Genomic DNA, 92,433 nt, shown 5'->3' with positions numbered 1-92,433 from the left:
GTGCCTTGCGCAGCGAAATAAAGGAGGAGGCCGCAGGCCGGGGGACATTCGCGGAGCAAGGTACCCCGTCGGCGTGATCGAGCCCCGAACGAGCGCCGAGGCTTAGCGCACTTCCTTCAGATACTCATCAGAGAAGGCCTTCTGTGCGGCAGCCATCCGCCCGTAGTCCACGCTCTTGGCCCGGGCGTATTCGCTCGCCGGCAGGAACTGCGCTTCGATGTCCTTGGGCATGGCGCTCGCGCGCACCGGCCGCAGATAGGCCTTGGCCCAGATCGCCTGGCCTTCGTCGGACAGCGTGAAGTCGAGCACCTTCTTCGCATCGGCCGCATGCGGGGCCTTGGCGACCAGGCTCATCACGTAGGGCACGGCGAGAGTGCCCTCGCTCGGGATCACGAAGGCGACGTTGGCCTTGTCCTTGTACTTGGCGCGGTAGGCGTTGAAGTCGTAGTCGAGCAGGATCGCGATCTCGCCCGACAGCACGCGCGCGTACGAGGTCTGCTTCGGCACGATGGGCTCGTTCTTCTGCAGCGCCTTGAAGTAGTCGATGGCCGGCTTGAAGTTGTCCAGCGTGCCGCCGCGTGCTTCGTTCACCGCCACTGCGCCGACGTAGCCCACGAAGGCCGAAGCCGGATCGAGGTAGCCGATCAGGCCCTTGTACTCGGGCTTGAGCAGGTCGGCCCACGACTTCGGGATCGGCTTGCCCTTGAGCGCGTCGACGTTGACCATGAAGCCGAGCGTGCCCGAGTGAATGGTGAACCAGTTGCCGGCCGGGTCCTTCAGGCCGTCGGGAATGTCTTTCCAGGCGGCGGGCTTGTAGGGCTCGACCACGCCGTCTTTCGCGGCCTGCACCGCGAAGGTCACGCCGAGGTAGGTGACGTCGGCCACGGGGCTGGCCTTCTCTGCGACCAGCTGCGCGAGCGACTGGCCCGAGTTCTTGTTGTCGGCCGGCACGGTGATGCCGGTCTTGGCCTTGATGGCCTTCAGCTGCGTGCCCCAGTCGGCCCATTCGGTCGGGCAGTTGTAGCAAATGGCGGTCTGGGCCATGGCGCTGCCGGCGGCGAGCGCGGCGGCCAGGATGCCGAGGCGAGCCAGGCGGTTGAAGCGAAGTGACATGGTGGGACTCCTTGGATGGATGTGGTCGGAGAACGAGGGAAGGTCAGGGAATCGCGGCGTTGTTGTCCTCGCGCGCCGAAGCGCACGACTCGCCGTCTCGGAAGGCATGGGCAAGCAGCAGGCTCGCGTCGGGCTGCAGCGTCGCGCCCCCGGCGATGGCCGGGATCAGCAGCTCGACGCTGTGGCGGCCGATGTCGCTGTTGGGCTGCGCGATGGTGGTGAGCGCAGGTGTGAGGTCTTCGCCGAGCGCGATGCCGTCGAAGCCGACCACGCTGAGGTCGTCGGGCACCGCCAGGCCGCTCAAGTGCGCGGCGCGGATGCTGCGGATGGCCAGCAGGTCGTTCGAGCAGATCAGCGCGGTGGGGCGGCGGCGCGCCTGCAGCTGGTGCGAGAGCGCATCGACCGCGGTTTCGACGAAAGGCACTTCGATCAGCGCGGGCGCGGCGAGCCCGGCCTCCGCCATGCCCCTGAGGTAGCCGCGATAGCGCTGCTGCGCACGGTCCGACGCGGCGAGCGTGCCGCTGACCATCGCGATGCGGCGATGGCCCAGCAGCACGAGGCGCGCGACGGCATCGGCCACGGCGCCTTCGCTGTCGACCGACACGCAGGGGTGGTCCGCGTGGCGGTTGTAGGCCAGCACATAAGGCACCTCCGCCGCCTGGAGCCGGGGCAGCGCGGCCGATGTCGAAGGATTCGACACTACGAGGATCAGCCCGTCGACATTGCCGGCCAGCAGCAGTTGCACCGCGCGTTCTTCTTCATCGAGCCGGTAGCCGGTGGTGACGGGAATGATCGCGTAGCCGCCCGCGATGGCCGCGCGCGCGATGCCCTGCAGGCACTCGGCGAAGGTCGGATTGAGCAGTGTGGGGAGCACCACGCCGAGCACACGGCTGCGCTGGGTGCGCAGCGTGCGCGCGCTGGCGTTCGGCACATAGTTGAGCTCCCGCGCCACGCGCTCCACGAGTTCGCGGGTGACGGGCGTCACCTTGCCGGGAAAGTTGAAGGCCCGCGACACGGTGGCCACGGAGACCCCGGCTTTGGCTGCAACGGCTTGGATGCTCATCGTGCGGTGTTCATGTAATCGATTACATTGGACCGCCGCAGTATGACTTTGTTATGACATCGCGAGAAAGCGGGGAGAAACCCTCGGACTTTCGCGAGAGGGCAGACCCAAATAAGAAGGGGCCCGTAGGCCCCTGAGAAAAGTTACTTGCCCCGGCGAACCCGCCGGATCTCGTCCAGGATCAGGCAGATGGCGCCCAGCGTGATGGCGCTGTCCGCGGCATTGAAAGCAGGAAAGTACCAGTTGCCGGCGTGGAAGCTCAGGAAGTCCACGACATAGCCGTGCATCATCCGATCGACCACGTTGCCGATGGCGCCGCCCAGGATGCAGGCCATCGAAAACGAGAACAGCTTCTGCCCGGCGTGGGACTTCAGCATCCACACGATGAACACCGCGGCGCCCACGCCGATCACTGTGAACAGCCAGCGCTGCCACCCCGAGTGATCCGCCAGGAACGAGAAGGCCGCCCCGGTGTTGTGCGCACGCACGACGTTGAAGAAGCCCGTCACGTACGTTGCGTCACCGAGCTTGTAGTAGCCCAGGATCAGCGTCTTGGTGAACTGGTCGATGATCACGATGATCACCGCCAGCCCGAGCCAGGGCCAGATGCTGCTGCCGCCGCGTGAACGCGATGCCGACATGGAACGTGCCGCCGCCATCAGGCAACGCTCCGCGATTCGCCGGCGCCGAACAGGTTGCTCGTGCAACGGCCGCAGATCGTGGGATGCGCCGGGTCGTGGCCCACGTCGTCGCGGTAGTGCCAGCAGCGCTCGCACTTCTGCGCGGCGCTCGGCGTGACCACCGTCGACAGCGCGTCGCCGGCCGCCAGTTCGATGGCCGAGGCGATGAAGACGAACTTCAGGTCCTCGCCCAGGGTGCCCAGCAGCGCGAAGTCGTCGGCCGGTGCCGTCAGCTGCAGGTTGGCCTGCAGCGACGAGCCGACCTTGCCTTCGGCGCGCACGGCTTCGATGTCCTTGTTCACCGCGTCGCGGATCTCGCGGATGCGCGTCCACTTGGCGAGCAGGGCTTCGTCAGATGCGGGGAACTGGCTGTAGGTCTGCGCGAAGATCGATTCGCCCGGCTTGCCCGTGCCCACGATCTTCCAGGCCTCTTCGGCCGTGAAGCTCAGGAACGGCGCCATCCAGCGCAGCATGGCTTGCGAGATGTGCCACAGCGCGGTCTGTGCGCTGCGGCGCGCCAGCGAACCCGGGGCCGTCGTGTAGAGGCGGTCCTTCAGGATGTCGAGGTAGAAGCCGCCCAGGTCTTCCGAGCAGTAGATCTGCAGCTTGGCCACCACCGGGTGGAACTCGTACACCTTGTAGTGCGCGAGGATCTCGGCCTGGAACTGCGAAGCGCGCGCGAGCGCATAGCGGTCGATCTCGAACAGCTGGTCGAGCGGCACCGCATCCTTCTGGATGTCGAAGTCGCTCGTGTTCGCGAGCAGGAAGCGCAGCGTGTTGCGGATGCGGCGGTACGCATCGACCACGCGCGCCAGGATCTTGTCGTCGCCCGCGATGTCGCCCGAGTAGTCGCTCGCGGCCACCCACAGGCGGATGATTTCCGAGCCCAGCTTGTTGCTGATCTCTTGTGGGTCGATGCCGTTCTTGAGCGACTTGCTCATCTTGATGCCCTTGGCATCGACGGTGAAACCGTGCGTCAGCAGGCCCTTGTACGGCGCACGGTCTTCCAGCATGCAGGCGATCAGCAGCGACGAATGGAACCAGCCGCGATGCTGGTCGTGGCCTTCGAGGTACAGGTCGGCCTCGGGGCCGGTGTCGTGGTGCACCGTGGGGTGCGTGCCGCGCAGCACGTGATAGAAGGTCGAGCCCGAGTCGAACCACACCTCCAGGATGTCGGTGCTCTTGGTGTAGTGCGGCGCGTCTTCGACGCCGAGGATCTCTTCGACCGTCACGCGGCTCCAGGCCTCGATGCCGCCCTTCTCGACGATGTCGGCGGCCTGGTCGAGGATTTCCATGGTGCGCGGATGCAGCTCGCCCGAATCCTTGTGCAGGAAGAACGGGATCGGCACGCCCCAGCTGCGTTGTCGGCTGATGCACCAGTCGGGCCGCCCGGCGATCATGTCGTGCAGGCGGGCCTTGCCGTTCTCCGGGTAGAAACTGGTCTGTTCGATGGCGTCGAGCGCGGTCTGGCGCAGCGTCTTGGGTGCCTTGTCCTTGGTGAACACGCCTTCGCCCTCGTCCATGCGCACGAACCACTGCGCTGCGGCGCGGTAGATCACAGGCGTCTTGTGGCGCCAGCAGTGCGGATAGCTGTGGGTGATGGTCTCGGTGGTCAGCAGGCGGTTGGCATCGCGCAGCGCCGCGATGATGACCGGCACGGCTTTCCAGATGTTCTGCCCGCCGAAGAGCGGGAAGTCGGGGGCGTAGCTGCCGTTGCCCTGGACCGGGTTCAGGATGTCGTCGTACGCCACGCCATGGGCGATGCAGGAGTTGAAGTCATCCACGCCGTAGGCGGGCGAGGAGTGGACCAGGCCGGTGCCGTCGGTGGCGGTGGCGTAGTCGGCCAGGTACACCGGCGACAGGCGCTGGTAGCCGGCGTCCACGTCGTACAGCGGATGCTCGAATTCGAGCCCGCCGAGCGCCTCGCCCTTGACCGTGGCCAGCACCTTGCCGTCGAGCGCGTAGCGCGTCATGCACATCTCGACCAGCGAGTTGGCCAGGATCAGCAGGCCGCGCTCTGTGTCGACCAGCGAGTACTCCAGCTCGGGGTTCAGGTTGATCGCCTGGTTGGCCGGGATGGTCCACGCGGTGGTGGTCCAGATCACGGCGAAGATGTCGCCGAGGATCGTGTGGTCGGTGCCGAAGGCCTTGAGCACCTTCTCGCGCTCGTGCGCCTTGAAGGCCACGTCGAGGGTCTGGCTCTTCTTGTCGGCGTACTCGATCTCGAATTCGGCGAGCGAGGAGCCGCAGTCGAAGCACCAGTACACGGGCTTCAGGCCGCGGTACACGAAGCCGCGCTCGATCACGCGCTTGAACGCGCGCAGCTCGCCGGCTTCGTTGGCGAAGTCCATCGTCTTGTAGGGATGATCCCATTCGCCCAGCACGCCCAGGCGCTGGAAGTCGGCCATCTGCTGCGCGATCTGTTCCGTGGCGTAGGCGCGGCTCTTGGCCTGCATCTCGTCGCGGCTGAGGTTGCGGCCGAACTGCTTTTCGATGGCGTTCTCGATCGGCAGGCCGTGGCAGTCCCAGCCGGGCACGTAGAGCGCGTCGTAGCCTTCGAGCTGGCGCGCCTTGGTGATCATGTCCTTCAGGATCTTGTTCACCGCATGGCCCATATGGATCTGGCCGTTGGCGTAGGGCGGGCCGTCATGCAGGATGAACTTGGGCGCGCCGTGGCGGGCGTCGCGCAGGCGGTGGTAGCGGCCCTCGTCATTCCATTCCTTCACCCAACCCGGTTCGCGCTTGGGCAGGTCGCCGCGCATCGGGAAGGGGGTGTCGGGCAGGTTCAGCGTGGAACGGTAGTCGGTGGAGGTGGCAGCGTCAGACATGTTGGGGTGCGAAACAGGGGGCTTCGACAGGCTCGGCCCGAACTGCCCGGAAAAAAAGGAGCGCGTCGGTGCGGGAGGTAAAGCCGTTCGCCCTGAGCTTGTCGAAGGGCGGCAGCACGGTGCGTGCAGGGCTAAATTCGATCGCGCGTGGTCTGGCGGTGGGTTTCGGCGTGGGTCGATGCAAAGAACGCACGTGCGTCGCGCCCATCCTTCGCGATGCCCGCAGTGAGGGCCTCGAGGCTGGTGTAGCGCAATTCGTCGTGCAGTTTGTGCAGGAGTTCCACGCGGACGATTTTACCGTAGGCCCCTTCGGCGCCCAGATGCGAGGGCCACTCAAGGCAATGCGTCTCCAGCAGAACCCGACCGGCGTTGACGTCGTTGGCGTCGAGCGAGGGCCGCACGCCGAGGTTGGCCACGCCCGGCAGCGGTTGCTCGGCCAGGCCGTGGACCAGCACCGCGAAGATGCCGCTGGCAGCCGGCTTCCAGTGCTTGAAGCGCAGGTTGAGGGTGCGAAAGCCATCGTCCTTGCCCGGCGAGGAGGCGCCTAGCGCGCGGCCCAGCTTGCGGCCATGGACCACGTGGCCCGAGATGGTGTACGGGCGGCCCAGCAGGTTGTGGGCGTCGGCCATGCGGCCTTCGGCCAGCGCATCGCGCACGGCGGAGCTGGACACCCGCAGGCCATGCACTTCGTAGCTGTTCATGCGTGCGACGTCGAAACCGCGGGCCTCGCCGGCCGCGTCGAGCATGGCGTAGTCGCCGGCCCGCTTGGCGCCGAAGCGGAAGTCGTCGCCGACCAGCACGTAGCGCGCGCCCAGGCCGTCGATCAGCACGTTCTGGATGAACGCCTCGGGCGATTGGGACGCCAGCCGGCCGTCGAACGGCAGCACGATGGTCTGGGCCACGCCGCAGGCCGCCAGCTCGGTCAGCTTGTCGCGCAGCGTGCCGATGCGCGCCGGCGCCAGGTCGGGTTTCCTGGTGACGGCGGCGAAATAGTCGCGCGGGTGCGGCTCGAAGGTGAGCACGCAACTCGGCAGCCCGCGGTGGCGGGCCTCGGTCTGCAGCAGCGCCAGCATGGCCTGGTGGCCACGGTGGACGCCGTCGAAATTCCCGATCGTGAGGGCGCAGGCCGGAGCTACGCCCGGGTGCCGGAAGCCGCGAAAAACCTGCATCGGTGAGTATCTTTTTGATAGCGCCTTTCGCCCGTCGAATGGGCGAATCAGGCCGATTTGTCACAAAGCCGGTATATTGTGACGCAGTGCGTGGTCTGGCGTGAGTCGCCGATGCACCCCGAGTCTCTGGTCTCTGCGTGGTTTTCTCGTTTCGAGGAGTCGTGTGTGAAGGTCTTGAAGTTGTCGGCCCAAGGGCTGCCCCAGTCATGGATTTCGCTGGAACAGGCGGTGATCCACTACGCGGCGGACGAAGTTCGCTGGGAAGTGGGCGCGCAGGTGGCGGTGTTCCGCGGCGGCCACAACGCGATCACGGGCGAGCAGTCGCAGATCGCGATCAACAGCATCATCGGCACCAAGGGCGTGCCGCGCATCAATCCCTTCGCGCAGCGGCCCGGGCTCACCAACAGCAAGCTGTTCTCGCGCGACCGCAACGTTTGTGCTTACTGCGGCGGGCATTTCCATGAAGACGAACTCACGCGCGAGCACATCATCCCGTTTGCCCAGAGAGGCATCGACACCTGGATGAACGTGGTCACGGCCTGCAAGCCGTGCAACCATCGCAAGAGCAGCCGCACGCCCGAGCAGGCGAACATGCCGCTGCTCTACGCGCCCTACGTGCCCAGCCTCTGGGAAGACTTCATTCTGCGCAACCGCCGCATCCTGGCCGACCAGATGGAATTCCTGATGGCGCACCTGCCACAGAGTTCGCGGCTCCACGACGGCTAGGCCGAGGCGCTTCGCGCCAGACTGCTCCCACGCGCATCCGCTGCGCCCTCCGACCGGGCGCAGCATCGTTTTGCCGAACATGGCGGAACTTCTTCCTCCGTCGAGGAGGGGTGCACATGCGAGGAGGCGCCATGAGCATCGCCTTGAAACCGCTCCCCGGCTCCGGCCCCGAGGTGTCGGGTTCGTCCCGTCTGCCGCCAGGCCTTCGCAGCGTCGTGACCTGGGACGTGGACCCGCACGGCTACTGCACCGAGCACGAGCATGCCACGCGCGCCCACTTCGCACGGCGGCTGGCGGCCCTCAAGGGCTGCACTTTCGCGGGCGTCTACGATCCTCGGCAAGCCTACGGCAGCGTGCCCTACTTCGTGCCGAGCGACACCCTGACCGATCCGGCGCTCGTGCGCGCGACGGGCATCACCGGCGTGGACGACCTTTTCGGCGGGGTGGTGCCATACCCCTTCGTCGCCACCAAGGCGCTCACCCATCCGTTGATCGGTGCCGATGCTTCGCGGCCGGCGGGCTGGTCCCCGCGCTTCGCGACCGAGGCCGCGGAGGCGGTACTCCCCGGCTATTCGTGCTTCTCACGCGAAGAGGCGCGCAAGGCAGGGCGCATGCTGCTCGACGGCGGCCTCGCACGGGTCAAGCCGGTGATCGCGACCGGTGGACGTGGGCAGGTCGTCGTGGGAAGCGTCGATGCGCTCGACCGCTGTCTCGATGCCATCGACGAGACCGAGATCACGACCCGAGGCCTCGTGCTCGAGGAGAACCTCGACCGGCCGAGGACGTACAGCGTCGGACAGGTGAGCGTGGAGCACCTTGTCGCCAGCTATTGCGGCGAGCAGCGATCGACCCGGGACAACGCCGGGCAGGAGGTCTACGGTGGTTCCGACCTCATGCTCGTGCGCGGCGATTTCGACAGGCTGCTCGCCGTCGTGAATCCGGCGCCGCCGCTTCGCCGTGCGATCGAGCAGGCGCGGCACTACCACCGGGCCGTGTCCGGTTGCTACCCGGGCTTCTTCGCCTCGCGGGTGAACTATGACGTGGCGCAGGGCATGGGCAGCCGAGGCGACTGGCGCTCGGGGGTGCTGGAGCAGTCGTGGCGCGTGGGTGGCGCCACGGGCGCGGAGATCGCGGCGCTCGAAGCGTTCCACGCGCATCCGAAGTGCGACCGCGTGCGCGCGTCCTCCTTCGAGGTCTACGGAGCGGCCGCGCCGCCCGCAGATGCCATCGTGGCCTACCACGGCATCGACAGCGAGATCGGGCGGCTTTCGAAATTCACACTGCTGAAGCGACATGCCGACACGCCATAGCCTCATCGACATTGCCGTGGACGGCCAGCACATCCAGGGCACGCTGTTTGCCGCGTCGACCATGGTGCCCGGTGTGCTCCTGGTCCACGGCTGGGATGGAAGCCAGGAGCAATACCTGAAGCGGGCCAATGAAATCGCGGCGCTGGGCTGCGTGTGCCTGACTTTCGATCTGCGAGGGCATGCGCGCCACGCGGCGCAGCGCCTGGAGGTGACCCGCGAAGACAATCTGCGCGATGTATTGGCTGCGTACGACGTGCTGGTCGGCCATCCGACCGTCGACCCCGGCGCCATCGCCATCGTCGGCAGCAGCTATGGCGGGTATCTCGCTTCGCTGGTAAGTGCCCTGCGGCCGGTGCGCTGGCTCGCGCTGCGTGCGCCGGCGCTCTACCGCGACCGCGAGTGGGACACGCCCAAGGGAAAGCTGAGCCGGTCCGACCTCGTGGCCTATCGCCGCTCGCTCGTGGGACCCGGCGACAACCGGGCACTGGCGGCATGCGCGGCCTTTGCCGGCGACGTCCTCATCGTCGAGTCGGAGGACGACCAGATCGTCCCCCACCCCGTGGTGGAGAACTACCTGGCTGCCTTCAAACGGGTGAAATCGGTGACCTACCGCGTGCTTTCCGGCGCGGATCACGCGCTGTCCAAACAGGAGTCGCGGCAGGCCTACGGCTCGTTGCTGGTCTCGTGGATCACCGAAATGACGCTCGGAGCCCGGGCGACGGCGACCATCACGAAGCCGGTTGCCAGCAGTTCGGCCTGAGCAGGCGCGCGCCGCCAAGCCGAAAGCCGGCCAGCTACTTTTTCATCGCCTTGACTTCGGCCATGCCCTTGGCCTCGTCGGCCTTGGCCTGCTTCACGCATGCGGACTTCGCATCGCCCTTCTGGTCGTCGCATTTTTCCTTCGCGATGCTGTAGGCCGCTTCCACCTTGGCCTCCGCCACCTTGCGTGCATTGCTGTCGCTGGGCTTCAGCTTCTGGTCGAGTTCAGCCTTGGCGATCTTTTCCTTGCCCTTGGCCTCTTCGATGCAGACGTCCTTGGCGTTGTCCTTCATGGCATCGCATGCCGCCCGGTCGGCCTTGTAGTCGGCGGCGATCTTGTCGCGGCCAGCCTTGAGTTCGGCGATGGCGGGGTCGACGGAGGCCGGCGGTGGCGTGTTCACTTGAGCTTGCGCGGGCAGCATCGCAAGGAATGCGATTGCCGCGCAGATCTGCATGAGCTTTTCCATGATCAATCTCCTTGACGTCGGCATCGGATCTCCAGCAAAAGGCATGGGGGATCCGACACCGAAAATCCATCTTAGGAATCGAGGTCATGGAGGCGGTAGGACGCCTTTCGGTGCGGCCGTAAGTGCATGCCGACGGGCAGTGGACTTTCTTCTCAGCGCTTCCAGTCCGGCGGGCGTTTGTCGATGAAAGCTTGCACGCCTTCGAGTGCGCTTTCGTCCATCATGTTGCAGGCCATGGTCTGGCTGGCATCGGCCAGCGCGGCCTCGATGCCGGTTTCGATCTGGCGGTAGAACAGGGCTTTGCCCAGCGCTAGCGCCTTGCGGGGTTTGGCGACGATGCTGGCCACCAGTGTCTCGACGGCCGCGTCGAGTTCCTCGGGCGGCGCCACGCGGTTGACCAACCCCTTCTCGCGCGCTTCCCGCGCGTCGATGAAATCGCCCGTCACCAGCATCTCGAAGGCTTCCTTGCGGCCGAGGTTGCGCGAAAGCGTGACGCTCGGTGTGGCGCAGAACAGCCCCACGTTCACGCCGCTGACCGCGAAGCGCGCCTCGCTCGACGCCACCGCCAGGTCGCAGACAGCGACGAGCTGGCAGCCCGCCGCCGTCGCGATGCCGTGCACGCGCGCGATCACGGGCACCGGCAGCTTCTGGATCGACAGCATCATCGCGCCGCAGCGTTCGAACAGCTGCCGGTAGTAGCCGAGCGAGGGTGCGGCGCGCATTTCCTTCAGGTCGTGGCCCGCGCAGAAGGCCTTGCCCGCTGCCGCGATGACGACCGCGCGAATGCTGTCGTCTGCCGCGATCTCGCCGAGCGCCTGCTCGAGCGCGCCGAGCATGCCTTCCGACAGCGCGTTGAACGAGGCCGGCCGGTTCAGCGTCAGCGTGGCCACGCCGCGGCTGTCGCGCGCCTGCAGGACGAAGGGCGTGCTCGCGTCGTTCATGGCCGGCCTCGCTTCAGTAGGTCAGTTCGAGCACGGTCGTGTGCTCGCTCGCGGCCGGCCACGTGAGGCCCGTGATGCGCTCGCCGTTGAATTCACCGGTCACCGCGCGCGGGGCGCCACCGCCCTCGATGCGCAGCCGCGAGGTCGAAACGCCCGAGCCCTGGGGTGGCACACCTGTCGGAGGGCTCTTGCCGTCGAAGCGCATGGTGTCGCGCTGTGCGTCGAAGTAGCCGCGCGGCCGCGTGAACACGACGACCGCGCTGGCTCCGTTGTCGGCCGGAATGATGCGCTCCGGCCGCAGGTTCACGACGCTGCTGCCGCGCGGAAAGGGGCTGCGGTAGATGTGCGTGGTGCCGTAGCTCGGCGTGGCCAGGACAAATTCGTAGGCCGCGTCGCCGCGCGCCTTGAAAGGCCCCCAGCGGCCATCGGCGCCGACCGACTTGGTGAAGACGGCCTCGCCGAGCCGCACGCCGGTGGCAGGGTCGACGGCGTACACGGTGACCTTCGCGCCGTTCAGCGGAAGATTTTCCGCGCCGAGCGCACGACCGTTGAGCACGACATCCGCCTCGGCCGCAACGTCGGTGCTGCGCGGCGCCTGCCCGGTCAGGAGCTGCCAGGTCGCTGCGAACGCCGCGGGCGAGAACGAGGTTTCGCGATGATCGACGCGCGGCAGCACCACATTGGTCGCGCCCTTGAGCGCCGGCCCGTCGAAGCCGATGTTCGTCGGCTTGCCGGGCGCGCCGATCCACACGCCATCGGGCTGCGCATACTTGTCGTTGTTGTCCGAGCGCAGGGTCATCCACTTCACGCCCGGCGTGACCTCCTCGCCGTTCGGCCCCTTCGGCGCATTGAGCTGCTGCATGAAGCCGGACAGTCCCGAGAACTCGTTGTTTTCGCGGAAGCCCTTCACCACCCAGATGCCGTGCGCCGGGTTGCCGCCCAGCACCACATGGCTCACCACGGCCGCGCCGCCGCCGTTCTGCACGTAGTTGCGGATGGTGTTGCCGCCGCGCGAGTTGCCGATCAGCACGACCTTGCTGGCGCCGGTGGCCTTCAGCACCTTGTCGACCTCGGCCTTCAGGAACACCGCCGAATCGCCGGTCGAGCTGCGCCCGGCCTGGGCCACGGCGTCGTCGTCGCGCGCGACCGGGTTCGGCTGGTCGACAGCGAAGAGCCGCTCGCGCGGCCAGCCGTTCGACTCGAAGCGCCAGATCGTCGTCTGCCAGAGCGCGGCCGAGTCGCCGTTGCCGTGCATGAACACGATGGGCGGGCGCTCGGTGTAGGAAGGCGTGGGAGAGGTGGCGCAGGCGGTCAGCATGGCGGCAGTGGTTCCGGTGGCGGCCATGGCGACCAGAAGAGAGCGGCGAGTCTGCATGTTTCGTTCCTGGGGTCCGGGAGTGAGGGGCCAAGTGAAAAACGCCCGCCGGCGCGAAGCGAGCGGGCGTTGGATGCTAGCGGAACACCGCGGAACCGGCTTTGCCGGGCCGCAGGTGTTGCCCCCGGTAGGGGGTTGGCGCAGCGACACGAAGTGCGCGCAGCCCTGGGGGCGAGCCTTGTCCTAGGCGAAGACGCCGGCGGTGTCCTGCATGCGGGCCGACACTTCGCCCAGGTGGTGCAGCGTGTCGCCAAAGGTCATTTCCATCTGAGTGAGCTTGCGGAAATAGTGGCTGCCGATGTATTCGTCGGTCACGCCGATGCCGCCGTGCAGTTGCACCGAGTTCGCGGCCACGAAGCGCATCGACACGCCGAGCTGGTACTTGGCGCGTGCCAGCGCCTGGCGGCGTTCGTCCGCCGGGGCGTTGAGCTTGAGCGTCGCGTAGTAGCTCATCGAGCGCGCGAGCTCGAGCTGCATCTTCATGTCGGCGACGCGGTGGCGCAGCGCCTGGAAGGTCGAGATGGCCACGCCGAACTGCTTGCGCTGGTTCATGTAGTCGACGGTGACGGCCATGGTCTTGTCCATCACGCCGACGGCTTCGGCACAGGTGGCGGCAATGCCGACGTCCACCGCGTATTCGAGCGCGGCCAGGCCATCGAGCGTGACCAGCGTCGCATCGGCCTTGTCGAACACCACTTCGGCCGCGCGGCCGCCGTCCTGCGTGCCGTAGCCGCGGGCCTCGACGCCGCTGGCACTGCGCTCGACCAGGAAGAGGGCGATCTTGCCGCCGACCTTGGCGGGCACCAGGAAGGCGTCGGCTTCGTCGCCCACCGGCACCACGCTCTTGGCGCCGGTCAGCGCATAGCCGTCGCCCGACTTGGCGGCCGTGGCCTCGCACACGTCGAGGCGCCAGCGTGCCTTGCGCTCCTGGTACGCCAGCACCACGATGGCCTGGCCGCCCGCGATGCGCGGCAGCCAGCTGTCCTTGGTGTCTGCGCCGGCATAGCCGCTGAGCACCGCACCGGCGATCAGCGTCTGCGCAAAGGGCTCCAGCACGATGCCGCGGCCCAGTTCTTCCATGACGACCATGCCTGCCACGGGGCCCATGCCCAGTCCGCCGTCGTCCTCGCTGATGTACAGGCCGCCCAGGCCAAGCTCGGCCAGTTCGTCCCAGGCCTCGCGCGAGAAGCCGCCCTTGGCCTCGATGCCGCGGCGGCGCTCGAAGTCGTAGCCCTTGTCGACCCACTTGCGAACGGCGTCGCGCAGTTGTTCCTGGTCGTCGGTGAAGTTGAAATCCATGTTCTTGTCTCCTCAGCCCAGAACCGTCTGCGCGACGATGTTGCGTTGCACTTCGTTCGAGCCACCGTAGATGGTGGTCTTGCGCATGTTGAAGAAGGTGGACGTCAGCGGCGCGAGCGCCGGGTTGCCGCCCGGGAAGTTGCCCTGCCAGCCGGCTTCCATCGCCTCGCGGATCAGCGGCAGCGAAAACGGGCCGCCGGCCAGCATCATCAGTTCGCTGTAGCGCTGCTGGATCTCGCTGCCGCGGATCTTGAGCAGGCCCGCGACGTCGAGCGAGTTCTTGCCCGAAGTGGCGGCCGACAGCACGCGCAGCACCATCATCTCGAGCGCGACGATGTCGACCTCGAGCTTGGCGATCTCGTCGCGGAAGCGCTGGTCGTCGTAGACGCCTTCGCTCTTCGCGATGCGCTTGAGGCGCTCGAGTTCGCGCTTGGCGCGATTCACGTCGGCGATGTTGGTGCGTTCGTGCGAGAGCAGGTGCTTGGCGTAGGTCCAGCCCTTGTTCTCCTCGCCGATCAGGTTCTCGGCGGGCACTTCGACGTTGTCGAAGAACACCTCGTTCACTTCATGGCCGCCGTCGAGCAGCTTGATGGGGCGCACGGTCACGCCGGGCGACTTCATGTCGAGCAGCAGGAAGCTGATGCCCGTTTGCGGCTTGCCTTCGTTGCTGGTGCGCACGAGGTTGAACATCCAGTCGCCGTGCTGGCCGAGCGTGGTCCAGGTCTTCTGGCCGTTGACGATGTACTTGTCGCCCTTGCGTTCGGCCTTGGTCTTCACGGACGCGAGGTCGGAGCCCGAACCTGGTTCGCTGTAGCCCTGGCTCCACCAGACTTCGCCGCTGGCGATGCCGGGGAGAAAGCGCTTCTGCTGCTCGGCATTGCCGAAGGCCATGATCACCGGCGCCACCATCACCGGGCCGAACGGGATGATGCGCGGCGCGCCGGCCAGCGCGGTTTCTTCCTCGAACAGGTGGCGCTGCACGGCGGTCCAGCCCGGGCCGCCGAATTCCTTCGGCCAGCCGTAGCCCAGCCAGCCCTTCTTGCCGAGGATCCTGGCCCAGCCTTGCAGATCGTCGCGCGTCAGCTCGAGCGCGTTGTGCACCTTGTGCGAAATCTCTTGGGGAAGGTTCTCTTTGACCCAGGCGCGAACCTCTTCGCGGAACTTCTGTTCTTCGGGTGTGAAGCTCAAATCCATGCGTGCCTCGCTGTGTTGATCGGTTCACCGCAGACGCGGTGTGTCTCCGGAACCGTGAGTTTTAGCACGGTCGTGCTGTGAAACGGTGTCCGCGCCGCGACAAGCGTGGGCACAGATAATCCCGCCTTCCCATGAAGAACATCGTGATCCTGATCTCCGGCGGCGGCTCCAACATGGCAGCCATCGTGCGCGCCGCCGAGCGCGACCGCTGGGCCGAGCGCTTCGGCGCACGCATCGCCGCCGTGGTGAGCAACAAGGCCGAGGCCGGCGGACTGGCAATCGCCAAGGCGCACGGCATCGACACCGCAGTCATCCCGCACAAGGATTTCGCCACCCGCGAAGCTTTCGACGCAGCGCTGGCGACGGCGGTCGACGGCTACGCGCCGGCCCTGGTGGTGCTGGCGGGGTTCATGCGCATCCTGACGCCGGGCTTCGTCGAACGCTACGCCGGCCGGCTGGTGAACATCCATCCCTCGCTGCTGCCGGCGTTCCCGGGACTCCACACGCACCAGCGCGCCATCGAGGCGGGCTGCAAGGTGGCGGGCGTGACGGTCCATCAGGTGACCACCGAGCTCGACCACGGGCCGATCCTGGCCCAGGCCGTCGTACCCGTGCTGCCCGACGACACGGCAGTCACCCTGGCCGGGCGGGTGCTGGCGCAGGAGCATCTGTTGTATCCGTGTGCTATTGCCGGGTGGCTGGCAGATACATCGAGTCACAATCGGTAAAGTTGTTTATATTCGCGGGTTTTCGGGAGCTTAGAAAGTGAAAACCCAATCGTTGCTGCTGGCCGTTGCCAGCGCCGCCCTGATGGCGGCCTGTGCCGCTCCGGCGCCCGCGCCCGCCCCGGCACCTGCTGCGCCGCCGCCTGAACCGGTCTACCAGTGCAACGCCGATGGCGCCCGCTTTGCCGTGGGCCAGCCGCTGACGCCCCAGCTCGAAGCCGCCGCCCGCGTGCGTGCAGCCGCCGGCACGGTGCGCGTGCTGAAGCCCGGCGACGCGGCCACGACAGAACTCAATGGCGGTCGGCTCAATCTCGACGTCGACGCCCGCAGCCGCGTGACGGACGTCCGCTGCGGTTGATGGAACCGGAATTGCTACGAAAAATGTAGCAGTTCATTCAGGCAAGGCGGGCATGCACTGCCTGCCTGGCTAGATCGGGGTGAATCTTTGCCGGGGCGTACCGTCGATCTCGACGGTTTCGCCGAACATGGCAGCCGGCCGGACCCAGAGGCCATGGGCGCCGTACAGGGCGCGATACAGCGTCATCGGCTCCAGCGTCTCGCTGTGGCGCACGGTGCCGATCACTTCGTATTCGCCACCCTTGTAGTGGCGGTAGCGGCCGGGGGGCGTTTCGATCAGGGGCGGGAGGTCTTCGTCGTTCAACGGGGCTTCTTTCTTCAAAAACTGTCGGGGCTTGATTTGACGGGAGTCGGATGGATCGCGCTGATTTTGTTCACCTGGTTCGACTGAGCGAGCACGCCAGCGCGGACGACGGTGCGCGCTATCGACGCAGCGTCGCGGCCTTTGCCGCGCTCGGCTACCTGTGGGTACTGGGCTGTCTCGGGCTTTCGGTGGGCATCATTGTCTGGGTGGTTTCCTCGATCGGGGGAGCGCGCTCCAATTTCACGCGGGGCTGGCTGCTGCTGTTCGCCCTGGGGCTGCTGTGGGCCACGCTGCGCGCGCTCTGGGTGCGCTTCGACGAGCCCGAGGGCGTGGAAATCCGCAGGGCCGACGCGCCGGCACTCTTCGAGGCGCTGGACCGCATCCGCGGCAAGATCAAGGGGCCGCCGGTCCACCACGTCTATCTCGATGACGAATTCAATGCCAGCATCCGGCAGGTGCCGCGCTTCGGGCTGTTCGGCGGCGCCGTCAACTCGCTGAGCATCGGCCTGCCGCTGATGATGATGCTCGACCGGCGGCGGCTGCTGTCGGTGCTGGCGCACGAATACGGCCATCTGCGCGGCAACCACGGCAAGCTGAGCGCCTGGATCTACCGCACCCGCCTGTCGTGGCTCAAGCTTGATGCCGACCTGCAGCGCAACGAGGGCGTGATGGCGCTGTTTTCGCAGGCCTTCTTCCGCTGGTATTTCCCGCGCTTCGCGGCCAAGACCTTCGCGCTGGCTCGCCAGGACGAGTACGAAGCCGACCGCATCTCGGGCCGGCTGCTGGGCGCTTCCGTGGCGGCGGCTGCACTGACCGAGATCGCGATCAAGGGCAACTGGTACGCCAACGAGTTCTGGCCCTGGCATTGGGCCCGCGCCGAGCATGAGCCGCAGCCGCCGGGCCCGTTCGAGGCCCTGCGCAAGCGCGTGCATACGCCGCCCGGCGAAGACTTCGCCCGCCAGGCGCTGCGCGAGGCGATGCGCCGCGTCAGCGACCTCGAAGACACCCACCCCGTCTTGCGGGATCGTTTGGAGGCGCTCGACCAGAAGGCGGTCATGCCCGAGTGGTCGATGCGCCCGGCACTCGAGCTGTTGGCCGACGAAAAGCAATGGATCGAGCATTTCGACCAACAATGGCGCCGCGCCCACGCCTCCGACTGGAAGCAGCACCATGCACACCGGTCGCGCATCCGCGAGCGCATCGCCGTGCTGGCCGCGCGTGGCGAGCGCAATACGCCCGACGAGATGGTCGAGTGGGCCGATTCCGAGCGGCGGCTCGATCCCGCCGCCCCCGTGCGCGTGCGCTACGAGAGCGCCCTGCAGATCGCGCCGGAGCATCCCGGCGCGCTGCGCGGGCTGGCCCAGATGCTGCCGGCGAGCGATCGGGAAGCGCGTCTTGCCGTGCTCGAACGGCTGCACGGCTCCGGCGCCGCCAGCCGCTGGTGGGCGGCCAGGAGCGCCGTGGCCTCGCTCGAAGATCCCGACGCGGGGCCGCACGATGAAGAGGCGCTGAAGCTGTGGCGCGGCCGTCTCAAGGAGGCGGAAGAGGCCGAGACGCGTGCTTGGGAAGAGATCACCGGCACCCCGGTCTTCAGCCAGATCTCGCGGCACGACCTGAACGATTTCGAGCTGGGCGAGCTGCGGGCCGACCTGGTGCGCTGCCTGCCTGCCTCGCGGGCCTGGCTGGTGCGCAAGAACCTGCACGAATTCCCGTGGCGCCGAGCCTATATCGTGTTCGTCGAGCTACCGGGGCTCGACGACGAAGACCGCTGGAACCTGTGCCGCCAGCTGGAGCAGACCCTCACGCTGCCGGGCGCCGCGCTGGTGCTGTGGGCTGGCCATTCGCCCAAGCTGGAAGACGTCGAGCGGGAGGCCTTCGGAGTCGTCTGGATGCGCGGCGCATAGCCCTTCGGACTGGACGGGGCGGCGGCTGAGACAATCGGGGGATGCACCCCAAAGCCCTGTTGGAGGCCACCGCCGATCTGGTCGGCCTTGTCCTGAAATTCGATCACCCGGCCGACCAGGTCGTTTCGCGGTTCTTCCGCGACCACCGCGAGTTCGGCCCGCGCGAGCGCGCGACGCTTGCCGAAACCGTCTACACCGTGCTTCGCAAGAAGCTGCTGTTCGATCACCTCTCGCCCTCGGGCAGTGGCTCGAAGGAGCGCCGCATGGCGATCCTGGGCTTTCATGGCCCGCGCGATTTTCTGAAGAGCGCGCTCAACGACACCGAAAAGCGCTGGCTCGACAACTGCGACGCTGTCAAGCCGGACGACCTGCTGGAACGCCATCGCCACAACCTGCCCGAGTGGTTGGTGGCGCCGCTCAAGGCGCAGCTGGGCGACGGCTTCTGGCCGCTGGTCGAAGCACTGCAGCAGCCCGCACCGCTCGATCTGCGCGTCAATGCGCTGACCGACAAGCGCGCGGATGTGAAGGCGGAGCTTGCGAAGGCTGCTATCAAATCGGAAGCAACCCCGTTCTCGCCCTGGGGCCTGCGCATCGACGGCAAGCCGGCACTGACCAAGCTGGACGCCTTTGCCCGTGGCGCCATCGAGGTGCAGGACGAAGGCTCCCAACTGCTGGCGCTGCTGCTGGACGCCAAGCGCGGCGAGATGGTGGTCGATTTTTGCGCCGGTGCCGGCGGCAAGACGCTGGCCATCGGCGCGACGATGCGCAACACCGGCCGGCTGTATGCCTTCGACACCTCGGCGCACCGCCTCGACGCGCTCAAGCCGCGGCTGGCGCGCAGCAAGCTCTCGAACGTCCATCCGGCCGCGATCGCGCACGAGCGCGACGACCGCATCAAGCGCCTGGCGGGCAAGATCGACCGCGTGCTGGTCGACGCGCCCTGTTCGGGGCTGGGCACGCTGCGGCGCAATCCTGACCTGAAATGGCGCCAGTCGCTCAAATCGGTCGAGGAACTGACGGTCAAGCAGACGGCAATCCTGCAAAGCGCGGCGCGGCTCGTGAAATCGGGCGGCCGTCTGGTTTATGCCACGTGCAGCGTGCTGCCGGAGGAAAACGAGGCGATTGCGGAGGCCTTCGGCGCCGCCAACCCCGATTTCGTGCCCGTGGATGCGGCGGAGTTGCTGCAGGGCCTCAAAGTCGAGGGCTCCGAGGCGCTGTGCGCCGGCGGGGAGGGCGGCCGCCGCTACCTGCGGCTGTGGCCGCACCGTCATTCGACCGACGGTTTCTTCGCCGCGGCGTGGAACCGGAAATAGAGGCGGAACTCCAAACTAGGGTTAATCTGCGCTTTTCTTGAAGGTTTAAAGGCTTTGCTTTAGGCCTGCCGCTTTAAAATCGCGGGTTATCTAAAGGCTGCACCTTCGTGTGGCCATGGAGTACCTGACTCAATGTTGCTTCCTGACTCGGCCGTCCTGAATGCGGCTATCCAATGGCTCGGACACGGCCTGTGGGACCTCGCATGGTGGCAAGTCGTGCTGTACACGCTTGTCACCACGCACATCACGATTGCCGCGGTCACGATCTTCCTGCACCGCACGCAGACGCACCGGGCCATGGATCTGGGCCCGATCCCATCGCATTTCTTCCGCTTCTGGCTGTGGCTCGGCACCGGCATGGTGACGAAGGAATGGGTCGCCATCCACCGCAAGCACCACGCCAAGTGCGAAACCGTCGACGACCCGCACAGCCCGCAGGTCAAGGGCATCGACGAAGTGCTCTGGCGCGGCGCCGAGCTGTATCGCGCCGAGTCGAAGAACAAGGAAACGATGGAGCGCTACGGCCACGGCACGCCCGATGACTGGATCGAGCGCAACCTGTATACGCGCTACAGCTGGCAGGGTGTGGGCTTGATGCTCGTGATCAACCTGGCGCTGTTCGGCACGCTTGGCATGGCCGTGTGGGCCGTGCAGATGCTCTGGATCCCCATCACCGCCGCCGGCGTCATCAATGGCATCGGCCACTACTGGGGCTATCGCAACTTCGAGGCGCCGGACGCCAGCCGCAACATCATGCCCTGGGGCCTGATCATTGGCGGCGAAGAGCTGCACAACAACCATCACACCTATCCGACTTCGGCCAAGTTCTCGGTCAAGAAGTACGAGTTCGACATCGGCTGGATCTACATCCAGGTGTTCCAGAAGCTCGGCTGGGCCAAGGTCAAGAAGGTGCCGCCGAAGATGCTGATGGGTGATATCCAGCCCGTGGCCAACGAGAAGACGCTCGAGGCCGTCATCGCCAACCGCTATGAAGTCATGGCTGGCTATGCGCGCGAAATGCGCCGTGCCACCAGCCAGGAGCTGGACGCGCTGAAGACCAAGGGGGCCGACCTGTCGGTGCTGAAGGCTGCCAAGCGCTGGCTGCACCGCGACGACGACAAGGTGCCTGCCGCGGCCCGTTCGCATGTGGTGCAGGCCCGCGCCGCCCACCCCGTGCTCGACAAGATGGCCACGATGCGCGAAGAGTTGCGCCAGCTGTGGCTGAACACCTCCCAGTCGCGCGAGCAGCTGGCCGCCGATCTGGCAGCTTGGTGCCACCGGGCGGAAGCCAGCGGCATTGCCGGCCTGCGCGACTTCTCGACCCGCCTGCGCGCTGCACGCGCCTGACGCGAGCCACGCGCCAATCAAAAGGCCGGCTTGATTGCCGGCTTTTTTACGCCTGTCGTTTCTTGCGGCATGCTCCGCTTTTCCGATGAGGGGAGGGCGAGAGCGAAAACTGCAGGCAACAAAAAACCCGCTGGGTAAGCAGCGGGTTTTTTGTTTGGGAGAATCAGAGGGCCGAATTACTTCAGCTTGATTTCCTTGTATTCGACGTGCTTGCGCGCCTTCGGGTCGAACTTCATGATCGACATCTTTTCAGGCATCGTCTTCTTGTTCTTGCTGGTCGTGTAGAAGTGGCCGGTACCCGCGGTGGATTCCAGCTTGATCTTTTCGCGTCCGCCTTTGCTCGTTGCCATGTTTCAGCTCCTTAAGCTTGGCCGCGTGCGCGCAGGTCTGCGAGCACGGCGTCGATACCGTTCTTGTCGATCAGGCGCAGTGCAGCGCTCGAAACGCGCAGGCGAACCCAGCGGTTTTCAGTCTCGACCCAGAAACGGCGGTATTGCAGGTTCGGCAGGAACCGGCGCTTGGTTTTGTTGTTGGCGTGGGAAACGTTGTTTCCGACCATCGGGCCTTTGCCCGTTACGTCGCATACGCGTGCCATGTGGACACTCTTTCTTGAACAGCTGGCACCGGCGCAATCGTGGCGATTGCAGGTGTTTTGCAGCTTGACCTCGCCAGAAAACGGGTGGCGGTACCCCGGCTTTGCCTGTATGCCAGGAATCCCCATGAGAGGGCCCTGTTTCGGCAAAGCCTTGGATTATAGCCCTTTTGGGGCCCGCACCGGTTACAGCGTGCCGTCCTGCTCCAGGAATCGCTGAGCGTCGAGTGCCGCCATGCAGCCGGTGCCCGCGCTCGTGATGGCCTGGCGGTACACGTTGTCCTGCACGTCGCCGGCGGCAAAGACGCCCGGAATGCTGGTCATCGTGGCGAAGCCCTGCAGGCCCGAGCGGGTCAGGATGTAGTTGTCCTTCATCTCCAGCTGGCCCTGGAAGATGTCGGTGTTGGGATGGTGCCCGATGGCAATGAAGCAGCCCTTGAGGTCGATCTGCTCGGTGGCTCCGCTCTGTGTGTTCTTGATCCGGATGCCCGTCACGCCCGAGTCGTCGCCGAGCACCTGGTCGAGTTCGTTGTGCAGCTTCAGCACGATCTTGCCTTCGGCGACCTTCTCGTTGAGCTTGTCGATCAGGATAGGTTCGGCGCGGAACTTGTCGCGGCGATGCACCAGCGTCACCTTGTTCGCGATGTTGGCGAGGTAGAGCGCTTCTTCGACAGCGGTGTTGCCGCCTCCGATCACGCAGACCTCCTGCTCGCGGTAGAAGAAGCCGTCGCAGGTCGCGCAGGCGGAGACGCCGCGGCCCATGAACTTCTGTTCGGAATCGATGCCCAGGTACTTCGCGGAAGCACCCGTGGCAATGATCAGCGAGTCGCAGGTGTAGGTGCCGCTGTCGCCGGTGAGGGTGAAGGGGCGCTTGCCCAGGTCGACCTTGTTGATGTGGTCGAAAACGATCTGCGTCTTGAAACGCTCGGCGTGCTCCAGGAAGCGCTGCATCAGGTCGGGGCCCTGCACGCCGTGGACGTCGGCCGGCCAGTTGTCGACCTCGGTGGTGGTCATCAATTGCCCGCCCTGGGCGATGCCGGTGATGAGCAGGGGCTGAAGGTTTGCGCGGGCTGCGTAGACGGCTGCGGTATAGCCGGCCGGGCCGGAGCCGAGAATCAAAACCTTGGCGTGTCGAGGAGCGGACATGAGTAGAAAACCTAAGATATACGCTGCTTCAGCGTGTACATTTTCAGGGTGGTAGCGATATATATGGAGTATCACTGCCCGGTTCAACACCGGGTAAACGGTGTTTTCAATGCGCGCGATTGTAGTAATCCATCGGCTTGCTCTTCGGACTGCTCTGCGCGCTGTATCAGGGATTGATAAATGTCGATGCTTTCCAACCTCGAATTGCTTCGGCGCGTTCCGCTGTTCGCGTCGCTGACGGCCACGCAGTCCGCCAGCATCGCGGACGCGATCATCAAGAAGCGCTTCAAGCGCGCGGAGGTCGTGGTGGAGCAGGGCAAGAAGTCCGATGCGCTCTACATCATCCTGACCGGCCGCGCGCGCGTCACCAGCGCCGACAGCCGCGGGCGCGAGGTCATCCTCGCCACGCTGCACCCTGGCGACTACCTGGGCGAGATGAGCCTCATCGACGACGAGCCGCACTCGGCCACGGTGCGCACCGAAATCCAGTGCGACGTGCTCATGCTGGGCCGCGACGCTTTCGCGCGCTGCCTGCCCGAGAATTCCTCGATGGCCTACAACATCATGCGTGGCCTGGTGCAGCGCCTGCGCCATGCCGACCGCAAGATCGAGTCGCTGGCGCTGATGGACGTCTACGGCCGCGTGGCCCGCTCGCTGCTCGAGTTCGCCGTCGAGGACGGCGCCGGCAATCTCAAGGTGCGCGACAAGATTTCCCGCCAGGACCTGGCCAAGATGGTGGGCGCTTCACGCGAAATGGTCAGCCGTGTGATGAAGGACCTCGAAGAGCGAGGTTTCGTGCAAACCCTGGATGACGGGTCGATGATCGTCAAGGAACGGCTCCTGTCGTTGGCTTGAACCTCCAGGGCCGGGTCCGCCGCTGCCGGCGGTCCTGGCCTTTTGTTGTAGTGTTCGTGCTTCCGGCCCCCGCTTTTCCGGGCCGGGCGCCGTGTTTTTCATGACCTATTCGCTCAATACGCTTCAATCTTCTTCCGCCGCCGAGGGGCAACCCGTGCGCATGCGCGCCATGCGCTTCGCCCATGAGATCACGCTGATCGCAGGATTCGCGGCGCTGTTGTTCTGGCTGCTCGCGATGCTGAGCTTCACGCCTTCGGACGCCGCCTGGTCGACCTCGGGCACAGGGGGAGAAATCAAGAACTGGGGCGGCCGCATCGGCGCCTGGCTGGCCGATGGCAGCTATTACCTTGCCGGCTATTCCGTGTGGTGGTGCCTTTTCGCCGGACTGCGCGCATGGCTCTCTTCGCTGGCCAACTGGCTGCGCGGCGGCGAGCCTGCATCCGCCGAGCAACCGGCGCCGCGTGGGCGCTTCAATCGCAGCCGTCTTGCCTTCTGGTTTGGCCTCGTCCTGCTGCTGTGCGCAAGCACCATGCTCGAATGGTCGCGCCTGTACCGGCTCGAGGCGCATCTGCCGGGTTCCGGCGGCGGCGCGCTGGGCTATCTCGTGGGGCCGGCCAGCGTGCGCTGGATGGGCTTCACTGGATCGGCGCTGGTGGCCATCGCCGGCGGCGTGATCGGTTCGGCGCTGGTGTTCCGTTTCTCCTGGAGCCTGATCGCCGAGCGCATCGGCGCGCGTGCCTACTCGCTGTTCGAGTCGCGTCGCGAGAAACGCGAAATGGCAGCCGACATCGCCATGGGCAAGCAGGCCGCCCGCGAGCGTGCCGAGGCCGACGAACCAGCGTTCACGCGCGACGGCGCGGCCAGGGCGGCGCCCTCGCTGGTTTCGTCGTCAGGTGGCGCCTTCGACGACGAGGACGAAATCCATATCGAGCCGCGCCCCAAGCGCCGCCCGCCATCGCCGCCGGTGCAGATCGAGCCCGCGATGACCGAAGTGCCCAGGAGCGACCGCGTCGTCAAGGAGCGCCAGAAGCCGCTCTTCAAGGAACTGCCCGACAGCAAGCTGCCGCAGGTCGACTTGCTCGACGCCGCGCAGGCGCGCCAGGAAACAGTGTCGGCCGACACGCTCGAGATGACCTCGCGCATGATCGAGAAGAAGCTCAAGGACTTCGGCGTCGAGGTGCGCGTGGTGCTCGCTTCGCCCGGTCCCGTCATCACGCGCTACGAGATCGAGCCCGCCACGGGCGTCAAGGGCTCGCAGATCCTCGGTCTTGCCAAGGACCTCGCACGCTCGCTCTCGCTGGTGTCGATCCGCGTGGTCGAGACGATCCCGGGCAAGAACTACATGGCGCTCGAGCTGCCGAACGCCAAGCGCCAGTCGATCAAGCTCAGCGAAATCCTGGGCTCGCAGATCTACAACGAAGGCAAGTCGATGCTCACCATGGGCCTCGGCAAGGACATCATCGGCAACCCGGTGGTGGCCGACCTCGCGAAGATGCCGCACGTGCTGGTGGCCGGTACCACCGGCTCGGGCAAGTCGGTGGGCATCAACGCGATGATCCTCTCGCTGCTCTACAAGGCCGAGGCACGCGACGTTCGCCTGCTGATGATCGACCCGAAGATGCTCGAAATGTCGGTCTACGAAGGTATCCCGCATCTGCTGGCGCCCGTGGTCACAGACATGCGCCAGGCGGCGCACGGCCTGAACTGGTGCGTGGCCGAGATGGAGCGCCGCTACAAGCTCATGAGCAAGCTCGGCGTGCGCAACCTGGCCGGCTACAACACCAAGATCGACGAAGCCAAGGCGCGCGAGGAGTTCATCTACAACCCCTTCAGCCTCACGCCGGACGATCCGGAGCCGCTGCGGCGCGAACCGCACATCGTCGTGGTCATCGACGAGCTGGCCGACCTGATGATGGTGGTCGGCAAGAAGATCGAAGAGCTGATCGCCCGTCTCGCGCAGAAGGCGCGTGCCGCCGGCATCCACCTCATTCTTGCCACCCAGCGCCCGAGCGTCGACGTGATCACCGGCCTCATCAAGGCCAACATCCCGACCCGCATCGCGTTCCAGGTATCGAGCAAGATCGACAGCCGCACCATCCTCGACCAGATGGGCGCCGAGGCGCTGCTGGGCATGGGCGACATGCTCTACATGCCCAGCGGCACGGGCCTGCCGATCCGCGTGCACGGGGCCTTCGTCAGCGACGAGGAAGTGCACCGCGTGGTGGCCTACCTCAAGAGCCAGGGCGAGCCAGACTACATCGAGGGCGTGCTCGAAGGCGGCACGGTCGATGGCGACGGTGAAGGCGACCTGCTGGGCAGTGGCGACGGCGAGAAAGACCCGATGTACGACCAGGCGGTCGAAGTCGTGCTCAAGAACCGCAAGGCCAGCATCTCGCTGGTGCAGCGCCACCTGAAGATCGGCTACAACCGCGCCGCGCGCCTCGTCGAGGACATGGAAAAGGCCGGCCTGGTCAGTGCGATGAGTGGCAGCGGCCAGCGCGAAATTCTGGTGCCCGCGCGCGCGGCAGAGTAATTCGCCGCGCTGTGGTTCTCAAGATTCAGGTTACGTGCTGAAAGGCAATTTGCAAAAACGCCCATCGGCATTGCAAATCTTCATGAAGCCCTGCTGCTGCCGCAATTCGCGGCGGTTAGGGTCGATGCCAATGCCACAGCTTTTCCAAGCGAGGAATCCAAATTGAAATTGCGTCATTGGCTGTTGATCGGCCTCCTGAGTTCCGCCAACGCCTGGGCCGGCGGGCTCGAAAGCCTTGAAACCTTCGTCAGGACGGTCAAGTCCGGCCGCGCCGATTTCACCCAGACCGTGACCGCCCCGGCGCGCGAAGGGCAACCGGGCCGCACCAAGACCTCGAGCGGCACCTTCGAATTCCAGCGCCCCGGCAAATTCAAGTTCGACTACCAGAAGCCCTTTGCGCAGGTCATCGTGGCCGACGGCAAGACGCTGTGGCTCTACGACGCCGACCTGAACCAGGTCACGCAGCGCGCGCAGGCGCAGGCGCTGGGCTCCACGCCGGCGGCGCTGATCGCCGCGGCGCCCGACCTGAAGGCCCTGCAGGCCGATTTCACTCTCGAGGCCGCGCCGGAGCGCGATGGCCTGCAATGGGTCAAGGCCACGCCGAAAAACAAGGACGGCCAGTTGCAGAGCGTTCAGGTCGGCTTCCAGGGCGAGGCGCTGGCAGCGCTCGAAATCCTCGACAGCTTTGGCCAGCGCTCGGTGCTCAAGTTCGGCAAGGTCGAGGTGAATCCTTCGCTGCCGGCGAGCGTGTTCGACTTCAAGCCGCCGGCCGGCGCAGACGTCGTCAAGCAATAAACCCACAGGCTTGGCCACCACCGCCCACCAACCCCTTGCCGAGCGCCTGCGTCCCAGGACGCTGGGCGAGGTCATCGGCCAGCAGCACCTGCTCGGCCCGAGCATGCCGCTGCGAATCGCGTTCGAATCGGGCCAGCCGCATTCCTGCATCCTCTGGGGGCCGCCGGGCACCGGCAAGACCACCATTGCGCGGCTCATGGCCGATGCGTTCGACGCGCAGTTCCTGAGCATCAGCGCGGTGCTCGGCGGCGTGAAGGACATCCGCGAAGCGGTAGAGCGGGCCACTGCCGCGCGCGACGGACTGGAGCAGCAGCGCACCATCGTCTTCGTGGACGAGGTGCACCGCTTCAACAAGAGCCAGCAGGACGCCTTCCTGCCGCATGTGGAGTCGGGCCTCTTCACCTTCATCGGCGCGACCACCGAGAACCCTTCGTTCGAGGTCAACTCGGCGTTGCTTTCGCGCGCCGCCGTGTATGTGCTGCAGTCGCTCGGCGAAGACGACCTCAAGCAGATCGTGGCGCGCGCGCAGGCCATCCAGGCCGTGCCCGCCATCGACGCCGCGGCGGTCGATCGCCTCGTGGCCTATGCCGACGGCGATGCGCGCCGGCTGCTCAACACCCTCGAAACACTCGCGGTCGCGGCCCGCGCCGAAAAGCTCGACCACATCACCGACGAGTGGCTGCTGCGGGTGCTCGGCGAGCGCATGCGGCGCTACGACAAGGGCGGCGAACAGTTCTACGACACCATCAGCGCACTGCACAAATCCGTGCGCGGCAGCGACCCTGACGCCGCGCTCTACTGGTTCGTGCGCATGCTCGACGGCGGCGCCGATCCGCGCTACATGGCGCGCCGGCTGGTGCGCATGGCCAGCGAAGACATCGGCCTGGCCGATCCGCGCGCGCTGCGCCTGGCGCTCGATGCGGCAGAGGTCTATGAGCGGCTGGGTACCCCCGAGGGCGAACTGGCGCTGGCCGAGTGCGTGGTCTATCTCGCCATCGCTCCCAAGTCGAACGCCGTCTACAAGGCCTACAACGCGGTGCGCGCCCTCGTGAAGACGGACAGCACGCGACCCGTGCCCATGCACCTGCGAAATGCGCCCACCAAGCTCATGAAAGAGCTCGACTACGGCAAGGGCTACCGCTATGCGCACGACGAGGAGGGCGGTTTCGCCGCCGGCGAGCGCTACCTTCCGCAAGGGCTGGAAGGCCAGGTCTTCTACGAGCCCGTCGAGCGTGGACTCGAGATTCGCATCGCGGAAAAGCTGCGCGATCTGCGCCGCCGGAACGCCGAAGGCAACGGCTGATACTTGCTTGCAGCACGCTTGCAAAGCGTGCATGGCCCCACGCGCATACAGCATGACGTGAGCGGGTAAACCCCGGTCGCCGCGCACCAAATCGACGCTGGTGCATGACTACAATCCCGCCCACAAATCCGCCGGCGACACATGTTGGCTGGTTTTTTGCTTGTCAACCCAGGGGCGCCAAACCGGTGCCCGGCGGGTGAATGGCACCCCGCAACGGTGCAACACATAGGAAATCGCGTTATGGACATTTTGCTGCAGCAGATCATCAACGGTCTGGTACTGGGCAGCATGTATGCCTTGATAGCCTTGGGCTACACCATGGTGTACGGCATCATCAATCTGATCAACTTCGCGCACGGAGAAGTGCTGATGGTGGGGGCGCTCACGAGCTGGACCATCATCGGGCTCATGAAGGACGGCATGCCCAACACACCGGGCTGGCTGATCCTCCTCATCGCGTTGATCATTGCCTGCGTCGTCGCGGCAACCCTCAACTTCGTGATCGAGAAGGTGGCCTACCGGCCACTGCGCAACAGTCCCAAGCTCGCGCCGCTGATCACGGCCATCGGCATGTCGATCCTGCTGCAGACGCTGGCAATGATCATCTGGAAGCCGACCAACAAGGCCTATCCCAATCTCCTGCCCACCGATCCCATCCATGTGGGCGGCGCGGTGATCTCGCCGACGCAGGTCATGATCCTCAGCGTCACGGCGTTCTCGCTCGTGGTGCTGATGTGGCTGGTCAATTACACCAAGCTCGGCCGCGCGATGCGCGCCACCGCGGAGAACCCGCGTGTGGCGGCACTCATGGGCATCCGGCCCGACATGGTGATCTCGGCCACCTTCATCATCGGTGCCGTGCTCGCAGCCATTGCCGGTGTGATGTACGCGTCGAACTACGGCATCGCGCAGCACGCGATGGGCTTCCTGCCCGGCCTCAAGGCCTTCACTGCGGCCGTGTTCGGCGGCATCGGCAACCTCGCCGGTGCGGTGGTCGGCGGCATCCTGCTGGGCCTCATCGAAGCCATCGGCTCGGGCTACATCGGGACGCTGACGGGCGGCGTGCTCGGCAGCAACTACAGCGACATCTTCGCGTTCATCGTGCTGATCGTCATGCTCACGCTGCGTCCGTCCGGCCTGCTCGGCGAACGCGTGGCGGACCGTGCCTGAGGAACGAGCCATGAAAAACAGCAAGAACCTCGCCTTCTACATCATCGGCATCGTCGCCGTGCTCGCACTGCCCCTGCTGCTGCAGATGCAGGGCAACGCCTGGGTGCGCATCGCCGACATCGCATTGCTCTACGTGATGCTGGCACTGGGCCTGAACATCGTGGTCGGCTATGCCGGCCTGCTCGACCTGGGCTACGTGGCCTTCTTCGCGATCGGGGCCTACCTGTACGCGCTGATGGGCTCGTCGCACCTGAGCGAGACCTTCCCGTGGTTCGCACAGATGTTCCCGAACGGGCTGCACACCTCGCTGCTGATCGTGATTCCGCTGGCCCTTGCGGTGGCCGGTTGCCTGGGCGTGCTGCTCGGCGCCCCCACGCTCAAGCTGCGCGGCGACTACCTCGCCATCGTCACGCTCGGCTTCGGCGAAATCATCCGCGTGTTCCTGAACAACCTCGACCAGCCGGTGAACATCACCAACGGTCCGAAGGGCATCACCGCCATCGACTCCATCAAGTTCTGGGGCCTCGACCTCGGCAAGGCATGGAAGTTCGACGGCTTTTCGATCTCCTCGGTCTCGCTGTACTACTACCTGTTCCTGGCGCTGGTGATCGCCACGATCATCATTTCACACCGCCTGCAGACTTCGCGCGTCGGCCGTGCCTGGATGGCCATCCGCGAAGACGAGATCGCGGCCAAGGCAATGGGCATCAACACCCGCAACATGAAGCTGCTGGCCTTCGGCATGGGCGCCAGTTTCGGCGGCGTGTCGGGCGCGATGTTCGCGGCCTTCCAGGGCTTCGTGTCGCCCGAGTCCTTCAGCCTGATGGAGTCGGTGATGATCGTCGCGATGGTGGTGCTCGGCGGCATCGGGCACCTGCCCGGCGTCGTCCTTGGTGCCGTGCTGCTGGCCGCACTGCCCGAAGTGCTGCGCTATGTCGCCGGCCCGCTGCAGTCGCTGACCGACGGCCGCCTCGACGCCTCCATCCTGCGCCAGCTGTTCATCGCGCTGGCCATGATCGTCATCATGCTGGTGCGTCCGCGCGGCCTCTGGCCCTCGCCGGAACACGGCAAGACGCTGACCAGGAAGGGCGCAGTGCCCGTCGATCCGGCCCACGCGGCCGTGGCCCCCGGATCGCTGCAAACGCATGCGCCGGGCATCGATACGCCCGCCGACGAATTGCCGGGTGCGGCTTCGCGTCCCATGTCGATCAATCCCTGAACGCCGAAGGAAAAATCAACATGACGACAGACACCATCCTCGACGTCCGCGGCATTTCCAAACGCTTCGGCGGGCTGCAGGCCCTCTCCGACGTGGGCATCACCATCAAGCGCGGCCAGGTCTACGGCCTGATCGGCCCGAACGGCGCTGGCAAGACCACCTTCTTCAACGTGATCACCGGGCTGTACACGCCCGACAGCGGCACCTTCGAGCTGGCCGGCAAGCCCTACCAGCCGACGGCCGTGCACGAAGTGGCCAAGGCAGGCATTGCGCGCACCTTCCAGAACATCCGCCTCTTCGCCGAAATGACGGCGCTGGAGAACGTGATGGTCGGGCGCCACATCCGCACGCACTCGGGCGTGCTCGGCGCGATGTTCCGCACCGGCGGCTTCAAGGCCGAGGAAAAGGCCATTGCCGACCGCGCGCACGAACTGCTCGACTACGTCGGCATCGGCAAGTTTGCCGACTACAAGGCGCGCACGCTGTCGTACGGCGACCAGCGCCGCCTCGAGATCGCACGCGCCCTGGCCACCGACCCGCAGCTCATCGCGCTCGACGAGCCGGCCGCCGGAATGAACTCCACCGAGAAGGTCGCGCTGCGCGAGCTGATCGACCGCATTCGCCGCGACAACCGCACCATCCTGATCATCGAACACGACGTCAAGCTCATCATGGGCCTGTGCGACCGCGTCACCGTGCTGGACTACGGCAAGCAGATTGCCGAAGGCACCCCGGTGGACGTGCAGAAGAACGAGAAGGTGATCGAGGCCTACCTCGGCACCGGAGGCCACTGACATGAGCACCGCAACCATGAGCGAACAAGAAACCTCGTCCACCGCCGCGCAAGCCAAGGCGGCCGGCAAGACGCTGCTGAAGGTCACCGGCCTGAGGGTCGGCTACGGCGGCATCCAGGCCGTGAAGGGCGTGGACTTCGAAGTGCGCGAAGGCGAACTGGTGTCGCTGATCGGCTCCAACGGCGCCGGCAAGACCACCACCATGAAGGCCATCACCGGCACGCTGCCGGCCGGAGCCGGCAACATCGAATTCCTGGGCCGCAGCATCAAGGGCCGCGGTGCGTGGGACCTAGTGGAAGAGGGCCTCGTGATGGTGCCCGAAGGCCGTGGCGTGTTCACGCGCATGACCATCACCGAGAACCTGCAGATCGGCGCCTACATCCGCAAGGACAAGGCCGCCATCGCGAGCGACATGGAGCGCGTGTTCGTCACCTTCCCGCGCCTGCGCGAGCGCAAGGACCAGCTGGCCGGCACGATGTCGGGCGGCGAGCAGCAGATGCTGGCCATGGGCCGCGCGCTGATGGCTCGCCCCAAGGTGCTGCTGCTCGACGAGCCGACGATGGGCCTGTCGCCGATCATGTGCGACAAGATCTTCGAGGTGGTGCAGACCGTGGCCTCGCAGGGCGTGACCATCCTGCTGGTCGAGCAGAACGCCAACCGCGCGCTGCAGCTGGCCGACCGCGGCTACGTGATGGAGTCAGGCCTGATCACCATGAACGGTGAAGCCAAGGCCCTGCTGAGCGACCCGCGCGTGCGGGCCGCCTACCTCGGCGAATAAGCAAGCCTCCTACCCCATTGCCGCCGCCGCAGCCTTGATGGCCTCGCGGATGCGGCCGTAGGTGCCGCAGCGGCACACGTTCTCGATGGCGTCGATGTCGGCGTCCGTCGGGTTGCGCGTGCGGCGCAGCAGGTCCACCGCCGCCATGATCTGCCCCGGCTGACAGAAGCCGCATTGAGGCACGTCGAGGTTCATCCAGGCCTGCTGCACCGGGTGCAGCGTGTTGCCGTTGGCCAGGCCCTCGATGGTCGTCACCTGGCGGCCGCGCACGTCGGACACGCGCACCGAGCAGGTCGTCACGGCCTTGCCGTCGACGTGGCAGGTGCAGGCCTTGCACACGTTGATGCCGCAGCCGTACTTCGGGCCGGTGATGCCGAGCTTGTCACGCAGCACCCACAGCAGCGCCAGGTCGTCGGGCGCCTCGACGTCCACGTTCTGGCCGTTCACCTTGAAAGATTGCACAGGCATGGCGGGTCTCCTCAGGCGGGGATCGGAACGTTGACGGGCGTGGGCAGCTTGCCCGGCGGGATCGGCGTGAAGTCGACCGGAAAGTTCAGCGGGAAGCTGCGCGGCTTGATGCCGGTGGCGCGCGCGTAGGCATTGGCGATGGCGCCCGAGCTCGCCGACAGGCCGACCTCGCCCAGCCCGCCGATGGCCTCGCCGTTGGCCGGCAGGATGATGACCTTCACGTCCTTCGGGTAGTGCTTCATGCGCGAGAAGTGGTACTGCGAGTAGCTGCCTTCCAGCGGCAGGCCGTTCTGGATGTGCAGCCCCGCCGACAGCACCAGCGCGATCGATTCGCACAGGCCGCCCTGGAGCTGCGCCTCGATGCCCGAGGGGTTGATCGGCGTGCCGACGTCGATCGCGATCGTGGCGCGCACCACCTTCGCGGCAGACGGCACCCGCGCGTCGATCTCGACGATGCAAGCTGTGAACGACTTCGACTCCTGGTGCACGCCCACGCCCTGCGCAAAGCCCGCCGGCATCGCCTTACCCCACTGCGCCGCCTCCGCCACCGCCTTGAGCACCGCGCGGGCGCGCGGCAGGCGCAGGTACTCGAGCCGGAAGGCGACCGGGTCCTTGCCCGCGGCGCGGGCCATCTCGTCGACCAGGATCTCTTCCACCAGCCGTGCGGGCTGGATGTGCACCGAGCGGTACGAGCAGGTGTTCATGTCCATCGGCACCGGCGTCAGCAGCTTGGTCGTGACGCCGAAGTTGTAGGGCGAGGTCACCATGGTCTTGAACATCACCTGCTCGATCGCGAAGTTGCCCACCGTCTGCGGGAAGGCATTGGGCAGTGCGATGGCGGCGGCCTCGAGCATGTTGCCGAAGCCGTGGCGCGTGTCCAGCCGCACGCTGGCGATGCGCTGCTCGAAGGCGATGACCTGGCCCAGCAGCATCGTGGCGCGTGCCTTCTGGTAGATCGGCGGGCGGATGCGCGTGTGGCGCATGTCGTCGGTGCGGTGGTACATCAGGCGGCAGGGGCGCCCCAGCGCCTTCGCCACCTGGATCGCCTGCAGCACCGGGTCCCAGAACAGGCGCCGCCCGAACGAGCCGCCCGAGGGCACCACATGCACGACAACCTTGTTTAGCGGCAGGCCCAGCTCGGCGGCCACTGCCTGCTGGGTGACGATGGGGCTCTGCAGCCCGGCCCAGATTTCGGCACGATCCGCTCGCACGTCCGCAATCGCACATTCGACTTCCATCGGGCAGTGCGCGGCCGGCGCGAACTCGAACTCGGCCTCGACCGTCAGCGCGCCCAGCGGCGGCAGCGCAAAAGGCAGCAGCGACGACTTCAGCTTGCTCATGATGGTGGCGTTCGACTCGCCGTCGAGCGGGCCGGCGCCCCAGGTCACGTCGAGCGCGTTCACCGCGGCCCAGGCCTGGCCGAAGGTCTCGGCCATCACCGCCACGCCCGGCGGCGTCGGCGTGATGCCGTTGGTGGCGGGAATCGGCACCACGCCGATCACGCCCGGCATGCCCATCACCGTGTTCAGGTTGTTGATGCCGACGAACTTGCCGTTGATGGTCGGCGGGCGCCGCACCATCGTCGGCTTGGCGCCGGGCACCGCCTGGTCGAGCGTGAACTTCTTGCGGCCGGTGACGATGTCGAGTGCGTCGAGCCGCGTCACGCGCTGGCCGACCACCGAGGGCGTGGAGCCCGAGAGCAGGCCGCCGAGGCCGCCCAGCGTCGGCATGCCGGCATGCATCGAACGCACGCTCGACGAGCCGCCGGTGAGCTGGTTCCAGATCAGCTCGGGGCTCGCGTCGGCCGATGTGACCTCGATCGCGCTCAGCGGCAGGCGCAGCTTGTCGGCCAGCATCATCGCGCTGGCCGTGGCGATGCCCTGGCCCACTTCGAGGCGCGGCAGCGCCAGGCGCACGCGGCCGTCGCCGGTGTTCGTCACCTTCACCAGCGGCATGGTCGGCAGGGACGTCAGCGTGACCGCGTCGCCGATGTCGATCAGGTCGGTGGTGTCGGGCGGGGTCATGGGCAGCAGTGCGGCCACCGCGGAGGCGGGCGCCGTGAGGGCACCGAGCCCAGCGATGCCAGCCGCCGCCGATGCCAGCGGTGCGGCCGTGGCGTAGCCCAGCACGTCGCGCCGGCGCAGGCCGTGCGCATCCCCGCCGTCCGGTCCGCGCGCGGGGCGCGGGTCCTTGTTCGAACGCTTCATCGTTGTCTCCTTGTTGTTTGGCGAACGCGGATGACTGTGGCACCATCGCCGCGCCGAAGATGTCGTTGCAACGACATTTCTTACGGTCCCCGCCGACCGGCGCCTGCGACGGATCGGCCGATGCGATGTCACGAGGGACGACAGCAGGAGGCGCGATGTCGAACGCGTTGGAGAACATGCTTCGCGAGAGCTTGTGGGCGCGCGCGCTCACGGACGACGAACTCGACCACGTCGTCCAGGAGTCGCACGAGCGCGTGGTGCCGGCCGGCGGCTTCGTCGTGCGGCGCGGCGAGCCGGCCGATCATTGGATCGGCGTGATGGATGGCCTGCTGAAGATGTCGGTGTCGCTGCCCGACGGGCGCGTCTCAACCTTCACCGGCGTGACCGCTGGAGGCTGGAGCGGCGAAGGCTCGCTGCTCACCCCCGGATGCTGGCGCTACGACGGCGTGGCGCTGCGGCCCACGCGCGTGGCTTGCGTGCCGCGGCGCAGCTTCGAGCGGCTGATGTCCACCAGCATCGACTTCAATCGGTTTCTGTTGTTACACATCAATGCGCGACTGAGCCTGTTCATCGGCCTCATGGAATTCGATCGGCTGCTCGGCCCCGACGCGCGCGTGGCGCGCTGCCTGGCCAGCCTGTTCGACCCCATCCTCTATCCGCGTGCCACCCGCTTCGTGCGGCTGAGCCAGGACGAGATCGGCCTCTTGTCGGCGGTGTCGCGCCAGCGTGCCAACCGCGCGCTGCATGCGCTACAGCGCGACGGCCTGTTGCGCATCGAACATGGCGGCGTGGAAGTGCTCGACCTCGCAGGCCTGCGCACGTACCAGAGCGGGGCGGCCGAAGCGGCGGCGGCCGTGGCTGCGGCCACCGACACGCAGGCCGCAGCGCCCCTGGACGACCTCGTCAGTCCACCTTCGCCCCGGTGGCCTTGACCACCTTCTCGTACTTGGCGAGTTCGCTCTTCATGAAGCTGCCGAACTGCTCGGGCGAGTTGCCGACCGGCTCGGCCAGCATCGAGGCGAAACGGGTCTTCGTTTCCGGCGCATTCAGCGCGGCGACGAAGGCCCGATTCAGCTTCACGACCACCTCGTGCGGCGTGCCGGCCGGCGCCACCAGGCCCCACCACGTGTCGATCGAGAAGCCCTTGAGCGTGTCGGCGATCGGCGGCACGTCGGGCAGCGCGTTGCTGCGCTGCAGAGTCGTCACCGCAATGGCCTTCAGCTTGCCCGAACGGATGTTCGGCGCCGCCGTGGCGAGGTTGTCGAAGTTGAAGTCGACCTGCCCCGAGATCAGCGCCAGCTGCGCCGGGTTGCCGCCGTTGTACGGGATGTGCAGCGCGAAGATGCCCGCTTCCTTCTTGAACAGCTCGCCCGCGAGATGGCCGGCGCTGCCGTTGCCGCCGCTGCCGTAGTTGAGCTTGGCCGGGTTGGCCTTGGCGTAGCGGATCAGGTCGGCCACGCTGTTGATGTTCAGGCGGTTGGCCGTGTCGGCGTTCATCACCAGCACGTTGGGCACGCGAACCATCTGCGTGATCGGTGCGAAGTCGGTCGCGGCGTTGAACGGGATCTTGCTGTAGAGCCACGGGTTCACCGCGTTGGTCGCGGTGGCCGCGATGCCGATCGTCAGGCCGTCGGCGGGTGCCTTCGCCACGATGTCGGCGCCGATGTTGCCGCCAGCGCCGGGCTTGTTGTCGATGATGACCGGGCCCAGCGAGTCCTTGACGCGCTCGGCCAGGATGCGAGCGGTGTTGTCGATCGGGCCGCCTGCCGCGTAGGGCACGACGAGGCGGATCGGGCGCTGTTGCTGCTGCGCCATCGCCTGGCTGGTGCCCAGCAGGGCCGCGACGCCGGCGAGCAGGGTGAGGAGGAAGTGTCTCGTCTTCATTGTCTTTTTGGGGGGTCTCAGGGAAGGGCCTTGTCGGCCTCTGTGGTGAATGCGTCGGCAAAAAACTCTTCTTCGGGCAGGCCCGCCAGCGCTACGTAATCGCGCTTGGCCGAGTCGACCACGATGGGCGCACCGCAGGCATAGACTTGGTAGCCCGACAGATCGGCGAAGTCTTCCAGCACGGCCTGATGGACGAAGCCGGTGCGGCCGGTCCAGTTGTCTTCGGGCGTGGCATTGGAAATGACGGGCACGTAGCGCAGGCTCGGCATCTGCGCCGTCTGCTCGCGCACCCAGGCGTCCATGTACAGGTCTTCGGGCCGCCGGCCGCCCCAGTAGAGCGTGGCGGGCCGCTCGATGCCCTTGAATTTCATGTGCTCGAGCAGCGCCTTGATCGGCGCGAAGCCCGTCCCCGAGGCCAGCAGGATCATCGGCTTGCCGGAATCCTCGCGCAGGAAGAAGCTGCCGAAGGGGCCTTCGATGCGCAGGATTTCCTTTTCCTTCATCGTGCCGAACACATGGTCGGTGAACTTGCCGCCGGGCAGGTGCCGCAGGTGCAGTTCGATGCCCGTGCCGGGCTGGCCCAGCGTGTGCGGCGCATTGGCCATCGAGTAGCTGCGGCGTGCGCCATCGCGCAGGATGAACTCCACGTACTGGCCGGCGTAGAACTGCAGCGGCTCGCCGGCCGGCAACTGCAGGCGCACCATCATCACGTCGTGCGACAGGCGCGTGAGGCCTTGCACCCGTACCGGCATCTTGCGGATCGGCAGGGCGCCGGCTTCCGTGACCTGTCGCGATTCGAGCACCACGTCGCTCCGGGCGTGCGCACAGCAGGTCAGCACGTAGCCGGCGAGTTGTTCTTCGGCACTCAGGGCCTTGCTCTGATGGGGGCCCAGGGTAACCTCTCCCGACAGCTTCTTGCACTTGCACGAGCCGCAGGCGCCGTCCTTGCAGCCATAGGGAAGGCCGATGCCCTGCCGGATGCCCGCCGCGAGGATGGTCTCGTCGCCGTGAACCATGAAATGGCGTCCACTGGGTTCGACGTGGATGGAAAAGCCCGCTTCGTGCGGTGCTGTAGCAGTCATCGGTATTCTTCGAGGTGAACTCTTCGCGGGCCGTACGAAGCCCGGTGAGCAACTGAATTGGGACAGGAACAGGATTTTGCCTTCAATCAATAGCCCCTCCGGCGCTCTGCCAGCGCGGTTCCGGCGCGAGCGCCTGCTGATCGTCGGATGCGGCGACATCGGCCAGCGCGTGGCGCGCGATCTGCGCGGCCGCATGCAACTGGTGGCACTTACTTCGTCGGCCGACCGCGTGGGCGCCCTGCGCGCGGCCCGCATCCGACCGCTGGTGGGCAATCTGGACGACGCGGCCACCCTGCGCCGGCTGGCGGGCGTCGCCACGCGGGTGTTGCACCTGGCGCCGCCCGCCCGCGATGGCGGTGCCGCCTGGTGGCGCGACCAGCGCACCACCGAGCTGGCGCGGGCATTGCGCCTGCGGTCGCTGCCTTCGGCTTTCGTCTACGGTTCGACCAGCGGCGTGTACGGCGATTGCGGCGGCGCCCGCGTCGACGAAACCCGCGGCGTGCGCCCCGACACGCCGCGCTCCCACCGCCGCGTGGATGCTGAACGCGCCGTGCGCTGGCTGGGCCGCAGCGCGGGCGTGCGCGCCAGCATCCTGCGCATTCCGGGCATCTACGCCCCTGACCGCGAAAACGGCACCCCGCGCGGCCGCCTGCAGCGCGGCACGCCGGTGCTGCGGCACGAAGACGACGTCTACACCAGCCACATCCACGCCGACGACCTCGCACGCGCCTGTATCGCCGCGCTGTTTCGAGGCAAGCCGCAGCGCATCGTGCATGCCTCGGACGACACCGAACTGCGCATGGGCGACTACGTAGACCTGGCCGCCGACATGTACGGCATGCCCCGCCCGCCGCGAGTGGCCCGTGGCGAGGCCGAGCGGCAACTGCCGCTGCAACTGCTGAGTTTCATGGGGGAATCGCGCCGGCTGGACAACACGCGGCTGAAGCGTGAACTGCGGGTGCGGCTTGCGCACCCGACGGTGCATACGGGGCTGCGCGAGCAGACCGAGCCAAGATAAAGGGGGGAAGGGGCCCATTCCAGGGACACCGTGGAACCGGCTTCGCCGGGCCACCGGTGTCGCCCCCGGAAGGGGGTTGGCGTAGCGACACGAAGTGCGCGAAGCCTGGGGGAGAGCAAAAGTGTGGTGCCCGGGGCCGGAATCGAACCGGCACACCTTTCGGTGGGGGATTTTGAGTCCCCTGCGTCTACCAATTTCACCACCCGGGCAGGGTTCTGAACGAAGCCCAAAATTATGGCACAGTGGCTGCCATGAATTATCCGACGATCGAAGACGCCATCGGCAAGACCCCCCTGGTCGCCTTGCAGCGCATCCACGCCGCAGAAAACGCCAAGCGCGGCAACGTGATTCTCGGCAAGCTCGAGGGCAACAATCCCGCAGGTTCGGTCAAGGACCGGCCGGCCCTCTCGATGATCAAGCGCGCCGAGGAGCGCGGCGAGATCAAGCCCGGCGACACCCTGATCGAAGCCACCTCCGGCAACACCGGCATTGCCCTGGCCATGGCCGCTGCCATCAAGGGCTATCGCATGGTGCTGATCATGCCGGAGGACCTCTCGATCGAACGCGCCCAGACCATGAAGGCCTTCGGCGCCGAGCTCGTGCTCACGCCCAAGAGCGGTGGCATGGAATACGCCCGCGATCTCGCCGAACAGATGGTGGCGCAGGGCAAGGGCCGGGTGCTCGACCAGTTCGCCAACCCCGACAACCCGCGCATCCACTACGAGACCACGGGCCCCGAGATCTGGGCCGACACCAAGGGCAAGATCACGCACTTCGTGAGCGCCATGGGCACCACCGGCACCATCACCGGCGTGTCGCGCTTCCTCAAGGAGAAGAACCCGGCAGTGCGCATCATCGGCGCACAGCCGGCCGAAGGTTCGCGCATTCCCGGCATCCGCAAGTGGCCTGCCGAGTACATGCCGAAGATCTACGACCCGAGCTGCGTCGATGAAGAAATCAGCGTGAGCCAGGACGACGCCGAAGAGATGTGCCGGCGCCTCGCGCGCGAAGAGGGCATCTTCGGTGGCATCTCGGCGGCCGGTGCGCTGTGGGCCGCGCTCCAGGTGGCGAAGACGGTGGAGAACGCCACCATCGTGTTCGTCGTATGCGATCGCGGCGACCGCTATCTCTCCACCGGCGTCTTCCCCGCATAAGCGGCAGGCAACCGCCGCAGCGCGCCATCCAGGTGCGTTCGTGGCCGGAAAGAAAAGAAAGAGACTTCATGCCCCACCCCAAGTTCTGCCAAGTCTGTGCCACGCCCCTCGAGTGGATCGCGCTGATGGAAGACGGCGGCCCCAAGGAGCGACTGCGCTGCCCCAACTGCGGCCACACGCACTGGAACAACCCGACCCCGGTGCTCGCGGCCATCGTCGAGTACCGCGGCCAGGTGCTGCTGGCGCGCAATGCGGCCTGGCCCGGCAAGATGTTTGCGCTGATCACCGGCTTCATGGAGGCCGGCGAGACGCCGGAGGAGGGCATTGCGCGCGAGGTGAAGGAAGAAACCAACCTCGACATCAGCGCCGCGAAGATCGTCGGCGCCTACGACTTCCAGCGCATGAACCAGATCATCATTGCGTACCACGTGGTGGCCGATGGCGAGGTGAAGCTTTCGCCCGAGCTGGTGGATTACCGCCTCTATGACCTGCCCGACCTCAAGTGCTGGCCCGCTGGCACTGGCTATGCGCTGGCCGACTGGCTGCGCACGCGCGGCCATGAGCCCGTGTTTTTCACCGCGGCCGAGAACGAAGAGCGCCGCCGCGGCCTGAACCTGCCGCCGGAGCCGGGCAATGCAAGTTGATCGCGAGCTCGACACGCGCGGGCTGAACTGCCCGCTGCCGATCCTCAAGGCGAAGAAGTCGCTCAACGAGATGGCGAGCGGGCAGCTGCTGAAGGTGGTGTCGACCGATCCGGGATCGATCCGCGACTTTCAGGCCTTCGCACGCCAGACGGGCAACGAGCTGATGGCACAGGAAACCGTGGGCGGCGACTTCATCCACGTGCTGAAGCGGCGCTGACAAAAAGAAAAGAAAAGGGCCGCGTCAGCGGCCCTTCCTTCGTTCACGATGGAGCCCGAAGAAGAAGCGGCTACAGCTTCAGGCTCTTGAGGTATTCGCGAAACTCCGCGCCCACCTCGGGGTGGGCCAGCGCCAGTTCCACCGACGCCTGCAGAAAGCCTTCCTTGCTGCCGCAGTCGTAGCGGATGCCCTTGTACGAATAGGCGTAGACCGATTCCTTCTTCATCAGCGCGGCGATGCCGTCGGTCAACTGGATCTCGCCGCCCGCGCCCTTGGGCTGGTTGCGGATCTCGTCGAACACGCCCGGCGTGAGGATGTAGCGGCCGGCCACGCCCAGGCGCGAGGGCGCGTCTTCGGGCTTGGGCTTCTCGACCATGCGGTTGACCTTCACCAGGCCTTCCTCGATCACGTCGCCGGCCACGATGCCGTAGCGCTTGACGTGCGCCAGCGGCACTTCCTGCACCGCAAGCAGCGAGCCGCCGAGGCGGCTGAAAACCGCGGTCATCTGCGCCAGCACGGGCTGGCCGCCCTCGGGGCCGACCATCAGGTCGTCCGCCAGCAGCACGGCGAAGGGTTCGTTGCCCACAAGGTGCTCGGCACACAGCACCGCATGGCCCAGGCCCAGCATGCGCGGCTGGCGCACGTACGAGCATGTCATGTCGTCGGGCGACACCGAGCGCGCGATGTTGAGCAGCGCATCCTTGCCGCTGGCTTCGAGCTGGCTCTCGAGTTCGTAGGCGGTGTCGTAGTGATCTTCGATCGCACGCTTGTTGCGCCCGGTCACAAAAATCATGTCGCGGATGCCCGCGGCGTAGGCTTCCTCGACGGCGTACTGGATCAGCGGCTTGTCGACCACGGGCAGCATTTCCTTCGGCTGTGCCTTGGTGGCTGGCAGGAAGCGAGTACCAAAGCCTGCAACGGGGAATACGGCCTTGCGAATGCGGGTCGAGGAAGTGGACATGGGCAGTACAGCGTCTTTCTTCAAAAGGGGGTGCAGGATGATGTGACGGCGCGGTGCGAAACCGTTCTCAACATCCTAAACGCCTTCCCGGCCCCTCGTGTGTCAGCCAAGACGCACAAGCTGATCGCGCAAACGCTCCAGCATGGCCGTGAAGTCAGCCAGGCGTTTGCGTTCCTGCTCGATCACCGCTGGCGGCGCCTTCGCAACGAAGGCTTCGTTGCCGAGCTTGCCGTTTACCTTCGCGATCTCGCCTTCGATGCGCGCGATTTCCTTGCCGATGCGAAGCTTCTCGGCTGCCTTGTCGATCTCCATGTGCAGGCACAGGCGCGCAGCGCCGACCACCGCCACGGGCGCCGCCTCGGCCGCGGCCGACCACGAAGCCTCGTCGTCGAAGACCTTCACTTCCTTGAGCTTTGCCAGCGCCTGGAGCACCGGCGCCGATTCGCGCAGGAAGGCCGCGCCTTCGGCGTCGTCGGCCACCGCGTAGAGCGGCAGGCGCGTGGCCGGCGACACGTTCATCTCGCCACGCAGCGTGCGGCATGCATCGACCAGCGCCTTCAGCCGCGCCACGTGCGCCTCGGCCGCCTCGTCGATCTTCTCGGGCTGGCTGTTCGGATAGGCGGCGACCATGATCGACTCGCCCTCACGTCCTGCAACCGCCGATACCTTCTGCCACAGCTCTTCCGTGATGAACGGAATCACCGGATGCGCGAGGCGCAGCAGCGTCTCGAGCGTGCGGATCAGCGTGCGGCGCGTGGCGCGCTTCTGCGCCTCGTCGCCGGTCTGGATCTGCACCTTGGCGATTTCCAGGTACCAGTCGCAGAACTCGTCCCAGGCGAACTGGTAGATCGCGGTGGCCACGTTGTCGAGTCGGTATTCCTCGAAGCCCCTGGCCACCTCGGCCTCGACGCGCTGCAGCTGCGACACGATCCAGAAATCGGCGCGGCTGAACTTCAGGTAGCCGTGGGCCTTGCCACCCACCTTGCAGTCTTCCTTCGTGTGTTCCAGCAGGCCGCAGTCCTGGCCTTCGCAGTTCATCAGCACGAAGCGCGTGGCGTTCCACAGCTTGTTGCAGAAGTTGCGATAGCCCTCGCAGCGCTTCGAGTCGAAGTTGATGCTGCGGCCCAGCGAGGCCAGCGACGCGAAGGTGAAGCGCAGCGCATCGGCGCCGAAGGCCGGAATGCCGTCCGGAAACTCCTTCTGCGTGTTCTTGCGCACTGCGGGTGCTGTCTCGGGCTTGCGCAGGCCCTGCGTGCGCTTGTCGAGCAGCGCGGGCAACTGGATGCCGTCGATCAGGTCCACCGGGTCGAGCACGTTGCCTTCCGACTTGCTCATCTTCTTGCCATGCGCGTCGCGCACCAGGCCGTGGATGTACACGTCCCTGAACGGCACCTTGCCGGTGAAGTGCTTGGTCATCATGATCATCCGGGCGACCCAGAAGAAGATGATGTCGTAGCCCGTCACCAGCACGGTCGAGGGCAGGTACAGGTCGAGGTCTTGTGTCTTCGCGGGCCAGCCCAGCGAGGAGAAGGGCACCAGCGCCGCCGAGTACCAGGTGTCGAGCACGTCCTCGTCGCGCACGAGCTTCTTGCCCGGCGCCTTGGCCTGCGCGTCGGCCTCGGTCTCGGCCACGTACACCTTGCCATCCTCGTCGTACCAGGCCGGAATCTGGTGGCCCCACCAGAGCTGGCGCGAAATCGTCCAGTCCTGGATGTTCTCCATCCAGTGGTTGTAGGTGTTGACCCAGTTCTCGGGCACGAAGCGCACCTCGCCCGACTTCACCACGTCGATGGCCTTCTGCGCGATCGACTGACCATCGGCGCCGGGGCGCGTCATGGCCACGTACCACTGGTCGGTGAGCATCGGTTCGACGATGGCGCCCGAGCGCGCGCAGCGCGGCACCATCAGCTTGTGCTTCTTCACCTCGACCAGCAGGCCCAGCGCGTCGAGGTCGGCCACGATGGCCTTGCGCGCGACGAAGCGGTCCAGGCCGCGGTACTTCTCGGGGGCGTTGTCGTTGATGGTGGCGTCCAGCGTGAGCACGCCGATCATCTCGAGCTTGTGGCGCTGGCCGACGGCGTAGTCGTTGTAATCGTGCGCGGGCGTGACCTTCACCACGCCGGTGCCGAATTCCTTGTCGACGTAGTCGTCGGCAATGATCGGGATCAGCCGGTCGACCAGCGGCAGCTTCACGCGCTGGCCGATCAGGTGTTTGTAGCGCTCGTCTTCCGGATGAACCATCACGGCCGTGTCGCCGAGCATGGTCTCGGGCCGGGTGGTGGCCACGGTCAGCGTGCCGCTGCCGTCTTCCAGCGGATAGGCGATGTGCCAGAGCGAGCCGTCTTCCTCTTCGCTTTCGACTTCGAGGTCGCTCACCGAGGTCTTGAGCACCGGGTCCCAGTTGCCCAGGCGCTTGCCGCGGTAGATCAGGCCTTCTTCATACAGCTTCACGAAGGTGTGCGTGACCACCTTCGAGAGATCGTCGTCCATCGTGAAATATTCGCGGCTCCAGTCCACCGTGTCGCCCATGCGGCGCATCTGCTCGGTGATGGTGTTGCCCGACTTCTCTTTCCATTCCCACACGCGCGCCACGAAGTTCTTGCGGCCCAGGTCATGGCGGCTGAGCTTTTGCTCCTGCAGCTGGCGCTCCACCACGATCTGCGTGGCGATGCCCGCGTGGTCGGTGCCCGGCAACCACAGCGTGTTGTCGCCCTTCATGCGGTGGTAGCGCGCGAGGCTGTCCATGATCGTCTGGTTGAACGCATGGCCCATGTGCAGTGTGCCCGTCACGTTGGGGGGCGGCAGCTGGATCGCGAACGATTCGGCGCCTTCCTTCGGTTGCTGCGTGCCTCTGAAGCCGGCCTTGGCGTAGCCGCGCTTCTCCCATTCGGGGCCCCAGTGCGCCTCGATGGCGGCGGGCTCGAACGATTTGGAAAGGCTGTCCAGGCCAGGCTGGGCGGGAGAAGTGGTGGGTTCGCTCATGGGAATACGGAACGGCCCTTCAGGGAGCCGTGGGGAGGCAGGGTGGGATAGCCCGTGATTTTACCGGCGCGGCCCGGCGTCACGGCAGCCACTGATAATTCCGCCATGCTGTTCCTGCTTTCCCCTGCGAAGTCGCTCGACTACGACACTCCGGTTCCCTCTGAAATCCCCGCCACTCAACCCCATTTCGAATCTCCGCGCGGCCCCTCGGTCGAGCTGATCAGGCTGCTGCGCGAGAAGTCGCCCCAGCAGATCTCCGAGCTGATGCACCTGTCGGACAAGCTCTCCGCCCTGAACGTGGCCCGCTACCAAGCCTGGTCCGGCAAGAGCACCGAGAAGAACGCCCGCCAGGCCGCCTTCGCCTTCGACGGCGACGTCTACGGCGGCCTCGATGCCCGCACGCTCACCAAGGGGCAGTTGGCCTGGGCGCAGGACCACGTCTGCATCCTCAGCGGCCTCTACGGCCTGCTGCGCCCGCTCGACCTGCTGCAGCCCTACCGCCTCGAGATGGGCACGCAACTGGCCAATCGCCACGGCAAGGACCTTTACGCCTTCTGGGGTTCGCGCATCGCCGAGCACCTCAACGAGCGCCTCGCGGCCGACCGCACGCCGGTGGTCGTCAACGTCGCCTCGCAGGAGTACTTCAAGTCGGTCGACAAGAAGGTGCTCAAGGCCCGTGTGGTCGAATGCGTGTTCGAGGAGTGGAAGGGCGACAGGTACAAGATCGTGAGCTTCTTCGCCAAGCGCGCGCGCGGCCTGCTGGCCCGCTGGGCCGTGCAGCACAAGGCGGCGACGCCCAAGGCACTGGAAAAGTTCGACCTCGAGGGTTATGGTTTCGACGCCCAGGTGTCGACAGCCGAAAGGCTGGTGTTCAGGAGGAAAGTCTGATGTCGCAACCGATCAGTCCGGAACTGCGCGAGTGGCTGGTGGCCCAGCTCGCGGCCGGGCACTCGGTGCCAGCGCTGCGCGCTTCCATGCGCGCGGCCGGCTGGCACGATGCCGCCGCCGACACGGCGCTGGCCCAGCTCGAGGCCGGATTCCCCAACGTGGAGGTGGCCCTGCCGCCCGTGCGCACCAAAATGCCCGGCCCCGACCTCGACGGTGCGCCGCTGTACCTCGATGCCGGCGACCGCCGCGTGCAGGTGCTGCAGACCATGCGGCATCCGCGTGTCGTCGTGTTCGGCAACCTGCTGTCGGCCGAGGAGTGCGAAGGCCTGATCGCTGCGGCGCGTGTTCGGCTCGCGCGTTCGCTCACCGTGGAGACCCGCACCGGCGGCGAGGTGCTCAACGTCGACCGCACCAGCGACGGCATGTTCTTCGAACGCGGCGAGAACGAGATCGTCGCGCGGCTGGAGCAGCGCCTCGCCACGCTGCTGCGCTGGCCGCTCGAATACGGCGAGGGCCTGCAGATCCTGCGCTACGCCCCCGGCGCGCAGTACCGCCCGCACTACGACTACTTCGACCCCGGCGAACCCGGCACGCCCACCATCCTCAAGCGCGGCGGCCAGCGTGTCGCCACGCTGGTGATGTACCTGCAGGAGCCCGAAGGCGGCGGCGCCACCACCTTCCCCGACGTGGGCCTCGAAGTGGCGCCGGTGCGCGGCTGCGGCGTGTTCTTCAGCTATGACCGGCCCGACCCCGTCACTCGCACGCTGCACGGCGGCGCGCCGGTGCTGGCGGGCGAGAAGTGGGTCGCCACCAAGTGGCTGCGCGAGCGCGAGTTCAAGTAAGCAAGAAGCCGATGAAAGTCACCGCCAACGGCCTGCAGATCGAAGTCGACGACACCGGAGGCGAGGGTCGCCCCGTGATCCTGCTCATCATGGGCCTGGGCATGCAGCTGGTCGCATGGCCCACGGGCTTCGTGCAGCAGCTGGTCGACGCGGGCTTTCGCGTGGTGCGCCACGACAACCGCGACATCGGCCTGAGCCAGGGCTTCGACCATGCGGGCGTGGGCAACGTCGTGTGGGAAACCATCCGCCATCGCCTCGGCCTGCCGGTGCGCTCTGCCTACACGCTGCAAGACATGACCCTTGATTCGCTCGGTGTACTCGATGCGCTGGGCATTGAAAGGGCCCACATCGTCGGCGCCTCCATGGGCGGCATGATCGCCCAGCGCATGGCCGCTACCGCACCGCAGCGCACGACCAGCCTCGTGAGCATCATGAGCTCCAGCGGCGCACGCGGCCTGCCCGGGCCGCGCCGCGAGGTGGCCTCCATGCTCATGCGCCGTCCGGTGGGCCGCGACGAGGCTGCGCTGGTCGCGCACAGCATTCGGCTGCTGCGGCTGATCCAGAGCCCCGCCTACCCGCAGAGCGACGAAGAGCTGGCCGCGCGCCTCACCTTCAGCATGCGCCGCGCATACCGCCCGGCCGGGCTGATGCGGCAGATGCTGGCCGTCGGCGCCGATGCCGACCGGCCGCAGGTGCTGGCGCGCATCCGGTCGCCCACGCTGGTGCTGCACGGCGACGCCGATGCGCTCGTGCCCATTGCCTGCGGCGAGGACACCGCCAGGCGCATTCCCGGTTCGCAATTCGTCGCCATCCCCGGCATGGGCCATGACCTGCCGCCCGAGGTGTGCACCATCCTCGCCAACCACATTGCTCCGTTCGCGCATGCAGCGGAGGCCAGAAACGCCACACCATGAGCCACGACCCGAACCCCAACACGCCCGAGCAATCGCAGCTCGGCCGCGCCTCGGCCTACGCCGACCGCTACGACCCCACGCTGCTGTTTCCCATCGCGCGCGCCACGCAGCGCGAGGCCATGGGCATCAGGTCCGATGCCTTGCCCTTCTTCGGCGCCGACCTCTGGACCGCGTTCGAGGTGAGCTGGCTCAACCTGCGCGGCAAGCCGCAGCTGGCCATCGTGCACTTCACCATTCCGTGCGAGACGCCCAACATCATCGAGAGCAAGAGCTTCAAGCTCTATCTCAACAGCTTCAACAACAGCCAGTTCGCGAGCGCCGACGCGGTGCGCGAGCGCCTGCGCGCGGACCTGTCCGAAGCCGCGTGGCGCGGCAGCGACCAGTCGGCCGGCATCGGCGTGAAGCTGATGGCGCCCGACATGTTCGACCGCGAGCCGGTGCACGAACTCGACGGCCTCGACCTCGACCGCCTCGACATCGAGTGCACCCACTACCAGCCCGCGCCGGAGCTGCTGAGCAGCGATGCCACGCAGGTGCATGTGAACGAAACCTTCACCAGCCGCCTGCTCAAGAGCAACTGCCTTGTCACCGGCCAGCCCGACTGGGGCAGCGTGCAGATCCGCTACAGCGGCCCGCCCATCGACCAGGCCGGGCTGTTGGCGTACATCGTGAGCTTTCGCAACCACAACGAGTTCCACGAACCGTGCGCCGAGCGCATGTTCACGGACATCTGGAGCCGCTGCAAGCCGACCAAGCTGGCGGTGTATGCGCGCTATACGCGGCGCGGCGGGCTGGACATCAATCCGTTCCGCACGAGCTGGCCGCAGGCGCTGCCGGCGAACATCCGCACGGCGCGCCAATAGCCGTCCCCGGGGCCGCGCCGAAGGCCCTCTTCGGAAACCTGAAACCCGCTTTCGCTTCGCCTGTGGCATTCTGAAATATGCCCGCGAACCCGCGGTCGAAAGAACCTCCGGAGCACAGACAAACATGGTTGAAGGAAAAGTGGTCGTCGTCACGGGCGCGGGCGGCGGCATCGGGCGCGACATCGCGCTGGCCATGGCGGCCCACGGCGCGAAAGTGGTGGTCAACGACATCGGCGCCGCGCTCGATGGCGCCGGCGGCAGCGCCGGCCCCGCGCAGCAGGTGGTCGACGAGATCCGTGCGGCCGGCGGCCAGGCCGTGTCCAACACCGACAGCGTGGCAGATGCCGCCAGCGCGGCGCGTATCGTGCAGTGCGCGCTCGACAGCTTCGGCCGCATCGACGCGGCGGTCAACAACGCGGGCATCCTGCGCGACCGCTTCTTCCACAAGATGTCGGTCGACGAGTGGGACTCGGTGCTCAAGGTGCATCTCTACGGCGCCTACCACGTGAGCCGCGCGGCGGCCGTGCACTTCAAGGAACAGAACGCGGGCGCGCTGGTGCACATGACCTCCACCTCGGGCCTGATCGGCAACTTCGGCCAGGCCAACTACTCGGCCGCCAAGCTCGGCATCGTCGCGCTGTCGAAGTCGATCGCGCTCGACATGCAGAAATTCAACGTGCGCTCGAACTGCATCGCGCCCTTTGCCTGGAGCCGCATGATCGGCGCGATTCCCACCGACACCGACGAGCAGCGCGCCCGCGTCGACAAGATCAAGCAGATGACGCCGGCCAAGGTCGCACCTCTGGCGGTGTACCTCGCGAGCGAGGCGGCGGGCGCGGTCAACGGCCAGATCTTCTCGGTGCGCAACAACGAGATCTCGCTCATCAGCCAGCCGCGCCCGGTGCGCTCGATCCACCGCTCCGAGGGCTGGACGCCGCAGAGCATCGCCGAGCACGCCATGCCCGCGATGCGCGCGAGCTTCTTCCCGCTCGACCGCTCGGCCGACGTGTTCAGCTGGGACCCCGTCTGAGGACAAACCCGCAAGCGGGCGCGCACGGCGCCATTCGCCGGACAATGCGCGTTACTTTCCTTCCTCGCGCGCCTGACCGGTGAACCTGCATTTCGACCTGTTCGACCTGAAACTGTTCGTCTACGTGGCGGAGGCGCGCAGCCTCACGCGCGGCGCCGAGAAGGCCTGTATCTCGCTGGCCGCCGCCTCCACGCGCATCAAGCAGATGGAAGAGGCCGTGGGCGGCAAGCTGCTGCATCGCAGCGCGCAGGGCGTGAGCCTCACGGCCGCGGGGCAGGCCGTGCTCTACCATGCCAAGCGCGTGATGCAGCAGATGGAGCACCTGCGCTGCGACATGCAGGACTTCGGCAAGGGCATCAAGGGCCATGTGCGCGTGTTCGCCAATACCACCTCGATCACCGAGTACCTGCCGCAGAAGCTCGCGGGCTTCCTCACGCAGCATCCGGCCGTGCAGGTGGACCTGCGCGAATACCTCAGCGAAGAGATCGTGCGCGCCGTGGCCGACGGCGAGGCCGACATCGGCATCCTTGCCGGCGACGTGCATACCGGCGAGTTCGATGCGCGAGCGTTCGGGCGCAACCAGCTCGTGCTGGTGGTGCCGCTCACGCACCACCTCGCGGGCGCCCCTTCGGTGGCCTTCGCCGACACGCTCGACGAACAGCACGTGGGCCTGCACCACGGCAGCGCCATCCACCGCTTCCTGCAGCGCCGCGCCGAACTGGCGGGGCGGGGCTTCAACCCGCGCATCCAGGTCAGCAGCTTCGAGGCGATCTGCCTGATGATCGAGGCGGGCGTGGGGGTGGGTGTGTTACCCGCGTCTTCCGCCCAGCGGCTGTCGATGGCGATGCGCATCTCGACTGTGGCGCTCAGCGATGCGTGGGCCGAGCGGGAGCTGAAGTTGATCGCACGTGATCGGGAACAGCTGCCTGCATCTGCTCGGGAGCTGTTCGATCACCTGATCGCTTCCTGAGCCTGGGCGTTCCATCCGGCACCGCAGACCGGGCCCGGGGCGGGCCTGAGGCCCTTCCTGCCTCAGGGCAACCAGCGCGTCACTTTCCGGGTCTCGCCCAGTTGCCAGATGCGGTTGCATAGGGCCTTTGCTTCTTCTGCCGTCACGCCTTCACCGTAGTGCGCGAGGCGCTGCATCTTGTCCTCGATCTCGGTGCGGCTCAGGCTGTTGCCGGGGTCGCCCTTGGGTTCGTCGACGCGGCCCTGCAGCGTGCGGCCGTCGGCGGTGTGTACGCTGACCTTGCCGATCCAGCGCGCGGGGTAGGCAGTGTCGACTTCGGCGTCGAGCTGCATCGTCACCTTGTCGCGGAAGGCCGAGACTTCGGGCGCGAGAAAGTCGCGGTCGAACTCGCCGAGGCCTGCGCGGCCGTGCACGGCAATGAGGCCCAGCACCGTGCCCATCGAGAACTTGCCCTGGTGCACGGTCGCGGGCACCGTCACGCGGCCCAGCACGTCGATGGCGCCCTGGTGCACGTGCGTGGTCACGCGCGACACGTCGGCGGGCTTGAGCTTGTTCTGCGTCATCACCTGCAGCAGCGCGTCGGCGGCGGGGTGGGTGTGGCGGCAGGAGGCGTGGTACTTGAAGGAGGTTTCGGCCAGTGTCCAGCGTGTGCCGAGGCCATCGACGAGCTTCGCCGGATCGGCATCGCTCGACATGCCGACGCCCAGGCCCTGCGCGCCCTCGAGGATCTTCGCCGCGCCGGTGAAGCCGTCCTGCGCAAGGTAGGCCGACATCAGCCCGCTCGCCGCCGCGTGCGCGCAGTGCAGTTGCTTCGAGTCGGCCGCGTCGCGCAAAAACTCCCATACGCCGGCCGACTGCGTGCCGGCCGAGCCGAAGGCGTGCAGCATCTGCTGCGGCGTGAGGTCCAGCAGGCGGCCGACCGCTGCTGCAGCGGCGAGCGTGCCCGCCGTCGCGGTCGTGTGGAAGGTCTTGTAGTGCGAGCGGCCGAGAAATTCGCCGACGCGGATGCCGACCTCATAGCCCGCGACCACCGCGGTGAGCAGTTGCGCGCCGCTCGCGCCGACGCTCTGCGCCACGGCCAGCGCGGGCGCGATGACGACGGCGGCCGGGTGGAACACCGAGCCGTTGTGCACGTCGTCCTGCTCCACGAAGTGCGAGGCCGCCGCGTTGACGAGCGCCGCGAACACCGGCGAGGTGGTGCGGCGCGAGGTCAGCAGCTCGCTGGGCCCCTCGGCGGGGCCCATCATCTGCGCGAATCGTTCGATGCTGCGCACCGGCCGTGCGGTGCGCGCGGCGAGCACGGAGCCCAGCCAGTCGAGCATCAGGTCCTCGGTGCGGCGAAGCACGGGGGCGGGGATGGCGTCGAACCTCAGCTCGGCGGCGAAGGTCGCGAGCACCTTGCTCGGGTGGTCCACAGCGTTCATGGCAATCGCATCCCTCATTTAGAACGAGCGGGGCAGGCCGAGCATGTGCTCCGCCACGTAGCTCAGGATCAGGTTGGTGGAGATGGGCGCAACCTGATACAGCCGCGTCTCGCGGAACTTGCGCTCGATGTCGTATTCGCAGGCGAAGCCGAAGCCGCCGTGGAACTGCAGGCAGGCGTTGGCCGCCTCCCAACTCGCCTTGGCCGCCAGGTACTTAGCCATGTTGGCCTGTGCGCCACAGGGCTGGTGCGCGTCGAACAGGCGGCAGGCTTCATAGCGCATCAGGTTCGCTGCTTCCACTTCGATGAACGCTTCGGCGATCGGAAACTGCACGCCCTGGTTCTGCCCGATCGGGCGGCCGAACACCACGCGCTCCTTGGTGTAGGCCGTTACCCGGTCGATGAACCAGTAGCCGTCGCCGATGCACTCCGCGGCGATCAGCGTGCGCTCGGCGTTGAGCCCGTCGAGGATGTACTTGAAGCCCTGGCCTTCCTCGCCGATCAGGTTCTCGGCCGGAATCTCGAGGTTCTCGAAGAACAGCTCGTTGGTCTCGTGGTTCACCATGTTCAGGATGGGCTGCACCGTCAGTCCCTTGCCGATGGCCTCGCGCAGGTCGACGATGAAGATCGACATGCCTTCGGACTTCTTCCTCACGTCGGCCAGCGGCGTGGTGCGCGCCAGCAGGATCATCAGGTCCGAATGCTGGATGCGCGAGATCCACACCTTCTGCCCGTTGATGACATAGCGGTCGCCCTTCTTCACGGCCGTGGTCTTGATCTTGGTGGTGTCGGTGCCGGTGGTGGGTTCGGTCACGCCCATCGACTGCAGGCGCAGTTCCCCGTTGGCGATCTTCGGCAGGTAGGCGCGCTTCTGCGCCTCGCTGCCGTGGCGCAGCAGCGTGCCCATGTTGTACATCTGGCCGTGGCAGGCGCCGGAGTTGCCGCCGCGGCGGTTGATCTCTTCCATGATGACCGAGGCCTCGGTCAGGCCCAGGCCGGAGCCGCCGTACTCCTGCGGGATCAGCGCGGCCATCCAGCCGGCCTTGGTGAGCGCGTCGACGAATTCCGCGGGGTAGCCGCGCGCCTCGTCGATCTTGCGGAAGTAGGCATCGGGAAACTGCGTGCACAGGTCGCGCACGGCGTCGCGGATGTCGGGGAAGTTCTTGTCGTTGGCGTTGTTCATTGTTTGCTGCTGCTCAGTCCCGGCGCGGGCCGCCGGCTTCCTTCTCCACGCGCTGCCAGATCTCGACCGCCATCGGATCGTCGATCTCCTCGAGGATGTGGCCCACGAGGCCGATGGCGCGCGCCATCACGCCGAAGCCGCGGATGATCTTCCACGGAAAGCCGAATTCGGCCGCGATCGCGCCGATGGCACCGGTCGCGTTGATCGGTAGCGATTTGCCCGACACGCGCTCGGCTTCCTCCTGCACCGCCTGCATCAGCGCGACATAGTGGCTCGACAAGCCGTTCTCCGCCGCGATCTGGAACAGCCGCGGCGTGCGCGGGTCGATGGGCTTGTGCAGCGGATGGCCCAGCCCCGGCACGATCTGCTTGCGCGCGCGATGATCGGCCACGATGTCCTTCGCCATGTCGGCGAGCGGGCGCGTGGGCTTCTCGCCGAAGGGAATTGCTTCGTAAAGCATCTTCGCCGCGCCCTCGGTGCTGCCGACGAACACCGTGCCCAGGCCGCAAAGACCCGCTGCCACAGCGGCTTGCAGCGCTTCGGGGGCGCCCGCATACGTGAGGCGCGCAGCCAGCGCGCTGGGTGTAATGCCGTGCTCCACCAGCGTGACGACGATGGCGTTGAAGGTGACGGATTCCTGCGGCGTCGGGATGCGGCCCGTGAGTTCCAGGAAGGCCATGTCGCCGAGGTTCAGGTGGCCGAGGATTTCCGAAGGTAGGTCGCGCCCGCGCACGGTGATCTTGTCCGGCGTGCTGTGACCCAGCTCGGTGTGCAGGGATTTCTTGATCTTGGTCATGGCGCCGAATCTAGCCCTCCATCGCGCGAGGCGGCTGCGTGATTGCAAAACCCTCCCTTCGGCAAATGCGAATGCCGCCCGGCGGGGCCTTCTGTCACGCTGCGGCGATGGACTTCGAATCACTTTCGGCGATGCGCGAAGCGGCGCTCGACTACTTCGTTCGCAGCCGCGCCATCCAGCGGCGGCGCGAGCGCATGGAACAAGCTGATGCCGATGAGGCGCACGGTTGGCGCGCAATCGCCGAGCTCGGCTGGCCCGGCATGCTGGCTCCCGAATCGGCCGGCGGTCTTGCACTGGAGCTCGACGGCGCAGCGGAAATCCTGCGGGCCGCGGGCGAGCATGTGGCACCCGAGCCGCTGCTGGCCGTGGCAGGCCTCAGTGCGCTGCTGCTGGCGCGGCTCGGTACGCCGGGCGCGAACGCCTTGCTCGCCGAACTGGTTACAGGCCGCAGCCTGCCCGCGCTGGCATGGCAGGAGAGCGCTGGCGACCTCAGCGCCGTGCCGCTGGCCTGCGGCTGCGAGCCGCGGCCCGGCCACATTGGCGGCGTGCTGCTGCAGGGCGAAAAGCTCATGGTGCTGCCCGGCGCGGGCGCCAGCGGCTGGCTGGTGTCGGCGCGCGGCGACGACGACGCGGTGCTGCTGTGGGTGCCGCGCGGCACCGAAGGCGTGACGGAGGCGCTGGTGCCGCTGGTCGATGGTGGCCAGGCCTCGAACCTGCGCTTCGAGCAGGTCGCCTTGCCGCCGGAGGCCGTGCTGGCCGAAGGGCCGGCTGCGCAGGATGCCTTGCGCCATGCACTCGCGGCCGGCCAGATCCTTCAATCCGCCGAACTGCTGGGTGCGGGGCAGGCCATGCTGGCGCAGACGCTGGCCTACCTGCGCACGCGCTCCCAGTTCGGCAAGCCCATCGGCAGCTTCCAGGCGTTGCAGCACCGTTGCGTCGACATGTTCATCCATCTCGAAGTGGCGCAGGCCACGCTGAACGAGGTGCTGGCGGTGGCAGGGCAGGGGTTGACGGTCGACCGGCTCGAAGCGGAGGCAAGCCGCGTCAATGCGCGCTGCACGGCCGCCGCGCTGCAGGCTTCGCGCACCTCGGTGCAACTGCATGGCGCCATCGGCTATACGCAGGAGTGCGACCTGAGCCTGTTCTACAAGCGGGTGCTGTGCCTGTCGGCGTGGCTTGGGAATGTCAGTGCGCATCAGCGGCGGCATGCCGTGCTGGCTGGAGATGCCGAAGCGACCACGGGCGCGGCCACCTGGAAAGGCGAGTTCCCGCGCACGGCAGACTGGTCCACCATGCCCGAGGCCGAGTTCCGCCGCATGGTGCACGCCTTCCTGCAGCAGCGCTATCCGCAGCAGCTGCGCTACCTCTCGCACCGCGCACGCTGGAGCGAGATGCGCGAGTGGTACCTCACGCTGTCGGCGCAGGGCTGGATCGCGCCCGCCTGGCCGCAGGCGCACGGCGGCATGGGCCTGCCCGCCGACAAGCTCATCGCGTGGATCGAGGAGCTGGAGCAGTACGGCGTGGCGCGCGCACCCGACCAGGGCATCGTGATGATCGGGCCGCTGCTCATCCAGCACGGCACGACCGAACAGCAGCAGCGCTTTCTGCCGCGCATCTTGAGCGGCGAGCATGTGTGGTGCCAGGGCTATTCGGAGCCCAACGCCGGCTCCGACCTCGCGGGCCTGCGCACCGAAGCCCTGCCCGCGCGCGATGCGCAGGGCGATCACTTCGTGGTCAACGGCCAGAAGATCTGGACCACGCTCGCGCAGGACGCCAACCACATCTTCATGCTGGTGCGCACCGACAAGGAGGCGCGCAAGCAGGAGGGCATCAGCTTCCTGCTGTGCGACCTGCGCACACCGGGCATCACCATCCGGCCGATCCGCACGCTGGCGGGCGAGCCCGAGTTCTGCGAAGTGTTCTTCGACAACGTGCGCGTGCCGGCCGAGAACCTCGTGGGCAAGCTGCACGGCGGCTGGACCATCGCGAAGGCGCTGCTGGGCTTCGAGCGCATCTTCCTCGGCAGCCCCAAGCAGTCGCAGTACGCGCTGGGTCAGCTCGCGCGGCTGGCGCAGGCGCGGCGCCTGTTCGCCGACCCGGTGTTCGCGCAGCGCTTCGCAGCGCTGCGGCTGGACGTGCTCGACCTGTCGGCGGCGTACACGGGCTTCGCGAACATCGTGCGTGCGGGCAAGCCGCTGCCGGCTTCGGTGTCGCTGCTGAAGATCTGGGCCAGCGAGACCTACCACCGCATCGGCGCGCTGCTGGTCGAAGCGGGCGACGAGCAGGGCGCCGTGGCCGGCGACCAGGTGCTCGACGGCCAGACCTTCAACGTGCTCGCGCCGCTCATCGGCTCCACGGCCGCAATGATCTACGGCGGCACCAACGAGATCCAGCGCAACATCCTCGCGCGGCAAGTCCTCGACCTGCCGGCGTGAGCGACGCAGCCGCCAAAGCAATTCATAACAGGAGACAACGCTCATGACCTCGATCGACTTTTCGCGCCGGCAATGGGTGGCCGCGCTGGCGGGCAGCGCGGCGCTGGCCGCCGTGCCCCATCGCGCCTTCGCGCAGCAGTCCTTGCCGTCCCTCATCAAGCTCGTGGTCGGCTATTCCGCGGGCGGCCCGGTGGACGGCGCCGCGCGCCTGCTCGCGCCCGCGCTGAGCCAGGCACTCGGGACGCAGGTCATCGTCGACAACCGGCCCGGCGCCAGCGGCTCGCTCGGCGGCGACGCGGTCGCGAAAGCACAGCCCGATGGCGCGACGCTGTTCTTCGGGGCGAGCCCGACCATCACCATCAACCCGAACGTGCAGCGCCACATGGCCTTCGATCCGATGAAGGACCTGACGCCCATCGCGCCGCTGGTGGACTACACCAACGTGCTCGTGGTCAACAACGAAGTCCCGGTGCACAGCGTGGCCGAGCTGCTGGCCTATGCGAAGGCACGGCCCGGCAAGGTGTTCTATGGCTCGGCGGGCGTGGGCGCGTCCAACCACCTGAGCGGCGCGCTGCTCGAGAAGATGACCGGCGTGCAGCTCACGCACGTGCCCTACAAAGGCAGTGCGCCCGCGCTCGCCGACGTGATGGCCGGCACCGTGACCATGATGTTCGACATCATCGCCACCTCGAAGCCCTTCATCCAGACCGGCAAGGTGCGCGCGCTGGCCGTCACCTCGCGCCAGCGCAACCGCATGCTGACCGAGGTGCCGACGATGATCGAATCGGGCGTGCCGGGCTACGACGTGGGCGGCTGGTTCGGCCTGTACGGTCCGGCGCGCATGGACCCGGCGCTGGTGGCGCGCATGAACGCCGCTGTGCAGAAGATGCTCGCGCGCGAGGACATCGCGAGCCGGCTGCGCGAGCAGGGCTACGACGTGTGGTCCGGCGCGGCCGACCTGCTGGCGGCCAAGGGCAAGTCCGACCGCCAGCTCTGGGCGACCGCGTCCAAGGGCATCGAGGCGGAATAGCCGATGCGCCGCATCCACAGCCTGCTGGAAGAACGCGCGACAAGCACGCCCGATGCCGTTTTCCTCTTCGAGCCTGCGGGCACGACGACCTATGCCGCGCTGCAGGCGATGGTCGACGTTGCCGCGCAAGACCTGCTGGCCGCCGGCGTGCGGCCGACCGACCGCGTGGTGCTGGTGGCCGAGAACTGCGCGGCGCACATCGCGCTGCTCATGGCCTGCAGCCGCGTCGGTGCATGGTCGTGCGGCGTGAATGCGCGCATGTCGCCGGGCGAGATCGCTGCCATCGTCGAGCGCGCCGATGCCCGTGTCTGCTGCTTCACGGCCGCCGCCTCCGAAGCCGCTGAAAAGCATGCGCAGAGGGCCGGTGCAACGGCCGCGGCGCTCGGTGGCGTGATGCGCTCGGCCGTGCGTGCCGAAGCGCGCACCGAGCCCGATCCGGCATTGGCCGACACGGCCGCCATCATCTTCACTTCCGGTACCTCGGGCACGCCCAAGGGCGTGATGGTGTCGCACCGCGGGCTGCTGCACTTCGGCCGCGTGTCGGCCCAGGTGCGCGCCCTGGGCGAGCGCGACCGCGTCTATGCCTTCCTGCCGATGACGCACATCTTCGGCATCGGAACGGTGTTGATGGCTGCGCTCACGGGCGGCGCGGCGCTGGTGCTGCGCGGCAGCTTCTCGCCGGCCGACGTGCTGCACGCGCTGGCGCACGAGCAGGTGTCGAACCTGCTCGGGCCGCCGACGATGTATGCGCGGCTGCTGGCGCACATCGAGGCGGAGGAGGCCGCGCCGTGCTTTCCGCAACTGCGCTACGTCTACACCGGCTCCGCGCCGCTCGACCCGGCGCTCAAGCAGCGCGTGGAGCAGCTGTTCGGGCAGCCGCTGCACTATGGCTACGGGCTGTCGGAGTACGCGGGCTCGGTGTTTCTCACACGCACCGAGTCGCCGCGCGCCGACACCGCGGCGGGGTATGCGGTGGAGGGGGGCGAGGCCCGTATCGTGACCCTCGACGGCAACGACGCCGCACCCGGCGCCACCGGCGAGATCTGGCTGCGCGGGCCCGGCCTCATGCTCGGCTACTTCCGCGACGCCGCCGCCACGGCGCAGGTGATGCGACCCGGCGGCTGGTATGCCACCGGCGATCTCGGCCGCTTCGGCGAGGACGGCGCGCTGTTCGTGGTCGGGCGGCTGAAGGAAATGATCATCCGCTCGGGTTTCAACGTCTATCCGGCGGAGATCGAGGCCGTCGTCGGCCGCTTCGACGGCGTGCACCTGTGCGCGGTGGTCGGCGTGCCCGAGGCCGATGGCAACGAACAGGTCGTCGCTTTCGTCGAGCTAAAGGCCGGCGCGGTGCTCGATGAAGCGGCGCTGCGCGCGTACCTCGTCGAACACCTGTCGCCCTACAAGCGCCCGGCCCGCATCGAGGTGATCGATGCAATGCCCACCACCGCCAACGGCAAGCTGCTCAAGCGCGAACTGCAGGCGCGCTGCGGGCCGGCCGCGGGCTGATTTCAGCTGAAGATCGCGGCCTGCGAAGGCCTGGAGGTAGGGGCCGGGCCCTGTGCCGGCGCCATCGTAGGCACGCTCCTACACCCGGGGGGGGGAGGTGGGGCCGATACTTGTTATTCCCCCTCGTTTCAGGAAGTACCCGTGACCGTGCCGATGAACCCGACGCCCGTGGCCGCTGCGAAATGAAGTTCTCGCCGAGTGCGCGCAGCTGGATTGCCGCCGGTGTGCGCCACGAATTGCTCACGCGCGCGCTGCCCGCCCTGCGGCACGACATGGCGGCACCTGTCTCGGTGGTCCGCATGGCGCTGCTGATGCTCAAGCGGCAGGTCGGCGCAGCCACCATCGACGCCGCCGCCTGCGAAGAGCGCGTGGCGCTGATCGACAATCAGGTGTCCGAACTGGTCGAGGCCATCCGCTCCCTGCGCGACTGGGAGCTGGCCACCACGGATGACGGCATCACCCGCAGCGCGCTGGTGGCGCAGTGCGTGGCCCTGATGCGCTCTGCCTTCGACCTGCACGGCGTGACGCTCGATGCGGACGCCTCGCTGGACCCGCAGGAAGACGAGCATCGCTGGCCCGCCGCGGCTGCGCTGCGCTACCTGTTCCTCGGTGCGCTGGGCTACCTGCACGACGGCGCGGCCGAGGCCGGGGCGATCCGGGTCGAGGCGGACGGCGCCAACGCGCTGCGCCTCACGGCCCTGCCGCGCGAACCCGGCGGCACGCATGCCGTGCTCGACGCGCACCGTGCGCCGCGTGCGCTGGCCATCGACGCCGTCGCATTGCAGAACCTGGCCGAAGACCTCGGCTACGCCGTGGCGTTGGAAGGCGACAGCGTGCGCCTCGTGCTCGCGACCGGCAACTGAGTCTTTCCGCGTTTGCGCGCCGCATGGCCGCGCCGCTGCGCGCGCAGGAAGGCCAGCAGCCGCCGCTCGGCCGCATGCAGCCCGCGCGAGGGCTTGGTGGTGCGGTGCGCGGCGATCTTCTCGAACAGCACACCCGTGGCCTCGTCGCCATCCGAGAGCGCGCTGCCCAACGCCAGCACCGCCGGATGCACGTAGGCCTTCTTGCAGACCGCCGGCGTGTTGCCCAACTGCCTGGCGACGGCAGCCAGGATGTCCTTGGCGCTGTAGCGGCTGCCGTCGGTAGCGACGCGGCCCGGTTCGCAGGCCAGCAAGGTGAGCTCCAGCGCCTGCACCGTGCCGTGCCAGGTGCGGAAGTCCTTGGCGGTGAAGCGCTCGCCCTGCGCGGCCTCGGCCAGGTAGTCGTTCACGTCGGTGGACGAGATGCCGCGCAGTTCGCCGTCCTCGTCCTCGTACTGGAACAGCGCCTGCCCCGGCAGCTGCTGGCATTGCCGCACCACCCGGGCCACGCGCGGATCGTCGAGCTTCGCCTCGTGCATCACGCCGCTCTTGCCCCGGAAGCGCAGCCGCAGCGCCTGGCCCTGCACGGCGGCGTGCCGGCTGCGCAGCGTGGTGAGGCCGTAGGAGCCGTTGCTGTTCGCGTATTCCTCGTTGCCCACGCGCAGCAGCGTGGTGTCGAGCAGGCGCACCACCGCCGCGAGCACCTGGGTGCGGTCGGGCGTCTTGCGGCCTTTCGTCGACCGCAGGTCGCGCGCCACGCGGGCGCGGATGCGCGGCAGCGCGAGCGCGAAGGCTTCGAGGCGATCGAACTTGGTTTCGTCCTTCATCGAGCGCCAGTCGGCGTGGTAGCGGTACTGCTTGCGCCCGCGCGCGTCGATGCCTGTGGCCTGCAGATGGCCGTTGGGCAGCGGGCAGATCCACACCTGGGTGTAGGCGGGCGGGATGGCCAGCATGCGGATGCGCGCGATCTCGTCCACGTCGCGCAGCCACTGTCCATTGGCGTCGCGGTAGCGGAAACGCTCGCCGTGCTTCAGGCGGCGGATGCCGGGCATGCCGGGGTTCACGTAGACGAGGCCGTTGGCGATGGGCGTCGGCTTCAAAGGCGGCTTGGCAGGAGGGGAAGAGGCCGGCATGGGGTTTGCGTGGTGGCGTGACATCGCGCTTTTGCCAGCATCGACAATCGCCGGTTGTAGGACGCCGCAAGCGCCCTCGGTGCGGCAGGCGCGCTTGTGCGCCTGCGCCGCCTTCTTCTTCTTTCCTCTTGAACGGGTTCCAGAATGACTTCTTCCAGGTCCACGCTTTTCACCGCCCGCTGGCTGGCGGTGCCTGCCGCAGCGCTGTTGTTCACGGCCTGCGCGTCCACCACTTCCACTCCGACCGCCTCGGCCCCGGGCGCGCCCGTGAAGGTCAAGGTCTTCGTCGCCGCCATGTTCGAGATCGGCCAGAACACGGGCGACCGCGCCGGCGAGTTCCAACATTGGTACGAACGCTACTGGAAGGGCGCCAAGCCCATTGCGGTGCCCGGTGCGCTGCAGCCTGTGTACTGCAATGCCGACGGCGTGTGCGGCGCGGTGCTCGGCATGGGCAAGGTCAACTCGTCGTCGTCGATGCAGGCGATCCTGCTGAACCCGCAGTTCGACTTCTCACAGAGCTACTACGTGATTTCCGGCGTGGCCGGCACGCCGCCTTCGCGCGGCACCATCGGCGAAGTGAGCTGGGCCACCTGGCTGGTCGACTACGACCTCGGCCACCGCTGGGCCCCCGAGGAGAACAAGCCCGGCGAGCCGACCTTCATGCCGCGCAAGGGCTACGAGGAGTACCGCCGCTTCAAGCTCAACCCCGACCTCGTGAGCTGGGCCATGAGGCTCTCGGCCGACACGCCGCTCAAGGATTCGGACGGCGCGCGCAAGTACCGCCTGCGCTACCCCGACGCCGCGGCCCGCCGCGCGCCTTTCGTCGGCACCGGCACGCACATGACCGGCGACACCTTCTTCCATGGCCCCGGCATGTCGAAGCAGGCGCAATACATCGCCGGGCTCTACGGCGCCGACGACTACGTCATCACCGAAATGGAAGCCGCCGCCATCACCCTCGTGATCAAGCGCACGCACGGCACCGACCGCGTGATGAGCCTGCGCGGCGCGGTCAACTTCGACCAGGGCAGCCCGAAGGAAACCACGCTGCAGCACCTGGACCCGGCGCCGGGCGAAACGGCCGGCGGCTTCGCGGAGACGGTGGAGAACATCGAGCTGGTGGGCTCGCGCGTGGTCGATCACATCGTGACCAACTGGCCGAAGTGGCAGGGCGGCGTGCCGAAGCCCTGAGCGGGTTCAGGGCCGTGAAGGCTTCAGGTGCCATGTCACCGTGAAGTCGAACGGCGTCCAGCGGCTGACGGTGACGCCTGCCTGCCGCAGCCCGCGGCCGGTCCAGGTGTTGCAGGTCTCGAAGAGGTGATAACCGCCTTCGGCTTCGTAGAAGGCGTCGTCGTCGCCGTAGTGCGCGCCGGCGATGGGTGAGGCATGGCCCGAGGGCAGGGCGGCGCGCACGTAGCCGACCAGTTGTGCGTACTGTGCGTGCGAGAGCGGCAGGCTGTAGGCCCCGCGCGCCAGCTGTTCGCGCCGCAGGTAGCCCACATGCATCAGCGCGCGGTTGCCGCCCGACAGCGCCCCGAAGGCGCGCGCCGCCGTCAGGTCGCCCCAGGTGGGCGTGTTCAGGTAGAACTCGCGGTCGCCCCAGCCGATGGCGATGAATTCGGCATCGGGCGGCGGCGCCCTGAAGTCTTTCAGCGGAAACACCTGCAGCCAGTCGATGGTGGCCGAGCGGATCGGGAACACGTAGTCGGTGTGCACGCCGTTGCTCAGCACCCAGGCCTGTACGTCGCCCGGTGCATCGTCCGCAGGCCTCGCATTGGCGGGCCAGAACACCAGCGCGCAGGCCACGATCAGGTAGAGGCCTGTCAGCGCGACGAAGCCCAGCAGCGTGAAGGCGATGCGGCGCAGCCAGCGTTTCGCCACGGCGTTTTCAGAACAGCGACGCGGTGGTCGATGTGGGCTCCGGTGCCGCGCGGTGCGCGCCGGTCCCGGTGGGCGCGAGCGCCTCAGGGCTGCCCGCCTTCGCCAGCGCGCCCACGCGCACGCCCAGCAGCCGCAGCGGGCGCTCCAGCGGCACGCGCTTGAGGCACAGGCCGCCCGTGTGGCGGATGGTCTTCGCGTCGGACGTGAAGCGCTCGATGGTCTGGTCGCGCGTGGCGATCTTGAAGTCGTCGTAGCGCAGCTTGATGCCGATGGTCTTGCCCACGTAACCCTTGCGCTGCAGGTCGGCGGCCAGCTGCTCGCACAGGTGGGTGAAGATCGCGCCCAGCTCGGCGCGGTCGCGCACGGCGTGCAGGTCGCGGTCGAAAGTGGTCTCGCGGCTCATCGACACGGGTTCGCTCTCGGTCACCACCGGCCGGTTGTCGCGGCCCCAGGCCACCTCGTGCATCCACGCGCCCGTGGCCTTGCCGAAGGTGGCAACGAGCCAGTCGCGGTCGCGCGCCGCGAGCTGGCCCACGGTCTCGATGCCGAAGCGCTTGAGCTTCTCGTCGGCCTTCGGCCCGATGCCGTTCACCTTGCGGCAGGGCAGCGGCCAGATGCGCGTTTCGAGGTCGTGCTCGTAGACCACCGAGATGCCGTTGGGCTTGTTGAACTCGCTCGCCATCTTGGCGATGAGCTTGTTGGGCGCCACGCCGATGGAGCAGGTCAGGCCGGTGGCGTCGAAGATGGCGGTCTGGATCAGCCGAGCCAGCGAGCGCCCGCCGTCGCGCTGGCCGCCGGGCACGTCGGTGAAGTCGATGTACACCTCGTCCACCCCGCGGTCTTCCATGAGCGGGGCGACCTCCAGGATGATGTTCTTGAAGGCGCGCGAATAGCGCCGGTACTCGTCGAAGTCCACCGGCAGGATGATGGCCTGCGGGCACAGCTTGGCGGCCTTCATGAGCCCCATGGCCGAGCCGATGCCGAACTGCCGCGCGGGATAGGTGGCGGTGGTGATCACGCCGCGGCCCGTGTAGTCCTTCAGCAGCGGAAAGGCCGCGACCGGAATGTCGGCCAGCGTGCCGCCCTCGGGCAGGTCGCGGATGGCCTCGTCCACGCGCCGCCTGCCGCCGCCGATCACCACCGGCAGGCCCTTGAGCTGCGGATAGCGCAGCAGCTCGACCGACGCGTAGAAGGCGTCCATGTCGAGGTGGGCGATGCGGCGCATCGGAGGGGATGTCGGGGGCTCGGAACTCACGTTGACGATTGTCTCGCGCTCCGGCGGTGTTCGCCTGCCGGGCGACTGCGTGCAAGAATGCGGCCGATTGCAGATGGACCCTCCGATGGCATGGGAAAGGGAAATGGCATGGATGACGAAGTCGAAGGCTTGAGCATCGCGCTGACGCCGGTGCAGATGGCCGCGGTACTGGGCGGGCAGGACGTGCCCGAATCCGCGAGCTGGAGCAACCGGCTCTGGGGCACCGTGGGGCTGGTGGGCGGTGTCGTGGAACTGGTCGGCGCCGGCGTGCTCTGCGTCGCACCCGAACCCACGATGGTGACCAAGGCCGGCTGCGTGGTGCTGGGCGTGCACAGCTTCGACACCATGGCGACGTCGGGCCGCCAGATCTGGACCGGCACGCCGCAGCGCACGGCCACCGCCGTGACCGCCAGCTCGGCGGCCGAGGCGCTGGGCGCTTCGCGCGACACGGCCGATGGCATCGGGCTTGCGGTGGATGTGGCGGTGCCGCTGGTCGTGGCATCGGGGCTGGGAGCCGCACGCATCGTCGCCGTGATGCGCGGCGGCCGTATCCGGCTGGTGGAGCACGAGGCTGCAGCGGGATCGAGGCTGGGCGGCCACACCATGGCGCGGCATGTCGGGCAGACCGACGCCCAATTGCTGGCCAGGGTGCGAACCGCCACCCGGCCGGGTCCCAGGGCCGTGTCCACCTTTGGCGACCTTGCCACCGCGGAGCGCGCGATCACCGAGACGCTGCGTGTCAACGCCGCCGCGGTGCGCGCGTGGTCGCGCGGGGCGGCCGCGGGCAGCAAGTCGCCGGAGCTGGAGCACGTGCTGAGCTACGTGGTGGGGCGCGGCGTGCAGTTCGGCAGCACGGCCGTCAATGACCTCTCCGGCGTGCGGATCATCCTCAAGATGGAAAGCTACAACGGCAAGCCGTTCTACATCCTCACGGCCTATCCGATCTGAGCGCCGCGGCGCGGCGCAGCAGGCCTACGGGAAAGAAGGGGCTTCGCCCGTCGTCCACACGTCGGCGCCGAGCTCGCTTGCAAGACGGGCCACGAGCTTCGCGGTGCGCTCGCGCAGCGGGGCAATGCGGGCCTGCAGGCCGGCCCTGGGCAGCGCAACGGCCTGGCCGGGTTCTTCGGAATCGGGGTCGATTTCGCGGATGTAGAGCGTACCGTTGCGAGCCCAGACCTCCACCGCCCAGCCCTGGTCCTGGTCGTCGTAGATATTGCCCTCGTCGTGCCCGGCCACGGCGACGAGGAAGTGGTCCATGGAAGAGAAGGTGTCGTACCAGGGGAAGGACAGGTGCACGTCCGCCTCCTCGTTGTCGAGCCGCAGGTCCATCCAGAAATACTGGCGCACCTGGTGGAGTTTCAATGCGTGCTGCCGGGCCAGCGCGGCCACCTGGCCGTAGTACGCGGCAAGCTCCGCCTCGTGCCCGATGGCCTCCGAGGTGCGCACTCGCAAGCGCTCGGCGCGCTGGAATTCCGGCAATGCGAGCGGCTCGGGCCGCTGGTACGGCGCAGCGTTGAACGCGTCCCACAAATGAAATGCGATCTCGGGCTCCAGCGAGTTGATCGGCTTGGCATCGGCGAACCAGGGTTCCACTTGCGCGCTCCTCTGAATGGTCGAGCGGACGATGTTAGCCCGCGTCGAAGGTCGTGTGCCGCGCGTTGTGCGGCACACCGCGAGTGCTATCTCTCCTCGGGTGGCGCGGTGCTGTCGCCGGCGTCGGGCGGTGCCATCTCGCGCATCAGGCGGTCCACTGCTTCATCGTTCATCGGCTCGGCCGGCGCGAGCGCGGTGGGCGAGGTGCGCAGCCAGCGCGTGGTGGCCGGCAGCGCCATCACCAGCGCGGTCACGGTGGCCAGCACCGCCAGGTAGGGCGCCAGCGCCCGTGCCACCGCGGCCACTGGCGGACGCGGCGCGGCCTGCCCGCGCGCCAGCACCAGCGCATAGCCGAAAGGCGGCAGCAGGAAGCCGGCCTGCAGCACCAGCAGGGTGAGCGTGGCGATCCAGGCCGCGTCGTCGAGCTGCGCGAGCACCGGCGGCATCACGATGGGCACGATCAGGAAGATCAGCTCGAAGGCGTCGAGCACGAAGGCGCATGCCAGCAGCACGGCAAGCACCACCAGGAGCCCGACCATGGGATGCCCCTGCAGCGCCAGCATGAGCCGCGCGATCAGCCCGTCGGTGCCGAAGCCGCGCAGCAGCAGCGAGAAGGTGGTGGCGGCCGCCAGCAGCGCATACAGCGCGCCGGTGAGCGCCATGGCGTCGTCGAGCACCTGCCACAGCACGGGGCGCGTGAGCTGGCGCGACACCACGCCCCAGCCGAGCAGCAGCACGCAGGCGGCGGCCGCGCCCTCGACCGCGCGCACCTTGCCCAGCGTGACCAGCAGGAGCAGCGCGCCGATCAGCAGGGGCACGAGCAGCAGCGTCCAACCTTCGCGCCAATCCATAGGCTCGCGCGGCGCCACGGGTCGGGGCTTGCGCCGTGCGCCGAACCACGCGACCGCGAGCCAGCCGAGCAGCAACGCCGCCGCCGGCACCAGCGCCGCCTGCAGGATGTCCTGCGTGTTGACGATGCGGTTGGCTGCGCCGGCGGCAGCCGTGGGCAGCGCCAGCGCGCGCGCCATGTTCACGCCCTCGGTGTGGGCGCGCAGCATCGCGTCGCCGAGCAGCAGCAACACCAGCGAGGGCGGCACGATCACGCCCAGCGTGCTGGTCACGGCCACGAGCGCGGTGCGCCGTGCCGCGGGCAGGCCTTCGCGTGCCCAGCCCTTGCCGGCGGTGCGCGCGAGCATCAGCAGGCTGGCGCCGACCGAGCCGTTCATCGGCGCGAGCATCAGGCCCAGCACCATGCCGGCCAGCTCGGGTGCCGCGCGTGGCGCGACGAAGGCCAGCGCCTTGCGCAGGCCGTTGTACAGATGCTCGGCCAGCGCCAGCCGGTTGAGCAGCGCTCCCACCAGCGCATAGAGCGCCAGCGCCTGCAGCAGATCGTGCTCCAGCAGGCCGACGATGCGCCACGGCAGGTTCTGCAGCAACGCGACATCGAACGCGCCCAACGCCAGCCCGGCCGCTGCGCCCAGCGTGCACACGCCGAGCAGCACGGCATAGGTCGGCCAGCCGGTGGTCATCATCAGCGCCAGGGCCAGCGCGAGCAGGGCGAGTCCGAGCCAGGCCATCTATTGCCCGGGCAGTCGACGTTCGTGCCAGAGGTCGAGCACGCTTTGCACCGCCAGCAGCACCGCGAGCAGCAGCAGCGCCACCTTGATCATGAAATAGCCGGGGTTGAAGGTGTCGGGGAACAGTTCGAACGCGGCCACCGCGCGCAGCACCGGCACGGTGCCCGTCGCGATCAGGAACAGTGCCCACGGCAGCACGCACAGCGCCGCGCCGATGCGGCGCAGCCGCGCATAGGGCCCGGCGGTGTCGGCGGCCAGGTCGGGCCGCGCCACCAGATGCGCGCCGCGGCGCCCGGCATGCCGCAGCGCCACGGCCACGTACAGCGCGAACAGCCACTGCGCGAGGTCGTTGGCCTGCGTCGGTCCGTTGCCCGAGCCGGCAAGGTCGCGCAGCGGCCATTGCGCGAACAGCAGCAGCGCGATGGCGATGGCGAAGGGCATCGCCGCGCGGTCGACCCAGTCGAGCCCGCGCGGCACCGGTGGCGCGGGGCGGGTCTCTGGTGTTTCGGCCGGTGGTGTCATGCGTGGCGATCCTGTTCCCCGAACCTGACTTCCACCTGTGGGCGCCGCGGGTCATGGCTTGCGTGGTGGAGCATGCCGGTGCCATCATCCGCGCCATGCAAACCGTCGCCTCCATCCTCTGGCGCAGGCTCGATGTACCCGGCCACGACGCCTGCCGCCTCGAACGCAATGCTTCGGCCTGGCAACTCGATGGTGCGGCCGTGTTCCGGCTGGAAGACGGCCGCAACGGCCAGCTGCACTACCGCGTGCGATGCGACCTGCACTGGCACACCCAATGGGGCACGGTGCGCGGCTGGCTCGGCGACTCGGCCGTCGACCTGTCGATCGCCCGTGACGCGCACGGCCGCTGGAAGCTCAACGACGAGGCGGTGCCCGACCTGTCGCACTGCGTCGACCTCGACCTGGGCTTCACGCCCGCCACCAACCTGCTGCAACTGCGCCGGCTCAACCTGGCGAAGGGCGAGGGCGCCGACGCGCCGGCGGCCTGGGTCGACCTCGACGGCGGCGGCGTGCTGAGCGAGCTGATGCAGCGCTACGAGCGGCGCAGCGACACCGAATATGCCTACGAGGCGAAGCGCTTCGACTATGCGGCGACGCTGGGCGTGACGCAAGACAGCTTCGTGCGCGACTATCCGCGGCTCTGGGTCGCCGAAAAGTAACGCCGGAGCGCGAGTCGCGGTTCGCCTGCTCGTCGTCAGCTGGCGAAGCGCCTGCGGTATTCCACGAGGCTCACGCCCAGGCGGCGGCCGAACGCGCGCCTGAAGCCGTCCACGTTCGCATAGCCCACCGCATCGGCCAGCCGCTTGGCCGGCAGGTCTGACTCCTCGGCCAGGCGGCGGGCGGCGTCGATCCTCGCATTCTCGACAAACTCCGCCGGCGTGGTTCCGGTTTCGCCGCGGAAGATGCGCGCGAAGTTCCGCTCGCTCATGCCGGCGCGCAAGGCGAGGGCCGGCACGGACAGGTCGTCCTTGAGGTTCGCGAGCACGTGGTCCTGCACCTCGCGCATGCTGGAGCGCTCCGAGGTCTGTGCCGCCAGGTGGGCGCTGAACTGGCTCTGGCCGCCGGGCCGCTTGAGGAACATCACCAGCTGGCGCGCCACGCTCAGCGCGAGGTCGCGGCCATGGTCTTCCTCCACCATGGCCAGCGCGAGGTCCATGCCGGCCGTGACCCCGGCGGAGGTGAAGAGCTGGCCGTCCCTCACGTAGATCGCGTCCGCCTCGACGCTCGCTAGCGGGTAGTCCGACGCGAGGCGGCCAGCGAGCTTCCAGTGGGTTGCCACGCGCTTGCCGTCGAGCAGGCCGCTGGCGGCCAGCACGAAGGCGCCGCTGCACACCGAGCCATAACGCCGCACGGTGCGGGCCTGACGCCTGAGCCAATCCTGCAGTTGCATGTCGGTCGCCATGTCTTTCACGCGGGGGCTGCCCGCAACGAGCAGGGTGTCGATGGCGCCGCAATGCGTGGCCACCGTGGAATCGACACCCAGCCGCAATCCGCCGCTGCTCTTGAGCATGCCTTCCCCGGTGCCGATCACCTGGACCTGGTAGGCGCGCGGTTTGCCGAGCTGCTGCGATGCCTCGGCGAAGACGTCGGCGGGCCCGGCCACGTCGAGCAGCTGGAAACGGGGGAAAGCGAGGATGGCGACGCGCATGGCAGACAAGGCCCCGGGATTGGCGGAAAACGCCGTGAGTTGGCAAAAACGACGGTGGGAGTCTGGCGGAAAATACAAACTAATGCAAATCCAGACAAGGGCATCCGACATGCAAAACCAAGCTCTGAATCCTTCTTCACCGGCCATTGCGTCGATCGCGCCTCGCGCGCAAGCCTCCGTGCGCAATCTCCCGGTCAACCTGTTCGCCTCGGTGATGGGCCTTACCGGACTGGCCCTCGCATGGCGGCTCGCGCACGACAGCCTGGGTGCGCCGGCCATCGTCGGCGAGGCCGTCGGGGCGTTCGCGCTGGGCGTCTTCGTGCTCATCTCGATGGGCTACCTGGCAAAGCTCGTGAGGCACCCGCAGGCGGTGCAGGCGGAATTCCACCACCCCGTGGCGGGCAACTTCTTCGGCACCATCGCGATTTCCGTCCTGCTGCTGTCGGCCGTCGTGGCGCCGTACAGCGCGCCCCTGGCGCACCTCGCGTGGACCGTGGGGCTGCTCGCGACCCTGGTACTGAGCTTCGTCGGCCTGTCGAGGCTGCTGAAGGGGCAGGTGGATGCCTCGCTCGCCGTGCCGGCCTGGATCATCCCGGGCGTGGCCACGCTCGACATTCCCGTCACCGGCGCGCACATGCCGATGGCATGGGCGCCCGAACTCAATCTGGCCGCCGGCGCGGTCGGCGCGGTGCTGGCGCTCGTGCTCTTCACGATGATCATCGGCCGGCTGGTGCATCGCGACCCGCTCGCTCCCGCCATGGAGCCGTCGCTGATGATCCTGGTGGCGCCCTTTGCGGTGGGCTTTCTCGCGTACACCAACATCGTCGGCGAGATCGACCGCTTTGCCTCGCTGCTCTTCTACTTCGGCCTTTTCATGTTCGCGGTGGTCGCGCCGAAGGTGTTCCGCCGCGGCGCCACGTTCTCGCCGAGCTGGTGGGCGATCGGCTTCCCGTTGGCCGCGCTCGCCAATGCCGCGCTGAAGTACGCCGGGTCGCGCGCGAGCGAGCCGCTCTGGGTGATTGCCATGGCGCTGCTGGTCGCGCTCAACCTGGCGCTGGCGGTTCTCACGGTGAAGACCGTGCGGATTGCGCTCAACGGGAAGCTGTTCGCCTGAGCCTCAGACATGGGCGTTCGCCCCGCGCGCAACGACCATCCAGCAGGCCGCAGTCAGGCGGACCTCATCGCCGTGCACGTAGGGCTCGAAGGCGGCGCGCACCGTGTCGATGACCTGCACGCGCGTGCGCTCGTCCGCCTGTTGAAGGGCAAGGCCGACGGGACCGAGCCGGCTCAGGTAGCCGGGCAGCGCCGTCCCGGGCATCGTGCAGGGCACGTCGATGGGCTGGATGTCGATGCCGGCCCAGCCGCTCTCTTCGAGGATCGCATGGACCCGCTGCCTGTCCGCGAAGGCGAACTGGCCTGGCGCGTCCGGCCGGCGGGCAGGGAGGTTCGGCAGCAGTGGTGCGGCGGCGCGCTCCGCGGTCGTCATGAACGGGTTCTCCGCCGCACTGCGCCAGGCGATGAACCGCAGTTCGGCGCCTTCTCTCGCGGCCCGCAGCAGGTTCGCGAAGGCCTGCACGGGCTCGTCGAAGAACATGACGCCGAAACGCGACATGATGCGGTCGAAGCTCGCGGGCTCCAACGCGTGGGTCTGCGCATTGGCGCAGACGAAGCGTGCCGGCGTGCCTTCGCGTTCGGCGCGGATCCGGGCAGCGGCGATCATCGGCTCCGAGATGTCGATGCCGACACAGCCGCCTTCGCTGCCCTGCCGCCGCGCGACGGCGAGCGTGGTGCTGCCCGTGCCGCAGCCAACGTCGAGCACACGGCTCGCGGGGTTGGTGGACACTGCTTCGACGAGCAGGTCTTCGAGCGGCTGGAACAGGTGATCGAGCGTGGCCTGCGCGTCGACCCAGGCGCGCCCGGCCAGGCCGTTCCAGAGCCTGGCCTGTTCGTCGCCGGGCTGTTGTGTGGCTTCCATGGTCGTTTCCTTGTGCTTGCCTTCGGGAGGCGGAAACCGCACTATGCAAGTTCAAGTCGACTTGAGGTCAAGAGGGTGATGAAGCATCTGGATATCGGCGAGGTCGCGCAACGCTCCGGCGTGCCCGCCTCCACGCTGCGCTACTACGACGAAAAAGGCCTCGTCGCCTCCACGGGCAGGCAAGGCCTGCGCCGCCTGTTCGATCCCGGCGTGCTGGAGCGGCTCGCGCTGATCGCGCTGGGGCGTGCCGCCGGCTTTTCGCTGGACGAGATCGCGCGCATGTTCGGGCCCGACGGGCAGCCGCGCATCGACCGGGTGATGCTCACGGCCAAGGCGGACGAACTCGACCGCACGATCCGCAGCCTGAGCGCCATGCGCGACGGCCTGCGGCACGCCGCTGTGTGCCGCGCGCCCAGCCACATGGAATGCCCGACCTTTCGCCGCATCCTCGAGGCTGCGGCGTCCGGGGCCATCGGCGGGCGAAGGAAGAAGGCCCCGAAGTAATCAGGCCGCGTTCGCCATCAACGACAGGTCGCGCGCCGCCTGCAGCATCAGCTCGCGCGCGCGGTCCAGCGACGGGATCGCATGGCGGTCGATGCGCCGGATGTACGGCGTGGTGAGCACCGCCAGCGCATGCCCGTGCGGGCCGAAGATGGGGCACGAGATGTCGATCACGCCGAAGTACTGCAGGCTCTCGCGCTGCCGGTAGCCCGTAGCGCGCACGGCCTCGAGCATGTGCTCCAGCTCGTCGGGCGGGATCTGCACCTCGCCGTCGAGCGCCACGTGCTCGGCCACCATCTGCCGGCGCCGCTCGTCCGATTCGCAGGCCAGCAGCACCTGGCCCGAGCCGGTGTCGAGCAGGTTCACGCGCGTGCCGGGCCGCACCGTCATGCTGCTCGCCGCCGGGCTGTTGACCTGCGCCACGATCTGGACGTTGCCCCGGTCGTACACGCCGAGGTGGCAGGACTGCTCGGCTTCCTTCACGTAGCGGTCCATCACCGGCAGCGCCTGCGTGACCAGCCGGTGGTTCGGCGGGTAGCGGTGCGCCAGGTCGAACATCTTCAGGCTCAGGCTGTAGCGGTCGCCGGCGAGCGAACGCAGCACGTACTGGCGCGCCACCAGCCGTTCGAGCATGCGGTAGATCTCGCTCGGGCCACGGTCCAGCGCTTTCACGATCTCGCCGCGCGTCAGGCCCTCGGGTTGGTCCGCCAGCAGTTCGAGGATGTCCAGGCCCTTGTCGAGCGCGGGTGCGCGGTAGCGGTCCTGCTCTTCGGTCGGCTTGCTCAAGATGTCTGGATGGATAGATTTGTTCACGTATGAATTTCAACAGCAGACCCATCTTTTTGCAAGTTTGGTTCTACGGGTAAGCACTCATCAAGTGGGCTTGACGTCAAAAGTTCGTCTGTAAATACTATGTTCACAAATGGACTAAGAAGCAAGACCTTCGGCAGGACTCCCGCTGCCCGCGACCCACATGATTCAGCGCATCGACTCGCATCAGCATTTCTGGCGGCCCGCGCGCGGCGACTACGCGTGGCTGCGTGCGGACGTGCCCGCCCTGGCGCCGCTGGTGCGCGACTTCCTGCCCGAGCATCTCGTGCCGCTGCTGCAAGCACATGGCATCGGGCGGACCGTGCTGGTGCAGGCGGCCGACTCGGAAGCCGAAACGGATTTCATGCTCGAACTGGCCGCTGCGCACGACGTGGTTGGCGGCGTGGTCGGCTGGGTCGACCTGAGCCGGGCCGAGTCCGTCGCCTCGCTGGAGCGAATGGCGGCGCAACCCAAGTTCAAGGGCGTGCGGCCGATGCTGCAAGACCTGCCCCAAGACGACTGGATCGCGCACGCGCCGCACCCCGACGTGCTGCGGGCCATGGTGCGCCTGGGGCTGCGCTTCGATGCGCTCGTGACGCCGCGGCACTTGGCGCCGCTGCTGCAGTTCCTGCGCGAATGGCCGCAACTGCCGGTGGTGATCGACCATGCGGCCAAGCCGCCCGTGGGCAGCGCCGATGGCGAAGCCGTCGCTGCGTGGCGCCGTCAAATGCGCGAGATCGCGGCGCTGCCGCAGGTCTGCTGCAAGTTCTCGGGCCTCTGGACCGAGGCGCCGCCCTCCATGCACCGCGATGCGGATGTCGTCACCTACGCCGTGCGGCCGCTGTGGGAGCACCTGCTCGAATGCTTCGGCCCCGATCGCCTCATGTGGGGCAGCGACTGGCCCGTGCTCACGCTGGCCGGCGACTACGCGGGCTGGATCGCCCTCAGCGAGGCCTGCATCGGCGGCCTCGCGACCGGCGAGCAGGCCCACGTGTGGCACGGTACCGCACAGCGCTTCTACAACCTGCCATTGCATCGGGAAATCCCATGACGCAACCCATCGTCGTCCTGCGCGACCTGAGCAAGTCCTTCGCCGGCGTGCGCGCGCTCGACAAGGCGCAGTTCGACCTGCTGCCCGGCGAGGTGCATGCACTCATGGGCGAGAACGGCGCGGGCAAGTCCACGCTGATGAAGGTGCTGGCGGGCGTCTACCGCAAGGACTCGGGCGAGGTGCTGCTCGACGGCCAGCCCGTGGACATCTCGAGCCCGCGCGCGGCCCAGGCGCTGGGCATCGGCATCATCCATCAGGAGCTCAACCTGATGAACCACCTGAGCGCCGCGCAGAACATCTTCATCGGCCGCGAGCCGCGGGGGCGCCTGGGCCTCTTCATCGACGAGGAAGCGATGTGCGCCGAGACGCAGCGCATCTTCGAGCGCATGAACCTGCGCCTGGACCCGCGCACGCCCGTCGGCGAGCTCACCGTGGCCAGGCAGCAGATGGTGGAGATCGCCAAGGCGCTGTCCTTCGACTCGCGCGTGCTCATCATGGACGAGCCCACCGCCGCGCTGAACAACCAGGAGGTGGCCGACCTGTTCCGCATCATCGGCCAGCTCAAATCCCAGGGCGTGGCCATCGTCTACATCTCGCACAAGATGGACGAGCTCAAGCGCATCGCCGACCGGGTGACCGTGATGCGCGACGGCCAGTACATCGCCACCGTGCCGATGGCGGCAACGCCGATGGACTCGCTCATCGCGATGATGGTGGGCCGCCAGCTCACCGAGGTGGAGAACGACTTTCCCGACACCACGGGCAACGAGATCGTGCTCGAGGCGCGCGGCATCACGCGCGGCACGATGGTGCGCAACGCGAGCTTCGTGCTGCGCCGCGGCGAGATCCTCGGCTTCGCGGGCCTCATGGGCGCGGGCCGCACCGAACTCGCGCGCGCCGTGTTCGGCGCCGACCGCATCGACGCGGGCGAGGTGTTCGTGCACGGCAGGAAGGTGCACATCAAATCGCCCGAAGACGCGGTGGCCTGCGGCATCGGCTACCTGTCGGAAGACCGCAAGCATTTCGGGCTGGCCACCGGCATGGACGTCGAGACCAACATCGCGCTGCCGAGCATGAAGAAGTTCTTGTCGATGGGCCTGTTCATCGACCAGGGCGCCATCGAGGCGGCCGGCGAGCGCTACGTGAAGCAGCTCAGCATCAAGACGCCCTCGGTGCGCCAGCAGGTGCGGCTGCTGTCGGGCGGCAACCAGCAGAAGATCGTGATTGCCAAGTGGCTGCTGCGCGACTGCAGCGTGCTGTTCTTCGACGAGCCCACGCGCGGCATCGACGTGGGCGCCAAGGCCGAGATCTACCGCCTGCTCAACGAACTGGCCGCGCAGGGCAAGGCCATCGTGATCATCTCTTCGGAGTTGCCCGAGATCCTGCGCGTGAGCCACCGCGTGCTGGTGATGTGCGAAGGCCGCATCACCGGCGAACTCGGGGGGCGCGAAGCCTCGCAGGAAAAGATCATGCAGCTCGCCACCCGGCGCGCAGCTGCCGCCACCGCATGACGACTGGAGACAACCCCTTGACGACCCCCACCGCCACCACCGCCGCGACGACCACCGATGCACCGGGCTTCTCGCTGAAGGCGCGGCTCTTTCGGCCCGCCACGCGCCAGAAGCTGCTGGCCTTTGCCAGCCTCATTGCGCTGATGGTGTTCTTCAGCTTCGCGTCGCCGCAGTTCCTGCAGACCGACAACCTCGTGAGCATCCTGCAGTCGACCGCCGTGAACGGCGTGCTCGCCATCGCCTGCACCTTCGTCATCATCGCCGCGGGCATCGACCTCTCGGTGGGCACGCTGATGACCTTCTGCGCCGTCATGGCCGGCGTGGTGCTCACCTACATGGGCATGCCGCTCGCGCTCGGCATCGCGGCCGCGATCTTCTTCGGTGCGCTGGCCGGCTTCGTCTCGGGTGTGCTGATCGCCAAGCTCAAGATCCCGCCCTTCATCGCGACGCTGGGCATGATGATGCTGCTCAAGGGCCTGTCGCTCGTGATCTCGGGCACCAAGCCGATCTACTTCAACGACACGCCGGACTTCCCGGCGATCTCGCAGGATTCGCTCATCGGCTACTTCATTCCGTCGCTGCCGATCCCGAATGCGGTGCTGATCCTGTTCCTGATAGCGATGGCCGCGAGCCTCGTGCTCAACAAGACCATCCTCGGGCGCTACACCTTCGCGCTCGGCAGCAACGAGGAGGCGGTGCGCCTGTCGGGCGTGAACACCGACTTCTGGAAGATCGTGGTGTACACGGTGAGTGGCGGCATCTGCGGCATCGCGGGCCTGCTGATCGCCTCGCGGCTGAACTCCGCACAGCCCGCGCTCGGGCAGGGCTACGAGCTCGATGCGATTGCGGCCGTGGTCATTGGCGGCACCTCGCTCAGCGGCGGCACGGGCACCATCGTCGGCACGATCATTGGCGCCTTCATCATGAGCGTGCTGACCAACGGCCTGCGCATTCTCTCGGTCGCGCAGGAATGGCAGACGGTGGTCACGGGCGTGATCATCATCCTGGCCGTGTACGCGGACATCCTGCGCCGCCGCAGCAGCAGCAAGCAGTGAACCACCCGGATTTCCACAACCACAGGAGACTTCGCATGATCCAGAGAAGAGCAGTCGCAACCACGCTCGGTGCAGCCCTCATCGGCCTGTCGGGATTCGCACAGGCACAGCAGGCGCAGGAGATCTACATCCCGCTCGTGTCCAAGGGCTTTCAGCACCAGTTCTGGCAGGCCGTGAAGTCGGGCGCCGAGCAGGCTGCCAAAGACCTGAAGGTGAAAGTCAGCTTCGAGGGCCCCGAGACCGAGGCCATGGTCGACAAGCAGATCGACATGCTCTCGGCCGCGCTCGCCAAGAAGCCGCAGGCCATCGGCTTCGCCGCGCTCGACAGCCAGGCCGCGATTCCGCTGCTGAAGAAGGCGCAGGCCGCGAAGATCCCGGTGGTGGCGTTCGACTCGGGCGTGGACAGCGACATTCCCGTGACTACCACCACCACCGACAACAAGGCCGCCGCCGCGCTCGCCGCCGACAAGATGGCCGAGCTCATCGGCAAGAGCGGCGAAGTCGCGCTGGTGGTGCACGACCAGACCAGCCGCACCGGCGTCGACCGGCGCGACGGCTTCGTCAACCGCATCAAGTCCACCTACCCGAACATCAAGATCGTGAGCGTGCAGTACGGCGGCGGCGACCAGTTGAAGTCGACCGAGATCACCAAGTCGATCCTGCAGGCCTCGCCCAACCTCAAGGGCATCTTCGGCGCCAACGAAGGCTCCGCCATCGGCGTGGTCAACGGCGTGAAGGAGATGAAGCGCAACGGCAAGGTCGTGATCATCGGCTACGACTCAGGCAAGCAGCAGAAGAACGCGATCATGGAGGGCAGCATGGCCGGTGCCATCACGCAGAACCCCGTGGGCATGGGCTACAAGACGGTCGAGATGGCGGTGAAGGCCATCAAGGGCGAGAAGCTGCCGAAGGTGGTCGACACGGGCTTCTACTGGTACGACAAGACCAACATCGCCGACCCCAAGATCGCCTCTGTGCTGTACGACTGATCGCCTGCCCGCGAAGACCCCATGACCATTGTTCGCTCCATGCGCGTGCTCGACGTGCGCTTTCCGACCTCGCAGCATCTGGACGGCTCCGATGCGATGAACCCCGACCCGGACTACTCCGCGGCGTATGTCGTGCTCGAAACCGACCAGCCGGGGCTCGAGGGCCACGGGCTCACCTTCACCATCGGCCGCGGCAACGAGATCTGCTGCGCGGCCATCGAGGCGATGCGCCATCTGGTGGTGGGGCTGGACCTGGCATGGGTGGCGGAGGACATGGGGCGCTTCTGGCGGCACGTTACTTCCGACAGCCAGCTGCGATGGATCGGTCCCGACAAGGGCGCGATCCACCTGGCGACCGGCGCCGTGGTCAACGCGATGTGGGACCTGTGGGCCAAGTCCGAAGGCAAGCCCGTGTGGCAGCTCGTGGCCGACATGAGCCCCGAGGAACTGGTGCGCTGCATCGACTTTCGCTACATCACCGACTGCATCGGGCCCGATGAAGCACTGGCGCTGCTGCGCGAGGCCGCCGCTGGCAAGGCCGAACGCGTCGCCACGCTGCAGGCCGAGGGCTACCCCTGCTACACCACCTCGGCCGGCTGGCTCGGCTACTCCGACGAGAAGCTGCGGCACCTCGCGCAGGAGGCGGTCGACGCGGGCTTCAACCACATCAAGCTCAAGGTGGGCCGCGACCTGCAGGACGACATCCGCCGCCTGCGCGTGGCGCGCGAAGTGCTCGGGCCCGAGCGGCACCTGATGATCGACGCCAACCAGGTCTGGGAGGTCGGCCAGGCCATCGACTGGGTGCGGCAGCTGGCGTTTGCCAAGCCGTGGTTCATCGAGGAGCCCACCAGCCCCGACGACGTGGAGGGCCATCGCAAGATCCGCGAGGGCGTCGCGCCGGTGAAGGTGGCCACGGGCGAGATGTGCCAGAACCGCATCATGTTCAAGCAGTTCATCATGCGCGGCGGCATCGACGTGGTGCAGATCGACGCGTGCCGGCTCGGCGGCGTGAACGAGATCCTCGCGGTGATGCTGATGGCCGCGAAGCACAAGCTGCCGGTGTGTCCGCACGCCGGCGGCGTGGGGCTGTGCGAGTACGTGCAGCACCTGTCGATGATCGATTACCTCTGCATCTCGGGCACGCGCGAAGGCCGCGTGGTCGAGTATGTGGATCATTTGCACGAGCACTTCGTCGAGCCCTGCGAGATCCGCAACGCGGCGTACATGCCGCCGAAGGGTGCAGGCTTTTCGATCACGATGAAGCCGCAGTCGCTGGAGCAATACCGTTTCCGCGGATAGAGAAAGGCACCGCGCAACATGGACCTGAATCTCAAAGACAAGGTGGTGATCGTCACCGGCGGCGGCAGCGGCATCGGTGCAGCCATTTCGATGACGCTGGCGCAAGAGGGCGCGGTGCCGGTGATCTGCGGGAAGAATCCGCTCGACGCACCGTTCGAGGAGGCGCTGCGCGCCCTGCAGCCGCGCGCGCGCTTCTTCCAGTTCGAGCTGATGGAAGAGGCCGCCTGTGCCAAGGCCATTGCCGACACCGCCGCGGAGTTCGGCCGCATCGACGGCCTGGTCAACAACGCGGGCGTGAACGACAGCGTGGGACTGGAGGCGGGGCGCGAAGCCTTCGTCGGTTCGCTCGAACGCAACCTCGTTCACTGCTACGTGATGGCGCACTATTGCCTGCCGCACCTGAAGGCGAGCCGCGGCGCGATCGTCAACATCTCGTCGAAGACGGCCGTGACGGGGCAGGGCAACACGAGCGGCTACACCGCGGCCAAGGGCGCGCAGCTGTCGCTCACGCGCGAGTGGGCTGCATCGCTGTTGGAAGACGGGGTTCGCGTGAATGCGGTGATTCCGGCCGAGGTGATGACGCCGCTGTATCAACGGTGGATTTCCGCATTCGACGAACCCGACCGAAAGCTCGCCGAGATCACCGACAAGATTCCGCTCGGCCGCCGCATGACGACGCCGCAGGAGATTGCAGACAACGTCGTGTTCCTGCTGTCGGAGCGGGCCTCGCACACCACCGGGCAATGGGTGTTCGTGGACGGCGGGTATACGCACCTGGACCGGGCACTGACCTGATCTATTTCCTGATTTGACCGGAGCGACCCATGCGCCATTTCCTGGCTCTCGATTTGAAAGACGATCCTGCATTGATCGCCGAATACGAGGCTTATCACCGCGACATCTGGCCCGAGGTGCGAGCGCATCTGCATGCGCACGGTGTAACGGGCATGGAGATCTACCGGCTCGGCACGCGAATGGTGATGTCGATGGAAACGGACGATGCGCGCTACGACGCCCGGGCCATGGCGCTTGCAACGCAGAACAATCCAAAGATTCGGGAATGGGAAGAACTGATGTGGAAGTTTCAGGCACCCACGCCCTGGACACCTGAAGGAGAGAAGTGGACGGAGATGGCCAGGATCTTCTCGCTGTAATCAAAAGATTCAAGTTTTGATTCCGAGGAACTTAATAATCTTTCCCGCCGCTTACATTTGGTCGGCACAATGCCGCCATGCCAAATATCGCGTCCATCCTTAAATCCGAAATCTCCCGCGTCGCCCGCAAGGAAGTCCGCGCGGAAATCGAAACCCTCAAGAAGGCATCCGTCCATCACCGGTCCGCCATCGCCGCGCTGCGCCGGCAGGTGGTTGCGCTGGAAAAGGAGCTGCGCAACGTAGCCAAGGGCACCGCCCGTGGTGCACGTGCAAGCGAGCCCGATGAAGAGGGAGACGGCGGGCCGAAGCGCCGGTTCAGCGCTGGCCGATTGGCTGCGCATCGCACGAAACTCGGTATTTCCGCCGCGTCTTATGGACAGCTGGTGGGTGTGTCCGGCCAGACCATCTACCACTGGGAACAGGGCAAGGCCCGCCCGAGGGCTGCGCAGCTGGAGAGCCTGGCTGCCGTGCGCGGGATGGGACGGCAGGAAGTGGCGCAGCGGCTGGAATCCAACTAGCTGGCGGGCCTTTTCTTCAGGGCTCGGCAGGTCACGGTCACCGAATAGGCTTCAGGGGCGGTAGGCATAAGCCGTTGCGGGAGGCTCAGAAGGTGCCCGGCAGCAGGATGCTCGAATCGACCTCGTCGATGTTCGTGCGGCCGCAGAAGGCCATCGTGATGTCGAGCTCCTTGTGGATGATCTGCAGCGCGCGCGTCACGCCTTCCTGTCCGTGGGCGCCCAGCCCGTACAGGAAGCTGCGGCCGATCATGGTGCCGCGCGCGCCCAGCGCGCGGGCCTTGAGCACGTCCTGTCCGCTGCGGATGCCGCCATCCATCCACACCTCGATCTCGCTGCCCACGGCCTCCACGATGGCCGGCAGCGCGGCGATGGACGAAGGTGCGCCATCGAGCTGGCGCCCGCCGTGGTTCGACACGATGAGCGCATCGGCGCCGCTGCTCGCCGCGAGGCGCGCATCTTCCACGTCCATGATGCCCTTGAGGATCAGCTTGCCGCCCCAGAGCTTCTTGATCCACTCGACGTCCGCCCAGCTCAGCGCCGGGTCGAACTGCTCGGCGGTCCACGACGACAGCGACGACAGGTCCTTCACGCCCTTGGCATGGCCCGCGATGTTGCCGAAGGTGCGGCGCTTCGTGCCCAGCATGCCCATGCACCAGCGCGGCTTGGTCGCGAGGTCGATCAGGTTCCTGATGGTGGGCTTGGGTGGCGCGGTCAGGCCGTTCTTGATGTCTTTGTGGCGCTGGCCGAGGATCTGCAGGTCGAGCGTGAGTTGCAGGGCCGTCACATTGGCCGCCTTGGCGCGCTCGATCAGGCGCTCGATGAAGTCGCGGTCCTTCATCACGTAGAGCTGGAACCAGAACGGATGCCGGTCGGTGTTCGCGGCGATGTCTTCCAGCGAGCAGATGCTCATGGTCGACAGCGTGAACGGAATGCCGAAGGCCTTGGCCGCGCGGGCGCCAAGGATCTCGCCGTCGGCATGCTGCATGCCGGTGAGGCCGGTGGGCGCGATGGCCACAGGCATGGCGGTTTCCTGGCCGACCATGGTGGTGCGGGTGGAGCGGCCTTCCATGTTCACGGCCACGCGCTGGCGCAGCTTGATCTTCTGGAAGTCGCTTTCGTTGGCGCGGTAAGTGCCCTCGGTCCATGCGCCGGAGTCGGCGTAGTCGTAGAACATCTTCGGCACGCGCCGCTTGGCGATCACCCGCAGGTCTTCGATGCTGGTGATCTTGGAAAGGTCTGACAAGGGCTGTCTCCTGAGCGGTTCTTGTGGGGGGGCGAAGCGAATCGGCCATTATCTTCAGGCACCCCGACACGCCATCTGAAAAAAGCCGGCCCCGCTGCTGAAAAAATTTCAGTTCAGTCGCGCAGCGCCTCGCGCAGCCATTCGACGAAGGTTGCGCACTCCCGGCGCTCCATCGCGCCGGGCCGCCAGCACAGGAAGTAGGCGTTGGGCGAGGGCACGCTGCGCGGCGACAGCCGCACGAGCCGCCCGCTGTCCAGCCATGCGCTGCCCAGCCGCAGGTGCATCAGCACCACGCCGAAGTCTTCGGCCGCCGCGTCGAGCGCCAGCCCCAGGTCGTTGAACTGGTGGCCCGTGGCCGGCTCGGGCAGGCCCACGCCGCAAGCCTTGAACCACGTGCGCCACGACTCCAGCGGCGTGCGCAACAGCTGCGCGCGCAACACCTCGGCATCGGTGGCGAAGCCGTCGAAGGGACCGTGGCGCTTCAGGTAAGCGGGGCTGCACACCGGCGAGACCTCGTCGGCCAGCAACTGGAAAAACTCGCGGTCGTGAAAGGGCCCGGTGCCGAAGCGCAGCTCGATGTCGGCCTCCTCGACCGTGGTGTTGCGCACCGGCGTGGTCACCTGAAGCATCAGCTCGATGTTCGGATACGCATCGCGAAACCGTGCGAGCCGCGGCAGCAGCATCTGGCGCGAGAAGGTCGGCGTGACCGCCACGCGCAGCCGTCGCACCTGCGACTCGGGCTCGCGGCCGGGCACCTGCTGCAGCGCTGCGATGGCCTCGCGCACGCGCGCCAGGTAGGCCATGCCGTCGGCGCTGAGGCCGAAGTCGCCGCCCACGAAGAACTTGAGGCCCAGCAGCAGTTCGAGCTGGCGGATGCGATGGCTCACCGCGCTGGGCGTCACGCTGAGTTCGTCGGCGGCCAGATTCACGCTGCGAAGGCGCGCGACAGCCTCGAAGGCCTGTAGGCCCTGGGTCGAGGGGAGACGCGGAGAAACCATCTTTTGTTGGCGGAGGGAGGGGGTTAGGATGGTAGCGAACGCTCTCGGTCACTCCTGGCGGACTCGCTTTGCCTCGCGTTGCCGGCTCAAAAAGATTCCAACAACAAGGAGACAAGCGCATGGTCTGGCAACAGGTTTACAACCCGTTCGGCAACATGATCGTATCGACGGCACTGGCCGCGATACCGGTGGTGGTGATGCTGGTGTGCCTCGGGCTGCTGCACGTCAAGGCGCACTACGCGGCGGGGCTGGGCCTGCTGAGCGCAGTGGTCATCGCGGTGTTCGCATTCGGCATGCCGGCCGACATGGCAGGCAAGGCGGCCTTTCTGGGCGGGCTTTCCGGCCTGCTGCCCATCGGCTGGATCGTGCTGAACATCATCTTCCTGCAGCAGCTCACGCAGCAGAACGGCAGCTTCCAGATATTGCAGGACTCCATCGCCGGCATCACCGAAGACCGGCGCCTGCAGCTGCTGCTCATCGCCTTTGCCTTCGGCGCCTTCTTCGAGGGCGCGGCGGGCTTCGGCACGCCGGTGGCCGTCACCGCCGCGATCCTCATCGGGCTGGGCTTCTCGCCGCTTGCGGCCTCGGGGCTCTCGCTCATCGCCAACACCGCGCCGGTGGCCTTCGGCGCATTGGGCACGCCGGTCATCACGCTGGCCAAGGTGCATGGCTACGACCTGATGGCGGTCACCGCGATGATCGGGCGGCAGCTGCCGTTCTTCTCGCTGCTGGTGCCGTTCTGGCTCATCTGGGCCTTCGCGGGACGCAAGGGAATGATGGAGGTGTGGCCCGCCATCCTGGTGACGGGCGTGTCCTTCGCGGTTCCGCAGTTCCTGGTGTCGAACTACATCGGGCCGGAGCTGGTGGACATCATCGCGGCCATCGTGTCGATGGTGTGCCTGGTGCTGTTCCTGCGTGTGTGGAAGCCGAAGAAGATCTGGACCTCGGTGTCGCTCAAGGGGCACGAGACCGACGGCGGCGAAGCTGGTCCGGCCGTGACGCCCACGAAGCATGCGAGCGCGGCGGTGATCCGCGCCTGGACGCCGTGGCTCATCCTCACCGTGTTCGTGTTCATCTGGGGCCTGCCGGTGGTGAAGGCCTGGCTCAACGGCATCTTCGCGCCGAGCTTCCCCATCGACGGTCTGCACAACATGATCGAGAAGGTGGCGCCCGTGGTGCCCAAGCCCACGAAGGAGGGCGCGGTGTACCAGTTGCTGCTGCTCTCGGCCACGGGCACGGGCATCCTTGTCTCGGCCATCGTGGGCGGGCTGATCATGAAGTACAACCCCATCCAGCTCGTGGCCGCCTACGGCCGCACGCTGTGGCTGGTGAAGTTCTCGCTGCTCACCATCGTGCTGATGCTCGCGCTGGGCACGCTCACGCGCTACTCGGGCCTCGACACCACGCTGGGGCTGGCCTTTGCCAACACCGGCATGTTCTATCCCTTCTTCGGCACGCTGATGGGCTGGCTGGGCGTGGCGCTCACGGGGTCGGACACGGCATCGAACGTGCTCTTCGGCGGCATGCAGAAAGTGGCGGCCGACCAGCTGGGCCTGAGCCCCAACCTCATGGGCGCGGCCAACAGTTCGGGCGGCGTGATGGGCAAGATGATCGACGCGCAATCGATCGTGGTGGCCTCCACCGCCACGCGCTGGTTCAACCACGAGGGCGAGATCCTGCGCTACGTGTTCTTCCACTCCATCGCGCTGGCCTGCCTCGTGGGCCTCTACGTGACGCTGCAGGCCTACGTTTGGCCGTTCACGGCGATGGTCGTGAAGTGATCGAATCGCCCAGCGCCTGAAGCAGCCGGCGCAGGTCGCCGACCGCTTCGCGCGCCACCGCCGCATCGCCCATCTGCGCCTTGACGATGGCGCCGTCGACACCCAGCGCGGCCGCCTGCGCGATGGCCATGCGCCGCGGCCCTCCAAGCGCTTCCGGCAGCAGGCCGGCGATCACCTCGACCATCTCGCGCTTGTGCCCCCGCGCGATGTCGCTGGCGCCCGCCACGCTCGTGCCCACCTCCACCACCGAGTTGATGAACGCGCAGCCGCGGAACACCGGGTCGGCGAACCACTCGGCCATGACGTCGGCCAGTATCTCCAGCGCCTGACCGTCGCCGATGCGCCGCTGCGCCCCGCGGCGGCCGAGCGCATCGACGAACCACGCCATCCACAGGCCATGCCGGTGGTCGAGAAAGGCGCGCACCAGGTCGTCCTTCGACGGGAAGTGCCGGTAGAAGGTGACCTTGGTGACGCCCGAGGCGGCAATGACGCGGTCGATGCCGGTGGCGCGGATGCCGTCTGCGTAGAAAAGGTCGTGCGCGGTGAGCAGGATGCGCTCGCGTGCGGGCAGTGCGGAGATGTCCATGGCGCGATTGTAGGCATGTAGACAGGTCTGTCTACATGTGGCACATTGCGGCGCATTCCCTTCACCACAGCACTGAAAGATCTCCATGGAATCCCGTCCGCCGCTGCCGCCCTTCACCCTCGAATCCGCCACCCGGAAGGTGCAGGCCGCCGAAGACGCCTGGAACTCGCGCGACCCCGTGCGCGTGAGCCTGGCCTACACGCCCGACACCGAGTGGCGCAACCGCGCCGAGTTCGTCAACGGTCGCGAGCAGGTGGTGGAGTTCCTGTCGCGCAAGTGGGTGCGCGAACTCGACTACCGGCTGAAGAAGCAGCTGTGGGCCTTCACGGACAACCGCATCGCGGTGCGCTTCGAGTACGAATGGCACGACGACGCGGGCCAGTGGTATCGCAGCCATGGCAACGAGAACTGGGAGTTCGCGGAGAACGGGCTGATGCAGAGGCGCTTTGCGAGCATCAACGACCAACCCATTGCCGAGTCGGATCGCAAGTTCCGGTGGGCACGCCTGTTGCTTGCCTGAGCCCATTCAACAGGAGACCGCATGAACCGCAACGACGTCACGGAAAAAATCATCACCGTCAAGGTAAGCAAGGGCATCCAGTGGGCCGACGTGGCAAAGAAGGTCGGCCTCTCGAAGGAGTGGACCACCGCCGCCTGTCTAGGCCAGATGACGCTCGACGAGAAGCAGGCCAAGGTCGTAGGCAAGATCTTCGGCCTCACTCCCGAGGAGCAGAAGTGGCTGCAGGTGGTGCCCTACAAGGGCTCGCTGCCCACGCCCGTGCCGACCGACCCGCTGATCTACCGCTGGTACGAGGTCGTGAGCGTGTACGGCACCACCATCAAGGAACTGATCCATGAAGAATTCGGCGACGGCATCATGAGCGCCATCGACTTCAGCATGGACATCCAGCGCCAGGCCGACCCCAAGGGCGACCGCGTCAACGTGGTGCTGTCGGGCAAGTTCCTGCCGTACAAGACCTACTGAACGTACACCGCCGGGTGCGGCCTCTGCGCACCCGCCGGCCGCATCGTGCGGGCCGTGATGCCGTAGCCCTCGATGGCCCCGGCGATCGATCGCGCCACGGCATCCACGGGCACCGCGATGCGCCGGTTGGTGCGCATGCGCTCCCGGGCGTACGTGGCGGCGATGCGCTCTGCCAGCGGGTCGCCGGGGCCGTTCACGTCGGGGCTCACCACCGTCACGTGCAGGCGGCCGGCATGCTCCTGCCGCAGGCCTTCGGAGATCGCGTTCACCGCGTACTGCGTGCCGTGGTACACGGCCGAACTCGGCGACACGCCCTGCATCGCCACCGGCGCCACGTTCACGATGTGACCCCAGCCCTGCTCCTGCATCGCCGGCAGCACGGCCGCGATGCCGAGCAGCGCGCCGCGCAGGTTCACGTCGATCATGAGTTCCCACTCCTCGATCTTGCGGTTCCACAGCGGCGACATCGGCATCACGCCCGCCGCGTTGACGAGCACGTCGATCTGCTCGTGCGTCTCGAGGGCGAACTCGGCAAAGGCTTCCATGTCGGGCCGATGCGTCACGTCGAGCCGCTGGAAGCTCGCGGTGCCGCCCGTGGCCTCGATCTCGGCCGCGAGTGCCGCGAGCCGGTCGGTACGGCGCGCACCGAGCACCACCTTGGCGCCGCGCCGCGCGAGCAGCCGCGCGGTTGCTTCGCCGATACCGCTGCTCGCGCCGGTGATGAGAACGACTTTTTCCTGGATTGCGCTCATGATGAAACTCCTCGTGCTGGTCGGTTGCCGTGGGGCGCACACAGAAGAGGGTGCACCGGGCATGGAGAGAAGTTTCGCGTCCGAGGGCCCCGAGGCGGTATCCGAATCGAACTCGGTTTTTGCCTGATCCTGCAAAACGCAAGGGCGGCGGGCACTTCCTACGGCGCGGCGTAGTGCTTTGGCTTTCGCGATGTAGCCACTGTGGCTTCTTGCTCAATCCGCCGGCTGTCGCGCAGAGCGGGCGGTGCTTCAGGGCTGCGCGGCGAGGATCTCGACCTTGGGCCAGCGTCGCGCGAATTGCTTCTGCTCCACGCGCTGCCGGTACGTAGCGGCATCCGCGCGCACGGGGTTGTGCCGAACGCGCAGCCCGAACAGATCTTCCAGGCCGTGCGGCGCCAGCACGCGGATCGAGTCGTCGGCAGCCATGGACACACCGACGCAGGTCGCGAACTCCGGCCATGTCGCGATGCCTTCCTCCAGCGAGGTCAGCGCAGCCACGACCTGTCCAAGGCTTTCCCGAAACCAGTGATGCACATGCGCCTGGTTGGTCACTTCCCAGCGATGCTCCGGCATCCGCATCGACAGCTGTTTCTGCAGGGCGGCCTCACCGAGCCGCGGCGGCTCGTCGGCATTGAAGTACACGACGTCGATGTCTTCCAGGGCCGAGGGCTCGCTGAATCCATGAAGCGAATCCCAGACCAGGCTGCGCACTGCCCCCGCACCGATGCACCACGCGCCGAGGTCCAACTCGCGCACCGCCGCCAAGGCGGCCATCAGACAGGGCGCGCCGCGCACCAGTTCGACGAGTCGCTGCGCGTGGCCGGGTGAAGAGGTGCGATGCATGGGCCGGCGACTGTAGCTCACCGCGGCGTGTGCGCTGGCGCCGATCCATCGATCGGAAGATCTTCACGCATCGTGCTGGTGCATCTTGAGCCGAATCCAAAAAGCGAGGATGCTCGGCCGATGGAAAACAACCCCGATCCCTCGAGGCGCCCGCAGATCTACCTCGCGGGACCGGACGTCTTTCGTCCTGACGCGAGAGACCATTTCGTTCGGCTCGCCGCGGCCTGCGACGCACTCGGCCTCTGCGCACTGCTTCCGGCCGACGGCAACGAGGAGCCTGCGCCCGAAGCTCCGGAAATGCAGATCTGCAAGGCCAACATGCAGCGCCTTCGCAGCGCCGACGGCGTCGTCGCCAACCTCGCCTGCTTCAGAGGGCTGGAGCCCGATTCCGGCACGGTGTTCGAGGTGGGCGCGGCGGTCGCGCTCGGGATTCCGGTGGTGGCCTACGGCGTGCCCGATGGGAGCTATGCGGACCGCGCGCGGGCGGCACTGTCGTGTGAAGCCGATGCGAACGGCGTGCTGCGCGAGAGCGGCTCCGGTATTGCCGTCGAAGACTTCGGCCAGCCGCTGAACCTGATGCTGGCCTGCTCGATCCACATCGAGCCGACGCCGGAAGCGGCGTTGAAGAAGATGGGTGAGGTGTTGGCTGTCCTCCGTGCGACAAAGGCTGGAAACTCCTGAGCGAAACTCCGGCCGCCAACCCCTAGGATGACGTTCCCCTTTCACCGGAGCACCGCATGCCGACCACCGAGACACACTTCGAATTGACCGCCAACGACGGCGTCACGGTGGAGTCCCATCGCTGGCAGGGCGCGACGCAGCGCGCGGTCATCCAATTGGCGCACGGCATGGGCGAACATTCGCTGCGCTATCGGCACCTGGCGGACGCGCTGGTGCAGGCCGGCTACGTGGTGTATTCGAACGAGCATCGCGGCCACGGCAAGGGCGCCTCGGCGCGCGGCGAGCTGGGGGAGTTCGGCCCGCGCGGTTTCGCCGGGCTGGTGGACGACATGGCGCTGCTGAGCCGCCACGTGCGCGGCGTGCATCCGGGCCTGCCGCTGATCCTTGTGGGCCACAGCATGGGCTCGTTCGCCACGCAGTACTACCTCCTCGAGCACAGCGCACTGCTGGCGGGCGCGGTGCTCTCGGGCACTTCGGCGCTCGACTTGCTGGGTGCCGCATTGCAGTCCGGCTTCAAGCTGGAAGACATGAACGCCGCATTGCCGGACGTTCGCACGCCCTTCGACTGGCTCAGCCGCGATCCGGCGCAGGTCGATGCCTACATCGCCGATCCGCTGTGCGGATTCACGGTCTCGGCCGAGGGCCTGGGGTCGATGTTCGCGAAGCTGGCCGAGCTGGCGCCGGACGCGATGCGAGGGCGCATCCGCCCCGAGCTGCCGCTCTATCTGTTCGTGGGCGACCAGGACCCGGTCAGCAACAAGGCCGAATGGTTCTACCCGCTGGTGCAGCGCTACCGCGAGGCGGGGCTGCGCGATGTGTCGTGCCACGTGTTCGGCGGCGCGCGCCACGAGGCGCTGAATGAAGTCAATCGCGATGAGGTCGAGGCGGTGCTGCTCGCGTGGATCGCACGGGTGGTGAGCAAGGGCTGAGCGCCGTTGCCGTCACCCCGTTGGCTGCTGCTACTTCCTGCAGTCGCCGCCGACGGACACGGTGCCGTCCTTGCACTCGGTGAGCATCGGCTCGCCCGGCCTGGGTGCCGGGGCGGAGCCTGCGCCGGACGCGGGCCCGGCGTCCTTCAGGTAGACGATCTTCTTGGTGCCGAGCTCGCAGCTGCCCACCACCTGCCCGTTCGCCGATGCGTTGGCATCGACGACGGTGACGGTGAAGCGCGCCACGCCGGCCGCAGCGATCTTCGACTCGATGCCGGTGCGCAGGGCCTCGCAGTCTTCGGCCCCGTGGGCCGCGCCAGCCAGCAGGGCGAGCGCGGCGGGGAGCATCGTGAACCAAGGCTTCATGGCTGCCACCCGCTCGATGCCCATCAGCCCTGGGCCGACGCCAGCGCCGCGTTGAGCGTGGGGCTCGGGCGCATCACGGCTTCGAACTTGGCGGGGTCCGCCAGGTAGTAGCCGCCGATGTCCACGGGCTTGCCCTGCACGGCGGCGAGCTCGTCGACGATCTTCTGCTCGTTGCTGGCAAGCGTGCCGGCCAGCTTCACGAACTGGGCCTGCAGTTCCTTGTCTTCCGTCTGTGCGGCCAGTTCCTGTGCCCAGTACATGGCCAGGTAGAACTGGCTGCCGCGGTTGTCGAGCTGGCCGGTCTTGGGCGACGGGTTCTTGTTGTTGTCGAGCAGCTTGCCGGTGGCGGTGTCCAGCGTCCTGGCCAGGATGGCGGCTTTCTTGTTGCCGGTTTTCAGGCCCAGGTCTTCCAGACTCACGGCCAGCGCGAGGAATTCGCCCAGCGAGTCCCAGCGCAGGTGGTTTTCCTCCACCAGCTGCTGCACGTGCTTGGGGGCCGAGCCGCCCGCGCCGGTCTCGTACATGCCGCCGCCGGCCATCAGGGGAACGATGGACAGCATCTTGGCCGAGGTGCCCAGCTCCATGATGGGGAACAGGTCGGTCAGGTAGTCGCGCAGGATGTTGCCGGTGGCGCTGATGGTGTCCAGGCCGCGGACCACGCGCTCCAGCGTGTAGCGCATGGCGCGCACCTGGCTCATGATCTGGATGTCCAGGCCCGTGGTGTTGTGCTCGTGCAGGTACATCTTGACCTTGGTGATCAGCTGCGCCTCGTGCGGACGGTAGGCGTCGAGCCAGAACACCACCGGCATGCCGGAGTTGCGGGCGCGGTTGACGGCCAGTTTCACCCAGTCGCGGATCGCGGCGTCCTTGACCTGGCACATGCGCCAGATGTCGCCTTGCTCCACGTCTTCGCTCATCAGCACTTCGCCGGTGTCCAGGTCGGTGATGTTGGCGACGCCGTCCTCGGGGATCTCGAAGGTCTTGTCGTGCGAGCCGTATTCCTCGGCCTTCTGTGCCATCAGGCCGACGTTGGGCACGGTGCCCATGGTCTTGGGGTCGAAGGCGCCGTGCCACTTGCAGAAGTTGATGATCTCCTGGTAGATGCGGGCGAAGGTCGACTCGGGCATCACGGCCTTGACGTCCTTCAGGCGGCCGTCGGCGCCCCACATCTTGCCGCCGTTGCGGATCATCGCGGGCATGGAGGCGTCCACGATCACGTCGTTGGGCGAGTGGAAGTTGGTGATGCCCTTGGCCGAGTCGACCATCGCCAGCTCGGGGCGGTTTTCGTGGCAGGCGTGCAGGTCGCGCTTGATCTCGTCCTGCGTGCTCTGCGGCAGCGTGGCGATCTTGTTGTAGAGGTCGACCATGCCGTTGTTGACGTTGATGCCCAGCTCGTCGAACAGCTTGCCGTGTTTCTCGAAGGCTTCCTTGTAGAAGATCTTCACGCAGTGGCCGAACACGATGGGGTGCGAGACCTTCATCATGGTGGCCTTGACGTGCAGCGAGAACATCACGCCGGTCTTGTGCGCGTCCTCGATCTCCTTTTCATAGAAGGCCAGCAGCGCCTTCTTGCTCATGAACATGGAGTCGATGACCTCGCGGTCCAGCAGGGCAACCTTGGGCTTGAGGACGATGGCCTTGCCGCTCTTGGTGAGCAGTTCCATCTTGACGTTGCGCGCGCGGTCCAGGGTCATGGACTTCTCGCCGTGATAGAAGTCGCCGCCGTGCATGTGCGAGACGTGCGAGCGCGAGGCCTGGCTCCACTCGGCCATGCTGTGCGGGTTCTTGCGCGCGTATTCCTTCACGGCCTTGGGTGCGCGGCGGTCGGAGTTGCCTTCGCGCAGCACGGGGTTCACGGCGCTGCCGGTGCACTTGTTGTAGCGCGCGCGGATGTCCTTGTCCTCGTCCGTGGTCGGGTTCTCGGGGTAGTCGGGGATCTTGTAGCCCTTGCCCTGCAGTTCCTTGATGGCGGCCTTGAGCTGGGCCACCGAGGCGCTGATGTTGGGCAGCTTGATGATGTTGGCCTCGGGCTTGAGCGTGAGCTTGCCCAGTTCGGCCAGGTTGTCGGGCACCTTCTGGTCGTCGCCGAGGAACTCGGGGAACTCACCCAGGATGCGGGCCGCCACGGAGATGTCGCTGGTGGCGACGTTGATGCCGGCCGGGTTGGTGAAGGCGCGGATGATGGGCAGAAACGCGTAGGTCGCCAGCAGGGGCGCCTCGTCGGTGAGGGTGTAGACGATGGTGGGTTGCTTCGAGCTCATGCGCTTGCTTCCGTAGATCCTGGGTTGTCGGGTTGGCTGGAACTTCCGGCAAGGACGAGGTGGATGTGTTTTCGCCGGAATCCCCGATTGTCGCCGGACCGGGAGCCGGTTCCGGCCCGGCCGGCCGGATGTCCCGGCTCGGCGGGCGTCTTAGCCGGGAAGCGAAGGCGCATGGCCGCCGGTTTCGGCGCTCTTCTCCAGCATTTCCCGCGCCAGGTCGACGAAGGCGCGCAGCTTGGGCGCCTGCGCCGCGCGGCGCGGAAAGTACAGGAACAGGCCCGGTTCCCCGAAGGCAGAGCACGGCAGCAGCTGGCGCAGGCGGCCCTCGCGCAGATCGGCACGCACCAGCGGCTCGAAGATGTAGGCGATGCCCACGTCAGCCAGCGCCAGGTCGCGGGCATAGAGCGCGTCGGTGACGCGCACCGTGCCCGGCACCTCGACCGAGACGTGGGCACCTTCCTTGTCGCGCAGGTCCCAGGCGTACACGCCGCCCGAGGTCACGAAGCGAAAGCCGATGCAGTTGTGCTGCTGCAGCGACTCGATGCTGTGCGGCTCGCCGGCGGTGGCCAGATAGCGCGGCGTGGCCACCATGATGGCCTCGAAGGGCGGCGTGAGCCGCACCGCCACCATGTCCTGCGCCACGGTGTGGCCCAGCCGGACGCCCGCGTCGTGGCCGCTGGCCACGATGTCGGCCAGGCCGTCGTCGCAGGTGATCTCTATCACCAGCCCGGGATGGCGCAGCGCCATTTCGGCCACCAGCGGCGTCATTGCCAGCGGCAGGGCCACGTGGGGCACGTTGATGCGCAGCACGCCGCCCACGCGCCCGAGCGCTTCACCGAAACGGTCCACCGCATCGCCGATCTCGCCCATCGCGGGTGCCAGCACGCCGACGAAGCCGGCGCCCGCCTCGGTGAGCCGTACGCTGCGGGTGGTGCGCGCGAAGATCGGCTGGCCCAGGTGGTCTTCAACGGCCCGCACCGCGTGGCTCACGGCCGAGGCGCTCATGCCGAGTTCGGCCGCGGGGGGGGGGGGGGCCCCCCCCCCGCGGGGCCCCCCCCCCCGCGGGGGGGGGGGGGGGGGGGGGGGGGGGGGGGGGTGTGGGTGTATTTTTGTTTTGGGT

The 92,433-nt window shown here is 67.2% G+C and carries 89 protein-coding genes and 1 tRNA gene; 49 read left to right on the top strand and 41 right to left on the bottom strand.

The genetic code is table 11. From position 1 onward, the window contains the following. Window positions 1-102: 102 nt before the first annotated feature. The 5 genes from ACCC97_RS09295 to ACCC97_RS09275 all read right to left on the bottom strand — a co-directional run bounded on the left by ACCC97_RS09295 (window position 103) and on the right by ACCC97_RS09275 (window position 6,853). Entirely contained in the window at window positions 103-1,113 is a 1,011-nt protein-coding gene (locus ACCC97_RS09295) for an ABC transporter substrate-binding protein (RefSeq protein ID WP_007830241.1), read from the bottom strand. Between the two features lie 43 nt (window positions 1,114-1,156). After that, window positions 1,157-2,176, bottom strand: a complete 1,020-nt coding sequence (locus ACCC97_RS09290) for a LacI family DNA-binding transcriptional regulator (protein WP_007830244.1) — start codon at window positions 2,174-2,176, stop codon at window positions 1,157-1,159. A gap of 143 nt (window positions 2,177-2,319) precedes the next feature. Further along, window positions 2,320-2,835, bottom strand: coding sequence for a signal peptidase II (lspA, locus tag ACCC97_RS09285; RefSeq protein WP_007830246.1), 516 nt, complete (start codon window positions 2,833-2,835; stop codon window positions 2,320-2,322). Further along, window positions 2,835-5,684, bottom strand: a complete 2,850-nt coding sequence (gene ileS / locus ACCC97_RS09280; RefSeq protein WP_413332451.1) for an isoleucine--tRNA ligase — start codon at window positions 5,682-5,684, stop codon at window positions 2,835-2,837. Before ileS ends, lspA begins: the two co-directional genes overlap by 1 nt. A 131-nt stretch (window positions 5,685-5,815) precedes the next feature. After that, window positions 5,816-6,853, bottom strand: a complete 1,038-nt coding sequence (locus tag ACCC97_RS09275) for a bifunctional riboflavin kinase/FAD synthetase (protein WP_413332449.1) — start codon at window positions 6,851-6,853, stop codon at window positions 5,816-5,818. A 165-nt stretch (window positions 6,854-7,018) separates the two neighbouring features. On the opposite strand from ACCC97_RS09275, the gene ACCC97_RS09270 reads away from it, so the two are divergent. The 3 genes from ACCC97_RS09270 (at window position 7,019) to ACCC97_RS09260 (ending at window position 9,649) form a co-directional block, all read left to right on the top strand. Further along, on the top strand, window positions 7,019-7,579 hold the full coding sequence (locus ACCC97_RS09270; RefSeq protein ID WP_413332447.1) for an HNH endonuclease: 561 nt from the start codon (window positions 7,019-7,021) through the stop codon (window positions 7,577-7,579). A 143-nt stretch (window positions 7,580-7,722) separates the two neighbouring features. Then, entirely contained in the window at window positions 7,723-8,889 is a 1,167-nt protein-coding gene (locus tag ACCC97_RS09265) for a DUF3182 family protein (RefSeq protein WP_413332445.1), read from the top strand. Beyond that, the gene (locus tag ACCC97_RS09260) at window positions 8,873-9,649 is read left to right on the top strand and encodes an alpha/beta hydrolase family protein (RefSeq protein WP_007830256.1); all 777 of its coding nucleotides are present in this window, start codon (window positions 8,873-8,875) and stop codon (window positions 9,647-9,649) included. The genes ACCC97_RS09265 and ACCC97_RS09260 overlap by 17 nt, the downstream gene beginning before the upstream one ends. A gap of 34 nt (window positions 9,650-9,683) precedes the next feature. Here the strand turns inward: ACCC97_RS09260 and ACCC97_RS09255 are convergent, their stop codons facing one another. From ACCC97_RS09255 to ACCC97_RS09235, 5 genes are all read right to left on the bottom strand, one after another. Then, complete coding sequence (locus tag ACCC97_RS09255; RefSeq protein ID WP_413314301.1) at window positions 9,684-10,115, bottom strand: hypothetical protein; 432 nt, start codon at window positions 10,113-10,115, stop codon at window positions 9,684-9,686. Window positions 10,116-10,267: 152 nt separating this feature from the next. Beyond that, entirely contained in the window at window positions 10,268-11,056 is a 789-nt protein-coding gene (locus ACCC97_RS09250) for an enoyl-CoA hydratase (RefSeq protein WP_007830261.1), read from the bottom strand. Between the two features lie 13 nt (window positions 11,057-11,069). Next, window positions 11,070-12,431, bottom strand: coding sequence for an alpha/beta fold hydrolase (locus tag ACCC97_RS09245; RefSeq protein ID WP_413332443.1), 1,362 nt, complete (start codon window positions 12,429-12,431; stop codon window positions 11,070-11,072). Window positions 12,432-12,614: 183 nt separating this feature from the next. After that, window positions 12,615-13,730, bottom strand: a complete 1,116-nt coding sequence (locus tag ACCC97_RS09240) for an acyl-CoA dehydrogenase family protein (protein WP_007830269.1) — start codon at window positions 13,728-13,730, stop codon at window positions 12,615-12,617. A 12-nt stretch (window positions 13,731-13,742) separates the two neighbouring features. Further along, window positions 13,743-14,924: an acyl-CoA dehydrogenase family protein gene (locus tag ACCC97_RS09235; RefSeq protein WP_413332441.1), complete on the bottom strand. Its 1,182-nt coding sequence runs from the start codon at window positions 14,922-14,924 to the stop codon at window positions 13,743-13,745. A 131-nt stretch (window positions 14,925-15,055) separates the two neighbouring features. On the opposite strand from ACCC97_RS09235, the gene purN reads away from it, so the two are divergent. Together purN and ACCC97_RS09225 are read left to right on the top strand one after the other, a co-directional pair. After that, window positions 15,056-15,652, top strand: coding sequence for a phosphoribosylglycinamide formyltransferase (gene purN, locus ACCC97_RS09230; RefSeq protein WP_007830274.1), 597 nt, complete (start codon window positions 15,056-15,058; stop codon window positions 15,650-15,652). A gap of 37 nt (window positions 15,653-15,689) precedes the next feature. Further along, a complete protein-coding gene (locus ACCC97_RS09225; RefSeq protein WP_007830276.1) occupies window positions 15,690-16,007 on the top strand; it encodes an I78 family peptidase inhibitor in 318 nt (105 codons plus the stop codon). A gap of 69 nt (window positions 16,008-16,076) precedes the next feature. Here the strand turns inward: ACCC97_RS09225 and ACCC97_RS09220 are convergent, their stop codons facing one another. Further along, window positions 16,077-16,310, bottom strand: coding sequence for a DUF1653 domain-containing protein (locus ACCC97_RS09220; RefSeq protein WP_007830278.1), 234 nt, complete (start codon window positions 16,308-16,310; stop codon window positions 16,077-16,079). A 50-nt stretch (window positions 16,311-16,360) separates the two neighbouring features. On the opposite strand from ACCC97_RS09220, the gene ACCC97_RS09215 reads away from it, so the two are divergent. The 3 genes from ACCC97_RS09215 (at window position 16,361) to ACCC97_RS09205 (ending at window position 20,874) form a co-directional block, all read left to right on the top strand. Beyond that, the gene (locus ACCC97_RS09215) at window positions 16,361-18,214 is read left to right on the top strand and encodes a M48 family metalloprotease (RefSeq protein ID WP_413332439.1); all 1,854 of its coding nucleotides are present in this window, start codon (window positions 16,361-16,363) and stop codon (window positions 18,212-18,214) included. Window positions 18,215-18,255: 41 nt separating this feature from the next. Beyond that, window positions 18,256-19,527, top strand: coding sequence for an RsmB/NOP family class I SAM-dependent RNA methyltransferase (locus tag ACCC97_RS09210; RefSeq protein ID WP_007830283.1), 1,272 nt, complete (start codon window positions 18,256-18,258; stop codon window positions 19,525-19,527). 132 nt (window positions 19,528-19,659) lie between these two features. Beyond that, window positions 19,660-20,874 carry a fatty acid desaturase gene (locus ACCC97_RS09205; RefSeq protein ID WP_007830285.1) on the top strand — a complete coding sequence of 405 codons (1,215 nt, stop codon included), beginning with the start codon at window positions 19,660-19,662 and terminating at the stop codon, window positions 20,872-20,874. A gap of 176 nt (window positions 20,875-21,050) precedes the next feature. On the opposite strand, the gene rpmG is transcribed toward ACCC97_RS09205, so the two are convergent. The 3 genes from rpmG to trxB all read right to left on the bottom strand — a co-directional run bounded on the left by rpmG (window position 21,051) and on the right by trxB (window position 22,612). Continuing rightward, window positions 21,051-21,224 carry a 50S ribosomal protein L33 gene (rpmG, locus tag ACCC97_RS09200; protein ID WP_007830291.1) on the bottom strand — a complete coding sequence of 58 codons (174 nt, stop codon included), beginning with the start codon at window positions 21,222-21,224 and terminating at the stop codon, window positions 21,051-21,053. An 11-nt stretch (window positions 21,225-21,235) separates the two neighbouring features. Next, window positions 21,236-21,469 (bottom strand): 50S ribosomal protein L28, encoded by a 234-nt coding sequence (rpmB, locus tag ACCC97_RS09195; RefSeq protein WP_007830293.1) that lies wholly within the window; start codon window positions 21,467-21,469, stop codon window positions 21,236-21,238. 183 nt (window positions 21,470-21,652) lie between these two features. Next, window positions 21,653-22,612: a thioredoxin-disulfide reductase gene (gene trxB / locus ACCC97_RS09190; RefSeq protein ID WP_007830294.1), complete on the bottom strand. Its 960-nt coding sequence runs from the start codon at window positions 22,610-22,612 to the stop codon at window positions 21,653-21,655. Between the two features lie 180 nt (window positions 22,613-22,792). On the opposite strand from trxB, the gene ACCC97_RS09185 reads away from it, so the two are divergent. From ACCC97_RS09185 to ACCC97_RS09150, 8 genes are all read left to right on the top strand, one after another. Continuing rightward, window positions 22,793-23,467: a Crp/Fnr family transcriptional regulator gene (locus ACCC97_RS09185; RefSeq protein WP_007830295.1), complete on the top strand. Its 675-nt coding sequence runs from the start codon at window positions 22,793-22,795 to the stop codon at window positions 23,465-23,467. Window positions 23,468-23,567: 100 nt separating this feature from the next. After that, complete coding sequence (locus ACCC97_RS09180) at window positions 23,568-26,000, top strand: DNA translocase FtsK (protein ID WP_413332437.1); 2,433 nt, start codon at window positions 23,568-23,570, stop codon at window positions 25,998-26,000. Between the two features lie 162 nt (window positions 26,001-26,162). After that, window positions 26,163-26,795 (top strand): outer membrane lipoprotein chaperone LolA, encoded by a 633-nt coding sequence (gene lolA / locus ACCC97_RS09175; RefSeq protein ID WP_007830299.1) that lies wholly within the window; start codon window positions 26,163-26,165, stop codon window positions 26,793-26,795. Window positions 26,796-26,805: 10 nt separating this feature from the next. Then, complete coding sequence (locus ACCC97_RS09170; RefSeq protein ID WP_413332435.1) at window positions 26,806-28,098, top strand: replication-associated recombination protein A; 1,293 nt, start codon at window positions 26,806-26,808, stop codon at window positions 28,096-28,098. A gap of 240 nt (window positions 28,099-28,338) precedes the next feature. After that, complete coding sequence (locus ACCC97_RS09165; RefSeq protein ID WP_007830303.1) at window positions 28,339-29,268, top strand: branched-chain amino acid ABC transporter permease; 930 nt, start codon at window positions 28,339-28,341, stop codon at window positions 29,266-29,268. Window positions 29,269-29,278: 10 nt separating this feature from the next. After that, window positions 29,279-30,487 carry a branched-chain amino acid ABC transporter permease gene (locus ACCC97_RS09160; protein WP_007830305.1) on the top strand — a complete coding sequence of 403 codons (1,209 nt, stop codon included), beginning with the start codon at window positions 29,279-29,281 and terminating at the stop codon, window positions 30,485-30,487. Window positions 30,488-30,507: 20 nt separating this feature from the next. Beyond that, window positions 30,508-31,281: an ABC transporter ATP-binding protein gene (locus ACCC97_RS09155; protein WP_007830307.1), complete on the top strand. Its 774-nt coding sequence runs from the start codon at window positions 30,508-30,510 to the stop codon at window positions 31,279-31,281. A gap of 16 nt (window positions 31,282-31,297) precedes the next feature. Beyond that, window positions 31,298-32,059 carry an ABC transporter ATP-binding protein gene (locus tag ACCC97_RS09150; protein ID WP_042672979.1) on the top strand — a complete coding sequence of 254 codons (762 nt, stop codon included), beginning with the start codon at window positions 31,298-31,300 and terminating at the stop codon, window positions 32,057-32,059. Window positions 32,060-32,068: 9 nt separating this feature from the next. Here the strand turns inward: ACCC97_RS09150 and ACCC97_RS09145 are convergent, their stop codons facing one another. Together ACCC97_RS09145 and ACCC97_RS09140 are read right to left on the bottom strand one after the other, a co-directional pair. Then, window positions 32,069-32,527, bottom strand: a complete 459-nt coding sequence (locus ACCC97_RS09145) for a (2Fe-2S)-binding protein (protein ID WP_007830311.1) — start codon at window positions 32,525-32,527, stop codon at window positions 32,069-32,071. Between the two features lie 11 nt (window positions 32,528-32,538). Then, window positions 32,539-34,734, bottom strand: coding sequence for a xanthine dehydrogenase family protein molybdopterin-binding subunit (locus ACCC97_RS09140; protein WP_007830313.1), 2,196 nt, complete (start codon window positions 34,732-34,734; stop codon window positions 32,539-32,541). A 155-nt stretch (window positions 34,735-34,889) separates the two neighbouring features. Between ACCC97_RS09140 and ACCC97_RS09135 the strand changes: the two genes are divergently transcribed. Further along, a complete protein-coding gene (locus ACCC97_RS09135) occupies window positions 34,890-35,666 on the top strand; it encodes a Crp/Fnr family transcriptional regulator (RefSeq protein ID WP_413314294.1) in 777 nt (258 codons plus the stop codon). On the opposite strand, the gene ACCC97_RS09130 is transcribed toward ACCC97_RS09135, so the two are convergent. Next, the gene (locus ACCC97_RS09130; RefSeq protein WP_413332432.1) at window positions 35,638-36,618 is read right to left on the bottom strand and encodes a Bug family tripartite tricarboxylate transporter substrate binding protein; all 981 of its coding nucleotides are present in this window, start codon (window positions 36,616-36,618) and stop codon (window positions 35,638-35,640) included. The two genes, ACCC97_RS09135 and ACCC97_RS09130, sit on opposite strands and share 29 nt — an antisense overlap. Before the next feature lie 17 nt (window positions 36,619-36,635). Continuing rightward, window positions 36,636-37,700 carry a CDP-6-deoxy-delta-3,4-glucoseen reductase gene (locus ACCC97_RS09125; RefSeq protein WP_042672955.1) on the bottom strand — a complete coding sequence of 355 codons (1,065 nt, stop codon included), beginning with the start codon at window positions 37,698-37,700 and terminating at the stop codon, window positions 36,636-36,638. 76 nt (window positions 37,701-37,776) lie between these two features. Here ACCC97_RS09125 and ACCC97_RS09120 point away from each other — a divergent pair, with 76 nt between their 5' ends. Then, window positions 37,777-38,718: an NAD-dependent epimerase/dehydratase family protein gene (locus tag ACCC97_RS09120; protein WP_007830321.1), complete on the top strand. Its 942-nt coding sequence runs from the start codon at window positions 37,777-37,779 to the stop codon at window positions 38,716-38,718. Window positions 38,719-38,842: 124 nt separating this feature from the next. Here ACCC97_RS09120 and ACCC97_RS09115 read toward each other — a convergent pair. Continuing rightward, window positions 38,843-38,927 (bottom strand) — tRNA-Leu (locus ACCC97_RS09115). Between the two features lie 42 nt (window positions 38,928-38,969). On the opposite strand from ACCC97_RS09115, the gene cysM reads away from it, so the two are divergent. From cysM to ACCC97_RS09100, 3 genes are all read left to right on the top strand, one after another. After that, entirely contained in the window at window positions 38,970-39,872 is a 903-nt protein-coding gene (cysM, locus tag ACCC97_RS09110; RefSeq protein WP_007830323.1) for a cysteine synthase CysM, read from the top strand. A gap of 68 nt (window positions 39,873-39,940) precedes the next feature. Next, a complete protein-coding gene (locus tag ACCC97_RS09105) occupies window positions 39,941-40,516 on the top strand; it encodes an NUDIX domain-containing protein (protein ID WP_007830325.1) in 576 nt (191 codons plus the stop codon). Next, the gene (locus ACCC97_RS09100) at window positions 40,506-40,733 is read left to right on the top strand and encodes a sulfurtransferase TusA family protein (RefSeq protein ID WP_056586429.1); all 228 of its coding nucleotides are present in this window, start codon (window positions 40,506-40,508) and stop codon (window positions 40,731-40,733) included. The genes ACCC97_RS09105 and ACCC97_RS09100 overlap by 11 nt, the downstream gene beginning before the upstream one ends. 70 nt (window positions 40,734-40,803) lie before the next feature. On the opposite strand, the gene galU is transcribed toward ACCC97_RS09100, so the two are convergent. Together galU and ACCC97_RS09090 are read right to left on the bottom strand one after the other, a co-directional pair. Beyond that, window positions 40,804-41,694 (bottom strand): UTP--glucose-1-phosphate uridylyltransferase GalU, encoded by an 891-nt coding sequence (gene galU, locus ACCC97_RS09095; RefSeq protein WP_007830327.1) that lies wholly within the window; start codon window positions 41,692-41,694, stop codon window positions 40,804-40,806. A 102-nt stretch (window positions 41,695-41,796) separates the two neighbouring features. Next, window positions 41,797-44,676 (bottom strand): valine--tRNA ligase, encoded by a 2,880-nt coding sequence (locus ACCC97_RS09090; protein ID WP_413332429.1) that lies wholly within the window; start codon window positions 44,674-44,676, stop codon window positions 41,797-41,799. A gap of 105 nt (window positions 44,677-44,781) precedes the next feature. Here ACCC97_RS09090 and yaaA point away from each other — a divergent pair, with 105 nt between their 5' ends. The 6 genes from yaaA (at window position 44,782) to ACCC97_RS09060 (ending at window position 50,183) form a co-directional block, all read left to right on the top strand. Then, window positions 44,782-45,564 carry a peroxide stress protein YaaA gene (gene yaaA / locus ACCC97_RS09085; protein WP_007830329.1) on the top strand — a complete coding sequence of 261 codons (783 nt, stop codon included), beginning with the start codon at window positions 44,782-44,784 and terminating at the stop codon, window positions 45,562-45,564. After that, window positions 45,564-46,406 carry a 2OG-Fe(II) oxygenase gene (locus ACCC97_RS09080; RefSeq protein WP_007830330.1) on the top strand — a complete coding sequence of 281 codons (843 nt, stop codon included), beginning with the start codon at window positions 45,564-45,566 and terminating at the stop codon, window positions 46,404-46,406. The genes yaaA and ACCC97_RS09080 overlap by 1 nt, the downstream gene beginning before the upstream one ends. 11 nt (window positions 46,407-46,417) lie before the next feature. Then, window positions 46,418-47,320, top strand: coding sequence for an alpha/beta fold hydrolase (locus ACCC97_RS09075; RefSeq protein ID WP_413332427.1), 903 nt, complete (start codon window positions 46,418-46,420; stop codon window positions 47,318-47,320). Further along, the gene (queF, locus tag ACCC97_RS09070; RefSeq protein WP_413332425.1) at window positions 47,317-48,183 is read left to right on the top strand and encodes an NADPH-dependent 7-cyano-7-deazaguanine reductase QueF; all 867 of its coding nucleotides are present in this window, start codon (window positions 47,317-47,319) and stop codon (window positions 48,181-48,183) included. The genes ACCC97_RS09075 and queF overlap by 4 nt, the downstream gene beginning before the upstream one ends. Before the next feature lie 124 nt (window positions 48,184-48,307). After that, window positions 48,308-49,213 (top strand): SDR family NAD(P)-dependent oxidoreductase, encoded by a 906-nt coding sequence (locus ACCC97_RS09065; RefSeq protein WP_007830334.1) that lies wholly within the window; start codon window positions 48,308-48,310, stop codon window positions 49,211-49,213. Window positions 49,214-49,292: 79 nt separating this feature from the next. Beyond that, the gene (locus tag ACCC97_RS09060) at window positions 49,293-50,183 is read left to right on the top strand and encodes a LysR substrate-binding domain-containing protein (protein ID WP_413332423.1); all 891 of its coding nucleotides are present in this window, start codon (window positions 49,293-49,295) and stop codon (window positions 50,181-50,183) included. 62 nt (window positions 50,184-50,245) lie between these two features. Here the strand turns inward: ACCC97_RS09060 and ACCC97_RS09055 are convergent, their stop codons facing one another. The 3 genes from ACCC97_RS09055 to ACCC97_RS09045 are packed head-to-tail and all read right to left on the bottom strand — an operon-like array spanning window position 50,246 to window position 53,585. Continuing rightward, window positions 50,246-51,607, bottom strand: a complete 1,362-nt coding sequence (locus ACCC97_RS09055) for an MmgE/PrpD family protein (protein ID WP_413332421.1) — start codon at window positions 51,605-51,607, stop codon at window positions 50,246-50,248. A gap of 18 nt (window positions 51,608-51,625) precedes the next feature. Continuing rightward, window positions 51,626-52,789: an acyl-CoA dehydrogenase family protein gene (locus ACCC97_RS09050; RefSeq protein WP_413332419.1), complete on the bottom strand. Its 1,164-nt coding sequence runs from the start codon at window positions 52,787-52,789 to the stop codon at window positions 51,626-51,628. A gap of 13 nt (window positions 52,790-52,802) precedes the next feature. Further along, window positions 52,803-53,585 (bottom strand): citryl-CoA lyase, encoded by a 783-nt coding sequence (locus ACCC97_RS09045; protein ID WP_413314277.1) that lies wholly within the window; start codon window positions 53,583-53,585, stop codon window positions 52,803-52,805. A gap of 107 nt (window positions 53,586-53,692) precedes the next feature. Here ACCC97_RS09045 and ACCC97_RS09040 point away from each other — a divergent pair, with 107 nt between their 5' ends. The 4 genes from ACCC97_RS09040 (at window position 53,693) to ACCC97_RS09025 (ending at window position 59,419) form a co-directional block, all read left to right on the top strand. Continuing rightward, entirely contained in the window at window positions 53,693-56,020 is a 2,328-nt protein-coding gene (locus ACCC97_RS09040; protein ID WP_042672959.1) for an acyl-CoA dehydrogenase, read from the top strand. 43 nt (window positions 56,021-56,063) lie between these two features. After that, on the top strand, window positions 56,064-57,050 hold the full coding sequence (locus ACCC97_RS09035; protein ID WP_007830341.1) for a Bug family tripartite tricarboxylate transporter substrate binding protein: 987 nt from the start codon (window positions 56,064-56,066) through the stop codon (window positions 57,048-57,050). A 3-nt stretch (window positions 57,051-57,053) separates the two neighbouring features. After that, window positions 57,054-58,556 carry a class I adenylate-forming enzyme family protein gene (locus ACCC97_RS09030; RefSeq protein WP_007830342.1) on the top strand — a complete coding sequence of 501 codons (1,503 nt, stop codon included), beginning with the start codon at window positions 57,054-57,056 and terminating at the stop codon, window positions 58,554-58,556. A gap of 182 nt (window positions 58,557-58,738) precedes the next feature. Beyond that, complete coding sequence (locus tag ACCC97_RS09025) at window positions 58,739-59,419, top strand: hypothetical protein (RefSeq protein ID WP_413332417.1); 681 nt, start codon at window positions 58,739-58,741, stop codon at window positions 59,417-59,419. On the opposite strand, the gene ACCC97_RS09020 is transcribed toward ACCC97_RS09025, so the two are convergent. Then, window positions 59,362-60,549, bottom strand: a complete 1,188-nt coding sequence (locus ACCC97_RS09020; protein ID WP_413332416.1) for a DNA topoisomerase IB — start codon at window positions 60,547-60,549, stop codon at window positions 59,362-59,364. The genes ACCC97_RS09025 and ACCC97_RS09020 overlap by 58 nt on opposite strands. Before the next feature lie 144 nt (window positions 60,550-60,693). On the opposite strand from ACCC97_RS09020, the gene ACCC97_RS09015 reads away from it, so the two are divergent. Further along, entirely contained in the window at window positions 60,694-61,740 is a 1,047-nt protein-coding gene (locus ACCC97_RS09015) for a purine-nucleoside phosphorylase (protein WP_007830348.1), read from the top strand. Between the two features lie 6 nt (window positions 61,741-61,746). On the opposite strand, the gene ACCC97_RS09010 is transcribed toward ACCC97_RS09015, so the two are convergent. Both ACCC97_RS09010 and dinB read right to left on the bottom strand, forming a co-directional pair. Continuing rightward, on the bottom strand, window positions 61,747-62,430 hold the full coding sequence (locus ACCC97_RS09010) for a TIGR02117 family protein (protein ID WP_413332413.1): 684 nt from the start codon (window positions 62,428-62,430) through the stop codon (window positions 61,747-61,749). Window positions 62,431-62,437: 7 nt separating this feature from the next. Continuing rightward, entirely contained in the window at window positions 62,438-63,655 is a 1,218-nt protein-coding gene (dinB, locus tag ACCC97_RS09005; RefSeq protein WP_413332411.1) for a DNA polymerase IV, read from the bottom strand. 138 nt (window positions 63,656-63,793) lie between these two features. Between dinB and ACCC97_RS09000 the strand changes: the two genes are divergently transcribed. Next, window positions 63,794-64,633, top strand: a complete 840-nt coding sequence (locus tag ACCC97_RS09000; protein WP_413332409.1) for an RNase A-like domain-containing protein — start codon at window positions 63,794-63,796, stop codon at window positions 64,631-64,633. Between the two features lie 24 nt (window positions 64,634-64,657). Here the strand turns inward: ACCC97_RS09000 and ACCC97_RS08995 are convergent, their stop codons facing one another. From ACCC97_RS08995 to ACCC97_RS08985, 3 genes are all read right to left on the bottom strand, one after another. Continuing rightward, window positions 64,658-65,278 carry a hypothetical protein gene (locus ACCC97_RS08995; RefSeq protein ID WP_413332407.1) on the bottom strand — a complete coding sequence of 207 codons (621 nt, stop codon included), beginning with the start codon at window positions 65,276-65,278 and terminating at the stop codon, window positions 64,658-64,660. 86 nt (window positions 65,279-65,364) lie between these two features. Further along, window positions 65,365-66,855, bottom strand: a complete 1,491-nt coding sequence (locus ACCC97_RS08990; RefSeq protein WP_413332405.1) for a TRAP transporter large permease subunit — start codon at window positions 66,853-66,855, stop codon at window positions 65,365-65,367. Next, on the bottom strand, window positions 66,856-67,377 hold the full coding sequence (locus tag ACCC97_RS08985) for a C4-dicarboxylate ABC transporter substrate-binding protein (protein WP_413332403.1): 522 nt from the start codon (window positions 67,375-67,377) through the stop codon (window positions 66,856-66,858). It abuts the gene before it with no gap. 2 nt (window positions 67,378-67,379) lie between these two features. On the opposite strand from ACCC97_RS08985, the gene ACCC97_RS08980 reads away from it, so the two are divergent. Continuing rightward, window positions 67,380-68,036 (top strand): putative glycolipid-binding domain-containing protein, encoded by a 657-nt coding sequence (locus ACCC97_RS08980; protein ID WP_237726052.1) that lies wholly within the window; start codon window positions 67,380-67,382, stop codon window positions 68,034-68,036. Between the two features lie 35 nt (window positions 68,037-68,071). Here the strand turns inward: ACCC97_RS08980 and ACCC97_RS08975 are convergent, their stop codons facing one another. Then, window positions 68,072-69,025 (bottom strand): GlxA family transcriptional regulator, encoded by a 954-nt coding sequence (locus ACCC97_RS08975; protein WP_413314262.1) that lies wholly within the window; start codon window positions 69,023-69,025, stop codon window positions 68,072-68,074. Between the two features lie 109 nt (window positions 69,026-69,134). Here ACCC97_RS08975 and ACCC97_RS08970 point away from each other — a divergent pair, with 109 nt between their 5' ends. Further along, a complete protein-coding gene (locus ACCC97_RS08970) occupies window positions 69,135-70,139 on the top strand; it encodes an SLAC1 anion channel family protein (protein WP_413332401.1) in 1,005 nt (334 codons plus the stop codon). Between the two features lie 3 nt (window positions 70,140-70,142). Here ACCC97_RS08970 and ACCC97_RS08965 read toward each other — a convergent pair whose 3' ends face one another. Beyond that, window positions 70,143-71,000, bottom strand: a complete 858-nt coding sequence (locus ACCC97_RS08965; RefSeq protein ID WP_413332399.1) for a class I SAM-dependent methyltransferase — start codon at window positions 70,998-71,000, stop codon at window positions 70,143-70,145. A gap of 78 nt (window positions 71,001-71,078) precedes the next feature. On the opposite strand from ACCC97_RS08965, the gene ACCC97_RS08960 reads away from it, so the two are divergent. Next, window positions 71,079-71,504: a helix-turn-helix domain-containing protein gene (locus ACCC97_RS08960; protein WP_007830370.1), complete on the top strand. Its 426-nt coding sequence runs from the start codon at window positions 71,079-71,081 to the stop codon at window positions 71,502-71,504. Here ACCC97_RS08960 and ACCC97_RS08955 read toward each other — a convergent pair whose 3' ends face one another. Beyond that, window positions 71,505-72,287: an IclR family transcriptional regulator gene (locus tag ACCC97_RS08955; RefSeq protein WP_413332397.1), complete on the bottom strand. Its 783-nt coding sequence runs from the start codon at window positions 72,285-72,287 to the stop codon at window positions 71,505-71,507. It abuts the gene before it with no gap. A gap of 187 nt (window positions 72,288-72,474) precedes the next feature. Between ACCC97_RS08955 and ACCC97_RS08950 the strand changes: the two genes are divergently transcribed. The 8 genes from ACCC97_RS08950 to ACCC97_RS08915 all read left to right on the top strand — a co-directional run bounded on the left by ACCC97_RS08950 (window position 72,475) and on the right by ACCC97_RS08915 (window position 79,888). Continuing rightward, window positions 72,475-73,362, top strand: coding sequence for an amidohydrolase family protein (locus tag ACCC97_RS08950; protein WP_413314258.1), 888 nt, complete (start codon window positions 72,475-72,477; stop codon window positions 73,360-73,362). Beyond that, window positions 73,359-74,873 carry a sugar ABC transporter ATP-binding protein gene (locus ACCC97_RS08945; protein WP_413332395.1) on the top strand — a complete coding sequence of 505 codons (1,515 nt, stop codon included), beginning with the start codon at window positions 73,359-73,361 and terminating at the stop codon, window positions 74,871-74,873. Before ACCC97_RS08950 ends, ACCC97_RS08945 begins: the two co-directional genes overlap by 4 nt. 17 nt (window positions 74,874-74,890) lie before the next feature. Further along, the gene (locus ACCC97_RS08940) at window positions 74,891-75,928 is read left to right on the top strand and encodes an ABC transporter permease (RefSeq protein ID WP_413332393.1); all 1,038 of its coding nucleotides are present in this window, start codon (window positions 74,891-74,893) and stop codon (window positions 75,926-75,928) included. Window positions 75,929-75,963: 35 nt separating this feature from the next. After that, window positions 75,964-76,917, top strand: coding sequence for an ABC transporter substrate-binding protein (locus ACCC97_RS08935; protein WP_007830384.1), 954 nt, complete (start codon window positions 75,964-75,966; stop codon window positions 76,915-76,917). A gap of 21 nt (window positions 76,918-76,938) precedes the next feature. Further along, complete coding sequence (locus ACCC97_RS08930; RefSeq protein ID WP_413332391.1) at window positions 76,939-78,216, top strand: L-fuconate dehydratase; 1,278 nt, start codon at window positions 76,939-76,941, stop codon at window positions 78,214-78,216. Window positions 78,217-78,234: 18 nt separating this feature from the next. Beyond that, on the top strand, window positions 78,235-79,011 hold the full coding sequence (locus ACCC97_RS08925) for an SDR family oxidoreductase (protein WP_413332389.1): 777 nt from the start codon (window positions 78,235-78,237) through the stop codon (window positions 79,009-79,011). Between the two features lie 29 nt (window positions 79,012-79,040). Next, window positions 79,041-79,370 carry an L-rhamnose mutarotase gene (locus ACCC97_RS08920; protein WP_413332387.1) on the top strand — a complete coding sequence of 110 codons (330 nt, stop codon included), beginning with the start codon at window positions 79,041-79,043 and terminating at the stop codon, window positions 79,368-79,370. Window positions 79,371-79,447: 77 nt separating this feature from the next. After that, window positions 79,448-79,888, top strand: coding sequence for a helix-turn-helix domain-containing protein (locus ACCC97_RS08915; protein WP_007830390.1), 441 nt, complete (start codon window positions 79,448-79,450; stop codon window positions 79,886-79,888). Between the two features lie 85 nt (window positions 79,889-79,973). Here ACCC97_RS08915 and ACCC97_RS08910 read toward each other — a convergent pair whose 3' ends face one another. Together ACCC97_RS08910 and ACCC97_RS08905 are read right to left on the bottom strand one after the other, a co-directional pair. Beyond that, window positions 79,974-81,131: an L-lactate dehydrogenase gene (locus tag ACCC97_RS08910; protein ID WP_413332385.1), complete on the bottom strand. Its 1,158-nt coding sequence runs from the start codon at window positions 81,129-81,131 to the stop codon at window positions 79,974-79,976. Between the two features lie 113 nt (window positions 81,132-81,244). After that, window positions 81,245-82,129 carry a LysR substrate-binding domain-containing protein gene (locus ACCC97_RS08905; RefSeq protein ID WP_007830396.1) on the bottom strand — a complete coding sequence of 295 codons (885 nt, stop codon included), beginning with the start codon at window positions 82,127-82,129 and terminating at the stop codon, window positions 81,245-81,247. Window positions 82,130-82,248: 119 nt separating this feature from the next. Between ACCC97_RS08905 and ACCC97_RS08900 the strand changes: the two genes are divergently transcribed. Next, on the top strand, window positions 82,249-83,910 hold the full coding sequence (locus ACCC97_RS08900) for an L-lactate permease (RefSeq protein ID WP_007830398.1): 1,662 nt from the start codon (window positions 82,249-82,251) through the stop codon (window positions 83,908-83,910). Here the strand turns inward: ACCC97_RS08900 and ACCC97_RS08895 are convergent. Further along, window positions 83,888-84,496, bottom strand: a complete 609-nt coding sequence (locus ACCC97_RS08895; protein WP_413332383.1) for a TetR/AcrR family transcriptional regulator — start codon at window positions 84,494-84,496, stop codon at window positions 83,888-83,890. The genes ACCC97_RS08900 and ACCC97_RS08895 overlap by 23 nt on opposite strands. A gap of 85 nt (window positions 84,497-84,581) precedes the next feature. Here ACCC97_RS08895 and ACCC97_RS08890 point away from each other — a divergent pair, with 85 nt between their 5' ends. Together ACCC97_RS08890 and cynS are read left to right on the top strand one after the other, a co-directional pair. After that, entirely contained in the window at window positions 84,582-85,016 is a 435-nt protein-coding gene (locus ACCC97_RS08890; protein ID WP_007830401.1) for a DUF1348 family protein, read from the top strand. A gap of 21 nt (window positions 85,017-85,037) precedes the next feature. Continuing rightward, entirely contained in the window at window positions 85,038-85,481 is a 444-nt protein-coding gene (cynS, locus tag ACCC97_RS08885; RefSeq protein WP_007830404.1) for a cyanase, read from the top strand. On the opposite strand, the gene ACCC97_RS08880 is transcribed toward cynS, so the two are convergent. After that, window positions 85,475-86,233, bottom strand: coding sequence for an SDR family oxidoreductase (locus ACCC97_RS08880; protein ID WP_413314248.1), 759 nt, complete (start codon window positions 86,231-86,233; stop codon window positions 85,475-85,477). The genes cynS and ACCC97_RS08880 overlap by 7 nt on opposite strands. Window positions 86,234-86,482: 249 nt before the next feature. Then, window positions 86,483-87,076 carry a nucleotidyltransferase family protein gene (locus ACCC97_RS08875; protein ID WP_413332381.1) on the bottom strand — a complete coding sequence of 198 codons (594 nt, stop codon included), beginning with the start codon at window positions 87,074-87,076 and terminating at the stop codon, window positions 86,483-86,485. A gap of 120 nt (window positions 87,077-87,196) precedes the next feature. On the opposite strand from ACCC97_RS08875, the gene ACCC97_RS08870 reads away from it, so the two are divergent. Beyond that, window positions 87,197-87,757 carry a nucleoside 2-deoxyribosyltransferase gene (locus ACCC97_RS08870; RefSeq protein ID WP_007830407.1) on the top strand — a complete coding sequence of 187 codons (561 nt, stop codon included), beginning with the start codon at window positions 87,197-87,199 and terminating at the stop codon, window positions 87,755-87,757. A gap of 56 nt (window positions 87,758-87,813) precedes the next feature. Beyond that, window positions 87,814-88,686 (top strand): alpha/beta fold hydrolase, encoded by an 873-nt coding sequence (locus ACCC97_RS08865; protein ID WP_413332380.1) that lies wholly within the window; start codon window positions 87,814-87,816, stop codon window positions 88,684-88,686. 30 nt (window positions 88,687-88,716) lie between these two features. On the opposite strand, the gene ACCC97_RS08860 is transcribed toward ACCC97_RS08865, so the two are convergent. The 3 genes from ACCC97_RS08860 to ACCC97_RS08850 all read right to left on the bottom strand — a co-directional run bounded on the left by ACCC97_RS08860 (window position 88,717) and on the right by ACCC97_RS08850 (window position 92,420). Continuing rightward, window positions 88,717-89,052, bottom strand: coding sequence for a DUF1161 domain-containing protein (locus ACCC97_RS08860; protein ID WP_042672985.1), 336 nt, complete (start codon window positions 89,050-89,052; stop codon window positions 88,717-88,719). 23 nt (window positions 89,053-89,075) lie between these two features. Then, the gene (locus ACCC97_RS08855; RefSeq protein ID WP_413332378.1) at window positions 89,076-91,313 is read right to left on the bottom strand and encodes an NADP-dependent isocitrate dehydrogenase; all 2,238 of its coding nucleotides are present in this window, start codon (window positions 91,311-91,313) and stop codon (window positions 89,076-89,078) included. Between the two features lie 150 nt (window positions 91,314-91,463). Further along, window positions 91,464-92,420, bottom strand: coding sequence for a LysR family transcriptional regulator (locus ACCC97_RS08850; RefSeq protein WP_413332453.1), 957 nt, complete (start codon window positions 92,418-92,420; stop codon window positions 91,464-91,466). Window positions 92,421-92,433: the final 13 nt, after the last annotated feature.

The sequence above is a fragment of the Variovorax sp. Varisp85 genome, assembly GCF_047304045.1.
In the GTDB taxonomy this organism is placed as follows: Bacteria; Pseudomonadota; Gammaproteobacteria; order Burkholderiales; family Burkholderiaceae_C; genus Variovorax.
This window is presented reverse-complemented; position numbering and strand designations above follow the sequence as displayed.

Excerpts from the sequence above, each read along its gene's own strand:
- queF (WP_413332425.1), top strand. The coding sequence starts at position 47,317 with ATGAGCCACGACCCGAACCCCAACACGCCCGAGCAATCGCAGCTCGGC.
- ACCC97_RS08900 (WP_007830398.1), top strand. The coding sequence starts at position 82,249 with ATGGTCTGGCAACAGGTTTACAACCCGTTCGGCAACATGATCGTATCG.
- cysM (WP_007830323.1), top strand. The coding sequence starts at position 38,970 with ATGAATTATCCGACGATCGAAGACGCCATCGGCAAGACCCCCCTGGTC.
- dinB (WP_413332411.1), bottom strand. The coding sequence starts at position 63,655 with ATGCGCCGCATCGCCCACCTCGACATGGACGCCTTCTACGCGTCGGTC.
- ACCC97_RS08905 (WP_007830396.1), bottom strand. The coding sequence starts at position 82,129 with ATGGTTTCTCCGCGTCTCCCCTCGACCCAGGGCCTACAGGCCTTCGAG.
- ACCC97_RS09025 (WP_413332417.1), top strand. The coding sequence starts at position 58,739 with ATGAAGTTCTCGCCGAGTGCGCGCAGCTGGATTGCCGCCGGTGTGCGC.
- ACCC97_RS09065 (WP_007830334.1), top strand. The coding sequence starts at position 48,308 with ATGGTTGAAGGAAAAGTGGTCGTCGTCACGGGCGCGGGCGGCGGCATC.
- ACCC97_RS09180 (WP_413332437.1), top strand. The coding sequence starts at position 23,568 with ATGACCTATTCGCTCAATACGCTTCAATCTTCTTCCGCCGCCGAGGGG.
- ACCC97_RS09150 (WP_042672979.1), top strand. The coding sequence starts at position 31,298 with ATGAGCGAACAAGAAACCTCGTCCACCGCCGCGCAAGCCAAGGCGGCC.
- yaaA (WP_007830329.1), top strand. The coding sequence starts at position 44,782 with ATGCTGTTCCTGCTTTCCCCTGCGAAGTCGCTCGACTACGACACTCCG.
- ileS (WP_413332451.1), bottom strand. The coding sequence starts at position 5,684 with ATGTCTGACGCTGCCACCTCCACCGACTACCGTTCCACGCTGAACCTG.
- lspA (WP_007830246.1), bottom strand. The coding sequence starts at position 2,835 with ATGGCGGCGGCACGTTCCATGTCGGCATCGCGTTCACGCGGCGGCAGC.
- ACCC97_RS08875 (WP_413332381.1), bottom strand. The coding sequence starts at position 87,076 with ATGCATCGCACCTCTTCACCCGGCCACGCGCAGCGACTCGTCGAACTG.
- purN (WP_007830274.1), top strand. The coding sequence starts at position 15,056 with ATGAAGAACATCGTGATCCTGATCTCCGGCGGCGGCTCCAACATGGCA.
- ACCC97_RS09040 (WP_042672959.1), top strand. The coding sequence starts at position 53,693 with ATGGACTTCGAATCACTTTCGGCGATGCGCGAAGCGGCGCTCGACTAC.
- ACCC97_RS09050 (WP_413332419.1), bottom strand. The coding sequence starts at position 52,789 with ATGAACAACGCCAACGACAAGAACTTCCCCGACATCCGCGACGCCGTG.
- ACCC97_RS09165 (WP_007830303.1), top strand. The coding sequence starts at position 28,339 with ATGGACATTTTGCTGCAGCAGATCATCAACGGTCTGGTACTGGGCAGC.
- ACCC97_RS08960 (WP_007830370.1), top strand. The coding sequence starts at position 71,079 with ATGAAGCATCTGGATATCGGCGAGGTCGCGCAACGCTCCGGCGTGCCC.
- ACCC97_RS09140 (WP_007830313.1), bottom strand. The coding sequence starts at position 34,734 with ATGAAGCGTTCGAACAAGGACCCGCGCCCCGCGCGCGGACCGGACGGC.
- ACCC97_RS09045 (WP_413314277.1), bottom strand. The coding sequence starts at position 53,585 with ATGACCAAGATCAAGAAATCCCTGCACACCGAGCTGGGTCACAGCACG.
- ACCC97_RS09205 (WP_007830285.1), top strand. The coding sequence starts at position 19,660 with ATGTTGCTTCCTGACTCGGCCGTCCTGAATGCGGCTATCCAATGGCTC.
- ACCC97_RS09130 (WP_413332432.1), bottom strand. The coding sequence starts at position 36,618 with ATGAAGACGAGACACTTCCTCCTCACCCTGCTCGCCGGCGTCGCGGCC.
- rpmB (WP_007830293.1), bottom strand. The coding sequence starts at position 21,469 with ATGGCACGCGTATGCGACGTAACGGGCAAAGGCCCGATGGTCGGAAAC.
- ACCC97_RS09020 (WP_413332416.1), bottom strand. The coding sequence starts at position 60,549 with ATGCCGGCCTCTTCCCCTCCTGCCAAGCCGCCTTTGAAGCCGACGCCC.
- ACCC97_RS08915 (WP_007830390.1), top strand. The coding sequence starts at position 79,448 with ATGCCAAATATCGCGTCCATCCTTAAATCCGAAATCTCCCGCGTCGCC.
- ACCC97_RS08860 (WP_042672985.1), bottom strand. The coding sequence starts at position 89,052 with ATGAAGCCTTGGTTCACGATGCTCCCCGCCGCGCTCGCCCTGCTGGCT.
- ACCC97_RS08935 (WP_007830384.1), top strand. The coding sequence starts at position 75,964 with ATGATCCAGAGAAGAGCAGTCGCAACCACGCTCGGTGCAGCCCTCATC.
- ACCC97_RS08925 (WP_413332389.1), top strand. The coding sequence starts at position 78,235 with ATGGACCTGAATCTCAAAGACAAGGTGGTGATCGTCACCGGCGGCGGC.
- ACCC97_RS08945 (WP_413332395.1), top strand. The coding sequence starts at position 73,359 with ATGACGCAACCCATCGTCGTCCTGCGCGACCTGAGCAAGTCCTTCGCC.
- ACCC97_RS08865 (WP_413332380.1), top strand. The coding sequence starts at position 87,814 with ATGCCGACCACCGAGACACACTTCGAATTGACCGCCAACGACGGCGTC.
- ACCC97_RS09210 (WP_007830283.1), top strand. The coding sequence starts at position 18,256 with ATGCACCCCAAAGCCCTGTTGGAGGCCACCGCCGATCTGGTCGGCCTT.
- ACCC97_RS09145 (WP_007830311.1), bottom strand. The coding sequence starts at position 32,527 with ATGCCTGTGCAATCTTTCAAGGTGAACGGCCAGAACGTGGACGTCGAG.
- ACCC97_RS09015 (WP_007830348.1), top strand. The coding sequence starts at position 60,694 with ATGACTTCTTCCAGGTCCACGCTTTTCACCGCCCGCTGGCTGGCGGTG.
- ACCC97_RS09185 (WP_007830295.1), top strand. The coding sequence starts at position 22,793 with ATGTCGATGCTTTCCAACCTCGAATTGCTTCGGCGCGTTCCGCTGTTC.
- ACCC97_RS08970 (WP_413332401.1), top strand. The coding sequence starts at position 69,135 with ATGCAAAACCAAGCTCTGAATCCTTCTTCACCGGCCATTGCGTCGATC.
- rpmG (WP_007830291.1), bottom strand. The coding sequence starts at position 21,224 with ATGGCAACGAGCAAAGGCGGACGCGAAAAGATCAAGCTGGAATCCACC.
- ACCC97_RS09235 (WP_413332441.1), bottom strand. The coding sequence starts at position 14,924 with ATGGATTTGAGCTTCACACCCGAAGAACAGAAGTTCCGCGAAGAGGTT.
- ACCC97_RS09255 (WP_413314301.1), bottom strand. The coding sequence starts at position 10,115 with ATGGAAAAGCTCATGCAGATCTGCGCGGCAATCGCATTCCTTGCGATG.
- ACCC97_RS09055 (WP_413332421.1), bottom strand. The coding sequence starts at position 51,607 with ATGAACGCTGTGGACCACCCGAGCAAGGTGCTCGCGACCTTCGCCGCC.
- trxB (WP_007830294.1), bottom strand. The coding sequence starts at position 22,612 with ATGTCCGCTCCTCGACACGCCAAGGTTTTGATTCTCGGCTCCGGCCCG.
- ACCC97_RS09240 (WP_007830269.1), bottom strand. The coding sequence starts at position 13,730 with ATGGATTTCAACTTCACCGACGACCAGGAACAACTGCGCGACGCCGTT.
- ACCC97_RS09260 (WP_007830256.1), top strand. The coding sequence starts at position 8,873 with ATGCCGACACGCCATAGCCTCATCGACATTGCCGTGGACGGCCAGCAC.
- ACCC97_RS09215 (WP_413332439.1), top strand. The coding sequence starts at position 16,361 with ATGGATCGCGCTGATTTTGTTCACCTGGTTCGACTGAGCGAGCACGCC.
- ACCC97_RS09245 (WP_413332443.1), bottom strand. The coding sequence starts at position 12,431 with ATGCAGACTCGCCGCTCTCTTCTGGTCGCCATGGCCGCCACCGGAACC.
- ACCC97_RS09135 (WP_413314294.1), top strand. The coding sequence starts at position 34,890 with ATGTCGAACGCGTTGGAGAACATGCTTCGCGAGAGCTTGTGGGCGCGC.
- ACCC97_RS09160 (WP_007830305.1), top strand. The coding sequence starts at position 29,279 with ATGAAAAACAGCAAGAACCTCGCCTTCTACATCATCGGCATCGTCGCC.
- ACCC97_RS08930 (WP_413332391.1), top strand. The coding sequence starts at position 76,939 with ATGACCATTGTTCGCTCCATGCGCGTGCTCGACGTGCGCTTTCCGACC.
- ACCC97_RS08890 (WP_007830401.1), top strand. The coding sequence starts at position 84,582 with ATGGAATCCCGTCCGCCGCTGCCGCCCTTCACCCTCGAATCCGCCACC.
- ACCC97_RS09290 (WP_007830244.1), bottom strand. The coding sequence starts at position 2,176 with ATGAGCATCCAAGCCGTTGCAGCCAAAGCCGGGGTCTCCGTGGCCACC.
- ACCC97_RS09100 (WP_056586429.1), top strand. The coding sequence starts at position 40,506 with ATGCAAGTTGATCGCGAGCTCGACACGCGCGGGCTGAACTGCCCGCTG.
- ACCC97_RS08920 (WP_413332387.1), top strand. The coding sequence starts at position 79,041 with ATGCGCCATTTCCTGGCTCTCGATTTGAAAGACGATCCTGCATTGATC.
- ACCC97_RS08985 (WP_413332403.1), bottom strand. The coding sequence starts at position 67,377 with ATGACACCACCGGCCGAAACACCAGAGACCCGCCCCGCGCCACCGGTG.
- ACCC97_RS09155 (WP_007830307.1), top strand. The coding sequence starts at position 30,508 with ATGACGACAGACACCATCCTCGACGTCCGCGGCATTTCCAAACGCTTC.
- ACCC97_RS08975 (WP_413314262.1), bottom strand. The coding sequence starts at position 69,025 with ATGCGCGTCGCCATCCTCGCTTTCCCCCGTTTCCAGCTGCTCGACGTG.
- ACCC97_RS09000 (WP_413332409.1), top strand. The coding sequence starts at position 63,794 with ATGGATGACGAAGTCGAAGGCTTGAGCATCGCGCTGACGCCGGTGCAG.
- ACCC97_RS09250 (WP_007830261.1), bottom strand. The coding sequence starts at position 11,056 with ATGAACGACGCGAGCACGCCCTTCGTCCTGCAGGCGCGCGACAGCCGC.
- ACCC97_RS09090 (WP_413332429.1), bottom strand. The coding sequence starts at position 44,676 with ATGAGCGAACCCACCACTTCTCCCGCCCAGCCTGGCCTGGACAGCCTT.
- ACCC97_RS08870 (WP_007830407.1), top strand. The coding sequence starts at position 87,197 with ATGGAAAACAACCCCGATCCCTCGAGGCGCCCGCAGATCTACCTCGCG.
- ACCC97_RS08990 (WP_413332405.1), bottom strand. The coding sequence starts at position 66,855 with ATGGCCTGGCTCGGACTCGCCCTGCTCGCGCTGGCCCTGGCGCTGATG.
- galU (WP_007830327.1), bottom strand. The coding sequence starts at position 41,694 with ATGTCCACTTCCTCGACCCGCATTCGCAAGGCCGTATTCCCCGTTGCA.
- ACCC97_RS08880 (WP_413314248.1), bottom strand. The coding sequence starts at position 86,233 with ATGAGCGCAATCCAGGAAAAAGTCGTTCTCATCACCGGCGCGAGCAGC.
- cynS (WP_007830404.1), top strand. The coding sequence starts at position 85,038 with ATGAACCGCAACGACGTCACGGAAAAAATCATCACCGTCAAGGTAAGC.
- ACCC97_RS09075 (WP_413332427.1), top strand. The coding sequence starts at position 46,418 with ATGAAAGTCACCGCCAACGGCCTGCAGATCGAAGTCGACGACACCGGA.
- ACCC97_RS08895 (WP_413332383.1), bottom strand. The coding sequence starts at position 84,496 with ATGGACATCTCCGCACTGCCCGCACGCGAGCGCATCCTGCTCACCGCG.
- ACCC97_RS08965 (WP_413332399.1), bottom strand. The coding sequence starts at position 71,000 with ATGGAAGCCACACAACAGCCCGGCGACGAACAGGCCAGGCTCTGGAAC.
- ACCC97_RS09275 (WP_413332449.1), bottom strand. The coding sequence starts at position 6,853 with ATGCAGGTTTTTCGCGGCTTCCGGCACCCGGGCGTAGCTCCGGCCTGC.
- ACCC97_RS09080 (WP_007830330.1), top strand. The coding sequence starts at position 45,564 with ATGTCGCAACCGATCAGTCCGGAACTGCGCGAGTGGCTGGTGGCCCAG.
- ACCC97_RS09295 (WP_007830241.1), bottom strand. The coding sequence starts at position 1,113 with ATGTCACTTCGCTTCAACCGCCTGGCTCGCCTCGGCATCCTGGCCGCC.
- ACCC97_RS09030 (WP_007830342.1), top strand. The coding sequence starts at position 57,054 with ATGCGCCGCATCCACAGCCTGCTGGAAGAACGCGCGACAAGCACGCCC.
- ACCC97_RS08950 (WP_413314258.1), top strand. The coding sequence starts at position 72,475 with ATGATTCAGCGCATCGACTCGCATCAGCATTTCTGGCGGCCCGCGCGC.
- ACCC97_RS09125 (WP_042672955.1), bottom strand. The coding sequence starts at position 37,700 with ATGACTGCTACAGCACCGCACGAAGCGGGCTTTTCCATCCACGTCGAA.
- ACCC97_RS08855 (WP_413332378.1), bottom strand. The coding sequence starts at position 91,313 with ATGAGCTCGAAGCAACCCACCATCGTCTACACCCTCACCGACGAGGCG.
- ACCC97_RS09035 (WP_007830341.1), top strand. The coding sequence starts at position 56,064 with ATGACCTCGATCGACTTTTCGCGCCGGCAATGGGTGGCCGCGCTGGCG.
- ACCC97_RS09105 (WP_007830325.1), top strand. The coding sequence starts at position 39,941 with ATGCCCCACCCCAAGTTCTGCCAAGTCTGTGCCACGCCCCTCGAGTGG.